At 61.6% G+C, this 115343-nt stretch carries 94 protein-coding genes and 3 pseudogenes (1 of these 97 running past the window's edge); 36 read left to right on the forward strand and 61 right to left on the reverse strand.

Annotated features, from left to right (window positions below; genetic code table 11):
* Positions 1 to 288: 288 nt before the first annotated feature.
* The 3 genes from GWE18_RS23960 to GWE18_RS23970 form a co-directional block, all read right to left on the reverse strand.
* Positions 289 to 1125 (reverse strand): enoyl-CoA hydratase family protein, encoded by an 837-nt coding sequence (locus GWE18_RS23960; protein WP_275188162.1) that lies wholly within the window; start codon positions 1123 to 1125, stop codon positions 289 to 291.
* Between the two features lie 34 nt (positions 1126 to 1159).
* Entirely contained in the window at positions 1160 to 1921 is a 762-nt protein-coding gene (locus tag GWE18_RS23965) for an SDR family NAD(P)-dependent oxidoreductase (protein WP_275188163.1), read from the reverse strand.
* Between the two features lie 946 nt (positions 1922 to 2867).
* Complete coding sequence (locus tag GWE18_RS23970; protein WP_275188164.1) at positions 2868 to 4052, reverse strand: CoA transferase; 1185 nt, start codon at positions 4050 to 4052, stop codon at positions 2868 to 2870.
* Positions 4053 to 4162: 110 nt separating this feature from the next.
* On the opposite strand from GWE18_RS23970, the gene GWE18_RS23975 reads away from it, so the two are divergent.
* The gene (locus tag GWE18_RS23975) at positions 4163 to 5095 is read left to right on the forward strand and encodes a dihydrodipicolinate synthase family protein (RefSeq protein WP_275188165.1); all 933 of its coding nucleotides are present in this window, start codon (positions 4163 to 4165) and stop codon (positions 5093 to 5095) included.
* A 184-nt stretch (positions 5096 to 5279) separates the two neighbouring features.
* Positions 5280 to 5471, forward strand: coding sequence for a hypothetical protein (locus tag GWE18_RS23980; protein ID WP_275188166.1), 192 nt, complete (start codon positions 5280 to 5282; stop codon positions 5469 to 5471).
* 13 nt (positions 5472 to 5484) lie between these two features.
* Here the strand turns inward: GWE18_RS23980 and GWE18_RS23985 are convergent, their stop codons facing one another.
* Together GWE18_RS23985 and GWE18_RS23990 are read right to left on the reverse strand one after the other, a co-directional pair.
* Positions 5485 to 6156: an endonuclease/exonuclease/phosphatase family protein gene (locus GWE18_RS23985; RefSeq protein WP_275188167.1), complete on the reverse strand. Its 672-nt coding sequence runs from the start codon at positions 6154 to 6156 to the stop codon at positions 5485 to 5487.
* 8 nt (positions 6157 to 6164) lie between these two features.
* Complete coding sequence (locus GWE18_RS23990) at positions 6165 to 8003, reverse strand: VTT domain-containing protein (RefSeq protein WP_275188168.1); 1839 nt, start codon at positions 8001 to 8003, stop codon at positions 6165 to 6167.
* Positions 8004 to 8603: 600 nt separating this feature from the next.
* Between GWE18_RS23990 and GWE18_RS23995 the strand changes: the two genes are divergently transcribed.
* Positions 8604 to 9800 (forward strand): acetyl-CoA C-acyltransferase, encoded by a 1197-nt coding sequence (locus GWE18_RS23995; RefSeq protein WP_275188169.1) that lies wholly within the window; start codon positions 8604 to 8606, stop codon positions 9798 to 9800.
* Positions 9801 to 9932: 132 nt separating this feature from the next.
* On the opposite strand, the gene GWE18_RS24000 is transcribed toward GWE18_RS23995, so the two are convergent.
* From GWE18_RS24000 to GWE18_RS24040, 9 genes and pseudogenes are all read right to left on the reverse strand, one after another.
* Complete coding sequence (locus GWE18_RS24000) at positions 9933 to 12248, reverse strand: MHYT domain-containing protein (RefSeq protein ID WP_275188170.1); 2316 nt, start codon at positions 12246 to 12248, stop codon at positions 9933 to 9935.
* Positions 12249 to 12711: 463 nt separating this feature from the next.
* Positions 12712 to 13215: an SRPBCC family protein gene (locus GWE18_RS24005; protein ID WP_275188171.1), complete on the reverse strand. Its 504-nt coding sequence runs from the start codon at positions 13213 to 13215 to the stop codon at positions 12712 to 12714.
* Complete coding sequence (locus GWE18_RS24010; protein WP_275188172.1) at positions 13199 to 13555, reverse strand: metalloregulator ArsR/SmtB family transcription factor; 357 nt, start codon at positions 13553 to 13555, stop codon at positions 13199 to 13201. Before GWE18_RS24010 ends, GWE18_RS24005 begins: the two co-directional genes overlap by 17 nt.
* 196 nt (positions 13556 to 13751) lie before the next feature.
* Positions 13752 to 14659 (reverse strand): annotated as a pseudogene (locus tag GWE18_RS24015) (transposase).
* Positions 14660 to 14782: 123 nt separating this feature from the next.
* Positions 14783 to 16417 (reverse strand): PQQ-binding-like beta-propeller repeat protein, encoded by a 1635-nt coding sequence (locus GWE18_RS24020; protein ID WP_275188173.1) that lies wholly within the window; start codon positions 16415 to 16417, stop codon positions 14783 to 14785.
* 197 nt (positions 16418 to 16614) lie between these two features.
* Positions 16615 to 17907, reverse strand: coding sequence for a TRAP transporter large permease subunit (locus tag GWE18_RS24025; RefSeq protein ID WP_275188174.1), 1293 nt, complete (start codon positions 17905 to 17907; stop codon positions 16615 to 16617).
* A gap of 16 nt (positions 17908 to 17923) precedes the next feature.
* Positions 17924 to 18418: a TRAP transporter small permease gene (locus tag GWE18_RS24030; RefSeq protein ID WP_275188175.1), complete on the reverse strand. Its 495-nt coding sequence runs from the start codon at positions 18416 to 18418 to the stop codon at positions 17924 to 17926.
* A 10-nt stretch (positions 18419 to 18428) separates the two neighbouring features.
* Positions 18429 to 19418 (reverse strand): C4-dicarboxylate TRAP transporter substrate-binding protein, encoded by a 990-nt coding sequence (locus GWE18_RS24035; protein WP_275188176.1) that lies wholly within the window; start codon positions 19416 to 19418, stop codon positions 18429 to 18431.
* A 646-nt stretch (positions 19419 to 20064) separates the two neighbouring features.
* Complete coding sequence (locus GWE18_RS24040) at positions 20065 to 20967, reverse strand: RNA polymerase factor sigma-32 (protein ID WP_342804284.1); 903 nt, start codon at positions 20965 to 20967, stop codon at positions 20065 to 20067.
* 355 nt (positions 20968 to 21322) lie between these two features.
* On the opposite strand from GWE18_RS24040, the gene GWE18_RS24045 reads away from it, so the two are divergent.
* Positions 21323 to 21613, forward strand: coding sequence for a hypothetical protein (locus tag GWE18_RS24045; RefSeq protein ID WP_275188177.1), 291 nt, complete (start codon positions 21323 to 21325; stop codon positions 21611 to 21613).
* Positions 21614 to 21630: 17 nt separating this feature from the next.
* Here the strand turns inward: GWE18_RS24045 and GWE18_RS24050 are convergent, their stop codons facing one another.
* Both GWE18_RS24050 and GWE18_RS24055 read right to left on the reverse strand, forming a co-directional pair.
* A complete protein-coding gene (locus GWE18_RS24050; protein WP_275188178.1) occupies positions 21631 to 22995 on the reverse strand; it encodes an ATP-binding protein in 1365 nt (454 codons plus the stop codon).
* 78 nt (positions 22996 to 23073) lie between these two features.
* Positions 23074 to 23751, reverse strand: coding sequence for a response regulator transcription factor (locus GWE18_RS24055; protein ID WP_275188179.1), 678 nt, complete (start codon positions 23749 to 23751; stop codon positions 23074 to 23076).
* A gap of 447 nt (positions 23752 to 24198) precedes the next feature.
* Between GWE18_RS24055 and GWE18_RS24060 the strand changes: the two genes are divergently transcribed.
* Positions 24199 to 24423, forward strand: a complete 225-nt coding sequence (locus GWE18_RS24060; RefSeq protein WP_275188180.1) for a hypothetical protein — start codon at positions 24199 to 24201, stop codon at positions 24421 to 24423.
* 240 nt (positions 24424 to 24663) lie between these two features.
* On the forward strand, positions 24664 to 25074 hold the full coding sequence (locus GWE18_RS24065) for a hypothetical protein (RefSeq protein WP_275188181.1): 411 nt from the start codon (positions 24664 to 24666) through the stop codon (positions 25072 to 25074).
* Between the two features lie 50 nt (positions 25075 to 25124).
* Here the strand turns inward: GWE18_RS24065 and GWE18_RS24070 are convergent, their stop codons facing one another.
* Positions 25125 to 25931, reverse strand: a complete 807-nt coding sequence (locus GWE18_RS24070) for a hypothetical protein (RefSeq protein WP_275188182.1) — start codon at positions 25929 to 25931, stop codon at positions 25125 to 25127.
* A 40-nt stretch (positions 25932 to 25971) separates the two neighbouring features.
* Between GWE18_RS24070 and GWE18_RS24075 the strand changes: the two genes are divergently transcribed.
* Both GWE18_RS24075 and GWE18_RS24080 read left to right on the forward strand, forming a co-directional pair.
* Positions 25972 to 27150, forward strand: a complete 1179-nt coding sequence (locus tag GWE18_RS24075) for an efflux RND transporter periplasmic adaptor subunit (RefSeq protein ID WP_275188183.1) — start codon at positions 25972 to 25974, stop codon at positions 27148 to 27150.
* Positions 27147 to 30257, forward strand: coding sequence for an efflux RND transporter permease subunit (locus GWE18_RS24080; protein ID WP_275188184.1), 3111 nt, complete (start codon positions 27147 to 27149; stop codon positions 30255 to 30257). Before GWE18_RS24075 ends, GWE18_RS24080 begins: the two co-directional genes overlap by 4 nt.
* A 28-nt stretch (positions 30258 to 30285) precedes the next feature.
* Here GWE18_RS24080 and GWE18_RS24085 read toward each other — a convergent pair whose 3' ends face one another.
* From GWE18_RS24085 to GWE18_RS24105, 5 genes are all read right to left on the reverse strand, one after another.
* Positions 30286 to 33495: an adenylate/guanylate cyclase domain-containing protein gene (locus GWE18_RS24085; RefSeq protein WP_275188185.1), complete on the reverse strand. Its 3210-nt coding sequence runs from the start codon at positions 33493 to 33495 to the stop codon at positions 30286 to 30288.
* Complete coding sequence (locus GWE18_RS24090) at positions 33495 to 34532, reverse strand: catalase (RefSeq protein ID WP_275188186.1); 1038 nt, start codon at positions 34530 to 34532, stop codon at positions 33495 to 33497. The genes GWE18_RS24085 and GWE18_RS24090 overlap by 1 nt, the downstream gene beginning before the upstream one ends.
* A 299-nt stretch (positions 34533 to 34831) precedes the next feature.
* The gene (locus tag GWE18_RS24095) at positions 34832 to 36220 is read right to left on the reverse strand and encodes a hypothetical protein (RefSeq protein ID WP_275188187.1); all 1389 of its coding nucleotides are present in this window, start codon (positions 36218 to 36220) and stop codon (positions 34832 to 34834) included.
* A gap of 29 nt (positions 36221 to 36249) precedes the next feature.
* Positions 36250 to 36843, reverse strand: coding sequence for a hypothetical protein (locus GWE18_RS24100; RefSeq protein ID WP_275188188.1), 594 nt, complete (start codon positions 36841 to 36843; stop codon positions 36250 to 36252).
* Positions 36844 to 36870: 27 nt separating this feature from the next.
* Positions 36871 to 37479: a hypothetical protein gene (locus GWE18_RS24105; protein WP_275188189.1), complete on the reverse strand. Its 609-nt coding sequence runs from the start codon at positions 37477 to 37479 to the stop codon at positions 36871 to 36873.
* Positions 37480 to 38157: 678 nt separating this feature from the next.
* Between GWE18_RS24105 and GWE18_RS24110 the strand changes: the two genes are divergently transcribed.
* Both GWE18_RS24110 and greA read left to right on the forward strand, forming a co-directional pair.
* Entirely contained in the window at positions 38158 to 39666 is a 1509-nt protein-coding gene (locus GWE18_RS24110; RefSeq protein ID WP_275188190.1) for an ATP-binding protein, read from the forward strand.
* A gap of 143 nt (positions 39667 to 39809) precedes the next feature.
* Complete coding sequence (gene greA, locus GWE18_RS24115) at positions 39810 to 40292, forward strand: transcription elongation factor GreA (protein ID WP_275188191.1); 483 nt, start codon at positions 39810 to 39812, stop codon at positions 40290 to 40292.
* A 158-nt stretch (positions 40293 to 40450) separates the two neighbouring features.
* On the opposite strand, the gene GWE18_RS24120 is transcribed toward greA, so the two are convergent.
* Both GWE18_RS24120 and GWE18_RS24125 read right to left on the reverse strand, forming a co-directional pair.
* A complete protein-coding gene (locus GWE18_RS24120) occupies positions 40451 to 41959 on the reverse strand; it encodes an amidohydrolase family protein (RefSeq protein WP_275188192.1) in 1509 nt (502 codons plus the stop codon).
* Between the two features lie 452 nt (positions 41960 to 42411).
* On the reverse strand, positions 42412 to 42594 hold the full coding sequence (locus GWE18_RS24125) for a hypothetical protein (RefSeq protein WP_275188193.1): 183 nt from the start codon (positions 42592 to 42594) through the stop codon (positions 42412 to 42414).
* A 514-nt stretch (positions 42595 to 43108) separates the two neighbouring features.
* Here GWE18_RS24125 and GWE18_RS24130 point away from each other — a divergent pair.
* From GWE18_RS24130 to GWE18_RS24140, 3 genes are all read left to right on the forward strand, one after another.
* Positions 43109 to 43828 carry a response regulator gene (locus tag GWE18_RS24130; RefSeq protein ID WP_057843627.1) on the forward strand — a complete coding sequence of 240 codons (720 nt, stop codon included), beginning with the start codon at positions 43109 to 43111 and terminating at the stop codon, positions 43826 to 43828.
* Entirely contained in the window at positions 43825 to 45357 is a 1533-nt protein-coding gene (locus GWE18_RS24135) for a HAMP domain-containing sensor histidine kinase (RefSeq protein ID WP_275188194.1), read from the forward strand. The genes GWE18_RS24130 and GWE18_RS24135 overlap by 4 nt, the downstream gene beginning before the upstream one ends.
* Positions 45358 to 45616: 259 nt before the next feature.
* Positions 45617 to 45886 carry a hypothetical protein gene (locus tag GWE18_RS24140; RefSeq protein ID WP_275188195.1) on the forward strand — a complete coding sequence of 90 codons (270 nt, stop codon included), beginning with the start codon at positions 45617 to 45619 and terminating at the stop codon, positions 45884 to 45886.
* 544 nt (positions 45887 to 46430) lie between these two features.
* Here the strand turns inward: GWE18_RS24140 and GWE18_RS24145 are convergent.
* The 4 genes and pseudogenes from GWE18_RS24145 to GWE18_RS24165 all read right to left on the reverse strand — a co-directional run bounded on the left by GWE18_RS24145 (position 46431) and on the right by GWE18_RS24165 (position 50017).
* Entirely contained in the window at positions 46431 to 47921 is a 1491-nt protein-coding gene (locus GWE18_RS24145; RefSeq protein ID WP_275188196.1) for a trypsin-like peptidase domain-containing protein, read from the reverse strand.
* A gap of 173 nt (positions 47922 to 48094) precedes the next feature.
* On the reverse strand, positions 48095 to 48529 hold the full coding sequence (locus tag GWE18_RS24150; protein WP_275188278.1) for a CBS domain-containing protein: 435 nt from the start codon (positions 48527 to 48529) through the stop codon (positions 48095 to 48097).
* Between the two features lie 60 nt (positions 48530 to 48589).
* Positions 48590 to 49015 (reverse strand): annotated as a pseudogene (locus GWE18_RS24155) (DUF2267 domain-containing protein); the annotation flags it as partial.
* A 783-nt stretch (positions 49016 to 49798) separates the two neighbouring features.
* On the reverse strand, positions 49799 to 50017 hold the full coding sequence (locus GWE18_RS24165) for a hypothetical protein (RefSeq protein WP_275188198.1): 219 nt from the start codon (positions 50015 to 50017) through the stop codon (positions 49799 to 49801).
* A gap of 260 nt (positions 50018 to 50277) precedes the next feature.
* On the opposite strand from GWE18_RS24165, the gene GWE18_RS24170 reads away from it, so the two are divergent.
* Positions 50278 to 51201: a complex I NDUFA9 subunit family protein gene (locus tag GWE18_RS24170; protein WP_275188199.1), complete on the forward strand. Its 924-nt coding sequence runs from the start codon at positions 50278 to 50280 to the stop codon at positions 51199 to 51201.
* 76 nt (positions 51202 to 51277) lie between these two features.
* Here the strand turns inward: GWE18_RS24170 and GWE18_RS24175 are convergent, their stop codons facing one another.
* Together GWE18_RS24175 and GWE18_RS24180 are read right to left on the reverse strand one after the other, a co-directional pair.
* Positions 51278 to 51511 carry a hypothetical protein gene (locus GWE18_RS24175; protein WP_057851859.1) on the reverse strand — a complete coding sequence of 78 codons (234 nt, stop codon included), beginning with the start codon at positions 51509 to 51511 and terminating at the stop codon, positions 51278 to 51280.
* A 963-nt stretch (positions 51512 to 52474) separates the two neighbouring features.
* The gene (locus GWE18_RS24180) at positions 52475 to 53029 is read right to left on the reverse strand and encodes an NADH-quinone oxidoreductase subunit B (RefSeq protein WP_275188279.1); all 555 of its coding nucleotides are present in this window, start codon (positions 53027 to 53029) and stop codon (positions 52475 to 52477) included.
* A gap of 223 nt (positions 53030 to 53252) precedes the next feature.
* On the opposite strand from GWE18_RS24180, the gene GWE18_RS24185 reads away from it, so the two are divergent.
* The 14 genes from GWE18_RS24185 to GWE18_RS24250 all read left to right on the forward strand — a co-directional run bounded on the left by GWE18_RS24185 (position 53253) and on the right by GWE18_RS24250 (position 68116).
* Positions 53253 to 54443 carry an NADH-quinone oxidoreductase subunit D gene (locus tag GWE18_RS24185; RefSeq protein WP_275188200.1) on the forward strand — a complete coding sequence of 397 codons (1191 nt, stop codon included), beginning with the start codon at positions 53253 to 53255 and terminating at the stop codon, positions 54441 to 54443.
* 79 nt (positions 54444 to 54522) lie between these two features.
* Entirely contained in the window at positions 54523 to 54849 is a 327-nt protein-coding gene (locus GWE18_RS24190) for an antibiotic biosynthesis monooxygenase family protein (RefSeq protein ID WP_275188201.1), read from the forward strand.
* A gap of 788 nt (positions 54850 to 55637) precedes the next feature.
* Complete coding sequence (locus tag GWE18_RS24195; RefSeq protein WP_275188202.1) at positions 55638 to 55835, forward strand: hypothetical protein; 198 nt, start codon at positions 55638 to 55640, stop codon at positions 55833 to 55835.
* Positions 55832 to 56848, forward strand: coding sequence for a formamidase (locus tag GWE18_RS24200; protein WP_057851787.1), 1017 nt, complete (start codon positions 55832 to 55834; stop codon positions 56846 to 56848). The genes GWE18_RS24195 and GWE18_RS24200 overlap by 4 nt, the downstream gene beginning before the upstream one ends.
* A gap of 373 nt (positions 56849 to 57221) precedes the next feature.
* Complete coding sequence (locus tag GWE18_RS24205) at positions 57222 to 58331, forward strand: BMP family ABC transporter substrate-binding protein (RefSeq protein ID WP_275188203.1); 1110 nt, start codon at positions 57222 to 57224, stop codon at positions 58329 to 58331.
* Positions 58328 to 59437: an ABC transporter permease gene (locus tag GWE18_RS24210; protein WP_275188204.1), complete on the forward strand. Its 1110-nt coding sequence runs from the start codon at positions 58328 to 58330 to the stop codon at positions 59435 to 59437. The genes GWE18_RS24205 and GWE18_RS24210 overlap by 4 nt, the downstream gene beginning before the upstream one ends.
* A gap of 1 nt (position 59438) precedes the next feature.
* A complete protein-coding gene (locus GWE18_RS24215) occupies positions 59439 to 60365 on the forward strand; it encodes an ABC transporter permease (RefSeq protein ID WP_275188205.1) in 927 nt (308 codons plus the stop codon).
* A 26-nt stretch (positions 60366 to 60391) separates the two neighbouring features.
* A complete protein-coding gene (locus tag GWE18_RS24220; RefSeq protein WP_275188206.1) occupies positions 60392 to 61075 on the forward strand; it encodes an isochorismatase family cysteine hydrolase in 684 nt (227 codons plus the stop codon).
* Positions 61072 to 62604 carry an ABC transporter ATP-binding protein gene (locus GWE18_RS24225; protein WP_275188207.1) on the forward strand — a complete coding sequence of 511 codons (1533 nt, stop codon included), beginning with the start codon at positions 61072 to 61074 and terminating at the stop codon, positions 62602 to 62604. Before GWE18_RS24220 ends, GWE18_RS24225 begins: the two co-directional genes overlap by 4 nt.
* Positions 62604 to 63101, forward strand: a complete 498-nt coding sequence (locus GWE18_RS24230; protein WP_275188208.1) for a nucleoside deaminase — start codon at positions 62604 to 62606, stop codon at positions 63099 to 63101. Before GWE18_RS24225 ends, GWE18_RS24230 begins: the two co-directional genes overlap by 1 nt.
* Before the next feature lie 308 nt (positions 63102 to 63409).
* A complete protein-coding gene (locus GWE18_RS24235) occupies positions 63410 to 64981 on the forward strand; it encodes an ABC transporter ATP-binding protein (RefSeq protein WP_275188209.1) in 1572 nt (523 codons plus the stop codon).
* Positions 64965 to 66056, forward strand: a complete 1092-nt coding sequence (locus GWE18_RS24240) for an ABC transporter permease (protein ID WP_275188210.1) — start codon at positions 64965 to 64967, stop codon at positions 66054 to 66056. The genes GWE18_RS24235 and GWE18_RS24240 overlap by 17 nt, the downstream gene beginning before the upstream one ends.
* Positions 66043 to 66960 (forward strand): ABC transporter permease, encoded by a 918-nt coding sequence (locus GWE18_RS24245; protein WP_275188211.1) that lies wholly within the window; start codon positions 66043 to 66045, stop codon positions 66958 to 66960. The genes GWE18_RS24240 and GWE18_RS24245 overlap by 14 nt, the downstream gene beginning before the upstream one ends.
* Before the next feature lie 76 nt (positions 66961 to 67036).
* Positions 67037 to 68116, forward strand: a complete 1080-nt coding sequence (locus tag GWE18_RS24250; RefSeq protein WP_057902250.1) for a BMP family ABC transporter substrate-binding protein — start codon at positions 67037 to 67039, stop codon at positions 68114 to 68116.
* A gap of 204 nt (positions 68117 to 68320) precedes the next feature.
* Here GWE18_RS24250 and GWE18_RS24255 read toward each other — a convergent pair whose 3' ends face one another.
* Positions 68321 to 69670, reverse strand: coding sequence for an 8-oxoguanine deaminase (locus GWE18_RS24255; protein WP_275188212.1), 1350 nt, complete (start codon positions 69668 to 69670; stop codon positions 68321 to 68323).
* Between the two features lie 139 nt (positions 69671 to 69809).
* Between GWE18_RS24255 and GWE18_RS24260 the strand changes: the two genes are divergently transcribed.
* Positions 69810 to 70637, forward strand: coding sequence for an FAD binding domain-containing protein (locus GWE18_RS24260; protein WP_275188213.1), 828 nt, complete (start codon positions 69810 to 69812; stop codon positions 70635 to 70637).
* Entirely contained in the window at positions 70634 to 73360 is a 2727-nt protein-coding gene (locus tag GWE18_RS24265) for a molybdopterin cofactor-binding domain-containing protein (RefSeq protein WP_275188214.1), read from the forward strand. The genes GWE18_RS24260 and GWE18_RS24265 overlap by 4 nt, the downstream gene beginning before the upstream one ends.
* A gap of 103 nt (positions 73361 to 73463) precedes the next feature.
* Here GWE18_RS24265 and GWE18_RS24270 read toward each other — a convergent pair whose 3' ends face one another.
* From GWE18_RS24270 to GWE18_RS24320, 12 genes and pseudogenes are all read right to left on the reverse strand, one after another.
* Complete coding sequence (locus GWE18_RS24270; RefSeq protein ID WP_275188215.1) at positions 73464 to 74753, reverse strand: ABC transporter substrate-binding protein; 1290 nt, start codon at positions 74751 to 74753, stop codon at positions 73464 to 73466.
* Positions 74754 to 74773: 20 nt separating this feature from the next.
* Complete coding sequence (locus tag GWE18_RS24275) at positions 74774 to 75616, reverse strand: carbohydrate ABC transporter permease (RefSeq protein ID WP_275188216.1); 843 nt, start codon at positions 75614 to 75616, stop codon at positions 74774 to 74776.
* Positions 75613 to 76440: a sugar ABC transporter permease gene (locus GWE18_RS24280; RefSeq protein ID WP_275188217.1), complete on the reverse strand. Its 828-nt coding sequence runs from the start codon at positions 76438 to 76440 to the stop codon at positions 75613 to 75615. The genes GWE18_RS24275 and GWE18_RS24280 overlap by 4 nt, the downstream gene beginning before the upstream one ends.
* Before the next feature lie 101 nt (positions 76441 to 76541).
* On the reverse strand, positions 76542 to 77663 hold the full coding sequence (locus GWE18_RS24285; RefSeq protein ID WP_275188218.1) for an ABC transporter ATP-binding protein: 1122 nt from the start codon (positions 77661 to 77663) through the stop codon (positions 76542 to 76544).
* A complete protein-coding gene (locus GWE18_RS24290) occupies positions 77656 to 78942 on the reverse strand; it encodes an alkaline phosphatase family protein (RefSeq protein ID WP_275188219.1) in 1287 nt (428 codons plus the stop codon). Before GWE18_RS24290 ends, GWE18_RS24285 begins: the two co-directional genes overlap by 8 nt.
* Positions 78943 to 78944: 2 nt before the next feature.
* Positions 78945 to 80237, reverse strand: coding sequence for a phosphonoacetate hydrolase (gene phnA / locus GWE18_RS24295; protein ID WP_275188220.1), 1293 nt, complete (start codon positions 80235 to 80237; stop codon positions 78945 to 78947).
* Positions 80224 to 81522, reverse strand: coding sequence for an amidase (locus GWE18_RS24300; RefSeq protein WP_275188221.1), 1299 nt, complete (start codon positions 81520 to 81522; stop codon positions 80224 to 80226). The genes phnA and GWE18_RS24300 overlap by 14 nt, the downstream gene beginning before the upstream one ends.
* Before the next feature lie 50 nt (positions 81523 to 81572).
* Complete coding sequence (locus GWE18_RS42335) at positions 81573 to 82541, reverse strand: branched-chain amino acid ABC transporter permease (RefSeq protein WP_342804287.1); 969 nt, start codon at positions 82539 to 82541, stop codon at positions 81573 to 81575.
* A gap of 84 nt (positions 82542 to 82625) precedes the next feature.
* Positions 82626 to 83489 (reverse strand): annotated as a pseudogene (locus GWE18_RS42340) (branched-chain amino acid ABC transporter permease); the annotation flags it as partial.
* 7 nt (positions 83490 to 83496) lie between these two features.
* The gene (locus GWE18_RS24310; protein WP_275188223.1) at positions 83497 to 84204 is read right to left on the reverse strand and encodes an ABC transporter ATP-binding protein; all 708 of its coding nucleotides are present in this window, start codon (positions 84202 to 84204) and stop codon (positions 83497 to 83499) included.
* Complete coding sequence (locus GWE18_RS24315; RefSeq protein WP_275188224.1) at positions 84197 to 85018, reverse strand: ABC transporter ATP-binding protein; 822 nt, start codon at positions 85016 to 85018, stop codon at positions 84197 to 84199. The genes GWE18_RS24310 and GWE18_RS24315 overlap by 8 nt, the downstream gene beginning before the upstream one ends.
* Entirely contained in the window at positions 85015 to 86217 is a 1203-nt protein-coding gene (locus GWE18_RS24320) for an ABC transporter substrate-binding protein (RefSeq protein ID WP_342804288.1), read from the reverse strand. Before GWE18_RS24320 ends, GWE18_RS24315 begins: the two co-directional genes overlap by 4 nt.
* 173 nt (positions 86218 to 86390) lie before the next feature.
* Between GWE18_RS24320 and GWE18_RS24325 the strand changes: the two genes are divergently transcribed.
* A complete protein-coding gene (locus tag GWE18_RS24325) occupies positions 86391 to 87371 on the forward strand; it encodes a sugar-binding domain-containing protein (protein WP_275188226.1) in 981 nt (326 codons plus the stop codon).
* A gap of 21 nt (positions 87372 to 87392) precedes the next feature.
* Here the strand turns inward: GWE18_RS24325 and phnY are convergent, their stop codons facing one another.
* The 5 genes from phnY to aepX form a co-directional block, all read right to left on the reverse strand.
* Positions 87393 to 88754, reverse strand: a complete 1362-nt coding sequence (gene phnY / locus GWE18_RS24330) for a phosphonoacetaldehyde dehydrogenase (protein ID WP_275188280.1) — start codon at positions 88752 to 88754, stop codon at positions 87393 to 87395.
* Positions 88639 to 89790, reverse strand: coding sequence for a DMT family transporter (locus tag GWE18_RS24335; RefSeq protein ID WP_275188227.1), 1152 nt, complete (start codon positions 89788 to 89790; stop codon positions 88639 to 88641). The genes phnY and GWE18_RS24335 overlap by 116 nt, the downstream gene beginning before the upstream one ends.
* Entirely contained in the window at positions 89787 to 90929 is a 1143-nt protein-coding gene (aepY, locus tag GWE18_RS24340) for a phosphonopyruvate decarboxylase (RefSeq protein ID WP_275188228.1), read from the reverse strand. The genes GWE18_RS24335 and aepY overlap by 4 nt, the downstream gene beginning before the upstream one ends.
* Positions 90930 to 91073: 144 nt before the next feature.
* Positions 91074 to 92147 carry a methyltransferase gene (locus GWE18_RS24345; protein ID WP_275188229.1) on the reverse strand — a complete coding sequence of 358 codons (1074 nt, stop codon included), beginning with the start codon at positions 92145 to 92147 and terminating at the stop codon, positions 91074 to 91076.
* 61 nt (positions 92148 to 92208) lie between these two features.
* Positions 92209 to 93159, reverse strand: a complete 951-nt coding sequence (gene aepX / locus GWE18_RS24350) for a phosphoenolpyruvate mutase (protein WP_275188230.1) — start codon at positions 93157 to 93159, stop codon at positions 92209 to 92211.
* Between the two features lie 361 nt (positions 93160 to 93520).
* Between aepX and GWE18_RS24355 the strand changes: the two genes are divergently transcribed.
* Complete coding sequence (locus GWE18_RS24355) at positions 93521 to 94438, forward strand: hypothetical protein (RefSeq protein WP_275188231.1); 918 nt, start codon at positions 93521 to 93523, stop codon at positions 94436 to 94438.
* On the opposite strand, the gene GWE18_RS24360 is transcribed toward GWE18_RS24355, so the two are convergent.
* Both GWE18_RS24360 and GWE18_RS24365 read right to left on the reverse strand, forming a co-directional pair.
* Complete coding sequence (locus GWE18_RS24360) at positions 94403 to 94795, reverse strand: nuclear transport factor 2 family protein (RefSeq protein ID WP_275188232.1); 393 nt, start codon at positions 94793 to 94795, stop codon at positions 94403 to 94405. The genes GWE18_RS24355 and GWE18_RS24360 overlap by 36 nt on opposite strands.
* A complete protein-coding gene (locus GWE18_RS24365; RefSeq protein WP_275188233.1) occupies positions 94795 to 95577 on the reverse strand; it encodes a hypothetical protein in 783 nt (260 codons plus the stop codon). The genes GWE18_RS24360 and GWE18_RS24365 overlap by 1 nt, the downstream gene beginning before the upstream one ends.
* A gap of 165 nt (positions 95578 to 95742) precedes the next feature.
* Here GWE18_RS24365 and GWE18_RS24370 point away from each other — a divergent pair, with 165 nt between their 5' ends.
* Positions 95743 to 96219, forward strand: a complete 477-nt coding sequence (locus tag GWE18_RS24370; protein ID WP_275188281.1) for a helix-turn-helix transcriptional regulator — start codon at positions 95743 to 95745, stop codon at positions 96217 to 96219.
* A 98-nt stretch (positions 96220 to 96317) separates the two neighbouring features.
* Here the strand turns inward: GWE18_RS24370 and GWE18_RS24375 are convergent, their stop codons facing one another.
* Together GWE18_RS24375 and GWE18_RS24380 are read right to left on the reverse strand one after the other, a co-directional pair.
* Positions 96318 to 98639: a molybdopterin guanine dinucleotide-containing S/N-oxide reductase gene (locus GWE18_RS24375; protein WP_275188234.1), complete on the reverse strand. Its 2322-nt coding sequence runs from the start codon at positions 98637 to 98639 to the stop codon at positions 96318 to 96320.
* 301 nt (positions 98640 to 98940) lie between these two features.
* The gene (locus tag GWE18_RS24380) at positions 98941 to 99540 is read right to left on the reverse strand and encodes a TetR/AcrR family transcriptional regulator (protein ID WP_275188235.1); all 600 of its coding nucleotides are present in this window, start codon (positions 99538 to 99540) and stop codon (positions 98941 to 98943) included.
* A gap of 202 nt (positions 99541 to 99742) precedes the next feature.
* Here GWE18_RS24380 and GWE18_RS24385 point away from each other — a divergent pair, with 202 nt between their 5' ends.
* Entirely contained in the window at positions 99743 to 100984 is a 1242-nt protein-coding gene (locus tag GWE18_RS24385) for an efflux RND transporter periplasmic adaptor subunit (protein WP_275188236.1), read from the forward strand.
* 26 nt (positions 100985 to 101010) lie between these two features.
* Positions 101011 to 104199 carry a multidrug efflux RND transporter permease subunit gene (locus GWE18_RS24390; RefSeq protein ID WP_275188237.1) on the forward strand — a complete coding sequence of 1063 codons (3189 nt, stop codon included), beginning with the start codon at positions 101011 to 101013 and terminating at the stop codon, positions 104197 to 104199.
* Positions 104200 to 104320: 121 nt separating this feature from the next.
* Here the strand turns inward: GWE18_RS24390 and GWE18_RS24395 are convergent, their stop codons facing one another.
* From GWE18_RS24395 to GWE18_RS24430, 8 genes are all read right to left on the reverse strand, one after another.
* Positions 104321 to 105154 carry an ABC transporter ATP-binding protein gene (locus GWE18_RS24395; RefSeq protein WP_275188282.1) on the reverse strand — a complete coding sequence of 278 codons (834 nt, stop codon included), beginning with the start codon at positions 105152 to 105154 and terminating at the stop codon, positions 104321 to 104323.
* A gap of 84 nt (positions 105155 to 105238) precedes the next feature.
* On the reverse strand, positions 105239 to 106558 hold the full coding sequence (locus tag GWE18_RS24400) for an ABC transporter substrate-binding protein (protein WP_275188238.1): 1320 nt from the start codon (positions 106556 to 106558) through the stop codon (positions 105239 to 105241).
* A 105-nt stretch (positions 106559 to 106663) separates the two neighbouring features.
* Entirely contained in the window at positions 106664 to 107791 is a 1128-nt protein-coding gene (locus GWE18_RS24405; protein ID WP_275188239.1) for a branched-chain amino acid ABC transporter permease, read from the reverse strand.
* A gap of 15 nt (positions 107792 to 107806) precedes the next feature.
* On the reverse strand, positions 107807 to 108736 hold the full coding sequence (locus tag GWE18_RS24410; RefSeq protein ID WP_275188240.1) for a branched-chain amino acid ABC transporter permease: 930 nt from the start codon (positions 108734 to 108736) through the stop codon (positions 107807 to 107809).
* A gap of 10 nt (positions 108737 to 108746) precedes the next feature.
* Positions 108747 to 109532: an ABC transporter ATP-binding protein gene (locus GWE18_RS24415; protein ID WP_275188241.1), complete on the reverse strand. Its 786-nt coding sequence runs from the start codon at positions 109530 to 109532 to the stop codon at positions 108747 to 108749.
* Positions 109529 to 111499 carry an AMP-binding protein gene (locus GWE18_RS24420; protein ID WP_275188242.1) on the reverse strand — a complete coding sequence of 657 codons (1971 nt, stop codon included), beginning with the start codon at positions 111497 to 111499 and terminating at the stop codon, positions 109529 to 109531. Before GWE18_RS24420 ends, GWE18_RS24415 begins: the two co-directional genes overlap by 4 nt.
* 250 nt (positions 111500 to 111749) lie before the next feature.
* Positions 111750 to 113264, reverse strand: a complete 1515-nt coding sequence (locus GWE18_RS24425) for an amidase (RefSeq protein ID WP_275188283.1) — start codon at positions 113262 to 113264, stop codon at positions 111750 to 111752.
* Between the two features lie 779 nt (positions 113265 to 114043).
* Positions 114044 to 114769 carry an SAM-dependent chlorinase/fluorinase gene (locus tag GWE18_RS24430; protein WP_275188243.1) on the reverse strand — a complete coding sequence of 242 codons (726 nt, stop codon included), beginning with the start codon at positions 114767 to 114769 and terminating at the stop codon, positions 114044 to 114046.
* Positions 114770 to 114936: 167 nt separating this feature from the next.
* Between GWE18_RS24430 and GWE18_RS24435 the strand changes: the two genes are divergently transcribed.
* Entirely contained in the window at positions 114937 to 115137 is a 201-nt protein-coding gene (locus GWE18_RS24435; RefSeq protein WP_275188284.1) for a DUF2905 domain-containing protein, read from the forward strand.
* Here the strand turns inward: GWE18_RS24435 and GWE18_RS24440 are convergent.
* On the reverse strand, positions 115127 to 115343 hold the 3' portion of the coding sequence (locus GWE18_RS24440) for a hypothetical protein (RefSeq protein WP_275188244.1). The gene runs 116 nt beyond the window's last position; 217 of the gene's 333 nt are visible here — the last part of the coding sequence; the start codon falls outside the window, past its right edge; the stop codon is at positions 115127 to 115129. The genes GWE18_RS24435 and GWE18_RS24440 overlap by 11 nt on opposite strands.

Here is a 115343-nt window from a genome sequence, read left to right on the forward strand (position 1 = left end):
CAGGTCAGGCCGACATCCGGGTTGTCGACATATCGAGCGATATGATCACGCTTTCCGTAGATTGGCCGACCTATCCTCTTACGAACCCCATCAGGCGACGGCCTTGCGCCGATCCCGTACAGAAGCAAGTTCCCGGCGAGTGGATGACGCAAAAGGGATTGACTAATCGAGGCCCGTTACAGAAGCCCGGATGGAGCGCAGCGCAATCCGGGATTCTCGTGACGTTCAGCAGCGGTCCCGGGTTTCGCTTCGCTTCACCCGGGCTACGATCCTGCGGCTCGCGCCCCCTCAATTCCCCTGGAACACCGGCGTCCGCTTGTTCGAGAACGCCTCGAAGGCGCGGGCAAAATCCTCCGTGGTCATGCAGAGCGCCTGGGCGACCGCCTCGGCTTCGATCGCCTCCTCCACCGACATCGCCCATTCCATCGCCAGCATACGCTTGGTCATGGTGTTCGCGAAGGTGGGCCCATCCGAAATCTGCTTGGCCAGCAATTGCGCCTGCGCCAGCACCTGTTCCGGGGTGACGATACGGCTGAAGAAGCCCCAGCGCTCGCCCTCCTCCGCGGTCATGAAGCGGCCGGTGTAGAGCAATTCCGATGCCCGCGACTGGCCGATGATGCGCGGCAGGATCGCGCAGGCGCCCATGTCGCAGCCGGCAAGCCCGACCTTGTTGAACAGGAACGCGACCTTGGCGCCGGTCGCAGCCAGGCGCAGATCCGAAGCCATCGCGACGATCGCGCCAGCGCCGGCGCAGATGCCTTCGACCGCGGCAACGATCGGCTGCGGGCATGCCCGCATCGCTTTCACGAGATCGCCGGTCATGCGGGTAAAGGCGGTCAGTCCCTTGGTGTCCATCTGGATCAAGGGGCCGATGATCTCGAACACGTCACCGCCGGACGAGAAGTTTCCGCCCGCGCCTGTCACGACGATGGTCTTGACCTCGTCATCGATCGCACAGGCGCGGAAGAAATCAGTAAGCTCGCGGTAGCTTTCGAAGGTCAGCGGATTCTTTCGCTCGGGACGATTGAGCGTCACGGTGGCGACGCGGTCGACCACGGCCAGCAGAAAATGTTTCGGCGAATAGTCCGCCAGCGGCAGCGTGACGGGATTGGCTGGCTTGCTCATGGTCTCTCCTCGTTATTCCTTGCAGGCGCGCTGACTAGACTTCGCCGCCGGCGACCGCGATGGCCTGTCCCGTAATAGCGGCAGCGCCTTCGCCGCAGAGCCAGAGCACGGTATCAGCCACTTCCGACGGCGCAACCAGGCGTCCTTGCGGATTGTGCTTCGACAGTTCGGCAATCGCTTCGTCGCGGCTACGACCGGTCTTCTTGATGATGTTCTCGATCGAGCCTTCCAAGAGATCGGTTTCGGTAAAGCCGGGGCAGACCGCGTTGACGGTGACGCCGCTTTTCGCCGTCTCCAGCGCCAGCGAACGGACGAGGCCAATCACCGCATGCTTGGCCGCGCTGTAGGCGCTGACATAAGCATAGCCCTTCAGGCCGGCGGTGGAAGCCACCGCGACGATCCGGCCGCGGCGGCGCTCGATCATTCCCGGCAAGACGGCTTGCGTGGCGTGGACCACGCCCATGAAATTGACGTCTATCATCCGCTGGAACAACGCCGCATCGGAGCGGCCGAACGGCGCGGATTCAGCCGCGCCCGCATTGGCAATGAGGATGTCGATCGGTTGCCGCGCGGCGGCCTCGGCAATGGCTGATTTGACCGACGCCTGATCGGCGACATCGGTTACGGCTGCGAACTGCGCCGCGCCGGAGCTAACAGCTTGATCCAGCGTTGCGCGGTTGCGGCCGAGAACGGTCACCGTCGCGCCCGCTTTCGACAGCGCCGCTGATATCGCAAGGCCGATGCCCCGCCCGCCGCCGGTGACGAGCGCATGGGAGGAACGCGACAATGGGGACATCGGTCAGGCCTCCTGGATGATGGCTCAGCATATATTTTAAACTTCAAGCTTTTGCAAGGAAGCGGCGAGGCTAGAGCGGCGGTCAGATAGCCCGGATTGGGCACCGTTCCCTCCCCGTCATTGCGAGCGCAGCGAAGCAATCCATAGAGCGGCAAGCGGAGAGATGGATTGCTTCGCTGCGCTCGCAATGACGGGGAATATGACTTCGCGATCTCGCGGCGCTGGTCGCCCGAGGTTTGCATCTTCGTTTGCCCTCTTCGATCAGAGGGCGCAGGGAAGACCGGGTGCTTGCTGCACCCGCGGTCTCGCGTGCGATTTGCGCAAACAAAACTGCACACGAGCATACAGGGCAGCGGGAGCATTCCGGCCTTCCCTGCGCAATGGCTTTACGGCTTACTTCGTGCTCTCCCCGGTGAACGGCTTTCTTGCCACCGTCGCTGCGCTTTCACACAGCTTAACGCCAGCACCGCGGCGTCCGGACCACACGACTTCGCCGTACACTTCCGGCGCGTACGTCTAGCGCGCGCCATCTGCGTCCATCGCATCTCACCGCACGTTCGTGACGATCGCGAGCGCCCCTCATCTGCCGTGAGACGGGCGGAGTTATGCCGGTGATTTGCGTGCCAAGTTAAGCGGAATATTTTTGCTGAAGGGACTGGACAGGTTTTGACTGATTTGCCCGTCGTGCCAGTTTGTCGCACGCCGCTGCACGAAGTTGCGCTTGCGCGCAAAGCAAATCAGACCGTAGTCCGGGTTGGCAAATTCTCTCGTCGTCCCTGCGAACGCAGGGACCCATACTCCGCGGTGGAAATTATTTGGGTGCGCTGGTCGACGGCTTTCTTCAGCAACGCAAGCCGGTGGTTATGGGTCCCTGCGTTCGCAGGGACGACGAGAGATGGTGGGTACGTCGCTAACGCTCCTTTGCCCACCCTACGGCAGCTTCGCGTTAAATAATCCCGTCTCTGCGCAACGCCGCGATCGCCTCCGCATCGTAGCCGATGTCGGTAAGCACACGATCGGTGTGCTCGCCGAGCGTCGGCGGGCGCGACACGATTTCGCCTGGGGTCTCCGACAGCCGCACCGCGGCGCGCGCTGTCGGCGCGGGGTTCGGCAAGCCGGGATAGTCGACGTCCTGCATGAAGCCGGCGGCGCGGATGTGCGGATGCTGCAGCGCCTGTTGCGGGCTCAGCACCGGTCCTGCCGGAATCATCGCTCTTCCGAGGGTGTCGACGGCTTCCTGCGTGGTACGTTCGGCGCACCAGCGCGCCATTCTTTCGCTGATGATGGGTCCGTTGTCGCCACGCTTGATGTCGTCGGCGAAACGCGGATCCTGCAGCCAGTGATCCTCTTCCATCAATCTCGCCCAGCGAATGAAGAGCGGGTGCCCGGTGACCTGGCACAGCACCCAGCCGTCTTTGGTGCGGTAGATGTCGGCAGGCGCCGCGGTCTGGCCGAGATTGCCCGTGGGAACGCGATTGGCTGAGATCACCGCCTGCTCGATCAGCGTTGCGTTGGTGAAGGAGAGCGCGGTCGCCAGCAGCGCTCCCTCGACGATCTGCCCGCGGCCGGATTTGCCGCGCTCGATCAGGGCGGCAAGCGTGCCGAACGCGCAATGCAGCGCGGTGCCGAAATCGACCCAGTTCACCGCGGCGCGGTACGGCGGATCGCCCTTGCCCGTCATGTAGACCGCGCCCGACATCACCTGCCCGACGCCGTCGAAGCCGACGCGATCGGACCACGGCCCGGGTCCGCCGAAGGCGGTCGCCGTGGTCAGGATGATGTCCGGCTTGATAGCTTTCAACGATTCATAATCGAGCTTCATCGCCCGCAGCGTCTGCGGTGGCAGATTGGCGACGACGACGTCGGCGGTAGCGACCAGCCGGCGCATCACCTCCTGCCCTTCCGGCTTCATCGGATCGAGCGTGATGCATTTCTTGTTGCGATTGACCTGCAGGAACAGCGCGCCCTCGCCGCCTTCGCCGACCGGTGCGACAAAGCGATCCTCGCTGCCGTCGCGCTTTTCCACGCGAATGACTTCCGCACCGAATTCCGCCAGCAATGTCGCGCAATAAGGCCCCGCGATATAGCGCCCGAAATCGAGGACGCGAACGCCCTCCAGAACTCCACCCATCGATCTTTCCCTTGTTCTTTCTGCTCGATTGCGCCGAGCCTTCTATCATGTTGATGAATGAATTGGACGACCATACAATCACTGATCCTCTTCGAACGGAACATCCCCAGATGACCACGACTGCAAAACGTCCCTATCGCGGTGTCTTCCCCGTCGCTCCGACCATTTTTGACGATCGTGGGGAGCTCGATCTTGCGGGGCAACGCCGCTGTATCGATTTCATGATCGACGCCGGCTCAAACGGCCTCTGCATTCTGGCCAATTTCTCCGAGCAGTTCGTCCTGACCGATGCCGAACGCGAACAGGTGATGGTCGCGGTGCTGGAGCACGTCGCCGGCCGGGTGCCGGTGATCGTGACGACGACGCATTTCGGCTCACGCATCTGCGCCGAGCGCAGCCGCCAGGCCCAGGATGCGGGTGCGGCTATGGTGATGGTCATGCCGCCCTATCATGGCGCTACGTTCCGCGTGCCGGAAAAGGCCATTTTCGACTTCTATCGCACCGTGTCCGACGCCATCGACATCCCCATCATGATCCAGGACGCGCCGGTTGCCGGGACGCCGCTGTCGGTCGACCTGCTGGCGCGCATGGCGCGGGAAATTCCGAACGTCAGCTATTTCAAGATCGAGGTGCCGATGGCGGCCGCGAAGCTGCGCGACCTCATCGCCGCCGGCGGCGACAACATCGAAGGGCCCTGGGACGGCGAGGAAGCCATCACCCTGATGGCCGATCTCGATGCCGGCGCCACCGGCGCCATGACAGGTGGCGGCTATCCCGATGGCATCAGGCAGATCATCGATCCCTATCTGGCAGGGCGCCGGGAGGAAGCGATGGCGGCCTATGCGCGCTGGCTGCCGCTGATCAATTACGAGAACCGCCAGTGCGGGTTGCAGGCCGCCAAGATCCTGATGAAGGAAGGCGGCGTGATCGGCTCGGAAGCGGTTCGTCACCCCCTGCAAAAAGTCCACCCGGCGGCTCGCGCGGGTCTCATCGAAATCGCTCGCCAGCTCGATCCCGTGGTGTTGCGTTGGGGACGGCAATAGCGTCTTCATGACGGCTAGAGCGTTTTCCAGCGAAGTGGAGTCCGGTTCGCGTCAAGAAAACGCGTCAAATCAAAAATCTAGAGCCCCGTTCCGATTCCATCGGAACGGAAATGGCTCTAGACGCAAAACCTCACGGAAACGGAACCTTCGTTTCGGTCAAACGTAAAAATTGCGGAGGATCGACATGACCGAACAACAGACCTTTGCATTGCTGCTTGGCGAGGCGGCCATGGCCGTTTGGGGCGATATGCCGCGCGACATTCAGGAAGCGCTGTTTGAGACCGCGATGCGCGAGCGGGAGGATTTGCGCCACGACCTCGCCTGCCTGTTGCATGATCGCCATCCCAGGACCCAACACCCCACGAAACCGGTCTGACGGCGAGCAATCCCTAATCCGAGAAAGCGACATCGGCGATGACGGGCAGATGGTCCGAGCATGTCCGGGCCTTGCGGTCGGTCCAGGCCGAGCGGATCAGCCCGTCGCGCGTGACGTAAATCCGATCCAGCCGCAGCAGCGGAAAACGCGAGGGGAATGTCCGCAATCGTGTCCGAACCGGACAGGTTTGGGCGAGCACTCCCCGCACCGACCTTACCCAGAGCCAATCGTTGAAATCGCCGAGCACGAGCGTTCGCTTCGGCTGCACTAAATCAACCAAGGCATGGGCTTGAGAGTGCCTCTCATGGATGCTCAAACCGAGATGAGTGGCAACGACCGTCATCTCGCCCGCACTCGATTGTATGCGCGCCGAAATAGCCCGGCGCGGCTCCCGTTCCTGATACGAGACGTCGACGATTTTCGGAGCCTCGAGGAAGGGCCACTTGCTTAGCAACACCTGCCCATAATCGCCGTCCTGTGTGACGATCGAACGGGCATCAATGCTGTGATCTCCGACCGCTTTCGCCAATTGGGCAAAGGGATCATCGGTTCGTCCGCGCGAATCGACCTCCTGCAGCGCGACCACATCGGGCGACCAGTGCCGGATGATCGAACAAACGCCATCCAGATTGAATGTCCGATTGAGGTGGAAGATGCCGTGCACGTTCCACGTCATGATGCGCATTGTGGGCGTCACGTTCTTCGTCCTGCCATCCATGTCACCAGGAACTGCACGCCGAGGCAGAGCGCGATCCAGGCTATGATCGCCAGCGCAAGCAGCACCGCATTCGTCCACGAGGCATTCCTGGCCAGATCCGCGATCTGCGCGCCGAGCGCCGCCATCACCGCGATCCCCGGCGCCATGCCCAGCACGGTGCCGAGCAGAAAGTCGCGCAGGCTCAATTTGCTGGCGCCCGCCACCACGTTCACGATCGAGAACGGGGCAATCGGCACCATCCGGATCATGGCGACCGCAACGACGCCCCTATTGATGATGCGGCTCTGGACCCGGGCCGCCCGGCGCCCGAGCAGGCGCTGCAACCGGGCCTGGCCCAGCACGCGGCCGATCGAAAACAGCGTGAGCGCACTGAGCAGTACGCCGGCACCGGCGCTGACGAACCCCATCCACGGCCCCAGTGCCGCCGCCGTGGCGGCGATCAGCACCAGCACCGGAAACACCACCAGCCCGCCGATGACGAAGGCGGCAATCGCAAACAGCGGCGCGAATTGCGACCGCGCGGGCTGCGAAATGACCGAGGAGACGAAGCCGACATCGGTGAAATCGCGCAGCGATGTGTACTGCCAGGCTAGCGCAAGCCCGGCGAGCGCCGCGGCCAGGCCGGATACGGCGAAGATGGTCCTTGGCGTCCACATGCGATTGGCGGCGCGGTCGAGGTGAAGCGGTTCTCTGGGATCGGCGACGGGCTGCACCATCGTTGCCATGCTGCTGGCTGACGCGGCCGGGTCGATCGGCTGCAGTGATTTCGCGCCGCCCCCCTCCGCCAGGCGATCGAGAAATCCAAGCAAATCGGCTTCGTTGCTTGCGATTTCCCGTTCATCGGCGCCGCAGAAATGCCCGATCAGTTGGCGGCGAAGCCGGGCGATATCTTGCCGGTGCGCCTCAGATGTCGCCTCGAAGGCGAGATCGCATTCGGTATCGGCGCCCATCGAGCGATTGTTGAGATTGGCCGAACCCACGCGCAGAATATGGTCGTCGACGATCATCACCTTGCTGTGCACCATGACGACGGCGGCCCCGTCCGAATCCCGCGTCGTTGGATAGAGAAAGCGAATCCGGTCCATGACGCCTGCCGCCACGAACTGGCCGATGAATCCGCCGCGGCCGCTTTGCATGGCCTGCGATTCGAACCAGGACGAGTGCATCTTCGGTATAACGATCAGAACACGAAGCTGCGGCACGTCAAGCATCCGCCGCGCCAGCAGGCGCGCGATGTCGGTGGCGCTGGTGAACTGATTCTCGATGTAGATTAAGCGGTCGGCCGCATTGATGGAGGCCTTGAACAGCCGCGCGACCTCGTTCACGCCGGCTTTGCTTGCGGTCGCTATCTCGGTCCGGGCGATACCCACCGTCATTCCGCGGGACTGCACCGGCACCGAGGCCGGCCAGCGCTCGCCGGTGACCGCCGCTGATGTTTCGACGGTGCAGCCGGCGGCTCGCCACCTGCCCTCGGCCATTTCCGTCAGGCTGGCCGCAGCTTCGCCATCCACCATGCACTGCACGTCGTGAAACGGCAGATAGGGCTTGCCGTCGGGATCGGTCCGCAGCGGATGATGGGCTTGGTGCTCGCTGGTATCCCAGCGCCGGATCGTGAGGTCGAGACCGCCGACAAAGGCAAGCGCGCCGTCAATGACGACGATCTTCTGATGCTGCGCGGAGCCCAGCGGAAGGCTGGAGTCGAAACAGAAACGGAGCCGGTCCGGCGCTTCCGAGGTGAATTTGGTGGCTGAATTCCACTCCCGCTCCGCGGCGTACAGCGCCGGGAAATTCCAGCTCAGGATGTTGATCCGCAACTCAGGCTTCGCCTTCAGGAGCGCTTTGAGAAACGCACCGAGCTCTTGCGGATAGCCATCGTCGGCGTACCCGGAAGGCCCGACAAACCGGGTCTGGCTGTGGATGTCCCAGCCGATGATGTAGACCTGCCGCGTCGCCAGAAGCAGCGATTCCCGTAGAGCGGCGAAATACGCGGCCGCGTCGTTAAGAATTGTCAGCCGCCCTGCCTTGCATCTTCTCCAGACGGTCTCGCCAGGGATGAGGATGGATGAGCTTCGCAGCAGACGGCACCTCGGCGATACGTGGCAATGGGGACGGATCGCGAGCCGTTAGGGCCCGGCCGCCAACTAGCCAACGTTTGGCGGGGAAGACGGTTCCAGCGCCGGGCCCCTGCGCCGCGGCGGCGCACGCGCCGACGGCGATCCTCCGGCCGCCGACGCCGTAGCATACGGAACGGCGGCGCGGCCATTCTCACAGCCGGCCGGGAACGTCCTGCCGGCCGGAAAACGTCGGCAGTTTGGACCCTTTGGGCGCGAGGAAAAGCAGCCGTACCTCATTGCAATATCGCGATATATGATTATCGTCATATAACAACCCGCGACCGAACAGGAGAACCTGTGATGCCCGCAAGCCCCGATCCCGTCGTCATTCTTTCCGCCGCCCGCACGCCGCTTGGCCGGTTCATGGGCGAACTCTCCCCGTTCAGCGCGCACAAGCTCGGCGCCCACGTGATCGGCGCGGCGCTGCAGCGGGCGAAACTTGCGCCGGAACGTGTTGACGAGGTCTTCATGGGCAATGTGCTGCCGGCCGGACAGGGTCAGGCACCGGCCCGACAGGCCGCGCGCGGCGCCGGACTGCCGGATGCCACCGGCGCCACCACCGTCAACAAGGTCTGCGGCTCCGGCATGAAGGCAACCATGCTGGCCCACGATATCATCAACGCGGGTTCCGCCGAGATCGTGCTGTCCGGCGGCATGGAGAGCATGTCGAACGCGCCCTATCTGCTGGCCAAGGCCCGCGGCGGCTATCGTGCCGGCCACGAGCGGATCATCGATCACATGATGATGGACGGGCTGGAAGATGCCTACGAGACCGGGCGCTCGATGGGCGACTTCGGCGAAGCCACCGCGGAAGCCTATCAATTCACCCGGAAGGACCAGGACGCCTACGCCATGGAGACGCTGACCCGCGCCCGCAAGGCGGTGGAAGGCGGCGCGTTCAAGGCTGAAATTGCGCCGATCACGCTACCTGAAAAAGCGGGGCCGCGGATCATCGCCAATGACGAGCATCCGCTCAAGGTGGACCCTGCCAAGATTCCCGGACTGAAGCCCGCGTTCCGCGCCAACGGCACCATCACGCCGGCCGCCTCCTCCGCGAATGCGGACGGCGCCGCAGCGCTCATTCTGGCCAAGCGCTCGCTCGCCAATCGCGACAGCCTGCCGGTGCTCGCCGAGATCAAGGGACACGCCACCCACAGCCAGGAGCCGCAATGGTTCACTACCGCGCCGATCCCCGCGATCCGCAAACTACTCGACAAGGTCGGCTGGAGCACAGCCGACGTCGATCTGTTCGAGATCAACGAAGCGTTCGCGGTGGTGGCGATGGCGGCGCAGAAGGATCTCGGCATCGCCAGAGAAAAACTCAATGTCAATGGCGGCGCCTGCGCGCTCGGCCACCCGATCGGCGCCACCGGCGCGCGGTTGATCGTAACGCTGTTGCATGCGCTGGAGGCGCGGAACCTGAAACGCGGCGTCGCCGCGCTCTGCATCGGCGGCGGTGAAGCAACCGCCATCGCGGTCGAGCGCGTCACGCGCTGACGATTGGAACGAGATGCGAGCGGCGCCAGCGGTGTCGCTCGCCGCCTTTTCTCAACCGATCATCTCGCAAACCCGCTCAACCGCCTGGCGCGTGCGCTCAGAAGGGCCAGAGAATGGCCGCGGCCTCGCGTGCTAGGCTCTCTTCGGGTGCAAGGTCACAACCGAGCGCATATCGGCCTGTACGCGCATGGCCTCATCGATGACGGCCACCAGCGCCGTCTGGTCGAACGGCTTGGAAATGCGCGGTAGGTGCGTGAAGCCTGGAAGCTCGGCATATCCTGTGCAGAGCACTACCGGCGTGCCGGGACGCTCGGCAGCCACTACCTCGGCAAGCTGAAGCCCGTTCATTCCCGGCATGGCGTAATCGGTCACCACGATGTCGACCTTCGGCATTCGGGGCAGGAGCCGGACTGCCTCCTCGCCAGAGCGCGCCTCGATCACGGCATGGCCGAGATCATCGAGCATCGCAGCGATGCTGTCGAGAACAAGAAGGTCATCATCGACGACCAGCACGGAGATGGGCCGACTGCGGGATGCGGAGCGCGACGGCTCGGCCGCATGGGGCACCGCCACCTTTTCGTCCTCACAGGCGGGCAGCCAGATCTCAGCCGTGGTCCCTTCGCCGATGTGGCTCTTCAGCAGCAGCACGCCTCCGGACTGTTCGGCTAGCCCTTTCACCATCGAGAGGCCGAGACCGGTTCCCTTGCCGACACCCTTGGTCGTAAAGAACGGCTCCTGCGCATGCTTCAGCGTCGCCTCATCCATGCCGCGTCCGGTGTCGCTCACCGAGAGCGCGACGTATTGTCCCTCCGCAAGACCGTCGATGGCATGCTCTTCGCGCGCGGCGATGCTGATCACCCCGCCGCCCGCCGTTATCGCGTCCCGCGCATTGACGGCGAGGTTGAGGATCGCGAGCTCAAGCTGGTTGGCATCGACCTTCACATTTGCAAGTTCGATCGGAAAACGGGTCTCGACCCGGATGCCCGGATCAAACTTCAAGAGCGCTGCCATTCCGCGCACCAGCTCCGGGACATTCACGACGACGGGCCTGAGGTCCTGCTTGCGCGCGAATGCAAGCATGCGCTGGGTCAGCGAGGCGCCCCGGAGGGCCCCCTGGATCGCGTTGTCGAGGAGCCGGTGGATCCTGGGATCTTCCGGCTGGAGGCGTTTCTTCGCGAGTTCGAGGCTGCCCAGGATCACGGCGAGTATGTTGTTGAAGTCGTGGGCCACGCCGCCGGTAAGCTGTCCGATTGTCTCCATCTTCTGCGACATCGCGAGCGCGTCGCGCGTGCGCTCCAGCGCTTCCTGGGCTCGGCGGCGTTCCGTCACGTCCCGAACGATCTTGGCGAAGCCTATGGTCTCGCCCCGCTCGTTCCGCACCACGCGAATAGTCGTCTCGGCCCAGAAGCGGTTGCCGTCCTTGCGAACACGCCAGCCTTCACCTGTCGACTTGCCTTCCCGCTTTGCCTCCAGAAGCATGGCATCAGGAATTCCGGAGTCGCGCTCCTCGTCGGTGTGAAGGATGGCGTAGTGCGTCCCGACGATCTCCTCGCCGTAGCCGATCAGCCGGCGCGCGCCGAGATTCCAGTTCGCCACCCGTCCCTCTGGGTCGAGCATGAAGATGGCGTGATCGGCCACCCCCTCCACCAGCAGCCGGAATCTCTCCTCGCTTCGCCTGAGCGCCTCGGCTTCGCGACCAGCTCGTTCTGCCGAGAACCGGTCATACACGGCCGCAGCAAGCCCCATGACAAGGACGACAATCGTGGTGCCAGCGATCAGGAACGCGAGGGGCGCTTGTCCCACCGAGCCGGGTGCTGCGCGGCCAAGGACGACATCCGCGGGAACGAAGGAGGAGCCCCGCATGGCTGCGTAGTGCATCCCGGAAATCGCCATGCCCATGACGGCTCCCGCCGCTATGCGCTCGAGCACGCTCGTCATGTGAAAAGCGAGGCGCAGCGCTATGATGGACGCTCCGATCGCAATGGCGATGGAAAGCACGACCCAAACGGGGTCATAGTGGATGGAAGCCGCCATCCGCATGGCGCTCATGCCGGTGTAGTGCATGCCGGAAATCGCGAGCCCCATTGCAATGCCGGAAACGACGAGCGCGTTCGGCCGCCGACTTACGACGACGAACGCGGCTGCCGCGACCAGGATGGGAATGGCAAGCGAAAGGAGCGTGAGGAGCGGGTCGTAGGAAATATCCACGCCGGGCAGGCTAAAGGCCAGCATGGCCACGAAATGCATGGACCAGATGCCGCCGCCCATGGCGACTGCCGCAGCCCCGAGCCAGCCCAGGCTGGCGGAACCTGAAGCGGCCCGCATGCGGGTCGCCAGATCCAGGGCCGTGTAGGAGGAAAGCGCGGCGATCAGGACCGACAGCGCGACGAGAACGGGGTCATGGGAGCCTGGATGGTGATGCATTCCGTCGACGCGCGTTGAAAGCATCTGAATAGCACCGTTTTTCCAACGGTGCATTGTTCCGGTGCCGAATAGTTGAAGAGGCCAGGTTCGGCGAAGAGCTGGCCGGGCCGGGAGGGACCAAACCTCCGAATGGCGGAATCAAGATCCGCTGCATTATTCAACGATTTCAAGGGGCATTTGGAAAATGCCAAAAGCGCCCTCTAGCAATTTCAATATGTTGGCAGTTGTTTCCAAGAAAAAAAGCGAGCCTTGCGGGGGCCGGTCAAACAACGCCGGCAGTCGGCCGCTCCGAGCCGATGCCCGCTTTGACTGCGAATCGATAAGCTCTTGCGTCATGCTTATCGGCGGTAGGCAACGAACGGCCGCTTTGCGCCCGCCCCATAGCGGACATTCGCCTGACGGCAGCTAAGCGCCAGCTCCGGCCGGAAAGGCCGGTGGAGTCACTTCCCAAGAGCAGACGTTCCCCCGAGGCGAGTTTCCCCCCGCGCTACTCGCCTATGCTGGAAAGCAATTCGTCGAGCTGCTCCAGCTGCTCCGGCAATGCGGCCGCCCCGCCCTGTAGTGCTTCCTCAAGCGCCTCCTTGGACGGATAGACTTCGTGGAAATTCAGCAGCGTCTTCCCGCCCTGGTCCTCGAAGGTCACGGTCGTGACCGCGCCCTCTTCACCCTCGTCGTTGGTCCAGACAATGCGCTCGTTCGGCACCACCTCGAGATACTTGCCGTAGAAGGCCATGGTGTCCGAACCGCCAGCGCCGAATTCCAGCCGATATTTGCCGCCGGTACGGACGTCCATATCGCACGATACGAGCGAAACGCCGGATGCCGATTTTGGCACCCACCAGCGCTGGAACAGCTCGGGCTGGCTCCACGCCCTGTAAACCGTGCTCGGCGGCGCATTGAATGTCCGCGTTACGACGAGTTCGCGATCCCCTCTGCGCTCGACTGACGTGCGGTTCTGCGCACCACCTGCACTGTTAACTTGCTGATTCATCGCTTCCCTCCTGCTTCATTTCGCTGATGATTTCGTCCAATGCTTCGAAGCGGGCCTCGAAGAGCTTGCGATGCGCCTCGATCCACTCGGCCTCCGCCTTGAGGCCGCGTTTCCTAAGCTTGCAGGTTCTCACCCGTCCGACCTTCTGCGTGACGACGAGCCCCGCCCGCTCGAGAACCTGGACGTGCTTCTTCATGCCGGTCAGCGTCATCTGGAACTTATCTGCGAGACTGGTGATCGACGCGTCCCCTCGCCCAAGCTGATCGATGATCCCGCGGCGGGTCGCATCGGACAGCGCGGCGAACGAGAGATCGAGGGGAGGACTTACATACTGAACCATATAGTTCAGTGTCTAACCTGCTCGCGCAGGAAGCGCAAGCGTCCCCAACTTTCCCTGCCGTAGACCGGTCATTCGAGGTCATGCACCGCGGCGGCAGCAAAAATCGTCTGCTGCGGGTCGATTGCGTTGAAAAAGTCGACCAATAGGCCGTTCGTAACGATGCCAAGAGGCAGGCGCGCGCGGGCTCTACTGTGCCTTAGGCGGGCTGCAGGGCGGTGGCCGCCAGGAGGAACTCGTCTTGAGCACCCAATGGGCCTCTCAGCCTGAGACGGTCGAGCCGCAGGATGCGCTTGAGGTGCGCGAAGAGCATTTCAATCTTCTTCCGTTCACGCCACGACGTCACGTAGGCATGGGTCTTGGCGATCTCGCGCACAACGTCTCGAGCCTTTTCGTGGATTGAACGTGGGACCTTGCGGGAGGGCATCTTCGGACAACACCGGGGCTTGAGTTCGCAAGCATCGCAGTCATGTTTGCTGGTCCGGTAGAGCAGCGTTGTCCCATCGTTCACAAGGGTGCCGGTGGAAGTCAGCACCTTGCCAGCTGGGCAGATGTAAACGTCGCTCTGTTGATCCGTAGGCGAAGTCTTCCCGAGAGAACGTCCCGTCGGCACGCCCTGATTTATCGAAGACCGGAATGTGCGCCTCGATCGCTACAACGCGCTCGGGACGGAGCTCAAGGCGCTCTTCGGTACGCTCAATCATAGTGCGCGCCGCACCGACCTCGGCCTGCCGGACAACTTTCGCAGCAGATCGCAGTCCCGGAGCGGCCATCCCTATTCTTGGAGAAGGTCGAGTGGTCCGGCACCTCGCCCTCAAGACCGAGCCGACAGAACCACCGGTAAGCGAGGTTCAAGTGCACTTCCTCGCACAAGCGCCGTTCGGAGCGGATGCCGTAGCAGTAGCCAACTAACAGCATCCGCACGAGCAGGTCGGGATCAATCGAAGGCCGGCCAGTGCAGCTGTAGAATGGCTCCAGGTGCCGTCGGATGCCCGATAAATCCACGAACCGGTCGATCGATCTCAGCAGGTGGGTAACAGGAACGTGTCGCTCAAGGGAGAACTCGTAGAACAGCACCGCCTGATCAATCTGCCGCTGACCCATCATCGATTCGGCCCTCCCGCCCAACGGACGGAGTGAATCAGCGAAGCCGCTCGGCTTCAACGGCCGAGTTTTTCAACGCAATCTGCCAACAGGCGACATTGACTTGGCATCACGTCATCGCCGACATCAGGGATTTCTGACTTCGAAGGCCAACAGGACGTTGCCGGGCAGACCACTCCATTGGGCGTAGCCGGAAGCTACGTAGAGCATCCCTTCCACGATCGTTGGACCAGGTCCGTCCATGGCGCCGCCGTTTGCCGAAACGCCATTCACCGTCGCGTAATTTCGCGCCGTGTCGATCTCCCAAAGCAGTCTGGCGTCGGCAGTGGCATAAGCACGTAGATAGCCGCTGACCGCGCCAGAAAAAACAACACCGGGAATTACGGTGACTGCTGCGGAAAGCGCAGGGCTGCATTGGCTTCGATCACCACACGGGACCGGCGCCACCTGCCATGAGACTTTCCCGGTGGCAAGATCCAGCGCGAAAAGACCCCCGCCGGCAGCGGGGTCCAGACTCATCGTGCCGCCGGGAAGAAACCGAAGGTCGGAGTTAGCGACATACAGGCGCTTCTCGTCCACGGCGGAGCCCCACATGATGCCTCCCAACGGACCACCCTTACCGATCCGCGTTTGCCATAAGATCTTGCCTTCCTGGTCAGGATCCAGCGTATAGACCACACCGGATTTCTGCCCGACGGCCAACACACGCTGTCCGTTGCCCAAACTCACCAGGACGGGCGATTGGCCAAAATCGGAATCTGGCCCATGGTCTTCCGGACAGTTGGTCGGGTCCGCACCTAAACAACCCACAATATAGCTGTCGTTGGCCGTGACCTGCCGATGCCAGAGCATCCGGCCGGTCGCGAGATCAAACGCCAGGATGGCATCGCTGGTATCTGCCGCCGGGTTCGAATAGCTGTTCCCGGTCGCGACATAGAGCGCCTGACGCTGGACATCGATGGTCGGCGCCGACCAGACGGCTGCGCCGGACGGACCATACAGCTGCGTCCCGATGACATTCTGCTTTGTCGGGCGCGGTGCCTCAGGGATCGTGTACGCCTTCCATACCTGCCTGCCGGACGCGCTATCCAGCGCCACGACACTGCCTCGAAAGGTGCAGCATTGGTAGCTGGGTTGAGATCCAGTCGCTTCCTCGAATGACGAGACCGGCACATACAGCACGCCGGAATACAGGGTCGGCGCGCCGACGATCCGGGCAGCCGGATGATCCTCAACCTTGATCTTCCACAGCAACGCGCCCGTCGTCGCATTCACGGCGTAGGCATTGGCGCGCACATCGCCAAAAAACACCGCAAACTGATCCGTGCCGGAGATCGGACCAACGCTGATCGCCGTTCGGACCACGGCCTCTGTTGCGAGCGTCCAGCGGGTGCATCCGCTCTTGGCATCAAGCGCGTAGACCTTGCGATCGCCACCTCCCACAAACAGTAGACCGCCAACAATGGTCGGCTGGGCATTGGCTGCAGACGCGCCCGGAAATCCGAACGCCCATTTCAGCTTCAACCGAGGCACCTGCTCCGGCGTCAGTCCGGCCATCGCTGCTGGTTGAAACCGGCTGTTGTTGATGTCTGCGCCCCAGCCGTTCCATTGTGGTCCGTCGAGCCGATGGGGAAACCCATCCGGATTGTGCGCGCACTTGGAGATGTCGGTCGAGGCAGGCGAGGCTTGCTGCTGCGCGTGTGCCGCGAGCGGAAAAGCTACGATGCAAGCAATTATTGCAATGAGATCTCGCCGGCGCATCGGTCCATGCCCCTGCTGTGTATCACACCATAGCGTAGAACCTTTAAGGGACACATCCAAGAGGTCGAATGTCCGCGTTGGGTCAAAAGCGACGGTTTGGCAGTCGGCCAATCACTTCCGGTCTACCCCTATCAACAAACATTCTCGGATGCCGACGGCATGTCTCAAAGGTGTCACAAGTGGTCGTCCTTTCGATCTCATCGCAAATCGGAACCGAAGATCATATCAGGGACAAGCAAGACCACCGAGGGGACGAAGATCAGTATCAGGGTCACCACGGTGACGGCGATCAAAAACGGCGTCGAGTCTCGGGTGTACTCGCTGATCGGACAACGCAGCACCTGGCAGGCGACGAACATGGCGGCGCCGACGGGCGGCGTGTAGTTTCCGATCGTGGCAGCAATAATGAACACGAGCCCGAAATGGACCGGATCAATCCCGTACTTCGTCACCAACGGAAGGAAGATAGGCGTCAGCATGATGATGAGCACCGAGCCTTCCATGAAGGTGCCGGCGATCAGGATGAAGAGCACGATGAGCACCATTACAACGTGCGCGTTTTCCGTCACGCCCAGCATCCAATCCGAAATCACCTCGGGTATTCGCTCGAACACGATGCCGTAACCAAAGATCGCGGAGAGCGCGAGCAGGAACATCACGGCCCCGACATCGACCAGGCTGCCTTCGATGGCTTCACGGAAACTCGCGAACGTCAGCATCCGGTAGGCGAAGAACCCCACCGCCACCGCATAGATGACCGCGAAGGCTCCAATCTCCGATGGCGTGAAGATGCCGTAACGCAATCCCGCCAACAGGAAGATGGGAAACAGGATGGCCCAGATGCCACCCCACGACGCCAGCAGGATTTCACGCGCAGTCGCCCGCGTCTCGCGTTCAGGCTCGTAGCCGCGGCGGCGCGCGGTGATGGCTATCGCAACGGCGAGAGCTGCCCACAGCATGAAGCCCGGAATAATGCCGGCGGCAAACAACCGTCCGATCGAGACCTGGCCGACCGTGCCATACAGTATGAATCCAATCCCGGGTGGAATGATTGGCGCCAGCAGAGAACCGTACGAAATCACGCCGGCCGCATAGCCGCGGGCATAGCCGCGCTTGAGCATATGCAAACCAATGATGCGGGCATTCATGGCGGCGTCGGCAATCGAGGACCCCGTCACCCCGCTCATCAGCGTCGAGAGTGCAATAGAGGTCTGCGCCAGGCTACCGTGCATTCTTCCTGTCAGTACCGTGGCGAGCTTGAGCAGGTTGGTCGTGATGCCGGAGTTGTTGAGAAAATTGCCGGCGAGGATAAACAGCGGAACCGCAAGCAGCGCGAAATTCTGCGTCTCGGTTACCGTTACCTGTATCGGGATTGTTGCCGGCAGTTCCGGATGCTGGATGAAGAACAGCGCGCCGGCAATTCCAATCGCGAAGGCAACTGGCATTCCGATCAGCATCAGTACCGTGAACGCAATGATTACGATCAACATGGCTATGCGCGTCGGATCATATGACGTCGACGGCGCGATATTCGGCGCGCTCGCCCCGGAGTTCTCTGCGGACCTTGAGCGCGGTTGTCACGATCAGCAGCGCCGCGCCGACCGGCAAGCTCATTGTGACCCAGGAGTAGCTGACTTCCGGAATGCCCTGGAAGCTGCGTACCCGACTGATCCACGATAAATAGGCGCCCATCACGAGGAGGTAAAACAGGAACGCGGTGATCAATGCGTAGTTCACCATACGGAGGGCCGCTTGGAGCTTGTCCGGCAGGCGATTGGCGAAAACTTCGATGGCCATCATGCTATTCTTCCGCCAGGCAATGTCGGCGCACAGAAAGCAGGCCCAGGCGAACAGGGCGGTCGAAACATCCGTCGACCAGTTGATCGGATGGCCCAGCATCCGCATGACGCCGCCAAGAAAGATCAGGATTACCATCACGATGAGAAACGCGGAGGCGATCCATGCCTCGGCGGCGCACACACGCTGGTAGATTTTCTGCATTCAGCTGAACCTACTTGCCGATTTCCTTATGCACTGCGCTCTTGGCGTCGGTTATCTTCAGGACCTCGAACGCTTTGTCGCCGGCCTTCCGGAAAGCGGCGAGATCGACATCCTTGTTGATCGTCATGCCTCGAGACTTCAATTGCTGCTCGACTTCGGCCTCCAGCCTCAAGATCTGACGCGATGTCTCCTCTCCGGCTCGATCGGCCTCTTCCACCAGCGCGTCCTGATACTCCTTCGGCAGGCTGTCGAACCATTTGGCGCTGACGACTTCGAAGTTGATCAGCATGATGTGCCTTGTCTCATTCGCGACTTTAAGCACCTCGTAGAAACGGCCGCCCGGAATGTTGTTGTAAACCAGCTCGACACCATCGATCGCCCGCTGCTGCAGTCCCGGGTACATCTCGCCGAATGCCATCGCTACCGGCACGGCGCCAAGCGCGCGTATCGACTCTTGCCAAATTGGGGCCGGCGGCGTGCGGATGCGCAGGCCCTTCAGATCGTCCGGCGTCTTTATCGGCTTGTTCGTAAAGAAATGTCGATAACCTTGCACCCAGTTGAAAGACACCACCTTGAGCCCGAACTTGGCCGCGAGTTCTTCCTGCCATTTTGCGACGGTCGGCGCTTTGCGCAGCTTGGCAACCTCTTCCAGCGTCTCGACGAAATAAGGTCCGTTCATCACGGCGATGCCGGGAACGTAGTTTCCCATACGCGCCGCGTCGGTGTTCTGGCCGATATTGGCTCCCTGCCTGATCTGCTCGATGATGTCTTCCTCGAGACCCAGTTGCGCGGAATGGAAGACATCGATCTTGAGACCGCCATTGGTGCGCTGCTCGACGGCTTTGGCCCACTTCAGGAAGCCGTCGTGGTATGGCTCCTTCGGGCCAAGCACGTGATTGAATTTCAGCGTGAATGTTTTCGGTGTCTGAGCCCAAACATTCGAACAGTCGAGCGCCCACAGGCCGAGCGCAGCACACGTGATCACAGCCAAATTTTTCATCACATCCTCCCTGCGGCTTCGTGCCGGCGTGCCGCCCCGTGCCTCCCGTCTTTTTCCTGCGGCGGCCATTCCGACGATGGTTTGGCGCCGAGGCCGATGCTACCAAATGAAACCAGGCAGACCTTGCTTTCTCATACAGTGAAACAGAGCGCCGGCCGCCGCGAGGGTAAATTCCGCCAAGGCAAAGTCCGTTCCACGGCCCGTCGATGCTGCGAGAAAGATACGGACCAGAGTGTCGTCCGCGGCTGAAGAACCGCCGCCGGGGAAGGGGTACTCACCAATCACTCGAGCGTGGATTGCAGGCGCTCGAGACGATCGCGGCGACCGGTTCGCTCGTCAGCCTCGGGGAAGCTGCACGCCGCACTGGTTTGCATCGCAGCACAAATGCATCGCAGCACCGGTGCTCGCCTATTCGGGACGCGCCGTCGGCTCACTATTCGTTGTCGGGCCGCGGAGTCGAATGACACGTCAGAAGCATAGGGAACTTCGTCCTGAAGTCCTGACGCTCTGAGGGGCGCTGTCGAAGAAACTCGGCTGGCGAGGCGCTTCATCGAGACGCTGAGCCATCCGGCGTTCCAACGATAGTTGCATTCAGCAGTAGGGACGAAAGTCCGCTTTGCGCCAGGACCGGCCAACCGGACGCCTCTCAGGCCGAGAGGACGGCAGGTCTCAGGCGCCTTGCCGCACGCTTGACCTTTTCGAAGGCCAGGGTCTCGATCTGCCGCACGCGCTCACCGGAAATGGACAACTCACGCCCGAGCTCCTCCAGGCTCGGCGGATCCTCGCTGAACCGCCGCGCCTCGAACACACGCCGCTCCCGCGCCGTCAGCACATCAAGGGCTGAATGGAGCGCTTTCGCCTTTTGCGCGCTCTCATCCTGTTCGACGATGATCGCCTCGGCGTTCGGCGAATGGTCGACCAGCATCGCCTCCCATTCAGTCGGCCCGTCATCGCTGACGGGCGCATTCAGCGAAACGTCTCCCGTCAGACGGCTGCTCATCTCGATCACTTCGCGAACGGGAACCACGAGCTCCCGCGCGACGGCCTCGGCGACCTCCTGCGTGAGCCCTACCCTGTCGCCTCCGAACTTGCTCATGGCGCGCCGGAAGCCAAAGAACAGCTTTCGTTGCGCGGCCGTCGTCCCGATCTTGACCAGCGACCGCGACCGCAGAATGTAATCGTGGATGGCGGCCTTGATCCACCACAGCGCATAGGTGGAGAACCGGGCGCCGTGGCCGGGCTCAAAATGCGAGGCCGCGATGACGAGGCCAAGATTGGCCTCGCCGATCAGGTCGGCAAGCGGAAGGTCGTATCTCTGGTAGCGCCGCGCGACCTTTGCCGCCAGCCGAAGATGGCTGGTGACGAGCGCATCGGTCGCCCGGCGATCTCGATGCTCCTGCCAGCGTCGTGCAAGCTGCTGCTCCCGCGGCTGCTCGAGCAGAACGTATCGCTTGATGAGAGAGGCGTACTCGTCGACGAAATCCTGCGATCTGCCGTTGGTCAGCGCCTCCCGGCTGTCTGACATCAATGTTGTGCTATGGGCGTTCATGGGTGGCTCCAATCCGTCGGGTCCGGCAGATGGACCCTAGGAGAAGACGCCGTGACGCAGCCATTAAATTGGAATTGAGGAATATAAATTCGCTGTTAGCGTCCGTGCGGCTTTGCATCTCGATTTCAAGATCGCCAGATCTTGTTCTGAACGAGAGGCTCAAGATTAGTTGAGCTTTGTGAAGGGCAATTTAATGGGGCGAAATCGCTGCCGCCCTACATCTCCATCACGCACCCGCTGTCCGGGTGCAGCTTCAAGCGAGCAGTTCGCGTTCGAAAAAAACATACGCCAGTCGCGGCGTGTGACCGCGCTTGCGCGTCCGGCGAATTTCCCGCGTCACGTATGGAGAACGACAATGACCTCGATCAAGACAATCGCGGTCGCAGGACTGCTGTCGATGATGGCAGCAGCACCTGCCTTCGCGCAAGAAGCCATCCAGGAGCCGGGGGCTTTCGCATTCTTCTACCCGAACCTTGACGTCCTGAATGGCGGTGCGCCCACGCCGGCCTACCGGATGGAAGGGCTGCCGCCCTCGGTGATGCAATCCTATAACGAGAGAGAAAGCGGCTTGGCCGGTCCAGACGTCTGGCACCACCGGGTCCACCACGCGTCCAGCACCACGCATGACGGCCGTTGGCATGGATGACCTTCGGCCTGCGCCCCCTATGTCCCGACGACTTGCTCATCGGGGCAGACGATCTCCACCCGGCCCCCCGGGCCGGCGTGGATGATCAAACGAAATCCGTGCAGCTTCACGATTGCCGAAACCAGGTTCAGTCCGAGGCCGACGCCCGGCGTGTTGCGAATCTTGTCCGATCGATAGAACCGGCGCAGCACGGCCTCCTGTTCCCGACCGCTGATCCCCGGCCCCGTGTCCGTCACGCGCAGGATGGTTTCTCCCTCGCCGCGCAGCAACTCCAGCTTGACCGCGCCGCTTTCGGGCGTGAACTTGATAGCATTGTCGACGAGATTGGCGACCGCCTCCAACAGCAGATCCCGATCGCCGTGCACGTAAAGCTTGTCTGACGTGTCCACACTCAGCGCGATCTGCTTGTCTTCGGCGATCGGCTCGTACATGTCGCAGACTTCGCGCAGCATTTCGTCGAGCGCCACATTGCCGAATGCAGACGACCGGCGACTGTTTTCGATTTCGGCGAGGCGCAACAGCGCCGTGACAATCGATAGTGACTGATCAATGCCGGCTATGGCCTTGTCGGTGGCCTGCTGGAGCTGTTCAAGCGTGGTCGCATTGGTACGGCCGCGCTCGAGGTTCAGGCGTGCACGCGTCAGCGGCGTTCGCAGATCGTGGGCGATGTCGTTGCCGACGCCGGCCAGTGCATTGATGGTGCTCTCGAGTTCATCGAGCATGCCGTTGACGATGGCGGCCAGCCTCGAAAACGGTTCGTCTACCTTTCGGTGCGGCAACCGCTCATGCAGGTCGCCTGCGATGATGCGCTGGACCCGCAGGTTGACGTCCTCGACGCGTCGCTGCGCACGAACGCTCAGCCACGCGCCGGCCAGTAGCCAGAGGCAGAATGCCGGCAACAAGCCAAGCGCGAACGCCGTTCCGACAACCCTGAAGATCTCCCCGGTCTCGTCGACGTTCCGCCCGATCACCAATATGTCGCCGTTCTCAAGGCTCCGCGCGACGGTCCTGACCGACGTCGCGCCGGCCTCCTTGTCGTCGACGCGCGCGAGCGGCACGCTCTGCGCCGGCGCGCCGATCTCGATCCCGTCCGGCAGGGCTGCGACGTTGCCGACAAGCCGCTTCCCCCTCGCGTCGAACACTCCGGAAAATTGGACGCCGCGGGAATCCTGCCCGAGATGATCATCGAGCGCGCCGATCAGGCGGTCGCGCGGCAATCCGGCAAAGAAATCGACCTGCCGCGTGATCATGCGGTCGGACCGCGCGATCAAGTAGTCGTCGATGCTGAAATAGATGAACCCGAATAATACGGTGACGAAGACCGCAAACAGGCCCGCCAGCGCCGCGGCCCAGTGAAACGTCTTCGAGTGTATGAATTGCAACTGAAGCTTCCGATCCTGCCGTCCGACTGCCTCACCGGTCCGACGGCATGGGCGCCCGGCGCGGTCATCCAAAATCAGTCAGGATACGGCGCGTAGAATGAACCCCGCGCCGCGGACATTGTGAATCATCGGGGCGTCGCCCGGACCGTCGACCTTGTGCCGCACACGGCCCATATGCACGTCAACCAGGTTGGTTGCCGGAACAAACTTGTAGTTCCAGACCTCCTCGAGCAGCATCGCGCGCGTAAGGAGCTGGTCGCTCCGCCGCATCATGTATTCGAGCAGGCGAAACTCGCGCGGCAGCAGGTCGATCTTGCGCTCGCCGCGTTTGGCCGTGCGCCCGATGAGGTCGAGTTCGAGCTGCCCTACCCGCACGATGGTTTCCCGCGTTTCCGTCGGGCGGCGCAGCAACGCCTCTATGCGCGCAATGAGTTCGACGATCGCGAACGGCTTGGTGAGGTAGTCGTCGCCACCCATCCGCAATCCGCGCACGCGGTCATCGACCGCGCCAAGCGCACTCAGCACGAGGACCGGCGTGCGCACCTGATCCTTGCGCAGGGACTCGATGACGGTAAGCCCGTCCATTCCCGGCAACAGGCGGTCGACGATCATTGCATCCGGCCGCAAGTCGCGCGCCTTGGCGAGACCATCCAGTCCGTTGGCCGACCATTCCACCTCGAAGCCGCGATCGGCCAGCTCGGCGGTGATTTCCCCCGCCGTCTCGCCGTCATCTTCTATGAGAAGAACCTTCGTCATCAGATCGATCCGACTGCCATCAAGATACCCCCTCACCGCACGGCCCGGTCGCAATGATACGCCGGCCGGCCGACAAAGCCATGGTAACGGCCGCATGTCTCATAGCTCAAGAGAGCCGGCCAGCGTCGCCATCCTTTTCCGAATCGGCATGCGCCATCCGCCCGGCGGCCATTCTGCCGCTTCGGTGCGAGCACGGCGAAGCCGCACGAAACAATAAGTCCCCGTCGACCGGCAGCGCCAATAAATAGCAATTTAATGAACCCCGGCCTGCATTGGCTGCCCCCACCGGCAGTTTCGGACCAGGCGAGACAATAGATGGAGCCCGCATCAGCTTCACGCCGAGTTGAAAGCACGTGACGCGATGTTTCCTTTGGACGATGGCGGGCCAGCCGCACGTCGGAGGGAGAAGCCAGCCTGGCTTCCTTCCCTGACCTATGGAGAACAGCAATGCGCAACGTGAAACTTCTGTCGGCTGTGTTACTCACTGCAGCCACTTTCGCCACTCCGGTACTGGCTGCCACCTCGCGGCATGTCGTCACCGACACCGACGGCCGCGTGATGTCGACGACGCATCGCACCGTAGGCGATAGCTGCATCCGCGCTCCGCGCGTCGGCGCCTTCGCCACCGCACCGTGGACCACGCCGCCTTGCGAGCCTAACACGGGTTACTGATCCGCGTTGCGATGAACAACGAAGCATGACGGGCTGGCGGGATATCCCGCCGGCCCATTTTCTTTTGCCGCGTACCAAAGTGTTTCCTTCGTGAATGCAAGGCGGCGAAGACTAACGCCGAATTTAATGGATGCCTTGTGCATCGCACCTACCTGTCAGTCATCCGACGTTTCGTTCGCGCGGTCCGTCGAAGTTCGCGCGTCACGGCGCCGAGTAATCTGACTGAAAAGGAGTGTCATGATGAAACGGATGATCACGGTATTGGCGACAGCTCTTCTCGCTTCGAGCCTGCTGGCGGGCGCGGCCGACGCGCGCGGTGGCGGTGGTGGTGGCGGTCACGGCGGAGGTTTTGGCGGTGGCGGCGGCCATATGGGTGGTTTTGGCGGCGGAGGCCACATCGGAGGCTTTGGCGGCGGTGGCCACATCGGCGGCTTCGGTGCCGGCGAACACATCGGGGGCCTTGGCGGCGGCGTTGGTGTCGGCCACTTCGGCGGTGGCCACATTGGCGCGCATGGCTTCGGACTGCACCATCATGCCCTGCATCGCTTCGGCGGGTACGGGCCGGGATACGGCTACTACTACGGTTATCCCGATTGCTACGACTGGTACTACCTGCATCCCAGCCGGCCCTTGCCGCTGAGCTGCGGCTGAGACCCTCGCGCAAATCCTGCACGCAGGCTGTCGGACTGGAGGGCACTTTCTCAATGCCCTCCGGACCGATCGCCTCCGTGCTTGTTCGTCGCACTGCCCGACCGGCACCGGAGAACCACCATGAAACGCTTCCTGATGATCACGGCAGCCTCGGCGTTGCTGGGCGGCCAGGCCTTTGCGCAGCAGGCTGCGGTGATGCCGACGCCTTCGCTCTCGGCCACGTCGCCGCTCGGCATGGTGCCAAGCGCGCCGGTCGGTGGCACCGGCATCCCGCTCGGCGCAACGGAAATCGCATCCCCCGGCGTAAGTCCGGCGCCGATCTCATCGACCATGGGCAACACCGTGTGTTCGACCATCGGCACGGCACCATCAACGATGTTCGGATCGGCGACTACCTTTGACGGCGGCGGCGTGGATGTCGGGAGCGTCACACCGCAGAGCACCATGTCCATGATGCCGGGAACGTCGACATCAGCAATGTCGTCATCGGGCATTCCGCCGACATCGGCCCTGATCGACACATCGGGTACCCAAAGCATGTGCGGTGCCGGCTCAGGCAATCTTGCCGCATCATCGACACCGACGTCTCCCATGACGCCAGGCGGCGTGCCGCGAACCGGCATTCCGATGGGCTCGACCGAGATCGGCAATCTCGGGATTAGCTCCGCCGCGATGGTGCCCACCATCACCGTCGGACCCACCATCAGCACCATCGCGCCGACGATCCCGACGGTGCCCGCCGTCACCCTGTCGGCTCCGAACACGACGGCCGTCGCCGCGACCACCGATCCCATCACAGGGATACCGAACATCACAGGGGCGCCGAACACGATACCGGGCCTGTCAAACGCCGCCACGATGCTCCGTTGAGCGGCAACTCACTCGCGAGAAGCAGCCATGAAAATGAAAGTCGCAATACCTGCCGTCGTGTTCGGCGTCGCCGCTGCAGGCGGTCTTCTCTTCCTGACGCACGCCCATTTATTCAAGGCCGCCGTCGCGGCGGCGCCGCCGCCTCCGGTCCCGGTCGTTGCCGGCGTGGTCACCCAGCATGACGTGCCGATCTATCAGAACGGCGTCGGCACCGTGATTGCCTACAACACCGATGTCGTGCGGGCCCAGATCCAGGGCCAGCTCATCAGCATCAACTTTACCGAAGGACAAACCGTCCATGCCGGCGACCTGCTCGCGCAAATCGATCCGCGTCCCTATCAGGCCCAGATCGACCAGTTCGAGGGAAACCTGGAGCGCGATCAGGCTCAGCTCACCAATGCCCGTGCCAATCTCACGCGTTACACCCAGCTCGGCGACAAGGGCTGGGCCACACCGCAGTTGATCGAAACCCAGAAGGCGCAGGTCGGCCAGCTGGAGGCCGCGATCAAGTCCGACCAGGCGATGATCGAAGCGGCCAAGGTGCAACTCAGCTACACCCGGCTGACCTCGCCGATCGACGGCGTGGTCGGGATTCGCCAGATCGACGTCGGCAACATCATCAGCCCGACGACAGCCAACGGCCTCGTCGTCGTGACACAGCTCGATCCCATCTCGCTGATCTTCACGCTGCCGGAAGGGGTGCTGCCGCAGATCCTCAGGCAGCAGCAGGCGACCAGGACGCCGCTTCCCGTTCTGGCCTATAACCAGGACGATACGATCCTGCTAGGACGGGGCCAACTCGCGCTGGTCAACAACGAGATCCTGCAGACAACCGGCTCGATCCAGCTCAAGGCAACCTTTCCCAACAAGTCTCGCGCGCTATGGCCGGGTGAACTGGTGAACGCGCGGCTGCTTATCACGACGCGGCATGATGGCCTGACCGTCCCTGCGTCGGTCGTGCAACAGGGTCCAAGCGGCGCCTACGCCTATGTCATCAAGCCCGACAGCACCGTGGCGATGCGCCCGATCAAGGCCGCACAGATCACCGACGGCGATGCGCTGATCGATTCCGGCCTGAAGGCCGGCGAGCAGGTTGTGGTTGACGGACAGTACCGGCTGCAGCCAGGCACGCATGTCACGATCCTGCACGGCGAAGCGGCCGAGGAAGCGGCGGCACAACAAGCCCAACAGGCGACTATCCCATGAATATATCCGCACCTTTCATCCAGCGGCCGATCGCAACTGCGCTCCTGATGGTCGGCCTTCTGGTCGGCGGCCTGGTCGCCTACCCGCTGCTGCCGATCGCAGCGCTGCCGAACGTCAACTATCCGACGCTTCAGGTCACGGCACAGTTGCCGGGCGCCGATCCACAGACCATGGCGGCGTCGGTGGCGACGCCGCTCGAGCTCCAGTTCGGGCAGATTCCGGGTCTCACCCAGATGACGTCGGCGAGCGCACTCGGCTTCACCCAGATCACGCTGCAGTTCGATCTGAACCGCCAGATCGACGGAACGGTCAGCGACACGCTGTCGGCGATCAACGCTGCGAGCCCGTTCTTGCCGCCCGGCATTCCCTATCCGCCGACGATCCGCAAGGTCAATCCGGCCGATACGCCGATCCTCGTGCTCGGTCTGACCTCGGACAGCCTGCCGCTGACCACGGTGGACGCCTATGCGGAAAATATCCTGTTGCAGAAGATATCGCAAATACCCGGCGTCGGCCTCGTCGGCCTCGGAGGCCAGCAAAAGCCCGCCGTGCGCGTGCAGCTCGATCCGCAGGCGCTTGCCGCGCGCGGCATCAATCTCGAGGACGTCCGCACGGCGCTCGGCCAGGCCAACGTCGACCTGCCGAAAGGCACGCTCAACAGCCCGCGCCAGACCTTTACGCTGAACACCAACGACCAACTGCTGAACGCGGATGATTACGCCAATCTCGTGATTGCCTACCGAAACGGCGCGCCGGTCCGCATCCGCGACGTCGGCCGCGCCGTCAGCGCGCCGGAAAACGACCTGATCGCCGGCTGGTACAACAATCAGCGCGCGGTCATCATGGCGATCCAGCGCCAACCTGGCGCAAACGTCATCGACACCGTGGAGCGGATCAAGGCAGAAATGCCGGTGCTGCAGGCCTCGATCCCGCCCGCCATCAAGGTCAATGTCATCTCCGACCGCACTGATACGGTTCGCGCGTCCATCCACGACGTGCAGTTCACGCTGATACTGACGGTTGCGCTTGTCGTGATGGTGATCTTCATCTTCCTGAGAAATTTCTGGGCGACCGTTATCCCGGCGGTCACCGTTCCACTGTCGCTGATCGGCACCTTCGCTGTCCTTTACGAACTGGGCTACAGCCTCGACAACCTCTCGCTGATGGCGCTATCGATCGCCGTGGGCTTCGTTGTCGACGACGCCGTCGTCGTGATCGAGAACATCGTGCGGCACATGGAGGGTGGCGCCACGCCTTACGAAGCGGCGCTGAAGGGCGCCGGCGAAATCGGCTTCACCATCATGTCGATCACGCTGTCGCTGATCGCGGTGTTCATTCCGCTGTTCCTGATGGGCGGATATGTCGGGCTGCTGTTTCGCGAATTCGCCGTCACCGTCAGCGTTGCACTGGTGCTATCGCTCCTGATCTCGCTGACCCTGACGCCCATGATGTGCGCGCGGCTGCTCAAGCCGGAAAGCAGGACGCACGGGCGGCTGTTCCGCCTCTCCGAAGGCGGCTTCAATGCCTTGCTCGGAGCCTACGAGGCGGGCCTGAAAATCGTGCTTCGTCACCGCTTCATCACGCTGTTGACGATGTTTGTGACCATCGCACTGACCGGCTATCTCTACGTGGTCATTCCCAAAGGTTTCTTTCCGCAGCAGGACACCGGGCTGATCATCGGCCTGTCCGAAGCCGCACAGGATATTTCCTATTCGGCGATGGCCGAGCGCCAGCAGGCCCTGCTCAATGCCATCATGAAGGATCCGGCCGTCGCATCCATCGGCTCGGCGATCGGCGCCGGCGGCGGCAATACTACGGTCAACAACGGCCGAATCTACATTGCGCTCAAGCCCTACAAGCAACGCGACAGCATGGAAACGATACTCGCGCGGTTGCGGACCAATCTGGCCAAGATCCAGGGCATCACTCTTTATATGCAGGCCGCGCAGGATATCACCATCGGCGGCCGGGTCTCGAAAACCCAGTATCAGTACACGCTGGGCGACGCCGATCCCGGCGAGCTGAACCACTGGGCGGCCCTGTTCCTCGACAGGATCAAGAAAATCCCCGGCATCACCGACGTCGCGACCGACCAGCAGAATTCCGGTCCCCTGCTCGACATCGCCATCAAGCGCGAGGTGGCTTCGAGCTACGGTATCCTGCCCTTCACCATCGACAACACGCTCGATGACGCCTTCGGCCAGCGCATCGTCTCGACCATGTACACGACCTTGAACCAGTACCATGTCATCATGGAGGTCAATCCGAAGTTCCAGTACTCGCCGGAGGCGTTGAGCGGCATCTATGTCAAATCCTCAGCCGGGCAGGAAGTGCCGCTATCGACGCTGGTCGACAGCGTGGTCAAGGTCGCCCCGCTGGTGGTCAACCACCAGGGCCAGTTCCCGTCGGTGACGATCTCCTTCAACCTGCTGCCGGGCACGGCGATCGGCGATGCGACAAAGGCCATCCAGCATATCGAACAGCAACTCGGCAAGCCGCTGTCGCTGCAGACGAGTTTCCAGGGCAACGCGCAGGCCTTCGGAGATTCGCTGTCGACCACGCCGATCCTGATCGTGGCGGCGCTGTTCGTGATCTACCTCATCCTCGGCATATTGTATGAGAGCCTGATCCACCCCATCACCATCATCTCGACGCTGCCGTCGGCGGGGCTGGGAGCATTGTTGCTGCTGATGGCGGCTCACCTCGATCTCAGCGTGATCGCGATCGTCGGCATCATCCTCCTGATCGGCATCGTCAAGAAGAACGGCATCATGCTGGTCGATTTCGCCCTGCATGTCGGCCAACAGGAGGGACTGACGGCGGAAGAAGCGATCTATCGCGCCTGCGTCATGCGATTCCGGCCGATCCTGATGACCACGATGGCGGCCATGCTCGCCGGCGTTCCGATGATGCTCGGCACCGGTGCGGGCTCCGAGATACGCCAGCCGCTGGGCTACGCCATCGTCGGGGGCCTAGCCGTGTCGCAGCTTCTCACGCTGTATACGACGCCGGTGGTCTACATCTACCTCGACAGGCTGCAGAGCTGGCTGTTCGGCAGGAATAAGCCGGCGATTGGCGATAGCGCCAAGCCGTCACCGGCCGAATGACGGGAATCCCAGCGGCAATGCCTTGCTACTAGGCCAGCGCTCTTGCCAGGTCATCAGCCTCGCGCAGATCGCGGGAAGTTTCCGCGGATGCAAATTTTGCCCTGGTCGATATCAGCAGGTCTCGTGCCTCGGCGCGTCCGGACGCGCCCTCGCCAGCGCCGATCAAGCGTGCGATGCTGATCGCCGTACGCAATTCCCAACCGACCGCCCCGAGCTTCCTGGCAGAGGCAAGCGAGCGTTTGAACAGGCGCATGGCCGCCCGGTCGTCTCGCAATGGTTCACGACACAACAGCGAGCCGTGGATCCGATAGATCTCGGGAGCAGCCCAGCATTCGCCGGTTTGCTTCATCAGGGATTCGGCCGAAGCAGCGAAGCTTCGAGCCCTTTCTATCTGCCCGACCCGTCCGAACTCCGTGGCGAGCAGGATTCGATAGAGCGGAAGCTGAATGCACCGGGCCGGTAGCTTGCCAAGCAAGCCGCATAGTAGCTCGAGCACTTTCGGCGCAGGGCCACGCTCCGCCAACGCGGCGGTCGCCCACAACGGACCGATGACCCGGTACATGGGATAGCCATACTCATCAGCGACCTTCATGCCACGCTCGACGCTGGCAAGGTTGGCCGCAAGATCGCCCTCGTACCAGTGATCGGAAACGCCCAGAATGGAGGCAAATGCCAGCATGAACGGATGGCCGATCTCATTCGCGAGCTGCCGTGCCGTCTCACAGCATTCCCCGGCCCGGCCTGGCCGACCCAACAACCATTCGATGTGTCCGGAATAGACGAGCGATACGATCAGTGGGTCATGCTGATAAATCTGGACCAGCTTGCCGTGCTCACGAAGATTGTAGCGGGCGCTGATCAGAGCCGCGAGCTCGCTCGCCTGCTCCAGGCGGCCGAGAAAGAAATTGGCGATTACGGCAGCGGCGTACGCCATGAGAGCAGCCTCGTCGTCGCGCCACTCCTCTGCCCGGCGGACGAAATCTTCGGCGTGTTCGAGGCCCTTGGTGAGCTCGCAGTTGACGAGCTTGGCGATCGTACTTCCCCACAGCACCGTCGCCTTCTCGCGAATGGTGCCGTGGTTCGCGCAAAGCTTGAGCGCGCGACTGTAGGGGCCATAGACGTTCGGATCGGACCACCCTGCATTGGCGGTATACGCCATCGCCAAGTTGGATTGCAGTGCGATTTCAGCTTCGAAGCGCCGCGGTGAGGCGGGCATCTTGGGTATCAGCGAGAGGCCTTCGCGAAGATGGGCTACGGCCTCCTTGGTGGCTGAGCGGCGAAGCGCGGATTTTCCCGCCTGAAGCCATGCTTCGATAGCCTCCGGAATGTTACCTGCGCGCGCGTAGTGATAGCCGAGCACGGCGGGCTGGCTGCTCTCTCCGATGGCCGCCTCCTGAAGCAGCCACGATGCGACGCGCGCATGGAGCTCGCGCCGTTCCTCCTTGAGCAACGAGGAGTAGGCGGCTTCCTGTATCATCGCGTGCTTGAACGTGAAGATGGCGCCTTGAGGTCCCTCGATGCGATACACAATCCCTGCGCTCTCCAGTGCCCACAACGCGTGTTTCAGCGTTTGACCTTTACCTGGAAGCACGTGGAAGATGCCTTCATAATTGAATTGCCTTCCGAAGACGGAGGCGATCTGGGCGACGCGCTTGGCAGGACCGAGACGATCGAGGCGCTCCATCAGTGAATCGTGAATACTTGCGGGCACCAGAGGTTCCGGCAACTTCCCGCTCGGCACAGCGCCGTCGGCGGCGCGCGGGACCGCTCCGGAATCGACGACAGCCCGCGTAAACTCCTCGACAAAGAGTGGCACACCGTCGGTTCTTTCCACGATCTGGCTGGTAATCCGGCGCGGTACGAAATCGCTGCCTGCGACGGCTGCGACCATCTGCTCGCATTCGTACACTGCCAGCTTTTGCAGAGTAATCCGTCGAACCGCCGAGCCCGACAACCAGTCGGCCCGATAGTCATCGCGATGCGTGATCAGAATCATAACCCGCTCACCAGAACAGTGAGCTATCACGCGTACCAGCAGTTCGATGCTGGTCGGATCCATCCACTGGACGTCCTCGACGATTCCGAGGATGGGCTGCTTGCGCGAGGCGGCGATGAGAACATCGATGAACACCTGAAAAGCGCGCTCGCGCTCCGAGGGAGAACCGAGATCCGCAGGTTCGTATCCCGCGCATGCGGGTATCGACAGTACCGCTCCGTAGTAACGAAGGGCGTGCTCGACGTCGGTGACGGCTCTTGCCAAAAGCGAACGCAATTTTGCCAATGCGAGTTCCGCGTCGTCGGTCTCGTGGATGCCGGTCGCGCGCGTGAGCCTCTCGATTTCCGGGGCAAGCGGCGTGTTGACGTGAAACGGCGAGCATTGCTGCGACAGAACATCACGCGGAGACGCATCAAGGGAACTGCGGAACTGGCGAATCAGGCGTGACTTGCCGATGCCGGGTTCGCCGGAAATGACGCCGACCTGTCCGGAGCCTGCTACGGTCTGTCGCCACATCTCGGCAAGCAATGCGATGTCGCTGGTTCGGTTGATCATCGGGGCAAGAGGCGACCTCCGCGCCCTGTCGAACCTGCTTTCGCTCGAAGCAAGAGCCTCTGCACGCCAGGCTTCGACCGGTTCCTCCACACCCTTGAGCGGTCGTCTGCCAAGCGGCGCGTAGCCGAACGTTCCGCGGGTCAGCTCGTAAGTGCTCGAACCGACCACGACATCATTCTCACCGGCCAGCCCTTGCAGGCGCGCAGCGACATGAGCCGAGCTGCCGAACACTTCCCGCCGATCGGGGGGCTCGCCGGGCACGCTGCCGACGACGACCAGCCCGGTATTAACCCCGATGCGCACGCCGAGGCGAACGAAGCTGCCATCCGACAACAGAAACTTCTGCTCCTTGATCGCCGCGGCGACCGCCAGCGAGGCGCGGACCGCGCGCTCAGGATCATTTTCATGGGCTTGCGGCACGCCAAAATATGCCAGCAATCCGTCACCAATCATTCTGGCGATGTGACCGCCGTAGCGGCGAATCTGCTCGTCGCAGATATCGCGGTAGGTTCTGATAACCGCGAAGAACTCTTCGGGATCGATCCGCTCGCTCAGAGGCGTCGAGCCGACGATATCGATAAATACAACGGTAAGCTGCCGACGCTCAGCGTGTAGCGCTTCGTTTTCGACATGCGGCGGCATCGGCTGAAGTCCGCCCGACCGATCGGGCCTCGGCTGGCTACTCATTACGCCACCATGTTCAGTTTCCGCCGCACCTGCCGCGAGGCAAGATAGACCGCAAGCCGCATCCGGTTGACGCTGCCGAGCGGCCTGTGCTCGGGCAGACAATTCCAGGGATTGAACACCATGTGCTCGCAGTCGTACAGCGCATTCTGCGCCAGCAGGCTCTGTCTTGAAATGGCAATGCTGCCCAGCCGCACGACTTCGTCTTGACGACGGGTCCACCACCGCGAGGCATCCTCGACGTCATCCGGTGTGGCCGCATGCCGTACCCGTATGGAGAAGTCGAGCACGATGGCATGATCGCCGGATTGATGCGTATGCGGGTCTAGATCCCTCACCAGCGCATCCCGGAGAAAGTTTTCCGATCGGGTCCAAAGCGGAAACGCCCCCCATCCGGTGCCCTGCTTTCGGCCATTGGAAGGACCGACCAAATAGCGCACGACCTTGTGCTCGCCGAATAGGTACGGCGACATGCTGTGATAGGTGGCTGTCAGCGGATTGCGGATAGTAAACAGGCCTTCCACCGCAATTCGCAAGAACAGGTAAAACTGGCGTGGACACCGAATAACGAACTCGAGCCATCTCAGCCCCTGGCCGAGTTTTTCGCGCCAGGTTGCATGTGGTGCACTGACCGCGTTCATCAACAGCGTATAATCGATCACGTTCTTACAGAAGAAGATCGGAAAACTGCTGAGCGCGAAATCATGTTCGCCGGCGGGCGCCTTGTCGGGCGCCAGCACACGAAGAATGGTGTCGGTCCCGACCTCGTGAAGCTTGATGGATAAGCCACGCGCGTCGATTTTCCGGTCGCTGCCCGCCGTGCCGCGGCCGTTGGAAAAGCGGAGCGTGGCCGGATAGCGGGCGCCTGGACGGAACAGATCCGTCGTGAACTCAATCGGAAGATCCTTGCGAACAATGAATTCCGCCTTCACGCATCCATGCGTTTTGGCATGCTGATCGCGCATCGCAGGAGTGGAGCAATCCGAGACCTTCATCTCGCAGTAGTTGGTAATCACCGCTTCCGCGGCGATGCGCGCCACTTGCCGGATCATGGTTGCCTCGCCAGGCACGGCGCGCTCAAGTTCGTGCAACGGCATTGGCCGGTCCGGCGGCAGCTCCAGCGCGTTCACAATCTCCCGGTATCGCGCCGGCGTCGCGGATGATCTCCGCACGTCGCCCGTTTGCGCCGGGCGCACGATCGCGAGCAGCATCTGTCCGAACTCCGCCAGACGGCGCAGCGCGTGAAAGCCGAGGCTGACCGGCTGATCTCCGAGGAGGCGCGCCATAACCCGCTTCCCGCTCGCGCGAGCGTCGAACCGCCGCCGGGTGCCGGACCGGGTCATGACGCATGAACCCTGCCGGACGCCAGCAACCTGAGCGCAGCAAGACTCGGGACGAAGAAATAATCGCCGCCTTTGGTTTCGACAAAGCGCGGAATGTCGAAACAGATAAATGGCCGCCGCCCCGTGGCCTCATCGCCCGGGATCACCATTTGGCCGCGTCCGCCAACGCCGACAATCGGATCGGTGTCGTTGCCCTGCTCGAAATCGTCGCCAAAGTTGACCCAGAACCGCTGCACGAACTCGAACTGATCGAAGCCGGAATTGAAGGCGATGAAGATGATGCCGCGGCTTTCATTATCCCGCTCGCCGGGCGGAAGAAACTTGCCATAAGTAATGCCGCGCCGGATCAGACGGTGCCGGCTCATCGTCTTGCCGCCGAACCCGAGCGCGTCGCGCGGATTGGTGCGTCGCACATGGGCTCCCAATGGACATCGCGCGCCCGCGGGATCGTCGGCATAGGCGAATGCATTGGCGAGAGACCTGGCCGGCTTCTGCGGATGCTCGATCAACGAAGATCCATCTTGCCAGCGTCCCATCATCTTGGCTGCCAGAAAGTCTTCCGCGCTAACGCGATCCGGCAGACCACCGGGGATCGTCCGGGCAAACGACTTTGCTTGCGCTTTGATGTAGTCTCGAAACTCCGGCACATTCTGTTCGAGCTTGCGGAACACCATATATGTTCCGTTGTGCGCAAGCAGGTTCGGCAACGGCATAGGCGCGAGATCGCCGCCTTCGCCGGGGTAGCCGAGGATGAACTCCCCCAGCGGAATTTTTCTAAATCGCCCGCTGTGATCGGGATTGCCGATATCCTTCCTGGCGCCCGTCTCGCGCGGCACGCCCTCGACATCGGGATTGCTCAGCCCGTCGGCAAAGCCAAAATGCTCACGGCGCGCCGTCTCGCCATCCATGCTGAAGGATTCGGCGGGTTGATCGGGACCTAGCTCCGTTACGCCGGCCGGCAACAATTGTCTAAGTGTACGGCAGCGCTCCTCAAGCGCATCCGTCATCTTGCCATAGATCATCACCAAAATATGCACACGGCTCGTCTTCCAGGGTTCATCCCAATATTCCGGCGAACTCTTGCCGACATCCCCGAGAACTTCTGCACGAACCTTCATGCCCTCGCGAAACTCAGGCGGGAAAGTCGCGAGACTTTCTTCCGGAAGGCCGAAGGCACGCAATCCGTCGAAGGTCAGGGCGAAATTGAGCGTCGCGTCCGGCTTTTCCTGCCACTGGCCGGGAGTGACGGAGCCCGCGTCCAGCAGGCTCTGTATGAACGACCTGGCATCGCTCGCATCACGAATGGTCAAGTAAAGGAAACGTGCATGCGGAAAGGAGGCGTAGCCACGGAGAATATTGCCTTGAATATTGGAGAAATCAAACATCGCGGGCCTCACTATCAATCGCTACGTTGTTACAACTCTCCTGCGCGCGGCCTGACCTCTTGCAGGCTTTGCCACATCCTTTCGAAATCGGCTTGGAGTTCTGCCGGACTTGGCTGCGTGTCCTGAACGTGCCTGATGAACTGCGCCAGCCGGCGCCGGTACAACAATCCCTTCAGAATATCGTTCAAGCTCGCGTCGGGCTGGTCGGCCAACAGCAAATTGGTCGTAATCTGGCATTGCTCGAAATACGCAGCGAGATCATCGCAGCTCTCGATGCCGGGAAAGCCACGGCAGTGCTGCCAAATGATCTCTAACTCAAACGGAATATACTTGACCATTGCACGGATCAGAGCATCGATGCTGAAACCGTCGAAGTCACAGGCGAACAGCAGATAGGCTGACTTGAGTGTATCGACTTTCGCCGGCGTGCCCTGATAGGCAAGTCTGTCGATCACGACAAAGCGGGCCATGTGGACGATCGACACCTCGCTCAGGGGCGAACCGCGCGGATATTTTATGCTGTGGTCCAGCGTACGCAGAAATGTGCGCAGCTCGGCTGTTTGCCCAACCTTGATTGGAAACAGGCCGGTGAAGCCGTATTTTTCGCCGTTTTGATTTGCCATACGCGCGAACTCCGCTCGATCGGCCTACTACTCAGGTATAGGACCGAACGTACCCAACTTGTTCTGCACACTCATGAGCAGGCGGTTGAATTCCGTCGCAAATTTATCGGGCGCCAGGTCGAGGGAAGTTTTCGCAAACTGTTCGAGTTCGCGGCGCACTTCGAGGCTCGCACGAACGTCGCGTACTGAGGCACCAGGATAAGCGCTATACGAGTGATCGGACTCGACCTGATTGCGCTTGATGTACGTCTTCAGTGGCCCGACGGGCCTGGCCATAGGATAGCGAATGCTCCAGAACCATACGATGTCGAGCGGCACATAGAGGACGTCGGCGAAGGCCTCGATATAAGGACCCCACGGGCCGTTGAACGTGCTCAGAAAGAACAGATAATCGTAGTTCAGTTTTTCCGTCGGCTGACCGTCGTCGACCCGGGGAAAGCAATCACGCTTGACGACGACCCAATGAACGAAGGGCAAAAACGCCAGCGCCTTGGCCGTATTCTGAGTTGATTTCCAGCGATCGAATATCCAAAGCGCCAGGCGGACAACGCAGGTACCGAAGCGATTCATCGGTGTGATCACGTTGAAGGTAACGGCTTTGCCAAGTCCGTCCTTGTTGCTAGCGCGATCGGCCATAAAAACCTCCTCGCAATGAGGGGTGAATGAAGCGAACCACCGCTTGCCCCAGCACCCCGTACTATAATACCACTCCGCCCAATAAGCACAGTTATTATGTGAGGTCGCTCACCCGCTGCAAAGCTCTCAGACGACCGAGTCTATCGACCGCATGGCGAGCGCCTTCGGACCTCGTTCGATTTAGACCTTGCAACGATATCGGCATTTAAGAGAGCTGACATTTTACGAATGTCCGCTTTGCGCAGGGACCCTCCTTCCGCATGACCGTGTTTTGGTCCGACGCTGAGATGGGCCGCGCGGGGTATTACCAAATCTAGGCCCGTGATGTCTGTGAAGTACCTCACAGATATCGGCATTGAACCCAACGGGCATTACACCCGTGATCCTCCAAACTCCAAGTATGGATCGGTTGCGGCCGTTCGGTCAGACCGCGCTCCGCGGGAATACGAGCTGGATTGAAATTGCGGGCTATCTAGCTTCAGCACTCGTCCCGGCTACATTTGTATCATTTCCGATTTGCGTTCTTGCGACGTGTTGCTCCAGAGTGACGCGTCATTCATCTGGGCCGATGGCGTTCGACCAGCCGTGGAGAACGCGGAGAGGTCGGCCATGGGCGCTCGACGGGCTGCGATCAGGTTGTTAAAGCCCGCCTCCGCTAAGGAGACTTTGAGTCGAGACATGACCGTTGCGATCGAGATGGGACATACGACGGCAGGTGCCCCGGCGACTCTGGACCTTGAGGAACTGCTTGCGACTCGCTTGCTGGTGCAGGGCAATTCGGGCTCCGGCAAATCCCATCTGCTGCGCCGGCTGCTGGAACAGAGTGCCCCCTGGGTGCAGCAGACCATCATCGACCCCGAAGGCGACTTCGTGACGCTTGCCGACCGTTTCGGCCACCTGCTGATCGATGCCGAGGACCATACCGAGCGGGGCCTGCAGGTCGCCGGCGAGCGAGCGCGCATCCATCGCGTCTCGACGGTGCTCAATCTCGAGGGGCTTGACGCCGAGAACCAGATGCGGCGCGCCGCCGCCTTCCTCGGCGGGCTTTTCGACGTCGCCCGCGACCACTGGTACCCGATGCTGGTGGTGGTTGATGAGGCGCAGCTCTTCGCGCCGGCCGTCGCCGGCGAGGTTTCGGACGAGGCGCGCAAACTCTCGCTCAGCGCCATGACGAACCTGATGTGCCGTGGCCGCAAACGCGGGCTTGCGGGGGTCATCGCCACCCAGCGACTGGCGAAGCTGGCCAAGAACGTCGCGGCCGAGGCGTCCAATTTCCTCATGGGCCGAACCTTTCTAGATATCGACATGGCGCGCGCCGCCGACCTTCTGGGCATGGAGCGGCGACAGGCAGAGGCCTTCCGGGATCTGGAGCGCGGGCAATTCATGGCGCTGGGACCGGCCCTCTCCCGCCGTCCGCTGGGGCTGCGCATCGGTCCAACGGAGACCACGCCGCGCAACGCGACCCCGCGCCTGATGCCTCTGCCGGAAGCGACACCGGACGCACGCGCCATCATCCTGGCAGCGCCGCCGCCGGAGAACAATCGGCCCCAGCGCCGATCGCCGCCAGACCTCCTCGGCCAGCTCATGGCGGCAAAGTCAGCGGCGCTGGAGACCCGTCCCGAAGCGGTCGAGCAGCCGCTCAGCGCTGAGGAGCTGGCGGAGCGGCGTGAGCGAGTGGACCGTATTCTGCGCGCCGTCATGGCGGAACCCGACGCGGGATTCCGCGCCATCGGCGTCCTCTATCAGGAGTTCGTGGTCCGCTGCCGAATAGAGGGCCTCGGTTCGGCGGTGCCGGACCTGGCTGACTTCCGCCGCATGCTGACGCGCGCCCGCGCCGGGCTCGGCTCCGACATGGCGGAGGATGACGGCTGGCAGGATGTCTCGGTCCGCGCCTCACTTCTGCCGGAGGATATGCAGGGTGTCTTCATGATGATCGCCCGCGCCGCAAAGGAAGGGTGGCCCTGCCCGGGCGATGCAGCGATTGCCCGCGCCTATGGCTCACATTCGCTGCGCCGTGCACGGCGTCTGCTGACCTACATCGAGGAGCAGGGCCTTATCGTTTGCCAGCTTGACGGCGCCGGTCGGCGGATCGTGACGCTCGTCGAACTGGCCTGGGCGACGGCACCGGGCGACCCCAATGCCGAGGAACTGCCGGCGGAGCAAAGCTGCAGCAGTTCCGCTCCATGATACTTGGATAATGGCGCCCGTCTCGCTCCGCGGTATATGATTCGCAAAAGCCGTTGAGCGTGGCGCTGCGGTTCCTTCGACGGGTCCGCGCTCTTGTCGCCGACCGCGTTTTTTGCATATCTTGCTTAAAAGGAGTTCTGGGCTTGAGCGTTGCCTTCACCAAGGAAGACAGTGCCGAAACGGCGTCGGAGACTTTGCTCCCCGACCGTCCGATTTCACCTCATCCGAACCTGGTTACGGAAGCAGGATTGAAGGCTCTTGAATTTCAGCTCGACCAGGCTCGCGAGGCATATGAGACCGCGCAGAAGATCGAAGACGTAAACGAACGACGGCGGCAAGCAGCAGCCCCTTTGCGTGATGTGCGCTACTTTGCGGCGAGAGTTCGGACGGCTCAGGTCATCCCCAATCCAACATCGACTGACACTGTCGCCTTTGGGAGCACGGTGACCTTCAGGCGCGACGATGGGCGCGTACAGAAATATCATATCGTGGGAGAGGACGAAGCGGACCCTAAGGCCGGTTCCATTTCCTTCGCGTCCCCGGTGGCAAGGTCTCTGATGGGCAAAGCTGTTGGGGATGTGGTCGGTACATCCGGTCACGAGCTAGAGATCATTGCGATCTCGTAGCCCCCGCACAGGACGCAGCCGATATTTGGAAGGTGCGCCTGCGCCAAGAGCAGATATCGCGCGAAATTGAATCTATCGATCTACATCCTTGTCACTGCAGCTGCCTGTCGGCCGCGCCCGCGAAGCTTGCCTGCTCCGCCGGCGCGGCCGTTGGACATCTACGCAGCGCGAACGTAGCCGTAGCGCAGGTTCGAGGGCTCCTTGGCCGCCAGCGCATACTCGTTCTTGAGCGAAGCGAGACGGTCCTCGGAAAAAGCCGGCATCCTGGTGTTCTCAGCGGCTTTCAGCCTGATCTTATAGAACTTGGTGGCGTTGCCGCCGAAGATGAGCTGCTTGGTGCCGCTATTGGCGTCGCCGAGCGGCGCAAACCCGTATTTCTTCTGCATGTCCTCCGGAATCTCGAGGCGGCGCAGCGCCTCGATCTGCCACTGTGGTGAGCCGTACCAGACCGAGTCAGTCCCCCACATGACGTGATCCACCCCCATGCCCTTGATCAGCGTGCCGACCAGCGCGGCGCAGAACTTCGGATGCGCCACCGCCGAGTTGGCAAAGGACGTGCCGAGCTCGCCATAGACGTTGGTGACGCCGAACTTCTGCGGGATTTCCGCGAGATCCGTAGCCCACTGGATGCGGCCGGTCTGCTCGAACTCGGCCCAGGCCTTATCCGGCAGTTCGAGGAACGCCCGCAGCGCCGAGTGATAGATCACGAAGTTCATCTGCGGCCAGTCCTTCGCCGCCTTTCCGATGTCCCACACGGTTGCGTATTCCCACACGCCGGCGAACGACTTCTCGTAATCGGGCGGCAGCAGCCCCTTGTGGATGCACAGCGTGTTGATGCCGGCCTTCACCGCCTTTTCGTAGAACGGATACATCACCTGCTCGTCGTCGAGCCGCCATGGGAACTTGGAGGGTGCCAGCGGGTCGCCGATCGTGTAGGACTTCCAGGAATCGGGCTTGTAGACCTCGATCGCCTTGTCGACCTCCTCCATCCAGCCGGGCTGCTTTGGGGTGATGACGCTGTGCGCCAGCAGGCGGCGCGAGCCCGCGAAATCGTTGATGAGTTCGCGGGCCTTGACGATCTGCTCGTTGGAGAGAAGCCACCAGCTCGGATCGTCGAACGGTGCGCCGCTCAAGAGCGCCATGTGGGTGTCGCTGTCGTAGTAGATCTCTTTCACATAGTTCATGAACTTGTAGCGGCCGAGCGAGGAGACGCCCTCCTCCTTCATCTTCGGGTTCCAGTGCTGGCTCGCAAAGTCCGCCAGCCCCAGGAGCTCCTTGTGATCGAAGTCGTCGCGCACGAAATGGGTCTGGACGTCGAAGATGAACTGGCCGGCGAGACCTTGCGCGCGCGCCAGCATCAGCTCGGGCTCGCGGGCCTCTGCAGCTGCGACCTGGAAAACGTTGCCGTAGACATCGTTCATTGCGAGGAATGCCGCAGCCATGCCGCAGCTCGTGTGCAGGAACTGCCTGCGGCTCAAGCCGAGGTGCTTGCCGTTCAGGTCGGCAAGATCGTTGATCCGTGCCTCGACCTTCTTCTGTGTAGCGCTCTGCGGGGGCGGGAGATACTCGCCGTTGGAAACAATTTGAGTGGGGATCGGCGTTGCCGCCGATGCTGCCTCGGCACCCGCAACGAGGCGCTGCTCCCGTTCACTAAGCCAAGTGCTCATCGTTCTCCTCCCTTGTTGATGTTCGAAGCGCGTGCCGGTCGTTGCCCGCATGGAGGTTGCGTGCGCCTGGCTGCTTCAGAGCGGTTGGCAGGCCAGCTCGTCACACCGTCCCGCTTCGCTCAAAAATTGCATCGCAGCCGCACATGACGCGACGAATTCAACGCTCAAATTTCCATGATCGCAAGCGGAGTAATCCGGCAGCCGCACTGTCCCAAACTCATTTCACTTCTGCGGCGCATCGCGACTTCAAGCCGGCTCGGGCAGGACGTCATCTTGTTTGGATGGGCTGATCGGCCCAGAGGATGAGCTTCCGTGACTGATACGAGGACATGCCCCGCAAGAAGCAAAGCTGGGCACTTTGCATACGAACTTGGGATTCTGCTCGGACATCAAACAGTCGTCCTCCGTCACGAGGCGCGAAACAGCCGCACGATCTCCACAGTACATCAAATCTAGGGGGTGGCCGAGGCCGAGGCATTCCGCAACACGAAGACGAGCAGCCAACTTATCCGCACTGCGGCTCTGCGAAGAAACAGCCCCTTCGGTGTGGCGTAGTCTTCATCGCCCTCGGCCGATGAGTCTTGCGAGATTTCCGGAACGGCCCCGCGGGAAACGGCGTGCATCGCATCGTACATGTAACGCTCCTGCTTCGTTGAGCGTGCGCACGATGAAGTCCGGATGTCGCAGAACTTTGCCGACCGCTGCCGGAAATTGTCGCGATCTGTCTCAGGAATACTGCATTGCATAGTTCGCGACAGTTGCGGCCAAGGTTGATGGCTACTGCTGTCATCCGCTCTTGAATGACCTTGCTCTCAATGCGGCTTCTTAAGTTGCATCAAGCCTTAACAGGCATACGGGTCTGCGACAATTTGCGACAAAGATGGCTCACCGGGACAATTTTCTGCGACAGCTTGTGCCTAAATTGTTTCAGCCAGATCGGGGAATCATGCACATGAGGCCGGTTCCCGCTCGGATCGGCCGGCATCGGCATCGGGGTCCTGCGATCCCGATCCGATGACGCGACGCTATCGGTGAAGCCAGCCACAAGCATTTGATTTCAGCCGATCATATGCGGCCGATACATTCTGTTACACTTTTTCGATGGGTTGCGTGCAGGACTTCAGTATGATCCGCATCGGAGCAAATTAGATGGACTCGGCACCTCACATCGCCGTAGTGGACGATCATCGCGATATTCGCGATCTAGTCGGCAAGTACTTGATGCAGCATGGCTACCGCATCAGTCTTGCGGAGAGCGCTGTTGCACTCCGCCGCTTGCTCGAACGAAGTGCTCTGGATCTGGTGGTTCTAGACGTCATGATGCCGGGTGAGGACGGACTGTCGCTCTGCCGCCATTTGCGCAGCACCACGGATCTTCCCGTTATCCTGTTGACTGCGATGGCTGAGGAGACCGATCGGATCGTCGGCCTGGAAGTCGGTGCCGATGACTATGTGAGCAAGCCATTCAATCCCCGCGAACTCCTCGCCCGCATCAAAGCAGTGCTTCGACGAGTTCAAAGCTTGCCGCCGCAAAAGGGCCGGCTTGCGACCAAGGTCGTACGCTTTGATCGATGGACCTTTGACGTCAACCGGCGCGAGTTGACGGGCGACGACGGCGTTGCTGTGCCGCTCAGCACGGCGGAGTTCCGCCTGTTGTGTGCATTTCTCGATCATCCGGGCCTGGTACTCAGCCGCAATCAGCTTCTCGACCTGACGGTCGGCCGGGATGCCGATCCATTCGACCGGAGCATCGACAATCAGGTCAGCCGCTTGCGGAAGAAGATCGAGGCTGACCCGAAAGTACCAGCCTTGATCAAGACTCACTGGGGCGGTGGATACAGCCTCGCCGCGCAGGTCGAGCAGCCATGATGAGCTTGTGGAAGCGTAGCCTTGCGGCCCGTTTCATCTGTTTCACGCTGCTGTCTTTAGTGCTGTCACAAGCCATCGTGTTCTTCATTTCGTGGGATGAGCACGGGCAGGCGATTCGGAAGGCCGCGAAAGGCGAGATATTCAGCCGGTGCGCCTCGCTCGCCCGAGTCCTGGAGGCGACGCCTCCGGCGCTGCAGAGCGATATCCTTAATGCCAGCAACACCAGTTCAGCGAGATATTGGATATCGACCAACGGTCTGAAGGATGCCTCCGCGTGGCGAGAGGAGGCATGGGAGCGCTTGGCGCAGCCATTGCCGCGCATGTCCTTTCCCGGCCACAGCGTGCCCGCCGAGGCCAGACCGGATTTCGCGCGAAACACTGCCACCACCAGCAGCGCCACGTCCACACACTGGATCGACCTAAAGCCGGAAGCCTGGCCGCTGTCCCGACCAGCGAAGTTTCTTTATCTCGATGATGCCACCGGCATGGGCTTGGCCGTTCAGTTGGCAAACGGCGCATGGCTGAACACAGCATTTGCCAAACCCGCGCAAGACGGCTTCTGGACCTCCAAATCCACCTTGGCGCTCGGCCTCTCCGCGTTGTCATTGTCGATTATTGCCGTATTTGCAGCTCGAGGCATCGCGCAACCATTGCGTCGCCTGGCGGTAGCGGCCGAAGCCTTCGGCCGCGGTCAGGAGATCGTACCGCTGCCGGAAACCGGCCCCGACGATATCCGACGTACCGCCGAGACATTCAATCGCATGCAAGAGCGCCTGCACCGTTTCGTCGACGACCGCACCAGAATGCTGGCCGCCATCGGCCATGATCTGCGTACACCTCTAACCTCGCTCCGTTTGCGTGCGGAATTCGTGCCCGACGAGGACGTCCGCGAGAAAATGCTCTCCACAATTGCCGAGATCCAGACGATGACAGAGGCGACACTCGCATTCGCTCGCGAAGACGCTACCGCAGAAAGCACGCGGAACGTGGACCTCTCGGCTCTCGTGGAAAGTCTCTGCGATGATCTCGCTGAACTCGGTTATGATATCTCCTTTTCTGAAGGGCAGAAGATCAGCTACAGTTGCCGACCAGACGCACTGCGCCGCGCGTGCCGCAACCTCGTTGAAAATGCCATCCGGTATGGCGAGCGAGCGCGCGTCAGCGTGGAAAGGCAAGCGGATAGTGTCGAAATCACCGTCTCGGACGACGGCCCCGGTATTCCAGATGGTGCCAAAGAGCAGGTTTTTACGCCGTTCTTCCGGATGGAGAATTCACGGAACCGCGAAACAGGAGGCGTAGGTCTCGGCCTTTCCATTGCCCGGACCATTGTCCGCCACCACGGCGGCGATATCGTCTTAACCAACAAGCAGAAGGGGCTGCAGGCGACCATTAGCCTGCCAGCGCTGGACGGCGGGCCGCCTCCTCCCATCAGCCGCCCGGTCGCAGAAGCGAAGGATGTCATCAACGCTCTCGAATCGGCAAAACCTTCGGTGGCCGCGATCTTGCAGCGCGCGTCGAAATCATATTGATCGTCCAGCAGACCGCCGATTGACCGATTCCATTTGGATGGGGTGCCTGTCAGCTTGAATGGGTGTGCCTGTCAGCCGCAAAGCCATTTTGGATTTCGTCATTTTCTTCGTTCAGACTTGGATCCCTCGTTCAGACTTGGACGAACGCATCGCGGACGGCGCAAGCCAATTATCAGTTGCAACGGTGTCCCTTCCAGAAGGGTACAGGTTGCTGCAAACTGCATATGTAGCCCGCGATTCGTAGATGTCTTGAGGAGCCATGAACGAGACCTTGATATCCGCCTGCATGATGTTTCTCGTTCCAGCAACGCTCTTGTTTGGCGCCTTGGGTGTCGCGAACTCGTCCTTTCTCAAGGTGCTGGTCTGCTTGCTTGGCGTAGCCACGACAGGACTATGGCTTTACCGGATATGGTGGTGGACAAACCTGTCTTTGATTGATCGCAAAACGGCGCTTGGTCTCGCGGGCATGTTTGCGTGCGCGTGGCTGGTGACATTCCTGGTGCAGTTGAAGAATGTGTTCTCGCGCTGACCGGGTACCCATCAGGGCCCCGCAGCGATGCGAATACCCAGGGCCAGAAGAGCGCAGCCCACAAGGCCGGCTATGAAAACCGCACGCATCCACGGCTTGCGCAGAATGATCTCGCCCTGCCGTGCCTTCTCGCCGGGATAGGCTCGGGAACCATCCGAATGTCGGCCCGTTGGATTTTGCTTTTCTGGCATTGCATACCGCCTTGGCAAGATGCCGCGGATGCTCCACGAAGGTGTTCCTGATGGAACGCGCCCGCGTCATCGCATTGCCGATAATGTCAATGTAATAACTATCTATGTTACGATTTGATCCTTCGACGAGGCACGGGTTGACGCATCTACCTTCTGATCGTAGCCGGTGCGGACACCGAGGTACTGGCGCTTAAAGGTACTGGCGCTTAGCCGCGCCGCGCTTGAACGACTGCCTGCTGAAAGGCACCAGGCGCGCCGGATCAAGGCGCGGGCTTGGCGAGCCGCCGGTTCGGCCCATTCCTCCGTCAGCCGGTCCTCGACCGTCAGTTGTGCCCGCCGCGACGTTCAATCGGTCAACTGACGGGAATGGCGACAAATCGCGTTGCCTGGTTTGCCTTTACCCGCGCCAATGCGATGCGCTTGCCCTTGCTTTGAACCTCGGTCAGCGCCTTGTAGAAGTCGGCAGGAGTCATCACGGCGTTGCCGCCTACGTCGAGAATAACATCCCCGGTCGAAAGTCCGCTCTCAGCGGCAACACCGCCGGGGTCAAGATCGGTGACGACGACACCTCGGACGCCGAGACCAATGTTGTCCGCAGGCATCAGGGTCAGTCCGACGTTTGGTTTATTGCCGTCTGGCGTCGGTGATTCCGATTTTTCAGCAATCGAGCGGCTCTCAGGAACCGGAAGCTCGCCCAGCGTTATGTTGATATTTTTTTGCTCGTTCTGACGGACCAGGCGAAGCTCGATTGATTTGCCGGGAGGCATATCGCTGACCCTCTTTATCAAGTCGCGATCATTGCCGGCTGGCTGGCCCGCAACCGAAGTGATGACGTCGCCGGGCGCGATGTCGGCTTTCGCAGCCGGGCTGTCCGGTTGGATTTCGGCAACCAAGACGCCGTGGACCGGTTTGTTGAGACCGAGACCCTCGACGAGGTCGGGACTCACCGACTGAACCTCGACGCCGATCCAGCCACGGGAGACTGTACCGTTCTGCTTGAGTCTTTCCGCGATCGTCTTCACTGTTTCCGCCGGAATGGCAAAGCCGACACCGACCGAGCCGCCTGTCGGCGAAAATATTGCGCTGTTGATGCCAATCACTTTGCCGCTGACATCGAAGGTCGGTCCACCGGAGCTGCCTTGATTGACCGGCGCATCGATTTGGATGAAGTCGTTGTAGGGGCCAATGATATCGCGCGCGCGGGCCGAGACAATTCCCGCCGTCACCGTCCCACCGAGTCCAAATGGGTTACCGACGGCAAGAACCCGCGCGCCGATCCGAGGCGCCTTGTCAGCGATCTGGGCAACCGGGAATTCCTGTTCGCCTTCTATCTTGAGCAGTGCGAGGTCTGTTTTCGGGTCGGCGCCAACCAGCTTCGCAGGGTAAATCTTGCCGTCGTCGGTGGTGATCTCAATTTTTTCGCTGCGCCTGACCAGATGGCTGGTCGTCATGGCGTATCCATCCGATGATATGAAAAAGCCTGACCCCAGAGTGGTGGCGATACGAGGCTGCGAAGTGCCTCGGTCGCCCATCGGCACATCGGAACGATTCGAGGGCGCGCCGCGACCGGAAGGCCGTTCCTCTTCGTCGGCGTCCTGCTCCACCTTCGCGCGCACCCCCACGACCGTCGGCTTGATGCGATCCACGAGGTCTTCAAAGCCCACTGGCAGTGCGGCAGATCGAAAACCAACGGCGGGATTGTACCAGGAGTACAGTTCTCTCCACGTGGAGGCATTCGATCCAGCCAGCCAGGCAGCCGTTCCGACTCCGAGAATTCCGATCGCAAGAATAGAAGCAGCGAGAATGGCGCGGCGCATCTTACCAGCGGTACGTTTTTCGGCCATGAGCCTTCTCCAATCGCCCAATCCAGACCTACCCGGCGGCCCTCCAGCACCCGATGAGCATTGAATTCAAGGAGTCAACTCTCGTCTCAGCCGAGGCACACGGAAACGGTTCGCCCTCGGAATTCCATATGCTTCTGGCAGCCGAGCCCCTGAGGGCGCAGCGGCGCAATCCCTTACGCGGACGAGACGTGAGAACCTCCCGGTTCGACGACGCCGCACATAGCGGCACCGGTTGCCGCCGGGTCGTACTTCCTCGCGGCGTCAGCCAGCGATACGATACCTACGAGGCGCTTGTTTCGATTGACGACCGGCAACCGCCTAACCTGTATATCGCTCATATTTTGAATAACACCGTCGACGCTATCGTCCTCAAAGCAATACTTGACGTCCCTCGTCATTGCGTCGCGGACGCACGATTGCCCGTCCCTGCCCTGCGCGATTGCCCGTGTCATGATATCGCGATCGGTGATCATCCCGACCAAGCGATCGTTCTCGCCGACAGGTAAAACGCCTATATCCCTGGCCGTCATGCGTTTGGCGACCTCTCCCAGCGTATCGTTCGGGCTGGCAAGTTGCACATTCCGACTCATCACGTCTGCCACTTTCACTGATCCGTTTCCATGCTTAGCCTGGGGAATGCGGCCGCTTGGCCAAAGCATCCTGATGTCCTCTGGCAATGCGTGGCGCACTTTTGCCGTTTCGGGCTCGACGACGTGTCGCTGGACGGCGGAGAATACAGCCTTGATGGCTTTCTCCGGATTTACGGATTTTCCTCCGCCTTCGAGGCCATCCGCAACGCGAGCGACGAACTCCTCACGTGAACGCATCGGGTCTGGCTGAACAGCCGGACGATACTGCTCATAGAAGGCTCCACGAATCAGCAAGGGCAATTGCGCAGCAAGATGCGCCGCGTCCTCGACGGGGAGCCGATCACGCAAGGCCCGAAGGACGACGCCAAGAACGCGCCAGGCTAATCGACGATCCGGTCCGATCTCCTTTGAAATCTCCTTGAGCCAGACATTGGTCGCGTGAATCGATCTGTCGAAAGTTTCAAGGCCATTCGCGCTCATGTGGCAACTCCGCGAGTTGGGCATTACTGGCGAACGAGTGCCTGCCGAAGTGGTTCCATGCCGAATTGTGGCCGTTGGTGCGAATAGCCAAAAATGCGCGCCAGGCCGGGTGGAACCCAGCCTTTTGCCAATGCATGGCTGCTACGGATAGAGCGCAATGATTCCAAACTTCCGGGATCGTGCCCCGTAGGAAAGCATTACGGTCCCATTTCGCATTGCGAAGATTTTGAATCCAGGTCGACGAGCGCTTGCCGGAACGTCGTCTTGATTGAGGCGTTCCTTTAGGACTCCACTCAGAGGAGATAGACATGAGAAAACTGACACTGACATTGCTCGCCGGCGCCGGTGCCCTCATAGCCTCGAGTGCATATGCGGCCGACGAGATTCGAACCGGAGGCAGTTCGCCCCTCCTTCATCAGGCACGGGTAGTCTGTGACGACACTGGCCGATGCTGGAACACCCGGAGTCGCGCGATCATCAGAGATGGTTACTATGCAGCTCCGCGATACTATGACGACTACGATCGCGGCTACTATTATCGCAGGCCGGGCATAGGCGTTCATGGGCCGGGGTTCAGCTTCGGCATAGGCCCAGAGTGGTAACGCCATCAACACCCACCCACCGAGCGATTCTTCGCTCGGTGGGTCGCTGCCAATTTCTGCGAACCGCCGTTTAGGTTACGAGTTGTGATGCGCCGATCCTTTTTTCGCAGGAGACGTTCATTCGTCTCAGGGAGAATGCTCGATGTGCGACTATAGTCTTCACGCTGTCAGATCGCGGGCCGCCAAGGTGGGCGACCAACTAATCTCAACCCGATTTCCCGGGACCGAAACGCGAGGCTTCGCGGCGGTGGGCGAGCCGGAAGTGGCAGTCTGCATTCTCCCGGGCACCGAACTGGTTTTTGAGCGCGAAATCGAGACCGTCCATGCGTTCGCTCCTTTCCTGCCGAGCCTCCGGTTTGGCATGCAAGGCGAACGACTTGCTCGGTTTCGACGACTCGACCCCCGCCAACCGCACGTGCATCATGACGCACTCGAGCTTGCCAACGGCAGGGGCGTCCTTGTGACGAGGCTCAGAGAGGGTCAGCGCGCGACTGTCCTGCAGCTACCGGCGAACCCGCAGTTCGGCAAGGCGGACGAGGGTCATCATCACGAGGGTCATCATCAGCCGATAGATGAAACCTCATCTCCAGAGACTGCTCGTGCAACATGATAATCGCCAATAAGCGCATAGCGGGCGCGATATCGGGTTGGCGTCGCTAACAACCGTCGTGGTCGGTGGAGAATGTGAACGGTCGCAGCCAGACAGGTAAACTTGCCGTCGTGTTTGGCGGGACCGGCTTTCTCGGCCGGCGGGCAGTCCGGCATCTACGCAGCCACGAGTTTTCCGTTCGCGTTGCGTCGAGACATCCCGATCGAGGCCGGGATCTGTTTGGGTCCGACGATTCCCGGATCGAATCGATCGAGGTGAATATTCACAACGAGCCATCAATCGCCAGAGCTGTAGCCGGCGCTTATGGCGTGGTGAATGCAGTTAGTCTTTATGTCGAGCGTGGACGGGAGACGTTTCATTCCGTACATGTCGAGGCTGCTCACCATATAGCGGCGCAGGCGCAACAAGCTGGAGTCGAGCGGCTCGTACACATTTCTGGAATCGGCTCCGATGCGACCTCGTCGTCACCCTACATTCGCAAACGCGGCGAGGGCGAGTCGGCAGTCCGGGCAGCGTTTGCCGGCGCGATCATTGTTCGTCCGGCCGTAATGTTCGGCCCGGATGACACGTTTATTACGACCATAATCACGCTCCTCCGGCGCTTCCCCGTTTACCCAATGTTCGGGCAAGGACTGACGAGATTGCAGCCGGCTTACGTGGACGACGTGGGAGAAGCGATTGCGCTGATATTGCAAGGGTCTGAAACGGACGCCACGTTCGAGTGCGGTGGCCCGCGCGTTTACGCTTATAAGGAGCTCGTCAGCACCCTCGCGCGCGAAGCCGGAGTTAAACCCATTCTTCTTCCCGTTCCCTTCGCCGCGTGGCATGCATTGTCGCGGATTTTGGCAATATTGCCGAGCCCGCCAATTACTCGTCATCAAGTAGCGCTTATGCAAGTCGACAATATGCAATCCCCGGAAATGCCGGGGTTTGAACAGCTTGGAATTTCACCGCGCGCGGTCGAGGAAATCATCCGGACTATGCTGAGAGGCCACTAAGCTGAGAGGCTATCAAGGGCGAGCGCGCCCGCCTCAAGATAGATGGCCAAGGACCAGATAGCATCAATTGCCCGGGCTAGATTCGGTCGCGTAGACCCTTAACGCCTTCGCCTTGGGCGCAGTGCTCGCAACAATAAAATGTGCCCCCCTTCTCCAGGCCATGCCCGACGATGCGGATACCGCAATGATCGCAAGTTGGTGCGAGCGCATGAATGGCGCACTCAAAGCTATCAAAGGTGTGCGCCTTGCCGCTCATCGTGACCTGAAACGCCTTGTCGTAGTCGTTGCCGCAGGTTTCACATGTAGCCATGATGTCCACCTTCGCCGATATGTCGCAGATGTATATTGAAGTCTGCAAATGGCATCCGGTTCCAACAGCAGGGACCGCCAAACTTCGGTCAGCCGGCGCGAGAGATAGCAGGCAATTCCAAAACGCGGTGCGCGCCTCCACTAGTTCGAAGCAACGTGGGACAGTAGCACGAGCCGATACTGGCCGCATGCGTCGCCCATTTCAGCGTATCGGGTGGTTATATCTTGGAGCGCGTCTCCATTTCTGTGATCGATTTGGTTGATATGGGTCAATCGCCGGGAAAACGTGTGTCAACGGGCTGCCCTGCGCCGGTAGGCTGATCGGCGAATCGTGAGCCACTTGTAAAGGCGGCTGACACAGCAATAAGCCGGCACCGGCCGCCGTGATTGAAGCCAAGAACTGAATATCCGGCCGTTGTGCGGGATCGTGCGCGACTGCTGCTGCTTCATATTGAAGTCTTGCATGGCAAGCGCAGCTCGGGAGGGCATTGAAACGCCCGCAGGCATCATGACGCATACAGGCAGCATCTAAAGCATCAACAGGCCGAGTTCCTGGTCGGCTACCCGGGCCACAGTAATTCCCATGAAATAACAACCCGCCCTGATCGATGTGATGGCCGTCGCTGGCAACCGATTGCCTGACATGAAATTCCTCAGATCGCGCATCCGCCACTGCGGTCAGAACAACACAGGCGCAAAGGCTGAAAACCACGCACGAGCGTCGCAGCCGGAAATACATGGCAAAAGGCCTTTTCATGCTCGAGCCACCCAAAATTGTGGCCGGCTGGAAAATCCACTGAAAGCATAATGTTCAGGACGCGCCCCGGTTCCAGATGCAGTAGCGTTAGAGCGACCGCTGCGCTGGCTTCCGGCGCGCCGGCGAGCGGCGGGGCCGCCCATGTTGGTCTTTCCCGCCGGTCGAGCCGCGGCGGCTTTGGGCTAATCCGGATGCCCGAGCGCTGGTTTATCGCTCGATCGTGCCTATACGGCGAATCTTCTTCTGCAGGAGCATGACTCCGTAGAGCAGCGCCTCGGCGGTAGGGGGACAGCCCGGCACGTAGATGTCGACGGGAACGATGCGATCGCATCCGCGCACCACCGAATACGAGTAGTGATAATAGCCGCCGCCGTTGGCGCAGGATCCCATCGAAATGACATAGCGCGGCTCCGGCATCTGGTCGTAAACCTTGCGCAGGGCCGGCGCCATTTTGTTGCACAATGTTCCGGCGACAATCATCACGTCAGACTGGCGCGGTGACGCACGCGGTGCAAAGCCGAAACGCTCGGCGTCGTAGCGCGGCATCGACATCTGCATCATTTCGATCGCACAGCAAGCGAGACCGAAGGTCATCCACATCAGCGAGCCGGTGCGGGCCCAGGTAATCAAGTTCTCTGCGCTCGTGGTCAGAAAGCCTCTGTCGGCCAGGTCGTGATTCACCTCGCGAAAGAAGCGGTCATCGAGACCAATACCCCGCTCTATACCCGGATGGATCGTTCCGATTGACGCAGGCATGTTCATTCGATGTCCCTGTTTGGTTCGTGCATCAATTATCGCCCTGCCAGCCTGCGACGAAGCCGGCATGCAGCACCCATCGGCAGATGCCATTTCTGCACACCAAGCCAATCAATGCAGAGGGCAAACGTTCCCAGCCGTGCGGCACAAACGCCCCGTCGATCGGCGCGTTCGCGGAACGGATGCAGGGCTGGGGCGTTTCGGTTCCAGCGCAGCGAAGGAAATCTTCATGGCCGAGGCTGCTCTCCGCAATTTCACGATCAATTTCGGGCCGCAGCACCCGGCGGCACACGGTGTGTTGCGCCTGGTCCTGGAGCTTGACGGCGAGGTGGTCCAGCGCGTCGATCCCCACATCGGCCTACTCCATCGCGGCACTGAGAAGCTTATCGAGCACAAAACCTATCTGCAGGCGCTGCCATATTTCGACCGGCTCGACTATGTCGCGCCGATGAATCAGGAACACGCGTTCTGCCTGGCGACCGAAAAGCTGCTCGGCATCACCGTCCCCCGACGGGGCCAGCTCATCCGGGTGCTCTATTGCGAAATCGGAAGGCTACTCTCCCATTTGCTCAACATTACCACCCAGGCGATGGACGTTGGCGCCCTGACACCGCCGCTTTGGGGTTTTGAAGAGCGCGAAAAACTCATGGTATTCTATGAGCGAGCCTCAGGCGCTCGGATGCATGCCAACTATTTTCGCGTCGGCGGAGTACATCAGGATCTGCCTTCCGGGCTGCTCGACGATATCCTGGCGTTCTGCGATCCGTTCCTGAAGGTTTGCGACGATCTTGAAGGTCTGCTGACCAACAATCGCATCTTCAAGCAGCGCAATGTCGACATTGGCGTGATCAAGCTCGCCGATGCCTGGGCCTGGGGATTTTCGGGCGTCATGGTGCGCGGCTCCGGCGCGGCATGGGACCTGCGCAAGGCACAGCCCTACGAGTGCTACCCCGAGTTTGATTTCGATATTCCCGTTGGCAAGCACGGCGACTGTTACGATCGCTATCTCGTGCGCATGGAGGAGATGCGCCAGTCGGTCCGCATCATGAAGCAGTGCATCGAAAAGCTTCAGGCGCCTCAAGGACAGGGGCCGGTCGCGACGCAAGACAACAAGATCGTTCCGCCGCGGCGCGGCGAAATGAAGCGTTCGATGGAGGCGATCATCGAACACTTCAAGCTCTATACCGAGGGGCATCGCGTTCCGGCCGGCGAGGTCTATGCGGCCGTCGAAGCGCCCAAAGGCGAGTTCGGTGTCTATCTTGTCTCCGATGGGACCAATCAGCCCTACAAGTGCAAGATCCGCGCGCCCTCCTTTGCGCATCTCTCGGCGATGGACTTTATGACGCGCGGCCACATGCTGGCCGACGTTTCCGCCATCATCGGATCGCTCGATATCGTGTTCGGCGAGATTGATCGATGAGTCCGGATCTGAGGCTACCGAATTGCAGGGATCGCTGCGTTGCATGGCAGAAAACCCCAACCGAGAAAGGAGAGACGTCATGCCAACTATTCAGACCAACAATCCGACGATCACGCAAATTACGGTCGTTGAGTCCGAGCCGGAAAAGCAATCCGAGGCTTTGTCATTGATGGCAGAGCGCGCGCGCTTCATGGCGCGCCAGCCGGGCTTTGTCTCAATCAGCCTGCATCGCAGCCTCGATGGACGCCGCATTGTCAACTACGTGCAATGGCAAAACCGCGAGCTCCTGCAGCAGGCTCACCAATCGCCCGATTTTCGTAAGGCCTGGGGGAAATTCGACGATTTGACCGACCAAATTGATCCACACCTTTACGAAGTTGCCGAGGTCTTGGACGGTGCTCGCTGAGCATCTCGTGACGCGCCAACTCGAAGGCGAGAAATAGTGCGCGCAAGATCGCGCCGCCGGCTCTGCCGGGATCGGCCAGAGTTGCTCGATGCTCTTCCGATCAGCACCTGCGGCAAGTTAGGCCATGGCGCGGCCGCCCCGCAGACAGCATTCGGGGCACCTTTTGTGAGGTACGACGTTACTGTTGAGGGCTTTTGGAGGAACAGTCATGCCAGAGCGACGAACAGTGGAGAAGGCCCGGAAGGACAAGCGCGCGGGCAAATCAGCCACCACTCAGGCTGGTGAATTTGTGCACGAGGAGATCCGCAAGGTTCGCCGCGGCGAACATGGGGTGAGATCGCCGCAGCAGGCCGTTGCCATTGGCCTGTCCAAAGCGAGGCGCGCAGGCGTTGCTCTTCGCCCGCCACGGAAAGGCAAGGCCAAGGCGAGCACCCGCAAAAGCGCCGAATACGCCTATGAGGCAGGCCAGGGCAAGCGAAAGCCCCGACGACGGCCGCGCGTCTCGCGCGCCGTGTCACGGGTCCTTAAGGGTGAACCACGCAGCACGACGTCGCGCGCTGCGCTTTCAAAGCAAACGCAGCGTGCCGCCTCGCGCCGCACCGCCTCTGCTCGCTCCGCCGCAGCCAAGAAAGCCGTAAAGACAAAAGGCGCCTCTGGCCGCTCTGCCGCCGCCAAGAAAGCGGCGCGAACCAGAGCGCGCCGCCGACGATAGCGCGAACTGGTCGATAGTTGCTCCGGACCTAATTCTGTCCGGGAACCTCGTCCGACGCACCAATCTCGGGGAGGATTTGCTGGAACTCTTCATCGCCATCGCCGCGCGCTCGATCGTTTTCCGGCGCAATTGTAGCGTGTGCGCTTTGGCTCCGCGGCTGGGGGCCTGCCAGTTCGCCATTCGCCTGAAAAATAATCTGTTGCCGTTCACCGAAATCGGCTTTGTTTCGCTTTGTGCTTCATGCAGGCAATCAAACAAGGAAACCAGGACATGAACGGACTTGGCGGCCTCAACAAATCGCCTGATGGCGTCGTCATCGGGCTCGTTCAATTGCAATTGCCTGTTGTGGTCACCAAGACGGACCTAGCGCGACAGACCGAACGCATCGTGTACATGATTGGCAAGGCGCGGCGCAATCTGGGCACCATGGATCTGGTGGTGTTTCCTGAGTATTCCCTGCACGGCCTGTCGATGGACACCAATCCGGAAATCATGTGCCGTCTCGACGGCCCCGAGGTGGCGGCGTTCCGGAAGGGTTGCGTCGACAACAAGATCTGGGGCTGCTTCTCCATCATGGAGTTTAATCCCGACGGCAACCCTTACAATTCGGGGCTTATCATCGACGATCACGGGGAGATCAAGCTGTACTATCGAAAACTCCATCCGTGGATTCCGGTTGAGCCATGGGAGCCCGGCGATATCGGCATCCCCGTGATCGAGGGACCGAAGGGTGCGAAGATTGCGCTGATCATCTGTCACGACGGCATGTTCCCGGAGATGGCGCGTGAGTGCGCGTACAAGGGTGCGGAGATAATGATCCGCACAGCCGGATACACCGCGCCTATACGCGAAAGCTGGCGCTTCACCAATCAGGCCAATGCTTTCCAGAATCTGATGGTCACGGCCAATGTCTGCATGTGCGGATCGGATGGCTCATTCGATTCCATGGGCGAAGGCATGATCGTAAATTTCGACGGTAGCATCATTGCCCACGGCACGACAGGACGTGCCGACGAGATCATCACCGCCGAGGTCCGTCCTGATCTCGTGCGCGAAGCACGGATTCACTGGGGCGTCGAAAACAACATCTATCAACTCTGGCACCGCGGATACGTTGCAGTGAAGGGCGGCGCGATGGATTGTCCCTATACCTTCATGCAGGACATGGTGGCCGGCACATTCCGCTTGCCGTGGGAAGACCAGGTCAAGGTGACCGACGGCACATCGTGTGGCTTTCCAATGCCCACTCGGCTGTTCGGGCCAAAGAACGCCAAGGCAGCCGAGTGATTCTGCATTCCGCCTGAGCCCGCTCGCACCAATGAAGGATCCCGGCACCGGCGTTCAAACGATCAGACCGGCATCGTCTCCGAGCCAAGTTGCGGGCGATCCAGCCGCCGATTTCCTTCAAGCCAAGGCTTAAGAATTGCTTAACTCTCTTGCATACAACAAGAGAATGTCGATTATTTATTGGGCAGTCGCTGCGTTGCACAAGTTTTCGACGAATACCTGAATTTAAAATACCCGATATAATTCAATATTTTATGTCCGCATGATTACGAGAAATGCTCTGGCACGAAGATTGCGACATGGAGCTGTGAGCTTCGCCGTATCGGCGCGGCTGCGAATTCAGCGGCGGCATGCCCCGCCAGAGGAGCGACCCATGGATTTTGCAAAGATTTCTCGGCGGCATCTCCTGCGGGGAAGCGCCGCACTGACGCTCGGATCAGTCCTCGGCGTACGTTCCGCCGCAGCGGCCGACACCACTATCGGCTTCATCTATGTCGGTTCTCGTGACGACTATGGCTACAACCAGGCTCATGCCCAGGGGGCCGCGGCCCTGAAGAAAATGCGCGGCCTCAAGGTCGTTGAGGAAGAGAAAGTGCCGGAAACCGACGCCGTCGAAAAGACGATCGAGTCGATGGTCAATCTCGATGGCGCGTCGCTGCTGTTCCCGACATCGTTCGGTTACTACAACCCGCACGTGATCAAGATGGCGAACAAGTTTCCAAAACTGCGCTTCGAACATTGCGGCGGGCTGTGGAGCGACAAAGACCCTAAAAACGCCGGCAGCTATTTTGGCTATATCGACGAAGCCCAGTACGTCTCGGGCATTGTCGCCGGCTATTCGACCAAGAGCGGCAAACTCGGCTTCGTCGCCGCAAAACCGATCCCGCAGGTACTTCGCAATATCAATGCTTTCACGCTAGGCGCCAGGCTCGCCAACCCGAAGGCGACCACGCAGGTGATCTTCACCGGCGACTGGTCGATGCCGGTCAAGGAAGCCGAAGCCACCAACAGCCTGATTGACCAGGGCGTCGATGTTCTTACCTGCCATGTCGACGGCCCGAAGACGATGGTCGAGAATGCGGCGCGCCGCGGCGCGATGGTCTGCGGCTATCACGTCAACCAGTCGCCGCTGGCGCCGAAGGCCTACCTCACCGGCGCGGAGTGGAACTGGGAGGCGCTGTATCCGAAGTTCGTCAAGATGATCGCCTCCGGCGAAGCGATTCCGAATTTCTATCGCGGCGGCCTGAAGGAAGAGATCGTGAAGTGCTCGCCCTATGGCGAGGCGGTCTCGGCGCAAGCACGCAAACACGCCGACGACATCAAGGCCAAGCTGATGGCGGGCGACTACACCATCTTCAAGGGCCCGATCATGGACAACAAGGGCAAGACCGTGATCACCGCCGGCACCGATCGCGGGCAGAAGGATCCGGAACTTGAGAAGATGGACTATCTGGTCGAAGGCGTGATCGGAGCGACTTCGTGACAACTGAGGCTGCGGATCCGGTCGAGGCGGTCGCAGTCTCTCCTGCCGCCGGCCCCGGCTTTCTCCAACGCTACGGCACCACCATCGAATACATTCTGATCCCGGGCGCGGCGCTGGTCGGCGCGCTCGCCGTATTCGGCATATTCGTGGCCCTCTTCGGCAAGAACCCGCTCGATCTGTATTTCTACATGTATCAGGGCGCGTTCGGCACCTGGTTCTCGTGGCAGAACACGTTGACACGCGCAGCACCTTTGATCCTGACGGCGCTGTGTACGGCCCTGCCCGCGCAGCTTGGCATGGTCATCATCGGCGGCGAAGGCGCGCTGCTGATCGGCGCCTTGTCCGCGACCTCGATCGCTCTGGCCATACCGTGGGCACCGCCGCTGGTGGTACAGATTACGATGGTTTGCGCCGGCGTCGTGGGCGGCGGGCTCTGGATCACGCTTGCGGGCGCGCTCCGGCAATACCGCGGTGTCAACGAGACGATCTCGAGCCTGCTTCTGGTCTATATCGGACTCGCGATCCTCAATCATCTGGTCGAGGGCGTGATGCGCGATCCCTCCAGTCTCAATAAGCCGTCGACCCGCGAGATCGGCGCCGCCAATATGATCGGCAGCATTCCCGGCACGGACGTGCATTGGGGGCTGGTGTTCGGCGTAGTGGCGGCCTTTGCGTCCTATGTCCTGATCTATCACACCGTGTTCGGCTTCGCTGCGCGCGTGGCCGGCGGCAACATTCGCGCGGCAAAGATCGTCGGACTCGGGGTCGGCAAATTGATCCTGACGATCTGTTTTCTCGCGGGCGGCGCGGCCGGCCTTGCCGGCATGATCGAGGTCGCCGCGGTGCAAGGCCGCACCAACGCCAATCTCGCGGCCGGCTATGGTTTTACCGGCATCCTCGTCGCCTTCCTGGCGCGGCAGAATCCGCTGGCCATCATTCCCGTAGCGATCCTGCTCGGCGGCATCAGCGCCAGCGGCGGCCTGCTGCAGCGCCGGCTCGGATTGCCCGACGCATCTGTCCTGGTGCTGCAGGGCATCATCTTTGTGTTCGTGCTCGCCAGCGATGCGCTGTACGGACGCATCGCCTTCCTGAAAGGAAAATCCTGACATGGCGGATGGAACGATCGGACTCTGGACTGTCCCGCTCGCTGTGTTCGGCGGCGCCATCCGCGTCTCGACGCCGTTCCTGTTCGTCAGCCTGGGCGAATGCATCACCGAGCGCTCAGGGCGCATCAATCTCGGCCTCGAAGGTACGCTGATCATGGGCGCGATGAGCGCCTATGGCATCTCCTATCTCTCGGGTTCGCCCTGGCTTGGCGTGCTGGCGGCCGGCATCACAGGCGCGCTGCTCGGCGCGCTCCATGCCGGCATTTGCTCGCTGCCGCGGGTGAACGACATTGCCGTCGGTATCGCGCTGATGCTTTTCGGCACCGGGCTTGCGTTCTATCTCGGCAAACCGTTGATCGAGCCGACCGCGGCGCGCCTGCCGGCGATTGATTTCGGCTGGTGGAGCGACGTTCCCCAGGTGCGGGCGGCGCTCCGGATCAATGTGCTGTTCCTGATCGGGGTGGCAATCGCGCCGATTTTGTTTTGGGCGTTTCGAACCACGCGCTGGGGCCTGTTGATCCGCACCGCCGGTGAAAGCTCGGATGCCGCGCGCGCGATGGGTTATTCCGTGCTGTGGATTCGGCTGCGCGCCACCATGGCCGGCGGCTTTCTCGCCGGCATCGGCGGTTCGTTTCTGTCCTTGTTCTATCCCGGCAGCTGGAACGAGGGTCTTTCCAGCGGACAGGGCATCACCGCGGTGGCGCTGGTGATCTTCGCGCGCTGGAACCCGATGCTGTGCCTGTGGGCGTCGCTCGCCTTTGGCGGAGCCGCGGCACTGGGACCGGCGCTGCAATCGGTCGGCGTCACCTCCGGCTATCATCTGTTCAATGCCGCGCCCTATATCCTGACGCTGGCGATCATGATCATCACCTGTTCGCCGAAGCGCACACTGACCGGCGCGCCGGCCGAATTATCGATCACCCGATGATATCTGCGTATGAGCGAGAACGAGCCATGGCCGAGCGCTACATCAAATCCGAACCCTATGCGTGGCCCTATAATGGCGATCTGCGCCAGGAGAATACCGCACTGATCATTATCGACATGCAGACCGACTTTTGCGGCGTCGGCGGCTATGTCGACAAGATGGGCTATGACCTCTCGCTGACACGGGCCCCGATCGAACCGATCAAGCGGCTGCTGGCGGTAATGCGCGGGCAAGGTTTTCACATCATCCATACCCGCGAAGGACATCGGCCTGATCTCACCGACCTGCCAGCCAACAAGCAGTGGCGCTCTCGGCAGATCGGCGCTGGGATCGGCGACCCTGGCCCGTGCGGCCGCGTGCTGGTTCGGGGCGAGCCTGGTTGGGAGATCATTCCCGACCTGGCGCCGCTGCCGGGCGAGCCCGTCATCGACAAGCCCGGCAAGGGATCGTTCTGCGCCACCGATCTGGAGCTGATGCTACGGCTGCGCGGCATCCAGAACATCGTGCTGACCGGGATCACCACCGACGTCTGCGTTCACACCACCATGCGAGAGGCGAACGATCGCGGCTTCGAATGCGTGCTGATCGAGGATTGCTGCGCCGCCACCGACAAGAGCAACCACGACCACGCGCTGAAGATGATCAAGATGCAGGGCGGCGTGTTCGGCGCGGTCGCGACCTCGACGGTGTTGATCGGGGCGCTGTCATGATCATCGGCGAAACACCGCTGCCCAGCGGCGCGCTCGGGGTAGACGTTGTCGCCATGACCATGCGGTTCGGCGGCTTTACCGCGCTCGACAGCGTCGAACTCAAGGTGCGGCCGGGCTCGTTCCATGCGTTGCTCGGCGAGAACGGCGCCGGCAAGAGCACGCTGGTGAAATGCATCATGGGCTATTACCGCGCGACCCAAGGCGGCGTGCTGGTCGGCGGCCGCGAACAGGCGATCGCCAATCCGAAGGAAGCACATGCGCTCGGGCTCGGCATGGTCTACCAGCACTTCACGCTGGTGCCCGCAATGACGGTCGCCGAAAACCTGGTGTTGGCGCGCGACGACGTGCCGGCCGTAGTGGATTGGACAAAGGAGAAGAAGCAGCTCGCGGCGTTCCTGTCGCGGATGCCATTCAAGGTGCCGCTGGATGCCAAAGTCTCCGACATTTCAGCCGGCGAGCGGCAGAAATGCGAGATCCTCAAACAGCTCTACCTGAAGCGGCGCTTTCTCATTCTCGACGAGCCGACCTCCGTACTGACGCCGGGCGAGGCCGACGAGGTGCTGGGCATGCTGCGCGCCATGGTCGTGGCGGGCGACCTCACCATCCTGATGATCACGCACAAATTCCGTGAGGTGATGGCGTTTGCCGACGATGTGACAATCCTGCGCCGAGGCAAACTGGCCGGCCGCGGCCGCGTCGCGGATCTCACGCCTGACGATATGGCCCGCACCATGATCGGAGCGGAGCAGTTGACGGTCCAGCCGCCACGGGTTGGCGAGGTCGGCGAACCGAGGCTTGAGCTGACCAAGCTCACCGCGCTCGACGACGCCGGTGCCATCGCCGTCCACGGCGTGTCGCTCGCCGTGCGCGGAGGCGAAATCGTCGGGATCGCCGGCGTCTCCGGCAACGGCCAACGGCAACTGGTCGAAGTACTGGCCGGCCAACGCGAAGCCGAAAGCGGCGAGATCCACATCCGCGGCGACCTCTATTCGGCGAGCCGCGAGGAGATGCGCCGGCACAAGATGTCGCTGCTCCCCGAGGAGCCGCTGAAGAACGCCTGCGTCGGCGGTATGAGCGTCGCCGACAACATCGCGTTCCGCGAATTCGATCGGGCGCCCTTCGCCAGCGGCGGCTGGTGGCTCAACCGGTCGGCGTTCCGGAAAGATGCCGAGCGCAAGATCGGGCTCTACAAGATCAAGACCCGCACGCCGGACACCCCGATTTCGGCGCTGTCAGGCGGCAACGTGCAGCGCGCGGTGCTCGCGCGAGAACTCGGCGGCGAAGTCGAGGTGCTGATCGCCGCCAATCCTTGCTTCGGGCTCGATTTCGCAGCTGTCGCGCAGATCCACGCCGAGATCATGGCTGCGCGCAACCGTGGCGCCGCGGTATTGCTGGTCAGCGAGGATCTCGACGAACTACTCGAATTGTCCGATCGCCTCGTCGTGATGTTTCACGGGCAGCTCGTTCATGAAGCGCGCGCCAGCGAGGCCAACCTCACCGAGATCGGCCGGCACATGGCAGGGCACTGATGGCTAACGTTCCAGTCGACCAGCCGGCGCGCGACACGCATTTCCTGCGCCGCTCGTTCGATGTCGCCCGCCGCGCCACAGCCCACGGCAACCATCCCTTTGGCGCTGTTCTCGTCGACCGGGACGGCAATTTGCTGCTCGAAGCCGAGAACGGCTACATGCCCTCCCATGACGGCACTGCGCATGCCGAGCGGCTGCTCGCGACGCAGGCCTGCACCGCGCTCGATCCGAGCACTCTGCGCAGCGCAACGCTCTACTCGTCCGCCGAGCCCTGTGCGATGTGCGCAGGCGCGATCTACTGGGCCGGCATCGGCCGCCTGGTCTATGGCCTGAGCGAACATCGACTGCGGGATCTCACCGGCAACCATCCGGAAAATCCGACCCTCAACCTGCCCTGCCGCGATGTGTTCGCCAGCGGGCAACGCGCGACCGAGGTGGTTGGCCCGCTGCTTGAGGACGAGGCCGCGGCGGTTCACGCCGGGGTCTGGAACAAGTAGCCTTCGGCCGTCGCTCCGACAGCTCGCGCACGGCGGCAACAAAAGCTGCTCGATTTCACGTCGGGGCTGACTAGGCAATTTCGAATTGGTCTGAACCGTTACAAATCTGCAACATCGGCCAGGCGCTTTCGCCCGATCTGGACAACGCGCTGCGATCCGAAATGCTTCATAAATCCAGGCAATCAAGCAGCAGGAAGGCGCTTTGCTTGCTAAAGAGTTGAGCAAGGGCTGGCGCTTTTTCTCCACTTACGCGCGCGCCAAAACTAGCCCAATATTGAGGCACCATTCCCTGGGACGCGTGATCACGAATGCTGGATTCGACGCCTGCCGAGTTGGACACCGGTGCCGCGCCGCTGCTCCGGACGGTTGGCCTGACCAAGCGCTATGGCAGCTTCCTCGCCAATGAGGCGATCGATATCGATGTCTGGCCGATGCAGATACACGCGCTGCTCGGCGAAAACGGCGCGGGAAAATCGACGCTCGTCAAAGCCATTTACGGATTGATCCAGCCGAGCGAAGGCGAAATGCGCTGGCAGGGCGAGAAGATGGTTCTCTCCGGACCGTCGGAAGCACGCAGCCGCGGCATCGGCATGGTGTTCCAGCACTTCTCGCTGTTCGACAATCTTACGGTGGCGGAAAACGTTGCGCTCGGGCTCGACGGCAAGGAATCCTTCAAGGACATGTCCGCGCGCCTTGAGCAAGTATCCCGTGTTTACGGGCTTCCGCTCGATCCCAAACGCGAGGTCTGGCAACTATCCGTCGGCGAACGCCAGCGCATCGAGATCGTGCGCGCGCTGATGCAAAATCCGAAGTTCCTGATCCTCGATGAACCGACCGCGGTGCTAACGCCGCAGGAGGCTGACCAACTCTTCGTCGTGCTCAATCGCCTCAAGGCCGAGGGCCGCGCGATCCTCTACATCAGCCATAAGCTGGAAGAGGTGAAGCGGCTCTGCGACACCGCCACCATCCTGCGCGGCGGCAGGAAGGTCTCGACCTGCAACCCCAAAGCGGAGACCGCGGCTTCGCTCGCACGGATGATGGTCGGCGGCGAGATCAAGGAAGTGAGGGCGCCCGCCAACCGGAGAACCACAATACCTCGGCTTGTCGTCAACGACCTCAGCCTCGAGCCGGACGATCCGCACAGTGTTCGGCTTCGGAACATCTCCTTCGAGCTCAAGGGTGGCGAAATCCTGGGCATCGCCGGTGTCGCCGGCAACGGTCAGGACGAGCTTTTTGCCGCTTTGTCGGGAGAGCGGCTGGCACAGGATCCCAGCACAATTGTCATAGATGGGCATGCCGCAGGGCATCTTTCGATCACGCAGCGGCGCAAACTTGGGGCGGCCTTCGTTCCCGAGGAGCGGCTTGGTCATGGCACTGTGCCGCGCATGAAGCTTTCGGAGAACGCGCTGCTGACCGGCCACGCCGCGAGCGGCATGGTTCTGCACGGCTTCGTCAATACCGCCGCGACGCTGAAGACTGTCGACCGCGCCACCGAAACCTTCGACGTGCGCAAGGCCAAGCGCGATCCGGAAGCCGCCAGCCTCTCCGGCGGCAATCTGCAGAAATTCATTGTCGGCCGCGAGATCCTGCGCAACCCGATGGTGCTCGTCGTGAGCCAGCCGACCTGGGGCGTCGACGCGGGCGCCGCCGCCGTGATCCGGCAGGCCCTGCTGGATCTCGCCGCCGCCGGCGCCGCGCTGCTGGTGACAAGCCAGGACCTCGATGAACTCGCTGAAATCACCGACCGCATCGCCGTGATGTTCCATGGCCATCTGTCGGAGCCGTTGCCGACCGCCGACGCGAGCCGCGAGAAACTGGGCCTGCTGATGGGGGGAAGCACTCTGGGGCAGAAGGAAGCGGCGCATGCAGTTGGTGCTTGAAAAGCGCGCCGAGCGATCGAATACGATCGCGCTGATTTCGCCGCTGATTGCCATCGGCCTGACGCTCGTGACCATGAGCATCCTGTTTGCTATCCTCGGCAAAAACCCGATTTCCGCGCTCGGCGTCTACTTCATCGATCCCCTGACCGACAGCTATTCGCTGCAGGAGATCGCAGTGAAGGCAACGCCGCTGGTGATGATCGCGATCGGCCTCTCGCTCTGCTATCTCGCCAACGCCTGGAACATCGGCGCCGAAGGACAATTCCTGGTCGGTGCCGTCGCCGGAAGCTGGCTTGCGGTGAAGACGCAGGGCACCGACGCCGGCCCGTGGGTATTGCCGGCGATGATGCTGCTGGCTGCGATCGGCGGCGCGCTGTACGCCCTGATACCGGCGATCTGCAAGGTCAGGTTCGGCGCCAGCGAAATCCTCACCAGCCTGATGCTGGTCTATGTCGCCGACCTCCTACTCGACTACCTCGTGCGCGGTCCGTGGCGCGACCCGAAAGGCTTCAACTTCCCGACCACAGCCGAGTTCGATCCGGTCGCCGCCGTGCCGGTGCTGATCGAGGGCGGCCGGCTGCATCTTGGCGGCGTCATTGCGCTTGTCGTGGTCGCGGCGGTCGCGGTGCTGCTCGGCAAGACCATCAAGGGGTTTGAAATCCGCGTCGTCGGCGCCGCCCCGCGCGCCGCACGCTTCGGTGGTTTCAACTCCAACCAGTTAATCCTGCTGACCTTCGCGATTTCGGGCGCGCTCGCAGGCCTCGCCGGGATCATCGAGGTCGCAGGCCCGGTCGGACATCTGCAGCCCGGGATCTCGCCCGGCTACGGTTTCACCGCGATCATCGTCGCGTTCCTGGGGCGGCTGAACCCGGTTGGAATATTAATTGCAGGACTTTTCCTGGCGCTCACCTTCATCGGCGGCGAGCAGGCGCAGATCGCAATGAAAATTCCGTTGGACGTCACCAAGGTCTTCCAGGGCATTCTGCTGTTCTACGTACTCGCCTGCGATTCCCTTATCCTCTATCGGTTCAAGCTCATTTTCGCATCGCCAAAGGTGTCCAGTGGGGCTCATTGAGGCCATCATCCTTGCGGTGCTGGCGGCTTCCACGCCGCTGCTACTGGCTGCGACCGGCGAACTCGTGACCGAACGCTCCGGCGTGCTTAACCTCGGAGTCGAAGGCATGATGATCGTCGGCGCGGCCTGCGGCTTCGGCGGCGCCTGGCTCTCCGGCTCGGTTATAATCGGCGCGCTGTGCGGCATCGCCGCCGGCGTGCTGATGTCGCTGATCTTCGCGCTGATGACGCTGGGACTCGCGGTCAACCAGGTAGCCACCGGCCTCGCGCTGACCATTCTCGGAATCGGCCTTTCCGGCCTGATCGGCTCCCGCTTCGTCGGCGAAAAGATTTCGCTGGCGCCGCATCTTTATATTCCCGGCCTCACCGATATCCCGCTGATCGGACGTATTTTGTTCGGCGAGGACGCCTTCGTATACCTCTCGCTGGCACTGGTCGCCGGCGTCTGGTTCTTCCTTTACAAGACGCGGGCGGGCCTGATCCTGCGGGCCGCAGGCGACAATCACGCTTCCGCGCACGCGCTCGGTTATTCCGTGCTCAGGATCCGGATGTTCGCGGTGATGTTCGGAGGCGCTTGCGCAGGCCTCGCCGGCGCCTATCTGCCGCTCGCCTACACACCGTTCTTCATTCCCGGCATGACGGCCGGACGCGGATGGATCGCGCTGGCACTGGTCGTGTTCGCGTCATGGCTGCCAGGACGCCTCGTGATCGGCGCCTATCTGTTCGGCGCGGTGACGATCCTGCAGCTTCATGCGCAGGGCTGGGGCGTCGGCATTCCATCGCAACTCATGTCTGCACTGCCCTATCTCGCGACCGTCATTGTCCTTGTCCTGATTTCACGTGCACGAACCGGTGGATCGACCGCGCCTGCGGCGCTCGGGACCGTCTTCGTGCCCGACCGGTAGACGTGCCCGAAGCGCGCGCGACGGGGCGCCGCGCATCGGGAGAGACCGCCCACCCGTCAGTAAAACGGAGAGTTCCATGAAAAAGATTCTCATCGCGGCGACTGCAGCGATGCTCGTTACCGGAGCAGGCCTGTTCGGCGCTTCCGCCGCCGACAAACTCAAGGTCGGATTCATCTATATCGGACCGGTCGGCGATCTCGGCTGGACCTACCAGCACGACCTTGGACGCCTCGCGATGCTCAAGGAATTAGGCGACAAGGTCGAAACCACATTTCTGGAGAATGTCAGCGAGGGCCCGGACTCCGAACGCTCGATCGAGCAACTGGCACGCGCCGGTAACAAGCTGATCTTCACCACGTCGTTCGGCTACATGGAGCCGACGCTGAAGGTCGCCAAGAAATATCCGAACGTGCATTTCGAGCACGCCACCGGCTACAAGCGCGACAAGAACATGTCGACCTATTCGGGGCGGTTCTATGAGGGCCGCTACATCCAGGGCATCATCGCCGCCAAGATGTCGAAGTCAGGCGTGCTCGGCTACATCGCCTCGTTCCCGATTCCCGAGGTGATCTCCGGCATCAACGCCACCATGCTCGGTGCACAGACGATCAACCCCAACATCAAGGTCAAAATCATCTGGGCCAACACCTGGTTCGATCCCGGCAAGGAGGCCGACGCCGCCAAGGCGCTGATCGACCAGGGCGCCGACATCATCATGCAGCACACCGATAGCCCTGCCGCGATGCAGGTCGCCGCCGAGCGCGGCAAGCTGGCGTTCGGCCAGGATTCCGAAATGATCAAGTTCGGACCGAAGGCGCAGCTCACCTCGACCATGAACAATTGGGGCCCCTATTATATCGAGCGCGTCAAGGCCGAGCTGAACGGCACCTGGAAGTCGGAGGATTTCTGGGGCGGCCTGAAGAGCAAGATCGTCGTTATGGCGCCCTACACCAACATGCCCGACGACGTGAAGAAGCTCGCGATGGAGACCGAAGCCGCGATCACCGAAGGCAAGCTGCAGCCGTTCAAGTGCCCGATCGTCGGCCAGGACGGCAAGGAAGTCGAATGCAAGGGCGGTACCCATCTCGATGATGGCCAGGTGCTCGGCATGAATTTTTACGTCAAGGGCATCGACGAGAAGATTCCCGGGAAGTAAGGGGCGGGAGAGCTTCACCTCTCCCCGCTCTTTGCGGGGAGAGGTCGGATCGCCCTTGCGATCCGGGTGAGGGGCGAGGTACATGCTCGCAATTTTAGCGCTTTTCAGAAGACAGCATCGCAAGACAATTCACATCGAACTTGGGGAGAGAGCCCCTCACCCCAGCCCTCTCCCCGCAAGTGCGGGGCGAGGGAGTAGACCAACTCATCCCTCGCGCATCGCGCGCGCGGCGGCGCTGTGACGGCGGATCAGGTCGGGTAAATCGAGATCGGGGATCGCGCCGTCCTTCACCACCCAGTTGCCGCCAACCATCACCCGATCGGCGCGATGCGCACCGCATAGCACCAGTGCGGCCAAGGGGTCGCCGTGGCCGGAGAAACGCAGTTCGTCGAGCTTGAACAGTGCGAGGTCGGCGGCCTTCCCGACCGCGATTTCGCCGAGCTCGGGCCGTCCGATGCAGGCCGCCGATCCCTTGGTGGCCCAGCGCAGCGCGTCCTTGTGGCTGACACGGCCGACACCGTAGCGCGCCCGTTGCAGCAGGAAAGCAGCGCGGACTTCCTGCATCAGGTTGGATTCATCATTCGACGCCGAGCCATCGACGCCGAGCCCGATCGAAACCCCCACCTCCTCCATCTCGCAGACCGGGCAGCAACCCGACGCCAGGATCTGGTTGCTGCATGCGCAATGGCTGATGGCGATCCCGGCCTTGCCGAGCCGCTTCATCTCATCTGGTTCGAAGAAGATGCCGTGCGCCAGCCAGGCTCGTGCATTGAGCCAACCGCATTGCTCGAGATAATCCAGCGGGCGACAGCCATGCATCTGCTCGCAGAACTTGTTCTCGTCTTCGGTCTCGGCCAGATGCGTATGCAGGCGGACGTCGAGCTTGTCAGCAAGTGTGGCGGTCGCGCGCATCAGTGAGGTCGTCACTGAAAACGGCGAGCACGGCGCCAGCGCGATCTGCGTCATCGCATCCTCGCCGCGCTGGTGATATTTTGTCACCACGCGTTCGCTGTCGGCCAAAATCGTATCCTCGTCCTGCACCACGCTGTCGGGCGGCAGCCCGCCGTTCTTCTGCGAGCGGTTCATCGAGCCGCGCGTCAGCAGCACGCGGATACCGAGCCGCTGCGCGGCGGCGACCTCGATGTCGAGGGCGTCCTCGAGCCCGGCCGGAAACACATAATGGTGATCGGTCGTGGTCGTACAGCCTGACAGTAGCAATTCCGACATCGCTACGGTGACACCCAGGTGGAGAAATTCCGGCGTCAGCCGCGCCCAGACCGGATAGAGTGCCTGTAACCATGGGAACAGCTCGCGGTCCAGCGCCGCCGGAAATGCCCGCGTCAGCGTCTGGTAGAAATGATGGTGTGTATTGATCAACCCCGGCAGCACGACATGGGCACCGGCGTCATAGGCGACGGCGTTTGCCGTCACCGGCTCCCGGCCCCGCGGCACCAGTTCGACGATCTTGCCGCCGCGGACCACGAGGCCGCGCTCAGCGCCGTCAGCGAGAATGGAAAGGGGATCCCTGATCCAGATCGCCTGCGTTTGGTCCATGATCCCACCTGATTTGCGAAAGCGCGGTTGCGTAGGGCATCCTCTTGCAAGGACCGTCCCAACCCGAATCGCAATTTGGCGCTGGACTTGCAAGACTTCATAATCGGAGATGCATCTACCTGAAAGCGTTGGCGTATCCATGGACCTGAACACCGTTGCTGCGGTTGCCCGTCCCACGACGCGGGATCAATTGCCCGTTTGGACGCCAGGCGATGCTTGGCTCGCGGGCGGGACCTGGCTGTTCTCGGAACCGCAGGCCCATCTGAAGCGGCTGATCGATCTTACCGACCTGAAATGGCCGGCGCTGACCATCAGTGAGACCGGGTTATCAATCGCGGCGACCTGCACGGTGGCGCAGCTCGATGCGCTGGCCTGTCCGCCGGAATGGATCGCCTCCCCGCTGATCAGTCAGTGCTGCCGCGCATTTCTCGCCTCTTTCAAGATCTGGAAGACGGCCACCGTTGGTGGCAACATCTGCATGTCGCTGCCGGCGGGGCCGATGATCTCTCTCACCTCGGCGCTCGACGGTGTCTGCACGATCTGGCAGGCCGATGGTGGTGAGCGGAACATTCCCGTCGCCGATTTCGTCACCGGCGATCAGCGTAACGTGCTCGCGCCGGGCGACCTATTGCGGCAAGTCGAGATCCCGCTCGCTGCCCTGAGGCGGCGTTCGGCGTTCCGCCAGATTTCGCTGACCCCTGTCGGCCGCTCGGCGGCGCTGCTGATCGGTAGCGTGACCAGCGACGGCGGATTGGCGCTGACGATTACGGCATCGACCAAGAGGCCTGTTCGATTGTCCTTTGCGGGAATCCCAGACAGCAAAGAATTGCGCAAAACGATTTTGCAGCGCATTGCCGACGACCTCTGTCACGGCGACGTTCACGGCAAGCCAATATGGCGCAAGCATATGACGCTGCGGCTCGCGGAGGAAATCCGCGTCGAATTGCAGGGCACGGCATACGCATGACTTTCCAGATCAACGGCAGGGAATTTTCCAAGGTGCCGCGACCCGGCCAATGTCTGCGCACGTTCCTGCGCGAACTCGGCCATTTCGGCGTCAAGAAGGGTTGCGACGCCGGCGACTGCGGCGCCTGCACCGTGCTGATCGACGGCGAGCCGGTGCATAGTTGCCTGATCCCGGCCTTCCGTGCTGACGGTCACGCCGTGACGACCATCGAAGGCTTTGCGCCCGATGGCGGCATCCATCCGATGCAACAGGCCTTTCTGGATGCGCAGGGGTTTCAATGCGGCTTCTGCACATCAGGCATGATCCTGACCTGCGCGTCGCTTAACCAGGCGCAGCGGCAGGACCTCGGCGCCGCGCTGAAGGGCAATATCTGTCGTTGCACCGGCTATCGTGCGATCGAGGATGCGCTGAACGGCAAGAGCAACATCGAAGACGCCGCCGCAGGCACCGCATTCGGCCGCAGCCTCCCTGCCCCCGCCGGACCACAGGTAGTGCGCGGCGCAGCGCGCTATACGTTCGATGTCGCGCCGGAAGGTATGCTGCACATCAAGATGCTGCGCTCGCCGCATCCGCACGCAAAAATCATCTCGATCGACAAGCGTGCGTCGCTCCGCGTCCCCGGCGTACACACGATATTGACGTTTGAAGACGCGCCCGATCGCCTGTTCTCGACCGCGCGGCACGAGTGGGACTGGATGGACGCGGACGACACCCGTGTGCTCGACGATGTCGTCCGCTTTATCGGGCAGAAGGTCGCTGCCGTGGTCGCCGAGACCGAAGCTGCCGCGGAAGACGGCTGCCGGCAACTCGACGTCGCATACGAAATCCTGCCGGCCGTGGTCGATCCCACAGCCGCCATCGCGCCGGGCGCCCCTGCGATTCATGGCGACAAGACGCTGGCAAACCGCGTCGCTAACGCAGGCCGCAATGTCGTGGCGGAAACCCACGGCGAATTTGGCGATGTCGCAAGCGCACTGGCACAGGCCGCCGCTATCTATGAAGGTACTTTCACGACCCAGCGGGTCCAGCATGCGGCGCTGGAAACCCATGGCGGCATTGCCTGGGTCGATGCCGATGGAATTCTCAATGTCCGCTCCAGCACGCAGGTGCCATTCCTCATTCGGCGTACGCTGGCCGACCTGTTCCATCTCCCGCCGGACAAGGTGCGGGTATTCTGTGAGCGCGTCGGCGGCGGATTCGGCGGCAAGCAGGAAATGTTCGTCGAGGACATCCTTGCGCTCGCAGCGCTCAAGACCGGCCGCCCGGTCAAATTCGAACTGACGCGGGAAGAACAATTCGTCGCAACCTCGACGCGGCATCCGATGCAGATCACCGTCAATGCAGGCGCCGACAAGGACGGCAAGCTCACGGCGCTGCAGCTCGACGTCCTCTCGAATACCGGGGCCTACGGCAACCACGCCGGCCCGGTGCTGCTTCATTCGGTCGGCGAATGCATCGGCGTCTATAACTGTCCGAACAAGAAGGTCGACGGCATCGCCGTCTATACCAATACCGTGCCCGCCGGGGCGTTTCGCGGCTACGGCCTGCCGCAGACCCTGATTGCCGTCGAAGCCGCGATCGATGAACTGGCGAAGCAGCTCGGCATCAGTCCGTTCGAGATGCGCCGCCGCAATGTCGTCAAACCCGGTGATCCCATGCTGTCGCCGCCAGAATCCGAATATCACGACGTGCTCTATGGCAGCTATGGCCTCGATCAATGCCTCGATCTGGTCGAGCGCGCGATGGCCGCCGAAGCGCCGATGCCTTCGCTCCCAGCGGACTGGTTGACCGGGGACGGCATCGCGCTGACCATGATCGACACCGTGCCGCCGGCAGGCCATTTCGCCGATTGCAGCATTTCATTGCGCGAGGATGGCGGCTTCGACCTCACTGTCGGCACCGCCGAATTCGGCAATGGCACCAGCACCGTGCATCGCCAGATCGCCGCCTCTGCGCTAGCGACGACCGTCGATCGCATCCGTCTTTTGCAATCCGACACCGCGCATGGCGGCCACGACACCGGCGCCTATGGCAGCGCCGGGACCTTCGTCGCCGGGCGTGCGACGCAGGCCGCGGCCGAGGCGCTGGCCGGCCAACTGAAGCAATTCGCGGCGTCATTGTTGGGCGAAAACCCGGACGCTTGCACCCTCGACAACCATGCCGCGGTCTGTGCCGGACGCCGCACCTCTTTTGCTTTGCTCGCCGCGTCTGCGCACTCGCTCGGCAAGGTTCTCAGCGCCAGCGGCAATTCGACGGGCACACCGCGCTCCGTCGCCTTCAATGTACAGGGCTTTCGCGTCGCCGTGAACAAATACACCGGTGAACTCAAGATCCTGAAAAGCGTGCAGGCCGCCGATGCCGGCCGTGTCGCCAATCCGATGCAGTGCCGTGGCCAGGTCGAGGGCGGGGTCGCTCAATCGCTGGGCGCGGCGCTCTATGAGGAAATGGTGATCGACGATAACGGCCGGGTCATTAATCCCAAATTCCGCGACTATCATCTGCCATCCTTTGCCGACATTCCCCGCACGGAGGTGTTCTTTGCCGACACGTCGGACGCGCTGGGGCCGATGGGCGCCAAATCGATGAGCGAAAGCCCGTACAACCCGGTCGCCGCTGCGCTTGGCAACGCTATTGCTAACGCCACCGGCATCCGCTTTACGGCGACCCCGTTCAAGCCGGACCGGCTATGGCCGCTGTTGCATGAGAAGTTTGGGTCTGGATGAACCGGCGCCCGCTATACGTAGCTACCGAGCCCGCCAAGCGAGGTGACCGACGGCGCAAGCGGGACTGTCTGATTGAGTCCCGCCCCGTTCGTTCGATCGCTGGCTAGCCGCCGCACTTGGGCAGAAGATTGGACACATCTCCAACCAGCTCAGGCATGACCTGCTCCGCCGTACGCTTGCCCGTCACCAGGCTTTCTATACGGTGCTTGATCACCTCAATAATTTTCAGCGAATTATCACCTGGAAAAGATGCCCATTCCGTCAGCAGCGGCAGTTGCTGGATACTGGTCAGGTGATTGGGGCTCTTTGCGTAGAAAGCGCCGAGCAGGTCAGGCGTCTTCACAGCGATCTCGTTGCCGGGCATATAGCCGGTGGAATTGACCATCGCGGTCTGGCCGACCGGGCCGGTGGTGAACTTTACATATTTCCAGGCGGCCTTCTGACGTTCGGCGTCCTTTGCAAAAACCATAGCGACGTTTCCGCCTGCGGGAAGGCGCCCGTCGGCTGCGGCAAGCGGGAAGGCGACGGTTTTGAACGGGAACCGGCCGCCGATCTGCCGCTCGGCCGCGGCCACATAGGATGTGGAATCCGCCAGTATCGCGATGTTGCCGGCGACGAATGATTGCCGGGCCTGGCCGAGCCCGAGATTCGGCATGCCCGATTTGCCGAAAGCTTCGAGCGTCTTCAGCGCCCACATGCCGTTTGCGTCGTCGAAGGCGATGCTGCACCCGTCGGCTTTGAGAATACGGCCGCCCTTGCTCGTCACCAGCGACTGGAACAACCAGTTTCCGGTTTGCTCCCACTGATAATAGAAGCCGGTCACCGCGGTGCCCGCTTTCGCCTCGATGGTCTTGCCCAGAGCCAGGAGCTCCGGCCAGGTCTTTGGAAGCGCCGACACATCGGCGCCAGCCTTTGCGACCAGATCAGCATTCACGTAGAGCACAGGCGTCGAGGTGGCGAACGGCAGGCCGTAGAGCTTGCCTTTGTATTTTCCAAGTTCCGCAAGCGTCGGGTAATAGCCAAGTTCGGCAAGCCCACCATCTGCCGCTGCGAATCCGTCCAGCGGGGCGCCTAATCCCCGATCCACGAACAGGCCAATCTGGTTGATTCCGTTGAAAGCCACATCCGGCAGGCGACCGGTGATCTGGTCACGCAGGATCTGCTGCGCGGCCTCCTCGTAGCTCGCCACGGGATTGCGGAACTTCACCTTGATGTCGGGGTGCGCCTCGGTGAAACGCCTGGCCAATTCCTGATGCAGCGCATTGAAGGTACCGGGTGTGGTGTAGAGCACGTCGAGCGTGACCTCCGCCCGTGCAGAGGTCGCGCCGATTGCCCCGAGGGCAACGGCTCCGGCGAGCACCGGCCCTAGCCGGGTTACGATTTGATCAAGCATGGACGGTCTCCATTTTTGGATTACTTCATGGTTGTTACGGCGAGGCCGTCGATAAACCGGCGCTGCGCGATCAGGAATGCAACGAGGAGTGGGGCCACGATAATCACGGCGCCGGCCATCAGCGGACCGAGGAACTGCCCGGCCTCATCGTCACGGAAAAGCAGGATGCCGAGCGCGGGCGTGGAAATCTCCGCGCTGCGAACCGCGATGAGCGGCCAGAACAAGTCGTTCCAGTGGGCCACGATCGAGAAGATGCCAAAGGCGGCCAGCGCCGGCGTGGTCATGGGGATCATGATGCGCCAGATGATCTCGAACTCGCCGAGCCCGTCGAGGCGGGCTGCGTGAATGATCTCGTCGGGTATGGACCGAAAGAATTGCCGCAGCAGGAAAATGCCGAAAGTAGAGATCACCCACGGCAGGATCAGCGCGGCATAGCTGTCCAGGAGCCCAAACACGTTCAACAGGACGAAATGCGGAATGGCGAGAGCTTGAGGCGGCAGCAGCAGGCCGACCAGCACGGCGGAGAACAAGGTGTCCCTGCCGCGAAACCGCAGCTTCGCAAGTGCATAGGCACAGGGAATACAGACCAGGAGCTGCAGCGCGAAGATCGCTGTGCACACAAGCAACCCGTTTAGCAGGAAGCGGAACATCGGCGCCGCAGTTAGCGCGACGCGGTAGTTCTCGACCCCATGAAAGGCCGTCGGCCAAAGGTGGAAATCGGCCTGGAATATCTCTTCCGGCGGTTTGAGCGACAGGCTCACCATCCAGACGAAGGGCAGCAGCGCAAAAGCGGCGGTGAGAATCAGAATTGCATGCCGAGCGACCCGGCCAGCGAACCGCCGGTCTGGAAAGCGGGCGATCATGAATAATGGACCCGCCGTTCGAGAAGCCGCGCCTGTGTCAGCGTAAGCAGCACAATGATGGCGAGATAGATCACGGTGAGCGCTGCGCCATATCCCATACGCAGGAAATCGAAGCTCTCGGTGTAGAGCCGATGCAGCAGCACCTCGGACGCATAGTTCGGCCCGCCCTGGGTCAGGACGCGAACGCTGTCGAATACCTCGAACGACCTCTTGGCCGTCAGGATGACGACGAACATGGTGACCGGTCCCAGCATGGGCAGCGTCACGAAACGCAGCCGGTCCAGAACGCCATCGGCGCCGTCAATGGCGGCGGCGTCGTAGAGCTGCTGCGGGACGGCCTTCAGGCCGGATACGAACAGCACCATGGCAAAACCGAGGCCTTGCCATATGCCGATCAACGCCAGAGCGAGTAGCGCCGTACGCTCGTCGCGCAGCCAGTTCACCCCCGAAATCCCCACCGCGCCCAGGGCACGGTTCACGAGGCCGATCGTAGGATGCAGCATGGTGCCCCAGACGATCGCCATGGCCGACATTGTGGACATCACAGGAAGGAAGTGCGCGGCCCTGTAGAAGCCACGCAGGCCGGGACTGGCCTCGATGAGCAGAGCCACGACGAGACCCAGCAGCACCGTGCCCGGCACAACTATGCCCGCATAAACCAGCGTATTGGTCAATGCCTTCCAGAAGGTTGGGTCCGTGAACAGGGCTCTGAAATTCGCAACGCCGATGAAATGAAAAGTAAATGATCCCAGCTGCCAGTCCGTCAGGGAGAAAAGCACCACCGCCGCAGCCGGACCGAACAGGAGGCCGATCAGCAGCAGCAAGGCCGGTGATACGGCGAGCCAGCCAAGCCCGTGCTCTCCCGATCTCTTCGCGAAGCTTGTTTTCGCATCGACCCTACGCTCGCGATCCTGGTCCAGAGTTGTCACGCTGCGGCCTCTACTTGATCGGCCTGGCGCAGGCGCATGCCTGCACCGTCAAATTGCAGCAAGCACGCTGGGTCGATCTGAAGACCGACCGGACGGCCCGGTTCCGAACGCGATACGTCGGGATGCGTGCGCACGACGACGGCGCCGCATCCATCTGCAAGCGCCACGTTCAGGAAGATATCAGAGCCAAGATTCTCGACGCTGGTGACGACGCCATTGAGTCTTCTATCCCCAGGGGCGGCTATCCCGACGGCCTCTGGACGAAACGCGAGGTGCGTCGTGTTGCCATCAACGCCTGGAGGAAGCGACGCACCCAAAGACATCCAATGGTCGCAAGAAACCACGTTGATCTTTGGGCTGCCGATCATCTCGGCGACGCGCAGGTCCTGCGGGTCCCGATAAAGCTGCTCCGGTTGGCCGACCTGAAGCAGTTCGCCGGCCGTCATCACGGCGACGCGGTCGGACATCGTCATCGCTTCTGCCTGATCGTGGGTCACGTAGACGAAGGTGACGCCCAGGCGGCGATGCAGCGCGATGATTTCTGCGCGCATCTGGACCCGCAACTTGGCGTCAAGGTTGGACAGCGGCTCGTCCATCAGGAACACGGCGGGATGCCGCACCATCGCGCGGCCCAGCGCGACACGCTGGCGCTGGCCGCCGGAAAGTTGACCCGGCTTGCGATGCAGCAGATGGGCGATGTCGAGCATGGAAGCTGCCTGCTCGACCTCGGCGCGGATCGCCTTTTCAATGCCGCCGCGTCCCGGCAAGGCACGGCCGACAAATGGCAGCCGCTGGGCGAAGCTCAGGCGCCGCGTTCGCAGCGGAAGGGCGACGTTGTCGAATACGCTAAGATGGGGATAGAGCGCGTACGACTGGAATACCATGGCGACGTCGCGCTCCTTGGGGCGCTTGTCGTCCACGCAGCGGCCGGCCACCACGACCTCACCGCTATCCTGCGCCTCCAGCCCAGCGATGATCCGCAGCAAGGTCGATTTCCCGCATCCGGAGGGACCCACCAGGGTAAGAAATTCCCCATCGCGAATGCTCAGCGACACATCTTTCACAACAGCGGTTTCGCCGTAGCTCTTCTCGATGTGGCGCAGTTCGATCTCAGCCATCACGACCTCCCCGAACAGCCTGCAGCGGGCGCCCATCCATTCCGGAGGCGGGAAGCCCGAGATGAGTGAGAATGGTTGGCGCGATGTCGGTGATGCAGGAGGGCTCCTGCCTTGCAACGCCATGGCTGAAGTGCGCGCCTCTGATCATGAGAAAGGGCGCTTGCTCGCCTGCACCGAGGCCACCGTGCTGGCCGCTGCCAAGGATATCTGCCTTGTTACCGGCACGCTCCGCGACGAGGCTGGTGCCAGCGATGCCGTAGGCATTGGGCTCATCGCTCGCGCGCATGGAGACTGCAAAAGCGAGGCCGTGATCCGGGCCCTGCCCCACCGACGCCAGCGCGCTGCCATCGACGACGGTTTCCGCCCATTCCTGATTGGCGAGGAAGTCGCCGACCAACGGCGTGCGCGCGACAAAATCCGGATGGACGTAGAGCAGCGCGGAGGTGCCGTTCGAGGCGACGACCACGTCGGTTGATTCAAGGCTCTCCTTCAATCCGGCGGTGACCAGTTCTTCATCTATGTCGATGACGCCGGTGACCGTCTGATGGCCGTGATCTGATCCTATCAGAAGGAGAACATCGTCCTTGTCGGCGAGCGTGGCCACCGCGTCCATGACGCGCCCGGCATTGCGGTCCGCCTCTTGCAACACCGCAAGATGACCGGGCGATCCCATGGGCAAGGCGTGCTGCGTGGCGTCCGGCTCGCCGAGCCACAGCACCGCAAGCGCAGGAGGATCAGACGGAGGCAACACCGCTTCGCGGATGAAGCGTTCGGTCATTGCCCGGTCGCCTTCTACATCCAGCGTGACGCGAAGCTGCTCGTCTTCCGGTAGCGGGACGCGGGCGCGGCCGAACGATCCGGCGCGATGATAGACCCGCCCAAATCCATCCGGATCGTGCGCATAGGCCGCTCCTGGCGAAACGTTGCTGAAGATGATGGCACCACCGCTGTCCGTTAAGCGCTCAGCCAAAGTTGGCACGGCCAGTGCGCGGCCGGTGACGCGCCGCTTGTGCTGGAGGAAGTCGGGGCGACCCGCGTCGTGCCGAACGAGACGCCCGTTTTCCATCAGCGCCATGGTGTTGCCCTGCAAGCCGTGGCGCGCGGGATGGCACCCGGTCGCCAGGCTTGCCGAAACCACCCGCGTGCAGGACGGAAATACCGTGCGATGGGCGGCGAACTGCTCGGAACGCTCGGCGAAGGCGGCAAGACGGGGCGTGGCCTGCGGCGTCACGAGATCGCGGCGCAGACCATCGAGGATGACGAGGATAGCACGAGGCATAGTCAGACTTTCATATCGTTGAGCAGGACTGAAAAGACATCGTAGTTGCGGAGCGGTTTCCCTGCCCTGCCCTCAACCCGTCCGGCCTTCAGCGGGTGAGAGAGAATGAACGGCACCACCTGCTCGGCGAGCCCGCCATGAGAACGCAGCCGCTCACCCGATAGCTGCGAAATGTCGTGGTCCCGGGCATGGCCGCCGAGGGCGACGCCCGACCCTGCCACCACGGCGATGTCACCTTCGCGATCTTCCGGCAATTCGAAGCGCAGGCATGCTTCCTCACGCGGGGCGGCCATACAGACGCCTGGAATCTGCCGGATGAAGTTCAATACCGCGGTGGTGGAAGGCTCCGTCCGCTGCAGATGGACACGGACAAAGCCGCCCAGAGCGCCGTGGTGACGCACGAATGGATCGGTGATCGGACAGATGACACGGGTTGCGCCGGCACCGAAGGCGGCATCCAAGAGGTCGCCAAGATAGACGACGTTCGGCTCGCCGCTCGGGTGGGCCATGTCGTTCATGCCATGGTCGGCGACAATCCCGAGGCAGGCGCCGAGCGCGATCATCCTTGCGAGCCGCTCGTCCACCACGCGCATGAAGGCGATCGCTTCGGGCGCATCCGGTGCGTGCTTGTGCTGCACATAGTCGGAAAGCGACAGATACATCAGGTTTGGCCGGCGGGTTTCAAGCAGGCGAATTCCGGCATCGAGCACGAACAAGGAAAGATCGGCGGAATACTGGTCTGGCGCTCCCCGTCCCACCAGCGCACCGATTGCGGAGATGCCGTTCTCCGCATCGGTCGCCTCGTCGGCTTTCTCGGCGGAGAAAGCGATGCCGTCGAGCCCTTGACCGAGCGCCTTGCGCAGCTTGTCCTTGGCAGTAACGGCGGCAACCTTGGCTCCCGCTTGCGAGAACGCTGCCAGAATAGTCGGCGCGCGCACGGGAGTCGCATCTACCATCATGATTTCTGCGCCGGTATCGCGGTCGAGATAGAAATTTCCGGAGACGCCATGAACGGCGGGCGGCACACCGCAGACGATGGACACGTTGTTGGGGTTGGTGAATGTCGGCATTGCCGCAAGTGCGGAGGCGGCGAAGCCTTCGCGCCGCATCCGGTCGATGCCAGGGATGGCTCCGGCGGCGCTGGCAGCATCGATATAGGCCGGATCACAGCCGTCGAAACAGATGACGACAGCCGGATGTTTCGGCCACGCATAGGCGCGTCCATTCACGCTCACCAGAGGTCTCTCCGCGCGATAGGACGCGGCGTCGGTCAGGATTCGATCAGGTTTGTTCATGGGATGACATATCGTTGAGGGTTGTTGCATCTGTGAGCCACGCCGCCACGCGCAGAAGATTGCGGTCACCACCCTGGCAACCAATGAGCTGAACGCCGATCGGCGGGCCATTCACGCCGCGCAGCAGCGGCAAGGACACGGTCGGTAGTCCGCACAGGCTCCAGGGCATCGACATGGCGCCAGAGCCCGGTCCCTGCTCGAGGCGCGTGGCCTCTCCTGGTGCGGAGAGCGTGATCAAGGCGTCATGATCGCAGAACAACGCCGCAGCCAGCGCGTTGAGCCTGTCGGCCATGGCCTCGAGTTCGAGATAATTTGCGGCGCTCAACGCGCGCCCGGCAATGATGCCCTGCTGCAGCGGAGGACAGAAGCTGCGGAACGTTTCCTCCGGCAAGGCACCGAAGCGATATGCCAGATGAGCGTTCAGAAGGCCGTGCACGACCTCAAGCGCCATATCGAATTCGCAGGGAAGATCGACCGTGGCCACCGTTGCAGGCAATCCGTCGACCAAGCGATCGAGAGCCTGACGCGCGTCGGAACTTACGAGGTCCCAGCCCGGCCCGCGGACAAAACCGAGCCTGGGCGGATGTCGCAGTGCTTCGACCTCCGCGATCCGACGATCGAATGCTCCGGCAAACAGCGTGAGGTCGTCGACAGACCGGGCCAGCAGACCTACATGCGCCATGCGGGGGACCAGCACGTTCGATCCCCGCATGCTCGTGAAACCGAGCGACGGTTTAAAGGCGAACGCGCCGCAAAACGAAGCTGGTAGTGTCGTGGATGCCGTGTGCTGAGTGCCGAGTGCCAGCGGAACCATGTGATCGACGACGGCCGCGGCGGACCCCGCCGACGACACGCCCGGTGAGCGCGACAGATCCAGGGGATTATGCGTCGGACTGGGATGATACATTCCGAACTCGGACGTGCTGGTCTTGCCGACGATGAGCGCCCCGGCCCGGTGCAGCACGCTGACGGCATCCGCGTCTTCGGGCGGCCGGCGCCCACGCAAGCTTGCGCTGCCGTATTCGGACGGCATGTCGCTGGTATCGAACACGTCCTTCACGCCTACTGGCAGACCATGCAGCGGACCGAGCGGGAGTCCCGCGGCCTGCCATTCATCTGCCACCCGCGCGCGTTTCCGTGCCAGATCGGCGTCCAGGAAGCTCCAGGCTTTGACCTGCGGTTCGCGAACAGCAATCCGCTCCAGGCAGGCTTCCATTACGGACGTCGCCGTTAGCCGGCGATCGCGGATCGCAGCAACGATCGTGCGAGCCGAGAGTTCGTTCAATCGTTTGCTATTCGAAACGAGTGCCAGCCTCTGGGTATCTGCCATGGCATTCATTGGCCGATAGCTTCCATAGCCTGCGGGGCTCCGACAGCTTTCGGCCGTGCATCCGGCCGGCGAAGATTTGCGGCGAGTGCTTGGGCATGGGGCAATAGCCCGTCGCGAAACAGCAGGACGCAAAGAACAAAGACGGCTCCATGAATTGCCACGATCCAGGCACCGAAGGGTGACAGGAAATGCTGCATCGTCACCAGCACGGCGGCACCAATGAGAGGCCCGCTGAATGTGCCGATACCGCCGATCAACGCCATCAGCACGGTTTCGCCCGAGAGGTGCCAATGCACGCCGGACAAGGTGGCCAACTGGAAGACAACAGCGCTCATGGAGCCGGCGACGCCGGCGCAGAAGGCGGCGATGCCGAATGCCGCGAGCTTGTACGCGTCGACATTGTGCCCCAGCGAGAGAGCCCGGCGCTCATTGTCGCGAATGGCGATCAACATCATCCCAAACGGGGAGTTGATGAGACGGCGCAGGCCGAACAGCACGCCAAGCATGGCGGCAGCGCAGAGCCAGTAAACGTTGGTGTCGTCGCGAAGGTCGATCAACCCCAGCAACGTGCCGCGGGGGACCGACTGGATCCCGTCCTCGCCATGGGTGAAACCGGCCTGTACATAGACGAAATAGACCATCTGCGCGATCGCCAGCGTAATCATGGCCTGATAGATGCCCCGGCGCCTGATCGCAAAGATGCCCATGACCAGTCCGAGAACGAGCGCCGCCGCTATCCCGACGCCGATCGCAGCTTCCGGTGGCAGCGCCCACTCCTTTGCCGCATGCGCCGTGAGATAGGCCGCAGTACCGAACAAGGCCGCCTGACCGAAGGACATGATGCCGGCAAATCCCAGCAGGAAGTTGAATGAAGCGGCGAAGATGGTGAAACAGAAGATCTTCATCAGATAGACGGGATAGAGCAGCATCGGCAGGGCCAACAGCGCGGCGACAGCGGCGAGCACCGGCACCATGCCGGTCAGGCGTTTGGCGGCGGTTTCCTTGTCGGCGGGCTCAATCCACGGAAGCCGCGCCGCCAGGAATTCGTGGGATCTGACCGCCGAAATGCCGAACAGCCCCTGCGGCCGAAGCAAAAGCACAACGCACATGAAGGCGAAGACGATGAAGCTTGCCGCCTGCGGGACCAGCGCCTGCGTAAGGCTCTCGATCAGTGCGAGGGCGTAGCTCGAGACGATGGTGCCCCCGATCGAACCCATGCCGCCGATAACAATGATTGCAAATACGACAAGCAGGATGTCCGATCCCATCAGCGGGCTGACCTGGTAGATCGGCGCGGCCAGCGCGCCTGCCAGTCCTGCCAGCGCGGCGCCCAGGGCGAAAGTGGCGGCGAAGACGCGAGGCACGCCGACGCCAAGCGCTTCGGCAGTAGCTGCATTTTCGGACGACGCGCGCAGAACAGAGCCAAGACGCGTGCGCGCAATGGCGATCCAGACGATCACACAGACGATAAGCGCCACGGCGACGACCCAAAGTCGGTATGCAGGGAAATACAGAAAACCGAGATCCAGCCCGCCGGATAACCAATCCGGCGCGGCATAGGGAAGTCCGGTCGAACCGAAATAGGCCTGGAAGCCGCCCTGAACGATCATCGCCGTGCCGAACGTCAGCATGAATCCGTAGAGCGGATCGAGGCCGTAGGTTCGACGCAACAATGAACGTTCGAGGATGATGCCGAAAGCAGCTACGCAGAGCGGCGCGAAAACCAGCCCTCCGAAATAGCCCAATCCGAGATATCGAGAACCTGCCCATGCAGCAAACGCGCCCATCATGTAGAGCACGCCATGCGTCATGTTGAGAATGTTGAGAAGGCCGAAGATAAGCGCGAGCCCAAGACTAAGCAGCGCATAGAACGAGCCGTTGACGAGGCCGATCGTAAGGTAGCCGAGGATGAGATCTGTCATGGCGGAATCACAGCGCAAGACGTTCGAGGAGCCGAGCCTTGACGTGCTCGCCGTCTCGGGTTTCGAGGTCGTCCACAACCACACCGTTTTCGATCGCCACCACCCGATCGGCGAGATACAGGACGAAGTCGATGTTCTGTTCCACCAGCAGGATCGTGTAGCCGCGGCGCTTGAGTTCAATCAGCGCATGCTCGATCTGCCTCACGACGACCGGTGCCAGTCCTTCAGTGGGTTCATCCAGAAGCAGCGTCTTCGCGCCCGTACGCAAAATCCGGCCGATGGCGAGCATCTGCTGCTCGCCGCCGCTAAGCTGGTCGCCGTAGTGGCGTCCCCTTGTGCGAAGATTCGGAAACAGCGCGAGGATATCAGCCTTGGCCATGCCCGCGGCGCTGACCGCTGGAGGAAGGGCAAGATTCTCATCGACGGTGAGGCTGGAGAAGATCGCCCGCTCCTCGGGGCAATAGCCGATGCCGAACCGGGTACGCTCATATGGGCGCATGCCGCTTGCTTCGCGCCCGGACAGGATAATGCTGCCAGCTTGTCGCGGCAGTAGACCCATGATCGCGCGAAGGACCGTTGTCTTGCCCGCACCATTGCGACCGACCAGACAAGTCACCTCGCACGGCCGAACCGCGAAGGTGACGCCGAACAGCGACTGAGAATCGCCATACCATGCCTGCACATTCGAGAGATGCAGCGAAACCGCCTCAGGCACGACGCTCAGCCCCGATATAGGCGTTGATCACGCGAGGGTCGCGCGCGACCTCATCATAGCTGCCCTCACAAAGAACCGAGCCTTCCGCGAGCACCGTGACCTTCGCCGCCAGACTTTTCACGACCTGCAGATTGTGCTCCACCAGAAGGACACCGCAGGTGGCGGCAACCGTCTTGATCAGGCCTGCGACCGGCGCGATATCTTCCCGCGCCAGACCCGCAGTCGGCTCGTCGAGCAGCAGAAACTTCGGCGCGATCGCGATCGTCGTAACGATCTCAAGCAGTCGCCGGCGACCATAGGGCAGATCCGCGGCCCGGCGTTCGCTTTCGTCCGTCAGCCCGCCTTGATCGAGAAGATCCCGAACCCTTGTTTCATTTTCGTCCCGTCTCGAACGGCTGCGCAGGAGCTGCAGACCCCGCACATTCAGCGCGAGCGCCGTGCGGATATTATCGGCGACGGAGAGATTCGGGAAAATCGAGCATATCTGAAACGACCGGGCTAGCCCGAGCCGCGCAAGACGGTTCGGTGAGACCGCGGTCACATTTGCACCGTCGAAATGAACCTGGCCGGCGGTCGGTTTCATAAAGCCGCTGATCACGTTGAATAGTGTGGTCTTGCCTGCCCCGTTGGGCCCGATCACCGCATGGATCGACCTTGTGTCGAGATCGATCGAGACACTGCGAAGCGCCTCGAAATCACCGAAGCGAACCGTCAGGTCGCGGACGGTCAGCAGCGATGTTGCAGGGCGTTCTCGGTCAGCCGAGGCAATAGGCGCGGCTGCCCGCTGCGGATGACCGAGAAGGATGGTCGTCATCGAACGCTCGGAGCGGCGCAGCCCGCGGTATCGATGGAGCGAAAAGCAGTGTCGGCCGGGACTGTGGCGATACGCTCATAGTAGTCCCATGGAGCCTTGCTCTCGGCCGGGGTCTTCACACGATAAACGCCGAGATCGTAGATGACGCGACCGTTTTCCTGGATGCGGACCTGCCGACCGAATTTGTCGACGGGCAGCTTTCGCATTTCCGTGTTCACGAGAGCGGCGTCGTCAGTCTTCGCTTTGCCGGCAGCCTTGATATAGTGCAGCACACTCGTGTAGACGCCGGCTTGCTCACGGGTCGGCATGCGTCCATGAGCTTTGAAAAAGCGCTCCGAGAAAGCGCGCGTCCCATCGGTGTCATTCCAGTAAAAGCCGGTGGTGATGATCAGGCCCTGGGCCGCTTCGAGGCCGACACTGTTGATGTCGGTGACGAACGCATGGAGAGCCGCGACGCGCTGGCCACCGCGCATAATACCGAACTGGCCAGCCTGCTTGATGGCGTTGACGGTGTCAGCGCCGGCGCTCGCCAGAGCGACGACCTGCGCTTGCGAAGATTTCGCGCGCAGCAGAAGCGCGGAGAAATCGGCCGTGCTCAGGGGGTGGCGAGCGCTTCCGGTCGCCTTGCCTCCACGCTCCTCGACGACGCGCGCGGCGTCCTTTTCGAGATCGTGGCCGAATGCATAGTCCGCGGTGAGAAAATACCAGGACTTCAGGTCCTGCTGCATCAGGGCGGCGGCGGTCCCGCGCGCGAGCGAGTAGGTGTCATCAGTCCAGTGCGTGGCAAAGGGGGAGCAGCGCCCTCCGGTTATCTCCACGCTCGCGGCGCCAGATATCATCAGGGAACGCTTTTTTTCGGTGGCAATCGCCATCAACCCGAAAACCACACCGGAATGCGGCAGGTCGACCATGACATCGACACCGCGCCGGTCGAACCACTCGCGGGCAATCGCCGACGCGACGTCGGGCTTATTCTGATGGTCAGCAGTGATGATCTCGATCGGGACACCGCCAGCGGCTCCGCCCGAGTCCTCGACCGCCATGCGGGCAGCCAGGATCGATCCGGGTCCGCCGACGTCGGCGACGACTCCGCTTTGATCGCCCATTACTCCGATGACGATCTTGTTGTCGGAAAATTGCGCGAGGGCGGACGTTGCCCAGCCGCACAACAGTAGTGATCCGACGATCAGCCGACGCATGGACTGTCTCCCGTTTCCAAGCTCGGCGCACAGATAGATGCTCCCCTTAACACATTTGTGACGGTTGAGGTACATTTGTGCACAACTGACATATACTGTGGAAAAGTATGAAGAGTTGCCATTCCACCCCGGAAGCAGGCAAACAGCGGATTCTTGAAGCGGATCGGGAGAGGATGTTGATTCGAGGCTCGCAAGCGGCACCAAACGAAGGCGAATCCGGCGATGGCCGAGCCGACGCCGCTTTGGTGGCCAAGATCTGCTGGTACTATTTCCGCGAAGGTCAGACCCAGGACGCGATCGCGCAGCGGCTGAAGATGACGCGCAAGCGCGTCAACCGGATCCTCGGCGAGGCACGGGAAAGCGGCTTCGTTCAAATCACGATCGCCGATCCGGCGGGTCAGCGCACCGAACTTGAAGAAAAGCTGGTCCACAAATTTGGTCTGCGTCACGCGATCGTGGTCCCGGTCCCGATGGGTGGGACCGACGTGCGTTCTTTCATCGGGGCCGCCGCCGCGCGATACGTCGCCGCGTGCCTTCCGCCATCGGGTTCGCTGGGAATCACCTGGGGAGGCACCATCAATGCTGCAGCCCAAAACCTGCCGCAGCGATCGGGAGACGGCACCCGCGTGGTGCTGATGTCCGGCGGGTTGGCCGAAAGCGCGCCGATCAATCCGTATGACAATGCAACGATGATTGCCCGGGCGCTCGGCGCGCGATGCTATTATCTGACCGCGCCGATGTTCGCCGAGACTGCGGAGCTAAGGGATATCCTCGTCGCGAGTGAGCCTGTTCGTTCCGTGCTCGCCATGGTGCCCTCCCTCGACGTGGCCCTGTTGAGCGCGATCGACCTCTCCGAGCAATCAAAGGCACTCGAATACGAGGTCATTTCTCGCGAAACCTGGGCTTCGTTGCTCGAAGCCGGCGCCGTCGGGGATATTTGCGGTCACTACCTCGATTCAGCCGGCAAGCCGCTTCGCCACCCCCTGGTGCAGCGGACGATCAATCCGCCGATCGATCACGTGCTTCAGATCAGGCATCGGATTCTCGCGGCCGGCGGCGAGCACAAGGTCCCGATTATTCGCGCCGGCCTGTTGGCGGGCATTTGCCAGGTCCTGGTCACTGATGAAGCGGCCGCGTCCAAACTCCTGGATTGATGTTTCTGGATTGAGGTTGCCTCACCACGGCAGCGAGTAGGTCTTGATATTCGTAAAGCTCTTCATGGCCTCCAGCACGCCCTCTTTATGGCCGAGGCCGGAATCCTTGATGCCGCCGAACGGCGTCAGCTCCGTCCGGTATCCCGGAACTTCCCATACGTTGACGCAGCCGACGTCGAGGGCATCGACGAAGCGGGTGATGTAATCGAGCCGGTTTGTGCACAACGCCGCCGAAAGACCGAAGGCCGTTGAGTTTGCAATGGCGATGATGTGTTCGATGTCATCTGGGCACCGAATGATCGGCAGGACGGGACCAAAGGTCTCTTCGCGCACCAGCTCACAATCGGGCGGGACATGGTCCAGCAGCGTCGGCCGGTAAAGCGCGCCCTCCGGAGTATTGCCGAGCAGCAGGCGGGCGCCGCCTTCAATTGCGGCTTCGACGCGCCCGGCTATTATCGACGCCGCCCTCGCGTTGATGACCGTCCCCACGTCCGTGTTGGGATCCATGGGATCTCCGCTCCTGAGGCGCTTCATCAGAGAGAAGGTCGCGTCGGCAAAGCGATCGGCGACATCATCGACGACCAAGGCCCGCTTGACGGCGGTACAGCGTTGCCCGGAATTTCTGGTCGCACCCTGCACCGCCAATCGGGCTGCGCGGTCGATATCGGCGTCATCCATTACGATCAGAGGATCATTCCCGCCGAGCTCGAGCACCAGCCTTCTGTATCCCACCCGTTCGGCGATTTTCTTTCCGGCGCTCACCGATCCCGTAAACGTAACCAGGTCGATGTCCGGGTCATTGATCATGGCGTCTCCCAGCGAGCGTGGATCGCCCGTGATCACTGACAGCATTTCCGGCGGCAGTCCCGCCTCATAAAGCAGTTCGGCGAGAGCAAGCGCGGTCAAAGGAGTAGCCTCCGCCGGCTTGAGCACGACTCTGTTGTTGGTCGCGATCGCCGGAGCGAGCTTATGGCTCACGAGATTCAGGGGGTGGTTGAAGGGGGTAATCGCTGAGATGACACCAAGGAGCGGCGTCCTGGTCGCGAATATGCGCCTGCTCTGCGCACCCCCTCCGATATCGCCCGCGTAAACCGCGCCATCGTCCTGGAGCACCGCCTGCGCTGCGAATGACCAGACATCCTGGGCCCGCGCGGTTTCATGCAGCGAGTCTTTCAGGCATAGGCCGCTTTCCGATGTAATGAGATGCGCAAGCCGGTCCCGGTTTGCTTCGATCGCCTCTGCTGTAGCGAAGAGGATCCGCGCTCGCTCACGCCTTGTGAGTCTGGAACGGAATACCCGGGCGATCGCGAAGGCGCGCCGAACGTGCTCGGGACGTGCCTGTGGCACCGCAGCTATGACCTGATCGGTAAAAGGGTTCCGCACGTCGATAGTCGAGTCCGCAAGGACGTCCTCTCCTGCGATCTTCATCGGGTGATAGAGACGTGTCGAATCCAACATCGCCGGGCTCCATGTGATGTTCCCTGCCAATCGCAGGTTTCAGGGCGCGTGAGACCGTACTCTGAGGGATCGGCGCCCTTGACCGCCAAATTGCGGTGGTGACGCCGACGCTCATAAGGACACAGGCGACCACGACGCACGTCGTAGAAGTCTCTCGTTGCAAAACGGCAGCCGCGACCAGCGCGACGACAGGGATGAGCACGACGCTCTGAGAAGCGATCTGCGAGGACATGCGGCTGAGCGCGCCGTACCAAGTGAGGAATGCCAATCCGGTCGCCCCGATGCAGTTGAATGCGAGGGGCCAGGCGAGTACCGGCAATTGAGTCCAGTCAAGCCGACGTTCCAGCAGCAGCGACGCAACGATGACAATTGCTCCTGAGGTCGCCAATTGAAAGACGGTACGGTTCCACACGTCGAGGTCGCCAGGGATGCGTTTATGGATCCATGTTCGCAGCGCCCAGTTGAAAGCGGACATCGAAAACAACGCGAGGCCCAGGATGTCATGAGATGTCGCCACGGGAGTCGTACCCGACACCAGCATCCCAAGACCAAGCATGCCGCAGGTCAATGCGATAACATCGAGCAGCGATTGCATTTGGCGATCGATCGTCCATTCGACCGTGACGAGCCACAAGGGCATCGTATAGAAGATCAGGGCGCTGGTACCGACATCGAGATACTGCAAGCCGACCAGGCCCAGCCCGAGGCCTCCGGCCATTTGAAGGAGACCCACCGCGACAAGCCTGCCCTTCCCTTCACAACCGCGCTGGAGTGGGTTTCCGAGGCACAGGCGGACAGCACCCATCCCGATGGCGCCGCCGAGCAAACAGATGCCGGTGAGAAACAGCGGCGGCGCAGACTGTAAAACATTCTTGATCCCAAGCCAGTTCGTGCTCCAAATAATGATGACGAATGAGAGGCCGCGGAAGCTGGTCAGCATATTGACCGCCTGATGTTTCACCGAGCCACTCCCGCCGGTGCGGCCTTCAGGTGGAAAGCCCGCGGCTGGTTCAGCGCGATCTGGAACGCTTCTTTGTTCTCCTCCGGCGTGTGACGCGACGTAACCCGGGGTAGCGAGCGCGCATGTGATTGATTGACCTTGCACAGCAGGAAGTGCGGCCCTTCGGTCGACAGGCTTCGCGCGACCGCCTCGCCCAATTCAGCACTGGTTACGCACCGGCTGACCGCGCGGTACCCGCACGCCACGGCGACGGCTTCCAGCGAGGAAGTCACCGAGGTGGTTTCCTGCCCTCCGGTCGAAACGTAGCCTTCGTTATCGAGCACGATGTGCAGGAAATTTCGGGGAGATGCGTACCCGATCGTGGACAGGACTCCCATATGCATCAGCACCGCGCCATCACCATCCAGCGCGACCACGCGACGCGATGGATGCGCGAGCGCGACCCCCGCAGCCACCGCGCTGCAATGGCCCAACGATCCCTGCATGTAGAAATTCTCCGGACGGTCGCTCAAGCGAAATAACTCCCGGGAGATGAAGCCGGTCGTTGAGACCACGAGATCGGTCGGTCGCAGGGCTTCGCTGACGATTTCCAGAGCGCATCCGACGCTGAGTGGATAGCCCCCTACTTGTTGCTCCCCGTTGACAACGACGCCGAGGCCCGCCGATAGCTGACCTTTCCGGACCAAAATCGCAAACGAGATCGATCGCTGCAATGCCTCTTCAGCCCTCAGGAGAGCTGCCATGAAGCCCTGCGGCGTCCCGTCGAACTCGCTCCATGGGATTGCCAGTTGATCGAGCAATGCGTGGGTATTGGCGCCCATGATGCGATGCTGCGGCTCGTCCTCGGGTTCGTCGGTATGTCCCCGCACGGAGATCAGGAGCAGTGTCGGAATGCAGTTGACCTGCACCAGCGATGTCAGCGGATTGACAATGTTTCCCAGCCCGGAATTCTGGAGGGCGACTACGCTTCGTCGCCCCGCCAGTGCCGCGCCGACGGCGAATGCCAGCGCGCTGCCTTCGCTCGCCGCCGGGACCGACGTAATATCGCCATCCAAGGATACCTGCTGAAACAGATCGGCGAAATTCGAGCAGGGTACTCCGGAAAAAAACTCGTACTTCTGCTGCTTCAGAAGACCCAATAGTGTCGTTGTCGACATAGTCATTTTAGCTCTTCTCCCCATAGGATGATATTTCCGGCGCCGGACAGAGCGGAGCGTTTGGTGCCGTCAGCGTCGCTGACCAGGATCAGGCAAAACGCCTTCAGACAGCGATCTTGTTCAGGTTCAGCTAGGTCTGTTGGCGAGCTTTCGCGCCGTGATGAGACTTCGGTTGCAAATCGACCTGCGATAGTCGACGTGCTGAAAGCCGACGCCTTCCATGAGAGACCGCATGTCCTCGAAGCTGTAGCAGCAGCCCTCATAGCTGGTGGTCAGCAGGACCGAATATTCTGCCTCCGCGACCGGCGCAGGACCGCCTCGGTCGTCCGGGTGGCAGCTATAAACGGCCACCCGACCTCCAGGCAGCAAGCTTTGGTAGGATTTATCCAGCAGCATCTGCACTTTTTCCGGTCCCCAATTGTGAAGGACATGCGAATAGAGATGGAGAGAAGCGGTCTCTGGAAATGGATCGACAAACATATCTCCGGCGATCACACGCGCTCTAGCTGCCGTAAGCTTGCGCTCGGCAAGACATCGCGTGGCGAGCTGGTCGACCGGGGGACGCTCGAAGATCGTCGCCGACAGATGGGGATATCGGTTGAGCAGATGCGCGGAATAGACCCCGGACCCACCTGCCACATCGAGAATGGCCGTGTCCTGTGAGCAATCGAGCAGGCGCACGAGATCGGGAGCAAAAATCCGCCCGCGCTCCTCCATTCCGCGCGTATTCAGATCGGCGAAATCATCCGTTTGCATCAGCGCGTCCCAGTTGACCGTGGCGCCACGCTCAACATGCCACGTGTCAGGTGCATCCAGGCGCAATAGGTCGTAGATCTCCCGGACAGAAGATTTGTACTTCATGACAGCGATGTAAGAGGAGATGTTCTCGCTTGAGTTGCGGCTTAAGTAGCGCCGCGCGGACGCCGTAGCGAGAAGCTTGCCATCAACATTGTCGAGCAGCCCCCAGGACTCAAAGAGCCTGATCATCGTTCGCGTCGGCCGCTCCTTGATCTGAAAATGCCTGCGCAGCTCTGCTTCAGTCGCGGGAGCCTGGTCGAGATAGGTGAAGAGATCGAGCCACGAGACGGCCGCAATATAGAGGTCGGCCGCATAGGAACTATCGCGCCATCGGATCACCTGCGCGATATCAGGTTCAGGAAGCTGAGTTGGTACTGACACCGCTAGTGGTGAATGAAGCATGGCACGATCTCCGCGTTAGGGAAGTTTCTATGGGGATAGCGTGTGATGGGGGAACAGAGGATCACGCTTTTGCGTGACCGTTTCCGCTGTGCTGCGGCAAGTATCGCTCCTCGGCCGCAGCGAGTTCGCCGTAACGCAGCAGACCGAAGACCTCGTCGAGCGTGGCGACTTCGCCTTCGATGCCGGCGATGCTTTGCTCGGCGATAATGCGGCCGCAGATGTCTCTCATCCCGGCGATTGCAGCTCGCATCGAGTGGTTGGCCCAGATCACCGTCGAGATACCGGCTTCGCGATAGGCGGAGACGGGCGTTCGATAGTATTTGGTGGGGACGATCACAACGGGAAGCCGGTTCTGCCAGGCGCCGGCGAAAGCGAGGATCTCGTCCGCCACGCTCTTGCGCGAATGAATGAGGATGGCGTCAGCTCCGGCCTCGGCATAGGCATGGGCGCGCGTGAGAGCCTCGTCCATTCCGTGGCCGGCGATCAGCGCCTCGATCCGTGCAACGAGGACAAGGTCGTCGCCCACCGCATCCTTCACAGCGCGCAGCCGGCCCGAGAATTCGCCGGTATCGGCGAGCGGATGCCGATCGCCGACGAACGAATTCATCTTGGGAAAACCCTTATCCTCCAGCGCGACGCCGGCAGCGCCACGCTGCTGCAGCTTGCGCGCCAGAAGGCGCGCGTTGTTGAAATTGCCAAAGCCGCTATCGCCGTCGACAAGCACCGGAAGATCAGTCGAGTCGACCATGCGCTCGACGACATCAACGAGCTGGGTCCAGGAGGCTTCGTTGGCGTCCCGGTAGCCGAGCGAGCACGAAATCGACAGGCCCGACGCCCAGAGTCCCTTGAAACCTGCACGCTCGGCTATGGCGCCCGACAGACCGTCGTGGGCCTCCATCAGAAAGGAGAGCTCGTGATTGCAGCAAATCTGGTTGCGAAGTTTATCCGCCGCTCCCGACGCAGCGTGATGGCGACGGCCGTTTGCGACGACGGACTGGTTTTGCGTTTGCATGTCGAACTCCTTGAGCGTCCCATCTGCATCATGACGCTTGACTAACAATAGTTGTGACACGTTTATACGTGGCGTCAATATCTAATTCTAGTTGATGAGCTAAATTTCTAATTCTCGTTGATGTGGAGTCATCTGGAGCGCACGCGGCCGGATGCCGATGCCACTTCAATAATTCATTGCAACCGAGAGCTGATTCAGCCCCGACTTCGCGCAGTCAGATCGGCACGCCCGACTGAGGCGAAGCGGAATCGCAGGAAGACCGCCGTCACGAAAGCGTGAAGCCAATCGTTCATCGAATTTTGATGTCTAGCCGAGCGAGTATCACTAAGATGCCGCAACTGCGCCAAATAACGAGCGCTAGATGAACGACTTTGCTCCTCGGTTGGGTGGGGGTCGCATGCAAACAATCATTCTGGACGACCATGGTCGCGCATGGGACGTTCGATCCCCGGCCTTACGCAGTTTCCTGCATTGCTCGATTCCTGACTTCGATTTTCTGACCTACCTCATCGAAAATCTGGGATTTGTGGCTGTCACGAAAATCGCTCCCAATGCGGCGCGCGTCCGATTCCGGTCCGAAACGGTGTCCCAGACGAGCATCGCCGCAGTTCTATACTACCTCGCTGATATGGGGATCGAGCGCACCATCATTTCCCACCCGGACCAGTTCGTCGAGAGACTGTTCCCGAGCCTCGCGCAGACGATCACCTACATTGCCGAGCAGATTGCTTCGAGCCATCAGCAACCTTCTTCCGCGTTCACGAGCAAAGAGCTCCCGCTCGAAATACTTGCGAACACGGACGGAGCACTTTCATCGCTTTTCGCGCAATGGATTGATTCGAAGCAGGTTTACGACTCAGCGTCGCTGGCCGACGTGTTGCCTGAATCGCTTCGTCCGCGCTTCATGCTTGTCGAGCCCTTGGATGGCCGCCTGACGATTACCGATGTCGGATCTGGCTTTGAGATTTACGGCGAGACCTGGCGGAAGAATTCGCGGGGCCTGCCGATGGAAGAACAGCCGGATTACGACTACGGCCAGTGGGTGCAAGCCATTTACCGCCGGGTCCAGGAGACGCGGCTGCCGCGCCTGGACGAGGTGGACGCCACGATCAGACGGCCAGACAGGAACGATAGCATTCGCTGCCATTATCGGCGTCTCATCTTGCCGTTCACCTGCAAGGGAAACGGGGGAACATGCCTTCTCGGCGCCTCGGTCTTTGACTTCAGGGAGCAACAATCTTCCCTAGATCGCCGGGCTGTCGAAGAATGTCCGGCGTAGATCAATCCGCCCTTCCCTGATGCGGTAGACATCTGCAAAACGAATGCTGAGATTGCGCCCATTCTTGGCAACGCCGGAAAAGCTGCCCCAGCACGCAACGTTTGCGCCGTCGCTTAGCACCCTCTCGACGCGGTGCTGGCCGAGCGAAATGATCCGTTTCGTCAAGTAGAAGTCCAGGATAGCCGGCTTTCCGACGAACGGCTCATAACCCGGTCGTTCGTAGATCGCCTCGTCGTGGAGAAAATCGGAAAGCCCTGCCCAGTCCCGGCCGTCGATGCAACCGAACAGCCCTTTGACAAGCCCTTCTGAATCCTCGGGACGAAAGGTTTGGATATTTACCGCCTCGTCTTGCGACATCACTGATTTGCCTCCTCGGCAATGCGGGGCCCAATGACAGGGACACTCGCCCGATCCATGATTGCTGCGAGATCGGCGAGGAGTTCGTCAGTCTGCATCCAGGCTAATCCGCAACGCATCTCGCCAAGCGGCGACGCCACAAGTTTGATGCAGCCGAGCTCGATCCTCGTGTATCCGGCACGCTCTGCCAGGCCGCCGGCGATGACGCCATCGCCCAGCATGCCGATCGTGAAATCGCTATTCCAGCGTGTGAAGGCGTATGCCCGCGAAATGCGCGGCAGGATGGTTCCAAGGTCCTTGCCTCTGAAATCACGCCGATACCAGATGCCGCCAGAAAAGACGACGCGCCCGGTGATTTTCTCGGCAATCGGCGCGGTGATCTCGCAGCGATCTTCGCGCGCGAAAGCGGCATCAGGATCGGCATAGAACACGCGCAGCGAGGCGGCTTCGTCCTTCAGAGACGTTTCCGGCCAATCATAGATGCGCGCCGCTTGTGTTGCGACGACCTCCCCATGCTCGTTCCGCCCGATCAGGACAAATGCCGTCTCCGGCGTAACGCCGCTCAGAGCCTCGTCAAAAGCCGGAACAAGCGGGCGCCAGCTATCGGAGTTGCGTCTGTTGGCTTCGATGAGGTCCTGCAGGCTGCCAAAAGACAGCGTTACTCCGCGATCCCTTGCAGCGGTGTCGGCCCAGAGGAAGAACCGCCCCAGCAGGCCCACGGGGCCGTATTTAACCTTGAGTTGAGTGGGTAGACGACCAGACGTCGGAAGAGGTTCCTGCATGGATTAATTCCCGCCGTTCTCACATCGTGTGGTTGAGGCCTAATAATCCGTGCATTTGTAACCCGCATGACATAATTCTAGTTGATAGTGTCACCCAGGAGTTGATATGCCGTCGTTCGCAGTTCCATTTGATTGTACCGGGCAGGAATTCAACCACGGTGCTTGATGCCTTCTGAACCTTCCGAGAAGAAATCGAAATCCCGCGCGCCGAACAGGCGCGGCGCCAAAATCAGGGTTTCGTCGAAGAAGCCGACTCACGTCGACGAACACGTGGGGAAGCGGTTGCGTCTTAGGCGCAACCTCCTCGGCCTCAGTCAGGACGAACTAGCAAGGCGTCTTGGCCTGACGTCTCAGCTCATCCAAAAATATGAGGCTGGGGAAACCCGGATCAGCGCGTCAAGACTCTACGGCATTGCCGTGCAACTCGCTGCCCCGATCACATGGTTCTTCGACGAGTTGGAAGCCAAGAAACGACAGTCCGTCGGGTCGAAGCAAACCTCCGAAGCGCAGGATTGGAGTGAACTCGTTACGAAGCGAGAGTCGCGTCAGCTCCTCGAACTCTACTTCGGCATTACTGATGAGCGGTTACGCCGGAAGTTGATGGAAGTCGCGCAACTTCTGAAGACAACTGACGCGGAATAAGGGCCCAGCAAGAGCAGGAAACGGAGAGGCGCTGAACCGAACCGAGCTAGATTTGTTAGAGGACGGGCGCCGCCAGTCAGGGGCCGGCGCCACCTCCGCTACATCGGATCGAAAGCGCGGATCGGCGGCAGATTGCCGTTGAAGCGCTCCACCTCGACAGTCGTGAGTTGACCGGTGCAGCCCTGCGCGAAGGATGAGGTGCCGATGTCGCGTGTGAGCACATTCGGATTGCCGTGAACGCAGAGCGGTGTCTCTTCCTCCGGATCCATCGGGTCGTACCACGCGCCGGTCGGTAGCTGGACGACACCGGGAGCGATGCCGTCGGTGATGTGCACCGCGGCAAGACAGGCTCCGCGTCCGTTGAACAGGCGGATGACGTCGCCATCCACGATCCCGCGAACGTCCGCGTCGCGCGGATTCATGCGCGCGACCTCGCGGCCGCGATGTTTGGCCCCGGTCGAATGTCCGCCGAAGTCGAGCTGGCCATGCAAACGCGTCACCGGCTGATTGGCGACAAGGAAGCACGGCGAGCCCGGCTTGGGCATGTCGGTCCTCTCGAGCCAGACGGGATGGCCCGGGCAGTCCGCATCGCCATGGCCCGCGATCTTCGTCGAGAAAATCTCGATCCGTCCGCTTGGTGTCGGAAGGGGATCAGCGATCGGGTCTTCGCGGAAGCGGCGCAGCTTACCGCCGTCGTCGAGGTGTTGCGGCACGATCAGGCTGCCGCGCTCCCAGAACTCCTCGAAGCTCGGGGCCGGGAGGCCGCGCGCGGCGAGCGAGGCACGGGTCGGCTCGTAGAGATGCGCCAGCCACTGCCGTGCCGTGCGGCCTTCGGTAAAGGCGTCACGGGCGCCGAGACGTTCGGCAATATCGGCGAAGATCTCATAGTCATCACGCGCGAGGCCAAACGGCTCCGCGATCCGATGCATGGCGACCATCAGCGGATCGTTGGTGGAATAACCGATGTCCTCGCGCTCGAGCGTCATCGTGCAGGGCAGGACGATATCGGCGTGGCGGGCCGTGGCAGTCCAGGCGAGCTCATGCACCACCAGCGTGTCGAGCCGGGCGAAGGCCTTGCGCAGGCGGTTGAGATCCTGGTGGTGGTGGAAGGGATTGCCGCCTGCCCAGTAGACGAGACGGATGTCCGGATAGCCGCGTGTCTCGCCATTGTAGCGATAGGTGGTGCCGGGATTGAGCAGCATATCGGCGATGCGGGCCACTGGAATGAAATCCGCGACACCATTGCGGCCTTGCCCCAGCGTCGGCCCCGGCACGTCGTTCACGCGGCGGCCGTAATAGCCGATCGCACCGAGCGAATAAGCGTAGCCGCCTCCAGGCAGACCGATCTGGCCGAGAGCTGCCGCCAGCACCATGCCCATCCACACCGGCTGCTCGCCATGTTCGGCGCGCTGCAGCGAATGGGAGACCGTGATGAGCGCCCTCCGCCCGGCAAGGCGATGCGCGAGCTTTCGGATGGTATGAGGGTCGATGCCGCAGATCGTTGCGGCCCACTCAGCGCTCTTGGGTTGGCCATCAGTCTCGCCTGTCAGATAGCGCAGGAAGACCGGCCAACCTTCAGTGTAGCGATCGAGGAAGGCCCGATCGTGCAGGCCTTCGCTGACCAGCGTGTGGACGATGCCGAGCATCAGGGCCGTGTCGGTGCCGGGCACGGCCGTCATCCATTCGGCACCGGCCTCCGCGGGCAGATCGTCGCGCAGCGGACTGACCAGGATGAACTCGCAGCCACGCCGGCGCGCCGCGGCCATGGCGCCGCGCTCGACATGCTTGCTGATCGAACCGCCGGCCACCATGGAGTTCTTCAGCGCCATGCCGCCGAACGCCAGCACGATCTCGCTTTCGGCCGCGATCTGCTCCCAGGTGACGTTGCGCTTGGTGATGTCTTCGTAACCCGCCAGGATCTGCGGCAGCAGCACGGAGGACGCGCCCGAGGAATAGCTGTTTACCGAACGCACATAGCCGCCCATTGCGATGTTGAGGAAGCGGTGAACCTGGCTCTGTGCGTGATGAAAGCGGCCCGCGCTCGACCAGCCATAGGAACCGCCGAAGACGGCACCGGGGCCGCTTGTGTCGCGGATGCGCGATAGCTCGCCAGCCAGGAGGTCGAGCGCCTTCTCCCAGCTGACGGAGACGAATTCGTCGCGGCCGCGGCGATCATCGGGGCCGGGGCCACGCTCGAGCCAGCCGCGACGTATCGCGGGCTGGGCGATGCGCGCCTGATGGCGCAACGCGCCGGGGAAGTTGCCGATGATGCCGTTCGGATCAGGATCCCCCGCATACGGCCTGACTTCGAGTCCAGCCTCGCTGTGACGCGCCGAGAACACGCCCCAGTGCGAGGTGTGCGGCTTGAAGCCGTCCGACAGATCGAGGCCGGGATCGGGGTAGCCAATCATCTCGTTCATCACGTCTTCCTTATCGCAGAGCGGCGGTCGGGCGCGACCCCTGTCGCGACTATCCAACAGTATACTGATCCGCTTTCCAATGTCGTCGCTTCAGCACTGCTGGAAACGCAGGGGTGCCCGCGATCAATGTGAGTGGGCCGTCACGTGCACAATCTGGTTGGGGTGCCACGCCACAAGAAAGCGCGATCTCGTGGGTGGTTTCAGCCGTTGTGTTAGCCAGCCCGGGCTATGCCGTCTCTTCCTTAGGTAATCGACGTCGCGCCGTCCGTTGCGCAGTTCGGCTCGGCAAGGAGATGACCTCTCACGTCGTCGACTGTTCTTCGAAAACTTTGACGGATACGTTCGCCACTTGTCGCAGTGCTTCGCGATCGGCGCCTGATGAAGCCATCACGCCCATGCCGGCGGACACCGCCGAAAGATAGCGTGCCAGCGCGGCAGGGTCGGCGGTCTGCTTCAGATCGCCCTCCTTCTTCGCCCTGACGAAGCGTTCGCGCAGCTGATCCTCGGTCAGTGCACGGCGCGCTGCGAGCTCGAAGGGAACGTTCTCCGAACCGGTACCGCAGGCAAGGCCGCCTTGCACGAGCAGGCAACCGGGCGGATTGTCGGGATCGGTTTGGCTGTCTGCGGTACCCATGAGCATCCGCTCTGCGACGTCCCGGGCGGTCGGCGCACTCAAAACCCCCTCCATCCAGTCCGCACGTTTGGCCGTGTACCGGTCGAGGGCAGCCTTCAGGAGACCTTCCTTATTTCCAAATGCCGCATAGAGGCTCGGCGGGTTAATGCCCATCGCCTCGGTAAGCTGGGCAATGGTCGCACCCTCATAGCCATGTCTCCAGAAGACTTCCATCGCCTGATCCAATGCGGCATCGGCGTCGAATTCTCTCGGGCGTCCCATGGCCATTCGCGTTACTCCCTTGAAGCCGACGCCGTTTTCCGCTCGGCGTTCAATCCTCTAACCTTCTGATTTATCGTGGTTCTTTTATTTGATTTCCAGTCTTGCGGCTTGCGACATAAGATTTTCGTAGTGTGCAGTACATAAGTATCTTGCAGAGTGCCGTCCAGCTCCATATCTGTAGCGAGCACTACAGATATGGAGCGCGCAAATGCCCCCAACCGCCAATACCTCCCGTTCCAGCCGATTCCGACACGTTATCGGCGGCGTTGCCATCATCGGCGTCCTCGCGGCAGCCGGTTCGATCGCGAGCGGCCGCTATTTTCATGCGGCCCAGGCGACCACAGGGACCGCACCCGAGCAGGCCGTCTCCGTCACGATCGCGGTGATCGAACCGCGTCGGACCGCGCTGTGGGATGACTTCTCCGGACGTCTCGAAGCCGTCAACCGCGTCGAGCTCCGCCCACGCGTCGCTGGCGCGATTCTGTCGGCCAACTTTGCCGAGGGCGCGTTGGTGAAAGCCGGCGATGTCCTGTTCAAGATTGATCCCGCGCCCTACGCCGCCGAAGTGGATAAGGCGAGCGCGCAGCTCGAGGCAGCCAAAGCGCGTGCGATCTTCACTGCGAGCGAAGTCGAGCGCGGCGCGCAGCTCGTCGGTAATGCCGTCGTCACGCGGCGCGATTTCGATCAGCGCGAGAACGCCAATCGCGAGGCGATTGCGAACGTGAAGGCGGCCGAAGCGACGCTGCAGACTGCAAAGCTCAATCTGGACTACACCGAGGTCCGCGCACCCGTCGATGGCCGCGTCGGCAAGATCGAGGTGACAGTCGGAAATCTCGTGGCCGCAGGGACTGCCTCCCCGGTTCTGACTTCTCTTGTCTCTGTCAACCCGATCTATGCGAGTTTCGATGCGGACGAAGAGATCGTGCTGCGGGCGCTGAACTCCATTGCAGATAGTTCGGGCAAGCGCGGCAATCTTGATCAAATACCCGTCGAGATGACCACCTCTGGCGGCACATCGGCCACAGGCCATATCCAGTTGATCGACAACCAGGTCAACGGCCAGAGCGGCACGATACGCGTCCGCGCGGTATTCCAGAACAAGGATGGACGCCTCATCCCCGGCCAGTTCGCGCGGGTGCGGATGGGCCAGCCTCAGCAACAGACGCTGGTGATGATCGACGAGCGCGCCATCGGTACCGATCAGGATAAGAAGTTCGTTATGGTGGTCAGCGACGACAACCGCGCGGTCTATCGCGGAATAACGCTCGGCGGCGCCGTCGACGGGCTCCGTATCGTGACGGGTGGCCTAAAATCCGGTGACCGCATCGTCGTCAACGGCCTACAGCGGGTACGCCCGGGCGCGCTCCTGAAGACCGAAATTGCGGAGATGGGCTCGCGCGGACCGCAGCAAGCATCGAACGCCGGCAGCCGGCAAATCGTGCAGCGCTAACGACCGTCAGCGCTTGGGGCATAGCAATGAATCTCTCAAAGTTCTTCATCGATCGGCCGATTTTTGCCGGTGTGCTTTCGATCGTGATCTTCCTGGCAGGCCTGATCTCGCTCTTTGCGATGCCGATCTCGGAGTATCCGGACGTCGTGCCGCCCTCCGTGGTGGTGCGCGCGACCTACCCCGGCGCCAATCCGAAGGTGATCGCGGAGACAGTGGCAACGCCGATCGAGGAGCAGATCAACGGCGTCGAGAACATGCTCTACATGAGCAGCCAGGCAACCACCGACGGGGCGATGACGCTGACGGTGACGTTCCGCCTCGGCACCGATCCTGACAAGGCGACACAGCTTGTGCAGAACCGCGTGCAGCAGGCCGAGCCGCGCCTGCCGGCGGTAGTTCGCCAGCTCGGCATTATCACCAAGAAGAGCTCGCCCGACCTCACCATGGTCGTGCACCTGCTGTCGCCAAACAATCGCTACGACATGACGTATCTCCGCAACTACGCGGTGCTGAACGTCAAGGACCGCCTTGCGCGGATCGACGGCGTCGGTGATGTCCAGCTCTACGGTGCCGGCGACTACTCGATGCGCGTCTGGGTCGACCCGCAGAAGGCCGCCGAGCACGGCCTGACCGCAAGCGACATCGTGAGGGCGATCCAGGCGCAGAACGTCGAGGCCGCCGCCGGCGTGGTCGGCTCCTCGCCGAGCGTCAAGGGCATCGACCTTCAGATGTCGGTCAACGCCGAAGGCCGGCTCGCGAGTGATGAACAGTTCGGCGACATCGTGGTCAAGACCGGTTCGCGTGGCGAGGTGGTGCGGCTGCGCGACGTCGCGCGCATCGAATTAGGTGCGTCCGAATACGGCCTGCGCTCGCTGCTCGACAACAAACAGGCGGTGGCGATCCCGATCTTCCAGGCGCCGGGCTCCAACGCGCTCCAGATCTCCGACCATGTCCGCGCCACCATGGCCGAGATCAAGAAGAACATGCCCGAGGGCGTATCCTACCAGATCGTCTACGACCCCACACAGTTCGTGCGCTCGTCGATCGAGGCGGTGATCCACACGCTGCTGGAAGCGATCGCGCTGGTGGTACTGGTGGTCATCCTGTTCCTCCAAACCTGGCGGGCTTCCATCATTCCGCTCCTGGCCGTGCCGGTGTCGATTGTCGGCACATTCGCCGTGATGTACGTGTTCGGCTTCTCCATTAATGCGCTCAGCCTGTTCGGCCTGGTGCTCGCGATCGGCATCGTCGTCGACGACGCTATCGTCGTGGTCGAGAACGTCGAGCGCAACATCGAGGCCGGGCTGTCGCCGCGAGACGCCACCTATCAGGCAATGCGGGAGGTTTCCGGCCCCATCATCGCGATCGCACTGGTCTTGATTGCCGTATTCGTTCCCCTCGCCTTCATCTCCGGCCTCACCGGGCAATTCTACAAGCAGTTCGCGCTGACGATCGCGATCTCGACTGTGATCTCCGCGATCAACTCCCTGACACTGTCGCCGGCATTGTCGGCGTTGCTGCTCAAGGGCCACAATGAGCCCAAGGACAGGCTTACCCTCATTCTGGAAAAAGGGCTCGGCTGGTTCTTCCGCGGCTTCAACCGCGCCTTCACGCGCGCCTCGGAGAATTATAGCGGCAGCGTGTCCAAAGTGATCTCCGGCAAGGCGGCGGTGATGGGCGTCTATCTGCTCCTGATCGGCCTGACCGCCCTGCTCTTCCAGCAGGTGCCGAGCGGCTTCGTCCCGGGTCAGGACAAGCAGTACCTCGTCGGCTTCGCACGCCTGCCCGACGGCGCCACGCTCGACCGCACCGAAGAGGTCATCCGCAAGATGAGCGACATTGCGCTGACGCAGCCCGGCGTCGAGAGCTCGGTGGCGTTTCCCGGCCTGTCGATCTCCGGTTTCACCAACTCCTCCAACGCCGGCATCGTGTTCTCTACCTTGAAGCCGTTCGACGAGCGCAAGGATCCCGCGCTGAGTGGCCACGCGATCGCGGCCGAGCTGAACAAGAAATATGCCGGGATCCAGGAGTCCTTCATCGCCATGTTCCCGCCGCCTCCGGTCAACGGGCTCGGCACCATTGGCGGCTTCAAGCTCCAGATCGAGGACCGCGCGGGCCTCGGCTATGACGCGCTGAACGAGGCGACCAACGCGTTCATGGCCGCGATGCAGAAGGCGCCGGAAATCGCCGGCGTCTTCTCGAGCTTCCAGGTCAACGTGCCACAGTTGTTCGCCGACATTGACCGCACCAAGGCCTTGCAGCTCGGCGTGCCCGTGACAGAGGTCTTCAGCACGCTGCAGATCTATCTGGGCTCGTACTACGTCAACGACTTCAACAAATTTGGCCGCACCTATTCGGTCCGTGTGCAGGCCGACGCGCCGTTCCGCGCGCGGGCCGACGACATCAGGCAATTGAAGGTGCGCTCGTCTTCCGGCGACATGATCCCGCTCTCGGCGCTCTTGACGATTCGCCAGAGCGCTGGGCCTGAACGCGCGATTCGTTACAACGGTTTCTTGTCCTCCGACGTCAACGCCGCGGCAGCGCCCGGCTACTCCTCCGGCCAGGCTCAGGAAGCGGCGACGCGCACCGCCGCCGAAGTGCTACCGCCTGGCTTCGCCTTTGAATGGACCGACCTGACCTATCAGGAGTTTATCGCCGGAAACTCCGGCATCTGGGTTTTTCCACTCGCGATCCTCCTCGTGTTCCTGGTGCTGGCTGCGCTCTATGAGAGCCTGACCCTGCCCCTGTCGATCATCATGATCGTGCCAATGGGGCTGCTTGCCGCGATGTTCGGCGTCTGGATGTCGAAGGGCGACAATAACGTCTTTACCCAGATCGGATTGATCGTGCTGGTGGGATTGTCTGCCAAGAACGCGATCCTTATCGTCGAATTCGCGCGCGAACTGGAGTTCGCCGGTCGTTCGCCGATCCGGGCAGCGATCGAGGCAAGCCGCCTGCGGCTGCGTCCGATCCTGATGACTTCGATGGCATTCATCATGGGCGTCTTGCCGCTGGTGCTCTCGACCGGTGCCGGTTCGGAAATGCGCCGAGCCATGGGCGTCGCCGTCTTCTCCGGCATGATCGGCGTCACGGTGTTTGGCCTGTTCCTGACACCCGTGTTCTATGTTCTGTTGCGCACCGTCACGGGACTGAAGCCACTGACCAACCATTCCGCCAGTGTAGCGACCGGTCATGCGCCGGAGCCCGGTCGCTAATGCGGGGCACTATGGTCGAACGACGGACAGTGGTTGGCCGCGGCCAAACGTCGAGCGCCCATAGGCGCACCATCACCCCCCGCCGGCGCGATTCGTCGTTTTCAAGTTGAAGCAGCGAAACCTAAGCAAGCCAGCGTTTGCGCCGCTTGTAGTGCTTCACATCGCGGAATGATTTTCGCTTCTCCCCGGCGACGCCAAGATAGAACTCCTTGACGTCCTCATTTGCGGCGAGCGCCCTCGCCTCGCCATCCATCACCACGCGGCCAGTTTCGAGGATATATCCGTAGTTGGCGTATTTGAGCGCCATGTTGGTGTTCTGCTCGGCGAGAAGAAACGAGACACCTTCCTTGACGTTCAAATCCTTCACGATCTGGAAGATCTCTTCGACGATCTGCGGCGCGAGACCCATCGAAGGCTCGTCGAGCAGGATCATCTTCGGGCGCGACATCAGCGCACGGCCGATCACGCACATCTGCTGTTCGCCGCCCGACGTATAGCCGGCGGTCGCACTACGCCGCTCCCCGAGACGAGGAAAATAGGCATAGACTCGCTCCAGATCCCGCGCGATCGCGGCCTTACCGTCGGTCCGCGTGAAGGCACCGGTCAGGAGATTCTCTTCGACCGTGAGGTGAGCGAAGCAACGCCGTCCCTCCATCACCTGAATGCAGCCGCGCCGCACCACATCATTTGGTGACAGGGACTGCACTTCGACCCCGTCGAACAGGATCGAGCCCTTGGTGACCTCGCCGCGCTCCGCATGCAGCAGATTGGAGACCGCCTTCAGCGTCGTTGTCTTGCCCGCGCCGTTGGCGCCGAGAAGCGCGACAATTCCGCCTCGTGGCACATCCAGCGATACACCCTTCAACACGAGGATGACGTGACTGTAGACAACCTCGATATTGTTGACCGACAGAAACGGCGTTGCCGCTTCTGTCGCCGTAGAGGCCTTATGGATTGACACGCGGTCCTCTCCAACCGGTTGCAGCTTTCGAGAGATCCGGGAGGAGGCGAACTCTCCTCCCGGATCGCCGGGAAGTGTTCAGCTTTCTTTCGAGCAGTCGCGCGGCTGAATCTTCTTGTCCGCCGCATACTTCGCGGAAACTTCATCGACGAGCGGCTCGGTGTCGGATTGGTTGGCCGTGTACCAGTCGGAGATGACTTTCCAACCCTTGCCGTCCCATTGCTGCACGCGTCCGTCCCGCGCGCCCTCGTGGTCGGAGCAGGAAATCTTGATCGGCTTCAACATGCCCTCGAAGCCGAGTTCCTTGATCCGTGCATCCGAGAGGTTGAGGTTCTCCAGACCCCAGCGGACCTGCTCGCCCGTCAGCGGCTTCTTGCCGAACTTTTCCTGCGCCTTGCGGATCCCCTCCACGCCAAGCATGGCGTTCACCATCCCGCGGTTATAGAGAACCTCGCCGACCTTCTCAGGCTCCGATGCGCCCTTGCCCTTTGCGTAGACGTACTTCTCGATGTCCGCATGCACAGGGAATTTCCCTGCACCATGCTGAAGCATCAGCGACTTGTAGCCAGCGGCTTGATCGCCAGCGGGCGTTACATCCGGCTCCGCCCCTGACCACCAGACACCGATCATCTTGTCGCGCGGATAGGCAACGGCCGCGGCTTCCTTGACTGCGGTGCCGTTCATGACGCCCCAGCCCCAGACCAGGACATAGTCCGGCCGGTTCTGGCGGATCGCCAGCCATTGCGACTTCTGTTCGACACCGGGGTGCGTGACCGGGATCGGCGTAAACTCGAAGCCGTGCTTCTTTGCCAGCACCTGCAGCATCGGGATCGGCTCCTTGCCGTAAGGGCTGTCGTGATAGAGCAGCGAAATCTTCTTGCCTTTCAGCTTGTCGAAACCGCCGACCTCTTTGGCGATATGCTGGACCGCGATATCGGCCGCCGACCAGTACGTGCCGAGCAGCGGGAAGTTGTAGGAGAAGACGGCTCCGTTCTTGGAATCGGCGCGGCCATAACCCATCGTGATAATCGGGATCTTGTCGGTTGCTGTCTTTTCGGTGAGGGCGAATGTAATGCCGGTCGACAGCGGATTGATGAAGGCTGCACCGGTCGGCCCCTTGCCTTTGAGACGCTCGTAACATTCAACGCCCTTGTCGGTGGCATAGCCGGTCTCGCATTCCTCGACCAAGAGCTTGACGCCGTTGATGCCGCCGTCGCGCTCGTTGACAAGGTTGTAATAGTCGGCCACGCCGTTTGCGTACGGCACGCCATTCACGGCGTACGCGCCCGTTCGGTAGGATAGTATCGGGATGAACTGCTCGTTCTGCGCTGCAGCAGGAGAGGCGAACGCCCCGCCCGAAAGGATGGCTGCGGCCAGCATCAGTTTGTTGCGTAGCATGATTGATGTCCTCCTCTTTGAGCCCTCTTTTGTGTCGCGGGGCGTTGCTTCCTCACTCCTTCTACCAACGGCCGTCACCCGCGTGCGATCTCAGCCCATCGCTCTTCAGTAAGGAAACGGCCAAAGTCTGAGCTTCTCCTTGCCAATCGATATAAGCCGGGCAAACCCATGTGGCTCCTTGATGAGAAGATAGCAGATCAACGATCCAAAGATGATGAACTCCAGATGAGTAATCGTTTCCGTCGACAGCGGCACACCGAGCTGGGTTGGAATCAGGTTCAGCATGATCGGCAGAATGAGGATGAAGGCCGCACCGACGAACGAGCCCATGATCGATCCGAGGCCGCCGATGATAACCATGAACAGAAGCTGCAGCGAGCGGTCGATCGAGAAGGCGAGCGGCTCCCACGAGCCCAGATAGACGAACGCCCAGAGTGCGCCCGCCACGCCGACGATAAATGAAGAAACCGCGAAAGCCGTGAGCTTTGCATAGAGCGGCCGGATACCGATCAGCTCGGCGGCGATGTCCATGTCGCGGATCGCCATCCATTGTCTGCCGAGATTGCCGCGAACGAGGTTCTTCGCCAGAACCGCGAACACCGTTACGAAGATCAGGCACAGCATGTAGCGCTCGATCGGCGTGCCTACGTTCAGGCCGAAGAAATCCAGTGTCGGTGCATTGACCGACCCTGACGGCGCATAATTGGTGAACCACGCCACCCGCAGGAACACCCAGTCGAAGAAGAACTGTGCTGCGAGCGTTGCGACCGCCAGATAGAGGCCCTTGATCCGCAGACTGGGAATACCGAAGAGGATTCCGGCAACAGCCGCCGTGAGCCCGCCGAGCAGAATGGCTAACAGTACGGGCAGCGGCGGGATCGAAACCGCGAAACCAAGCCACGCGAGCGGAATATGAACACCGGTCCCCAGCTTGTAAGCAGAATAGGCGCCGATGGCCATGAACGCGCCGCTGCCGAGCGAGATCTGACCGCAATAGCCGACAAGAATGTTTACGCCGATAGCGGCGAGCGCGAGGATCAGGAACGGCAGCAGAATGGCGCGAAGCAGATAGTCGCTGCCGAACGGCCAAATGTCGAGGTCGGCCAGCAGCGGCACGCCAATGAAGGCGATCCCGAGCAAGATGGCGAGCGCCATACGGTCCTGGCGGATCGGGAAGATCGCCATATCCTCCGCATAGGTCGTCTTGAATTGGCCGGCCTCACGATAAAGCACAACGAACTCCTCGTCTCAGATACGTTCGATGATCCGCTCGCCGAACAGCCCCTGCGGCCGTACGAGCAGCACCGCCAACGCCAGCACATAGGCGAACCAATATTCGATACCGCCACCAATATGAGCCCCCAGGAACACCTCGGCGATCTTCTCGCCCGCGCCCACAATGAGCCCGCCGGCGATGGCCCCTGGAACCGAGGTAAGGCCTCCGATGATCAGAACCGGCAAGGCCTTCAGCGCGAGAAACGTGATAGAGAACTGTACGCCCAGTTTGGTACCCCACACGGTCGCCGCAACCAGCGCAACGAGACCGGCAACAAGCCAGACCACGAACCAGATCCAGCTGATTGGAATCCCGACCGACTGCGCGGCCAGGTGATCGTCGGCAACCGCCCTGAGTGCGCGGCCGGTCTTGGTCCGCTCGAAGAAGATCGCAAGGCCTGCGACCAGAATGCCGGCGATAAGGCCGCCCCAGACATCCAGCTTGTTGACCAAAATCCCACCGGGAAAGAGATTTTCAAACAGGAACCAGGCGTCCGTCGGAAACAGTCGCAAAGGATACGCATCGGAACCGAAGATCATCTGCGCCGCACCCTCGAGGATGAATGTCACGCCGATGGTGGACATGAACAGCGTAAGGCCGTCCTGGTTGACAAGAGGTCCGATCACGAACCGCTCGATCAGCCAGGCGGTTATCGCCATGATCACGGCAGCGAAGCCAATGCCGAGGATGATCGCAGCCCAAAGCGGCAAACCCCATGCCACCAGCAGATCGAGCGAGCGAACCAGCGCAAGCCCGGCGAGCAAGACCATTGCGCCTTGCGCAAAATTAAAGACACCAGATGCCTTGAAGATCAACACGAAGCCGAGCGCGACCAGCGAGTACAGCACGCCGGACATCAATCCGCCGATCAGCACTTCGAGAAATTGACCCAACGCGATCACACAAAGCTCCTTAATGCGCAACGCCAAGATAGGCGTCGATCACGCCCTGATTCTTCTTGACCTCATCCGGGGTTCCGTCAGCGATCTTCACGCCGTGATCGAGCACTGCCACGCGATGGGAAAGATCCATCACCACAGCCATGTCATGCTCGATCAGCGCAATCGTCGTGCCGTAATGATTGTTGACGTCGATGATGAAGCGCGACATGTCCTCCTTCTCCTCGAGGTTCATGCCTGCCATCGGCTCGTCGAGGAGAAGAAGATCCGGCTCCATCGCAAGGGCGCGGCCGAGTTCGACGCGTTTCTGCAGGCCGTATGGCAAACGCGCAACCGGCACCTTGCGGATCGCCTCAATCTCCAGAAAATCAATGATCTCCTCGACCCGGTGCCGATGCTCGATCTCCTCCGCCAGCGCAGGGCCGTAGCGCAGCATCTGCCACAGAAGGCCCCGGCGCATCTTCAATGTGCGGCCAGCCATAATATTGTCGAGCGCGCTCATTCCCTTGAATAGTGCAACGTTCTGAAAGGTGCGCGCGATACCGCCCCGGGACGCCTCGAACGGCCGCATCTCGGCGCGGGTCCTTCCCTTGAAGGTGATGGCGCCGTGATTGGGGTGATAAAAGCCGTTGATGACGTTGAGCATCGAAGTCTTCCCGGCGCCGTTCGGTCCGATGATGGCGCGAATTTCACCTTTCCTGATGTCAAACGAAACGTCCCTCAGCGCTTTCACGCCGCCAAACGCCAGCGATACGCCCTCGACCTGAAGCAGGATTTCGCTCGTGTCCGGCATTCTCATGCGGCTCTCCCCAAAGGTTCCGCCGCACCAATTGTTTCCACGTCGCGGATCCTGACCCGTGCCGCGATCACGCCCTTGCGGCCGTCCTCAAAAGTGACCTCGGTGGAAATGTCGGCTTCAAGCGAACCGTCGTAGAGCGCCGTAACAAGCGGCGCATATCGCTCGGCGATGAAACCGCGGCGAACTTTCTGCGTGCGGGTCAATTCGCCATCGTCTGCGTCGAGTTCCTTATGCAGAATGAGAAAGCGGCGGATCTGCGCACCCGCCAGCACCCTTCCCTCCGCGAGAGAGCGGTTCACCTCGGCAACATCTTTCGCCACCATGTCATAGACCAGTGGATGCCCCGCCAGCTCCTGATAGGAACCGTACGCGATGTTGTTGCGTTCGGCCCAGTTCGCCACAGCGACCGGGTCGATATTAAGAAAGGCGCAAACGAAATCCCTGGAGTCGCCGTAAACGACCGCCTCCTTGATGTTGGGAAAGAACTTCAACTTGTTCTCGAGATACTTCGGCGCAAACATCGTGCCGTCGGCCAGCCGACCGACATCCTTCGCGCGATCGATGATCTTCAGGTGCCCGGTCTTCTCGTCGAAGAAACCGGCATCGCCCGTCTTGACGTAGCCGTCGGACGTCATGGCCTCCGCAGACTTCGCCTGATCCTTGAAGTATCCGACGAACATGCCCGGTGAGCGGAACTGCACCTCGCCCGTTTCCGCAATGCGGATGTCAACGTTCGGCGCAGCCGGGCCGACTGTATCGGAGTAGATCTCACCGTCCGGCTGGCAGGTAACGTAAAGGAACGCTTCGGTCTGACCGTACAGTTGCTTCAGGTTTAATCCGATCGAGCGGTAGAACGCGAATAGATCCGGACCGATGGCCTCACCTGCGGTATAGGCGACGCGCACGCGAGACAGGCCCAGAACGTTCTTGAGGGGCTCGTAGACTATCAAGCGTCCGAGCGCATAGAGCAGCCGGCCAGACAGCGGCACCGGCTTTCCGGTCAAAATCGGCTCGCCATACCGCCGCGCAATGCCAAGGAAGTAGTTGAACATGCGCCGCTTGAGGGCTGCAGCATCCTCCATGCGGATCATCACCCGCGTCAGCATGGCCTCGAATCCACGCGGCGGGGCGAAATAGAAGGTTGGTCCGATCTCGCGCCGATCCTGTTCGATCGTCTCACTGCTCTCGGGACACGCCAGGCAGAATCCAGCGACAATGCCCTGTGCATAATTGAGGTAATGATCACCAACCCAGGCGAGCGGCAGGTAGGCGAGCGCCACGTCCTTGTCGGTCAGGCTGTCGAACCTGACGGTGTCAGTTGCAGCGTCGATGCAGCCTCGCGCCGACAGCATGACGCCCTTCGACGCGCCGGTCGTTCCCGAGGTGTAGAGGATGATCGAGATGTCAGAACCTTCACCCTGCCGGATGAACTCATCGATCTGCCTGCCGAGCGCCGCGCTTGCCGTCAGCGCGGCGCGGCCGTCTTCAATGACATCGCGGATTGCGATCAATCGGTCGTGGTCGTAGTCATCGAGGCCACGCGTCTCGTCATGGACGACCTTGCGGAGATGCGGCACCCGGTCGGATACAGAAAAGACCTTGTCGACCTGCTCCTGATCTTGCGCCGCAACAAACCTCACGTCAGCGTGAGCGAGGACATAAGCAAGCTCGTCAGCCACTGCATCCGAATAGACCGGAACCGGAATCGCGCGCAGCACTTGCGCTGCCATCACCGTCCAATAGAGCTTCGGCCGGTTGGAACCAACGATGGCGATCGTGTCTCCCGGCTGCAGTCCAAGTCGATGCAAGCCCGCAGCGTAAGCGCGCACGATCTCTGCGACCTGGGCCCAGGTCCACGTCTGCCAGATGCCGAGATCCTTGTGCCGAAACGCAGGGCGACTGCTAAACTGCGCGGCATTTCGCGCCAGCAGCTTGGGGAACGTGTCAAACGATCCGCCAACGGCCATGTCGGTCTCTATCTAAAACCGGCACGTTGGTTCGCGCCTGCTTATTGTGACGCCGCCCCTTCGGGGAAGCAGCCATACGGATTCCGCATGCGTCCCTTACATTACAACGGATCGAAAGTCCTACAAGTTCCGGCTTGACCAACCCGAACCCGATGTCAGGGCGGCCCGCGTCGCTCGCCGGCTCGCGGGCCTCCTGTTTCCGAACCTTGGACCCCGGCGGTGCCGTTAGCCGACCATTCGCTGCTGCCGTCTACCCGACGATCTGGAACGCGTCAGCCGCACGCAACACCGTGCCGTCCTCCCAGTGGCGTCCGACCAGCATCATGCCAACAGGGAGCCCCGCCGACACGCCTGCCGGAACCGAGGCGGCAGGGTGGCCAGTGACGTCGAACGGGCAAGTGTTGGAGATCATTTCGAGTGCCCGCGCAACATAGTCCTCACGGCTCGCGTCCGGGGCCGGAAGTAGCGTGGCCTTCAAAGGTAACGTCGGCATGAGCAGGAGATCGACGCCTTTGAGTTGCTCGTCGTAGGCGGCGCGTAGCACACGCGCGAGGTTTTGGGCCTTCGCGTAGTAGCGGCCCTGGTAATTGTCCTGCATGTACTGGCCGAGCAGGACAACGAGCTTGACGGTCTCCGAAAGGTCGTTGGCGCGCACCCGCCGGCTCCGGCCGTAGAAGTCCAGCAGCGAAGTCGTGTAGTGCCCTTTCCAGTTGGTGCCCATGCTGTTGCCCGCGACCATCAGCGCGGTGGCGCCCTCGACGGCGATAGCATTCCAGATATGGATGCCGTCGCGGTGGAGAGGGATCGATACCTCGTTCACGGTTGCTCCCGCTCGCGTCAACCGCTGTGCCGCCTCGCGCACCATGGCGTCGACATCGGGCTCGGAATTGGGCCAGCCGAACCCTTCCTTAACGATCCCGATCCGCAGGCCGCGGGCGTCTCCGGTGAGCTGCTTGGTATAGGCTTCCGTACGCAGCCCCGCCGGTTGGCGCGGGTCGAGGCCGTCGGCCCCGGCGAGCACCTCGAGAAGCCGGGCGGCATCGCCGGCGGTACGGGCAATGGGCCCGGTATGATCAAGTGTCAATTCAATCGGGAAGACACCTGTGTAGGGCACAAGCCCGTGGGTTGGCTTGTGGCCAACCGCTCCGCAGAACGAGCTGGGAATTCGGATCGACCCTCCCTGGTCGCCCCCGATGGCCATGTCGCACTCGCCGGCGACGACGAGCGCCGCGCTGCCGCTGGAGGAGCCTCCGGCAGATCGCTTCGGATCGTGCGGATTGAGTACGGGGCCGGTGTCGGAGGTATGGCTACCGCCGGAGAAGCAAAGATGCTCGCACACGGCCTTGCCGACAATCTCCCCACCGGCATCGAGGATGCGGGTCACAATGGTCGCGTCCACGTCAGGGACGTAGCCCTCCAGCACGTTGGAACCGTTCATCATCGGGATGCCGGCGACGCACACATTGTCTTTGATGGCGATTTTCTTGCCCGCAAGAGGCCCCGAGGTTGCGCCTTTGATTGAGCACCTCCAGTACCAAGCGTTGAGCCGATTGTCCGAGGCACTTGGTCGGAACCCCGCGTCCCGCTGGTACTTCACCGCCAATGTCGGCTCCGCGAACTGGTCCAAGCGACGGTACGATGCCAGCACGCCGTCCATGAGGTTGCGAAACGACGTCAGATCGTCGCGGCTGAGATCCAAGTTGTAGGATTTAGCGATGCGCTCCAATTCACGCAGCGGTGGCTTGCGCAGAATCCGCGGCGCCATCGCCGCCGGGGGTGGCGCTTGCATGCCCGCCTCGGCGGCCGCACGAACGGGCGTTGTCGCCGCGGCGACAACGGTTGCTGCTGCGCCGGTCGCGCCAGCATGAAGGAAGCGACGACGCGAATAGTCTGGCGAGGCTCTCATAGCACATCCTCCCTCGACCAATGGGCTGACTTCTCAAATCCACCGCTCGCCCTAAAGTGTCGGGGACCGTCCGGTGGTCGGTAGCCGCGACGGTCACCAAGCGGAGGCCGCCGACGCTGCGGCCGGCGTGCCAAGCTGCAACATCACAATGAGTCCTTGCATCCGGACAGAGCTGAGGCGCAGCAGCCGCGTGGCGTCGGCACACGTAAGCCCGGCCGAGCGGATCGTGACGGCAATTAAGGCCTGTACTGGATGCTTCCGGCATCCTCGCGGACTGCGGAACGACGCGCCGTCCAGGAGCAGATTATCGCGCAGCCACCGGCGATCTTCAAGAGCGCTCGGCAGCCACGTCGCGGAGCACTTCGACCTTCGCGACACACGCACAGTCAAGCCACACGCGCGATGTCTCTTCGTGGCAAGCTTGAGAACTGCCGGAGACTTGCTTCAAAGCTCAGTCTTCGCGATTTCACTGCACCCGGTATTTGCTCATGTAGTGTTTGCGCAGGATCTTGCGGGTCTGCTCAGCAAGGCGCCTGTTAGCGCCAGCCTGCGGCTTGTCGCGGCGCTCCGGCGGCTTCGGCCGATGCGGGTGCTGTTTGGTCGAATGTCGCCTTCGAGTCAAAGCGGCAGGCCTTTGTTCATGTGATCTCGACCGGACTGCCGATGGCAAGACCGAGATCGCGGTCCGCCCGCCCCTGATTGACGGCAATTTCGGCAAGCCCGTTGGAGTTCTCATACCAGAAAGCCGCGCCTGGCGGCAGATCACTGAAGGTCCTCGCGCGGTCCAGAGCCCGACCCACCGCGGTGAGCCTTGCGCCGGGCGGCAGCATAGCCGCCCTCAGCCCGGTCATCGCATTGCCGTAGTGATCGACGTAAACGATCTCGCATAGGTCATCCGGCCAGTCTGCCCTGCGATCTGCGCCATCGCGACGTGGCCGGCCGGGGGGCGGGTCACCGCGCGCCAGCATGGCTGCCACCGGGGCGAAGAGGTCGCGCCCGTGAAAGCTGGCCGAGAGATGCTTCGGCTTCCAGTCGATGTTCCAGCTGCGCGTCTCTTGAGCTCTGCGCTGGATCAGCTCAAACAAGCCGTTGCCGGGACCGATATACCAGCGGCCGTCGGCCTCGAGAAAAATGGCTGGCCGCGTCCCGCCGACGCCGGGATCAACAACGCAGAGAAAGACAGTTCGTACCGGAAACCATGCGGCATAGGCCGCCAACAGATACGCCGATGCCCTGGGATTGCCGACCGGCGCATCGGCGAAGAGGTCGATAATGGGTATGCCCGGCGCCATCTGGTGCAGCACCGCTTTCATCTGACCCGTATACGGGCCGTGCAACCCAAAATCCGTGAACAGCGCAATCATGGTATCAACCTGCCCAAGTGCGTGTGTCCACTTCGCTCGAAAACGCTATACTGACCCATACGAGCCGTGCGACGGACGCGGTCACAGCAGGACGCCAAAACGCCAAATCCCGCTTGCTCTCCGTCAATCGGCTCACCCACTGTGATCGTAGGCTCGGCGCAATGTCGATCTCGCGTCTGCTCATCATCTTCGGCTTGTCGCTCGTTGCGCTTGGGCTGCTATGGCCAGTGATCAACAAGATCGGCTTGGGCCGGTTGCCCGGCGACATTGTCATCGAGCGCGACAACTTCCGCGTTTATATCCCGCTCGCAACATCGCTGCTGGTCAGCGCGATCCTTTCCCTGATCCTTTGGCTCGCTAACCGTTAGCCGTCGGCGCCTTTCGCTCCGGGTGGACGGCGCTCGGGAGCGTTCGCGGCCGGCCTGCCGGCAGCATCATCGTCTGCGCCGTGAGCAGCCACGGCATCCACATCAATCGTGTGGCCTGCGCCCAAAACGTGAAAGGGTTAGCTGCTTCGAACAAGGACCCGATCGCTTCGAAGGACGGTGTTGCCCTCAGGTTGATCGACATCTGC

The organism is Bradyrhizobium sp. CSA112, assembly GCF_029051645.1.
Lineage (GTDB): Bacteria > Pseudomonadota > Alphaproteobacteria > Rhizobiales > Xanthobacteraceae > Bradyrhizobium.

Excerpts from the sequence above, each read along its gene's own strand:
- GWE18_RS24165 (WP_275188198.1), bottom strand. The coding sequence starts at position 50,017 with ATGATGCACGTGCGGTTGGCGGGGGTCGAGTCGTCGAAACCGAGCAAG.
- GWE18_RS24185 (WP_275188200.1), top strand. The coding sequence starts at position 53,253 with ATGGCCGAGGCTGCTCTCCGCAATTTCACGATCAATTTCGGGCCGCAG.
- GWE18_RS24290 (WP_275188219.1), bottom strand. The coding sequence starts at position 78,942 with ATGCCTCGTGCTATCCTCGTCATCCTCGATGGTCTGCGCCGCGATCTC.
- GWE18_RS24085 (WP_275188185.1), bottom strand. The coding sequence starts at position 33,495 with ATGAGTAGCCAGCCGAGGCCCGATCGGTCGGGCGGACTTCAGCCGATG.
- GWE18_RS24355 (WP_275188231.1), top strand. The coding sequence starts at position 93,521 with ATGAACGACTTTGCTCCTCGGTTGGGTGGGGGTCGCATGCAAACAATC.
- GWE18_RS24420 (WP_275188242.1), bottom strand. The coding sequence starts at position 111,499 with ATGGCCGTTGGCGGATCGTTTGACACGTTCCCCAAGCTGCTGGCGCGA.
- GWE18_RS24240 (WP_275188210.1), top strand. The coding sequence starts at position 64,965 with ATGCAGTTGGTGCTTGAAAAGCGCGCCGAGCGATCGAATACGATCGCG.
- GWE18_RS23980 (WP_275188166.1), top strand. The coding sequence starts at position 5,280 with ATGACCGAACAACAGACCTTTGCATTGCTGCTTGGCGAGGCGGCCATG.
- GWE18_RS24045 (WP_275188177.1), top strand. The coding sequence starts at position 21,323 with ATGACCTCGATCAAGACAATCGCGGTCGCAGGACTGCTGTCGATGATG.
- GWE18_RS24140 (WP_275188195.1), top strand. The coding sequence starts at position 45,617 with ATGAACGAGACCTTGATATCCGCCTGCATGATGTTTCTCGTTCCAGCA.
- GWE18_RS24200 (WP_057851787.1), top strand. The coding sequence starts at position 55,832 with ATGAACGGACTTGGCGGCCTCAACAAATCGCCTGATGGCGTCGTCATC.
- GWE18_RS24125 (WP_275188193.1), bottom strand. The coding sequence starts at position 42,594 with ATGTACGATGCGATGCACGCCGTTTCCCGCGGGGCCGTTCCGGAAATC.
- GWE18_RS24135 (WP_275188194.1), top strand. The coding sequence starts at position 43,825 with ATGATGAGCTTGTGGAAGCGTAGCCTTGCGGCCCGTTTCATCTGTTTC.
- GWE18_RS24270 (WP_275188215.1), bottom strand. The coding sequence starts at position 74,753 with ATGCTTGATCAAATCGTAACCCGGCTAGGGCCGGTGCTCGCCGGAGCC.
- GWE18_RS24375 (WP_275188234.1), bottom strand. The coding sequence starts at position 98,639 with ATGAACGAGATGATTGGCTACCCCGATCCCGGCCTCGATCTGTCGGAC.
- GWE18_RS24075 (WP_275188183.1), top strand. The coding sequence starts at position 25,972 with ATGAAAATGAAAGTCGCAATACCTGCCGTCGTGTTCGGCGTCGCCGCT.
- GWE18_RS24345 (WP_275188229.1), bottom strand. The coding sequence starts at position 92,147 with ATGCTTCATTCACCACTAGCGGTGTCAGTACCAACTCAGCTTCCTGAA.
- GWE18_RS24040 (WP_342804284.1), bottom strand. The coding sequence starts at position 20,967 with ATGAACGCCCATAGCACAACATTGATGTCAGACAGCCGGGAGGCGCTG.
- GWE18_RS24055 (WP_275188179.1), bottom strand. The coding sequence starts at position 23,751 with ATGACGAAGGTTCTTCTCATAGAAGATGACGGCGAGACGGCGGGGGAA.
- GWE18_RS24260 (WP_275188213.1), top strand. The coding sequence starts at position 69,810 with ATGGACCTGAACACCGTTGCTGCGGTTGCCCGTCCCACGACGCGGGAT.
- GWE18_RS24360 (WP_275188232.1), bottom strand. The coding sequence starts at position 94,795 with ATGTCGCAAGACGAGGCGGTAAATATCCAAACCTTTCGTCCCGAGGAT.
- GWE18_RS24370 (WP_275188281.1), top strand. The coding sequence starts at position 95,743 with ATGCCTTCTGAACCTTCCGAGAAGAAATCGAAATCCCGCGCGCCGAAC.
- GWE18_RS24000 (WP_275188170.1), bottom strand. The coding sequence starts at position 12,248 with ATGCTTTCAACGCGCGTCGACGGAATGCATCACCATCCAGGCTCCCAT.
- GWE18_RS23975 (WP_275188165.1), top strand. The coding sequence starts at position 4,163 with ATGACCACGACTGCAAAACGTCCCTATCGCGGTGTCTTCCCCGTCGCT.
- GWE18_RS23970 (WP_275188164.1), bottom strand. The coding sequence starts at position 4,052 with ATGGGTGGAGTTCTGGAGGGCGTTCGCGTCCTCGATTTCGGGCGCTAT.
- GWE18_RS24430 (WP_275188243.1), bottom strand. The coding sequence starts at position 114,769 with ATGATTGCGCTGTTCACGGATTTTGGGTTGCACGGCCCGTATACGGGT.
- GWE18_RS24145 (WP_275188196.1), bottom strand. The coding sequence starts at position 47,921 with ATGGCCGAAAAACGTACCGCTGGTAAGATGCGCCGCGCCATTCTCGCT.
- GWE18_RS24100 (WP_275188188.1), bottom strand. The coding sequence starts at position 36,843 with ATGGCAAATCAAAACGGCGAAAAATACGGCTTCACCGGCCTGTTTCCA.
- GWE18_RS24325 (WP_275188226.1), top strand. The coding sequence starts at position 86,391 with ATGTTGATTCGAGGCTCGCAAGCGGCACCAAACGAAGGCGAATCCGGC.
- GWE18_RS24105 (WP_275188189.1), bottom strand. The coding sequence starts at position 37,479 with ATGGCCGATCGCGCTAGCAACAAGGACGGACTTGGCAAAGCCGTTACC.
- GWE18_RS24005 (WP_275188171.1), bottom strand. The coding sequence starts at position 13,215 with ATGAATCAGCAAGTTAACAGTGCAGGTGGTGCGCAGAACCGCACGTCA.
- GWE18_RS24095 (WP_275188187.1), bottom strand. The coding sequence starts at position 36,220 with ATGTTTGATTTCTCCAATATTCAAGGCAATATTCTCCGTGGCTACGCC.
- GWE18_RS24425 (WP_275188283.1), bottom strand. The coding sequence starts at position 113,264 with ATGGCGCCGCGGATTCTGCGCAAGCCACCGCTGCGTGAATTGGAGCGC.
- GWE18_RS24190 (WP_275188201.1), top strand. The coding sequence starts at position 54,523 with ATGCCAACTATTCAGACCAACAATCCGACGATCACGCAAATTACGGTC.
- GWE18_RS24025 (WP_275188174.1), bottom strand. The coding sequence starts at position 17,907 with ATGTTGATCGTAATCATTGCGTTCACGGTACTGATGCTGATCGGAATG.
- GWE18_RS24380 (WP_275188235.1), bottom strand. The coding sequence starts at position 99,540 with ATGGCCATGGGACGCCCGAGAGAATTCGACGCCGATGCCGCATTGGAT.
- aepX (WP_275188230.1), bottom strand. The coding sequence starts at position 93,159 with ATGCAAACGCAAAACCAGTCCGTCGTCGCAAACGGCCGTCGCCATCAC.
- GWE18_RS24365 (WP_275188233.1), bottom strand. The coding sequence starts at position 95,577 with ATGCAGGAACCTCTTCCGACGTCTGGTCGTCTACCCACTCAACTCAAG.
- GWE18_RS24020 (WP_275188173.1), bottom strand. The coding sequence starts at position 16,417 with ATGCGCCGGCGAGATCTCATTGCAATAATTGCTTGCATCGTAGCTTTT.
- GWE18_RS24130 (WP_057843627.1), top strand. The coding sequence starts at position 43,109 with ATGGACTCGGCACCTCACATCGCCGTAGTGGACGATCATCGCGATATT.
- GWE18_RS24120 (WP_275188192.1), bottom strand. The coding sequence starts at position 41,959 with ATGAGCACTTGGCTTAGTGAACGGGAGCAGCGCCTCGTTGCGGGTGCC.
- GWE18_RS24230 (WP_275188208.1), top strand. The coding sequence starts at position 62,604 with ATGGCTAACGTTCCAGTCGACCAGCCGGCGCGCGACACGCATTTCCTG.
- GWE18_RS24175 (WP_057851859.1), bottom strand. The coding sequence starts at position 51,511 with ATGGCTACATGTGAAACCTGCGGCAACGACTACGACAAGGCGTTTCAG.
- GWE18_RS24060 (WP_275188180.1), top strand. The coding sequence starts at position 24,199 with ATGCGCAACGTGAAACTTCTGTCGGCTGTGTTACTCACTGCAGCCACT.
- GWE18_RS24400 (WP_275188238.1), bottom strand. The coding sequence starts at position 106,558 with ATGCTACGCAACAAACTGATGCTGGCCGCAGCCATCCTTTCGGGCGGG.
- GWE18_RS24390 (WP_275188237.1), top strand. The coding sequence starts at position 101,011 with ATGAATCTCTCAAAGTTCTTCATCGATCGGCCGATTTTTGCCGGTGTG.
- GWE18_RS24415 (WP_275188241.1), bottom strand. The coding sequence starts at position 109,532 with ATGAGAATGCCGGACACGAGCGAAATCCTGCTTCAGGTCGAGGGCGTA.
- GWE18_RS24285 (WP_275188218.1), bottom strand. The coding sequence starts at position 77,663 with ATGGCTGAGATCGAACTGCGCCACATCGAGAAGAGCTACGGCGAAACC.
- GWE18_RS24315 (WP_275188224.1), bottom strand. The coding sequence starts at position 85,018 with ATGACGACCATCCTTCTCGGTCATCCGCAGCGGGCAGCCGCGCCTATT.
- GWE18_RS24320 (WP_342804288.1), bottom strand. The coding sequence starts at position 86,217 with ATGCGTCGGCTGATCGTCGGATCACTACTGTTGTGCGGCTGGGCAACG.
- GWE18_RS23960 (WP_275188162.1), bottom strand. The coding sequence starts at position 1,125 with ATGAGCAAGCCAGCCAATCCCGTCACGCTGCCGCTGGCGGACTATTCG.
- GWE18_RS24010 (WP_275188172.1), bottom strand. The coding sequence starts at position 13,555 with ATGGTTCAGTATGTAAGTCCTCCCCTCGATCTCTCGTTCGCCGCGCTG.
- GWE18_RS24080 (WP_275188184.1), top strand. The coding sequence starts at position 27,147 with ATGAATATATCCGCACCTTTCATCCAGCGGCCGATCGCAACTGCGCTC.
- GWE18_RS24180 (WP_275188279.1), bottom strand. The coding sequence starts at position 53,029 with ATGAACATGCCTGCGTCAATCGGAACGATCCATCCGGGTATAGAGCGG.
- GWE18_RS24385 (WP_275188236.1), top strand. The coding sequence starts at position 99,743 with ATGCCCCCAACCGCCAATACCTCCCGTTCCAGCCGATTCCGACACGTT.
- GWE18_RS24220 (WP_275188206.1), top strand. The coding sequence starts at position 60,392 with ATGGCCGAGCGCTACATCAAATCCGAACCCTATGCGTGGCCCTATAAT.
- GWE18_RS24110 (WP_275188190.1), top strand. The coding sequence starts at position 38,158 with ATGACCGTTGCGATCGAGATGGGACATACGACGGCAGGTGCCCCGGCG.
- GWE18_RS24225 (WP_275188207.1), top strand. The coding sequence starts at position 61,072 with ATGATCATCGGCGAAACACCGCTGCCCAGCGGCGCGCTCGGGGTAGAC.
- GWE18_RS24255 (WP_275188212.1), bottom strand. The coding sequence starts at position 69,670 with ATGGACCAAACGCAGGCGATCTGGATCAGGGATCCCCTTTCCATTCTC.
- GWE18_RS24215 (WP_275188205.1), top strand. The coding sequence starts at position 59,439 with ATGGCGGATGGAACGATCGGACTCTGGACTGTCCCGCTCGCTGTGTTC.
- GWE18_RS24265 (WP_275188214.1), top strand. The coding sequence starts at position 70,634 with ATGACTTTCCAGATCAACGGCAGGGAATTTTCCAAGGTGCCGCGACCC.
- GWE18_RS24235 (WP_275188209.1), top strand. The coding sequence starts at position 63,410 with ATGCTGGATTCGACGCCTGCCGAGTTGGACACCGGTGCCGCGCCGCTG.
- GWE18_RS23965 (WP_275188163.1), bottom strand. The coding sequence starts at position 1,921 with ATGTCCCCATTGTCGCGTTCCTCCCATGCGCTCGTCACCGGCGGCGGG.
- GWE18_RS42335 (WP_342804287.1), bottom strand. The coding sequence starts at position 82,541 with ATGGTGCCGGTGCTCGCCGCTGTCGCCGCGCTGTTGGCCCTGCCGATG.
- GWE18_RS24275 (WP_275188216.1), bottom strand. The coding sequence starts at position 75,616 with ATGATCGCCCGCTTTCCAGACCGGCGGTTCGCTGGCCGGGTCGCTCGG.
- GWE18_RS23985 (WP_275188167.1), bottom strand. The coding sequence starts at position 6,156 with ATGCGCATCATGACGTGGAACGTGCACGGCATCTTCCACCTCAATCGG.
- GWE18_RS24065 (WP_275188181.1), top strand. The coding sequence starts at position 24,664 with ATGAAACGGATGATCACGGTATTGGCGACAGCTCTTCTCGCTTCGAGC.
- GWE18_RS24030 (WP_275188175.1), bottom strand. The coding sequence starts at position 18,418 with ATGCAGAAAATCTACCAGCGTGTGTGCGCCGCCGAGGCATGGATCGCC.
- phnA (WP_275188220.1), bottom strand. The coding sequence starts at position 80,237 with ATGAACAAACCTGATCGAATCCTGACCGACGCCGCGTCCTATCGCGCG.
- GWE18_RS24035 (WP_275188176.1), bottom strand. The coding sequence starts at position 19,418 with ATGAAAAATTTGGCTGTGATCACGTGTGCTGCGCTCGGCCTGTGGGCG.
- GWE18_RS23995 (WP_275188169.1), top strand. The coding sequence starts at position 8,604 with ATGCCCGCAAGCCCCGATCCCGTCGTCATTCTTTCCGCCGCCCGCACG.
- GWE18_RS24250 (WP_057902250.1), top strand. The coding sequence starts at position 67,037 with ATGAAAAAGATTCTCATCGCGGCGACTGCAGCGATGCTCGTTACCGGA.
- GWE18_RS24205 (WP_275188203.1), top strand. The coding sequence starts at position 57,222 with ATGGATTTTGCAAAGATTTCTCGGCGGCATCTCCTGCGGGGAAGCGCC.